Annotated in this window: 53 protein-coding genes, 1 other RNA gene and 3 pseudogenes; 21 read left to right on the top strand and 36 right to left on the bottom strand. The window is 70.1% G+C overall.

The window, feature by feature from the left end; all coding sequences use genetic code 11:
* Positions 1-23: 23 nt before the first annotated feature.
* Positions 24-131, top strand: a complete 108-nt coding sequence (locus GUY61_RS41740) for a hypothetical protein (protein ID WP_398953771.1) — start codon at positions 24-26, stop codon at positions 129-131.
* Positions 132-216: 85 nt separating this feature from the next.
* Here GUY61_RS41740 and GUY61_RS00855 read toward each other — a convergent pair whose 3' ends face one another.
* Positions 217-1389: a serine hydrolase gene (locus tag GUY61_RS00855; RefSeq protein ID WP_166628071.1), complete on the bottom strand. Its 1173-nt coding sequence runs from the start codon at positions 1387-1389 to the stop codon at positions 217-219.
* 238 nt (positions 1390-1627) lie between these two features.
* Between GUY61_RS00855 and GUY61_RS00860 the strand changes: the two genes are divergently transcribed.
* On the top strand, positions 1628-2272 hold the full coding sequence (locus tag GUY61_RS00860; RefSeq protein WP_166628072.1) for an FMN-binding negative transcriptional regulator: 645 nt from the start codon (positions 1628-1630) through the stop codon (positions 2270-2272).
* A gap of 55 nt (positions 2273-2327) precedes the next feature.
* Here GUY61_RS00860 and GUY61_RS00865 read toward each other — a convergent pair whose 3' ends face one another.
* A complete protein-coding gene (locus GUY61_RS00865) occupies positions 2328-3053 on the bottom strand; it encodes an LmbU family transcriptional regulator (protein ID WP_208105397.1) in 726 nt (241 codons plus the stop codon).
* Positions 3054-3743: 690 nt separating this feature from the next.
* On the opposite strand from GUY61_RS00865, the gene GUY61_RS38960 reads away from it, so the two are divergent.
* Positions 3744-3950 (top strand): hypothetical protein, encoded by a 207-nt coding sequence (locus GUY61_RS38960; protein WP_208105408.1) that lies wholly within the window; start codon positions 3744-3746, stop codon positions 3948-3950.
* Positions 3951-3998: 48 nt separating this feature from the next.
* Here GUY61_RS38960 and GUY61_RS41745 read toward each other — a convergent pair.
* Positions 3999-4082 (bottom strand): annotated as a pseudogene (locus GUY61_RS41745) (hypothetical protein); the annotation flags it as partial.
* Positions 4058-4393: a DDE-type integrase/transposase/recombinase gene (locus tag GUY61_RS41750; protein ID WP_398953774.1), complete on the bottom strand. Its 336-nt coding sequence runs from the start codon at positions 4391-4393 to the stop codon at positions 4058-4060. The pseudogene GUY61_RS41745 and the gene GUY61_RS41750, both read right to left, overlap by 25 nt.
* Positions 4394-4692: 299 nt before the next feature.
* On the opposite strand from GUY61_RS41750, the gene GUY61_RS00880 reads away from it, so the two are divergent.
* Together GUY61_RS00880 and GUY61_RS00885 are read left to right on the top strand one after the other, a co-directional pair.
* Positions 4693-5994, top strand: a complete 1302-nt coding sequence (locus tag GUY61_RS00880) for a transposase (protein ID WP_166628074.1) — start codon at positions 4693-4695, stop codon at positions 5992-5994.
* 300 nt (positions 5995-6294) lie between these two features.
* The gene (locus GUY61_RS00885; protein ID WP_166628075.1) at positions 6295-7032 is read left to right on the top strand and encodes a TylF/MycF/NovP-related O-methyltransferase; all 738 of its coding nucleotides are present in this window, start codon (positions 6295-6297) and stop codon (positions 7030-7032) included.
* 564 nt (positions 7033-7596) lie between these two features.
* Here the strand turns inward: GUY61_RS00885 and GUY61_RS00890 are convergent.
* The 14 genes and pseudogenes from GUY61_RS00890 to GUY61_RS00955 form a co-directional block, all read right to left on the bottom strand.
* The gene (locus GUY61_RS00890) at positions 7597-8958 is read right to left on the bottom strand and encodes a valine--pyruvate transaminase (RefSeq protein ID WP_166628076.1); all 1362 of its coding nucleotides are present in this window, start codon (positions 8956-8958) and stop codon (positions 7597-7599) included.
* 12 nt (positions 8959-8970) lie between these two features.
* Positions 8971-10896, bottom strand: a complete 1926-nt coding sequence (locus tag GUY61_RS00895) for a B12-binding domain-containing radical SAM protein (RefSeq protein WP_166628077.1) — start codon at positions 10894-10896, stop codon at positions 8971-8973.
* Between the two features lie 110 nt (positions 10897-11006).
* A complete protein-coding gene (locus GUY61_RS00900) occupies positions 11007-11279 on the bottom strand; it encodes a phosphopantetheine-binding protein (RefSeq protein ID WP_166628078.1) in 273 nt (90 codons plus the stop codon).
* Between the two features lie 66 nt (positions 11280-11345).
* Positions 11346-12869 carry an AMP-binding protein gene (locus tag GUY61_RS00905; protein WP_208105398.1) on the bottom strand — a complete coding sequence of 508 codons (1524 nt, stop codon included), beginning with the start codon at positions 12867-12869 and terminating at the stop codon, positions 11346-11348.
* 298 nt (positions 12870-13167) lie between these two features.
* A complete protein-coding gene (locus GUY61_RS00910) occupies positions 13168-13938 on the bottom strand; it encodes a thioesterase II family protein (protein ID WP_166628080.1) in 771 nt (256 codons plus the stop codon).
* A complete protein-coding gene (locus GUY61_RS00915; RefSeq protein WP_166628081.1) occupies positions 13935-15293 on the bottom strand; it encodes a lysine N(6)-hydroxylase/L-ornithine N(5)-oxygenase family protein in 1359 nt (452 codons plus the stop codon). Before GUY61_RS00915 ends, GUY61_RS00910 begins: the two co-directional genes overlap by 4 nt.
* A 126-nt stretch (positions 15294-15419) precedes the next feature.
* A complete protein-coding gene (locus tag GUY61_RS00920; protein ID WP_243766076.1) occupies positions 15420-18593 on the bottom strand; it encodes an amino acid adenylation domain-containing protein in 3174 nt (1057 codons plus the stop codon).
* A gap of 206 nt (positions 18594-18799) precedes the next feature.
* The gene (locus GUY61_RS00925; protein WP_166628083.1) at positions 18800-21904 is read right to left on the bottom strand and encodes a type I polyketide synthase; all 3105 of its coding nucleotides are present in this window, start codon (positions 21902-21904) and stop codon (positions 18800-18802) included.
* Position 21905: 1 nt separating this feature from the next.
* Positions 21906-28307, bottom strand: coding sequence for a type I polyketide synthase (locus tag GUY61_RS00930; protein WP_166628084.1), 6402 nt, complete (start codon positions 28305-28307; stop codon positions 21906-21908).
* A pseudogene (locus tag GUY61_RS00935) lies at positions 28304-33766 on the bottom strand (SDR family NAD(P)-dependent oxidoreductase); the annotation flags it as partial. The gene GUY61_RS00930 and the pseudogene GUY61_RS00935, both read right to left, overlap by 4 nt.
* A 22-nt stretch (positions 33767-33788) precedes the next feature.
* Complete coding sequence (locus GUY61_RS00940) at positions 33789-36815, bottom strand: type I polyketide synthase (RefSeq protein ID WP_166628086.1); 3027 nt, start codon at positions 36813-36815, stop codon at positions 33789-33791.
* Positions 36812-37549, bottom strand: coding sequence for a thioesterase II family protein (locus GUY61_RS00945; RefSeq protein ID WP_166628087.1), 738 nt, complete (start codon positions 37547-37549; stop codon positions 36812-36814). Before GUY61_RS00945 ends, GUY61_RS00940 begins: the two co-directional genes overlap by 4 nt.
* The gene (locus tag GUY61_RS00950; RefSeq protein ID WP_166628088.1) at positions 37546-38796 is read right to left on the bottom strand and encodes a cytochrome P450; all 1251 of its coding nucleotides are present in this window, start codon (positions 38794-38796) and stop codon (positions 37546-37548) included. Before GUY61_RS00950 ends, GUY61_RS00945 begins: the two co-directional genes overlap by 4 nt.
* A complete protein-coding gene (locus GUY61_RS00955) occupies positions 38793-39161 on the bottom strand; it encodes a phosphopantetheine-binding protein (RefSeq protein ID WP_313896439.1) in 369 nt (122 codons plus the stop codon). Before GUY61_RS00955 ends, GUY61_RS00950 begins: the two co-directional genes overlap by 4 nt.
* Positions 39162-39392: 231 nt before the next feature.
* On the opposite strand from GUY61_RS00955, the gene GUY61_RS00960 reads away from it, so the two are divergent.
* The 6 genes from GUY61_RS00960 to GUY61_RS00985 all read left to right on the top strand — a co-directional run bounded on the left by GUY61_RS00960 (position 39393) and on the right by GUY61_RS00985 (position 45391).
* Complete coding sequence (locus GUY61_RS00960; protein ID WP_166628089.1) at positions 39393-40244, top strand: putative nonproteinogenic amino acid hydroxylase; 852 nt, start codon at positions 39393-39395, stop codon at positions 40242-40244.
* 460 nt (positions 40245-40704) lie between these two features.
* Complete coding sequence (locus GUY61_RS00965) at positions 40705-41223, top strand: toxin-antitoxin system HicB family antitoxin (RefSeq protein WP_166628090.1); 519 nt, start codon at positions 40705-40707, stop codon at positions 41221-41223.
* 91 nt (positions 41224-41314) lie between these two features.
* A complete protein-coding gene (locus tag GUY61_RS00970) occupies positions 41315-42157 on the top strand; it encodes a DUF4097 family beta strand repeat-containing protein (protein WP_166628091.1) in 843 nt (280 codons plus the stop codon).
* Between the two features lie 87 nt (positions 42158-42244).
* Positions 42245-43231 carry an ATP-binding cassette domain-containing protein gene (locus GUY61_RS00975; protein ID WP_243766077.1) on the top strand — a complete coding sequence of 329 codons (987 nt, stop codon included), beginning with the start codon at positions 42245-42247 and terminating at the stop codon, positions 43229-43231.
* On the top strand, positions 43228-44046 hold the full coding sequence (locus tag GUY61_RS00980; protein WP_166628093.1) for an ABC transporter permease: 819 nt from the start codon (positions 43228-43230) through the stop codon (positions 44044-44046). The genes GUY61_RS00975 and GUY61_RS00980 overlap by 4 nt, the downstream gene beginning before the upstream one ends.
* 418 nt (positions 44047-44464) lie before the next feature.
* Positions 44465-45391 carry a phytanoyl-CoA dioxygenase family protein gene (locus GUY61_RS00985; protein ID WP_166628094.1) on the top strand — a complete coding sequence of 309 codons (927 nt, stop codon included), beginning with the start codon at positions 44465-44467 and terminating at the stop codon, positions 45389-45391.
* 73 nt (positions 45392-45464) lie between these two features.
* Here GUY61_RS00985 and GUY61_RS00990 read toward each other — a convergent pair whose 3' ends face one another.
* From GUY61_RS00990 to GUY61_RS01035, 10 genes are all read right to left on the bottom strand, one after another.
* Complete coding sequence (locus GUY61_RS00990) at positions 45465-46697, bottom strand: cytochrome P450 (protein ID WP_166628095.1); 1233 nt, start codon at positions 46695-46697, stop codon at positions 45465-45467.
* Positions 46690-47436: a thioesterase II family protein gene (locus GUY61_RS00995; protein WP_166628096.1), complete on the bottom strand. Its 747-nt coding sequence runs from the start codon at positions 47434-47436 to the stop codon at positions 46690-46692. The genes GUY61_RS00990 and GUY61_RS00995 overlap by 8 nt, the downstream gene beginning before the upstream one ends.
* Positions 47433-52418: a non-ribosomal peptide synthetase gene (locus GUY61_RS01000; protein ID WP_313896440.1), complete on the bottom strand. Its 4986-nt coding sequence runs from the start codon at positions 52416-52418 to the stop codon at positions 47433-47435. Before GUY61_RS01000 ends, GUY61_RS00995 begins: the two co-directional genes overlap by 4 nt.
* Positions 52419-52423: 5 nt before the next feature.
* Complete coding sequence (locus GUY61_RS01005) at positions 52424-60211, bottom strand: non-ribosomal peptide synthetase (RefSeq protein ID WP_166628098.1); 7788 nt, start codon at positions 60209-60211, stop codon at positions 52424-52426.
* An 11-nt stretch (positions 60212-60222) separates the two neighbouring features.
* Positions 60223-68010, bottom strand: coding sequence for a non-ribosomal peptide synthetase (locus GUY61_RS01010; RefSeq protein ID WP_166628099.1), 7788 nt, complete (start codon positions 68008-68010; stop codon positions 60223-60225).
* Positions 68011-68055: 45 nt separating this feature from the next.
* Positions 68056-69243: an NAD(P)/FAD-dependent oxidoreductase gene (locus tag GUY61_RS01015; RefSeq protein WP_166628100.1), complete on the bottom strand. Its 1188-nt coding sequence runs from the start codon at positions 69241-69243 to the stop codon at positions 68056-68058.
* Between the two features lie 12 nt (positions 69244-69255).
* Complete coding sequence (locus tag GUY61_RS01020; RefSeq protein ID WP_166628101.1) at positions 69256-69486, bottom strand: phosphopantetheine-binding protein; 231 nt, start codon at positions 69484-69486, stop codon at positions 69256-69258.
* Between the two features lie 34 nt (positions 69487-69520).
* On the bottom strand, positions 69521-71107 hold the full coding sequence (locus tag GUY61_RS01025) for an amino acid adenylation domain-containing protein (protein ID WP_166628102.1): 1587 nt from the start codon (positions 71105-71107) through the stop codon (positions 69521-69523).
* A 79-nt stretch (positions 71108-71186) separates the two neighbouring features.
* Positions 71187-71783: an LmbU family transcriptional regulator gene (locus tag GUY61_RS01030; RefSeq protein ID WP_208105399.1), complete on the bottom strand. Its 597-nt coding sequence runs from the start codon at positions 71781-71783 to the stop codon at positions 71187-71189.
* A gap of 171 nt (positions 71784-71954) precedes the next feature.
* Positions 71955-72170 (bottom strand): MbtH family protein, encoded by a 216-nt coding sequence (locus GUY61_RS01035; protein ID WP_166628103.1) that lies wholly within the window; start codon positions 72168-72170, stop codon positions 71955-71957.
* A gap of 401 nt (positions 72171-72571) precedes the next feature.
* On the opposite strand from GUY61_RS01035, the gene GUY61_RS01040 reads away from it, so the two are divergent.
* The 6 genes from GUY61_RS01040 (at position 72572) to GUY61_RS01065 (ending at position 77146) form a co-directional block, all read left to right on the top strand.
* A complete protein-coding gene (locus tag GUY61_RS01040) occupies positions 72572-73477 on the top strand; it encodes a thiamine pyrophosphate-dependent dehydrogenase E1 component subunit alpha (RefSeq protein WP_243766079.1) in 906 nt (301 codons plus the stop codon).
* On the top strand, positions 73477-74457 hold the full coding sequence (locus GUY61_RS01045; protein ID WP_166628104.1) for an alpha-ketoacid dehydrogenase subunit beta: 981 nt from the start codon (positions 73477-73479) through the stop codon (positions 74455-74457). The genes GUY61_RS01040 and GUY61_RS01045 overlap by 1 nt, the downstream gene beginning before the upstream one ends.
* A complete protein-coding gene (locus tag GUY61_RS01050; protein WP_313896441.1) occupies positions 74454-74702 on the top strand; it encodes a lipoyl domain-containing protein in 249 nt (82 codons plus the stop codon). The genes GUY61_RS01045 and GUY61_RS01050 overlap by 4 nt, the downstream gene beginning before the upstream one ends.
* 43 nt (positions 74703-74745) lie before the next feature.
* The gene (locus GUY61_RS01055) at positions 74746-74994 is read left to right on the top strand and encodes an acyl carrier protein (RefSeq protein ID WP_166628105.1); all 249 of its coding nucleotides are present in this window, start codon (positions 74746-74748) and stop codon (positions 74992-74994) included.
* Positions 74991-75929: a ketoacyl-ACP synthase III gene (locus tag GUY61_RS01060; protein WP_166628106.1), complete on the top strand. Its 939-nt coding sequence runs from the start codon at positions 74991-74993 to the stop codon at positions 75927-75929. Before GUY61_RS01055 ends, GUY61_RS01060 begins: the two co-directional genes overlap by 4 nt.
* Before the next feature lie 170 nt (positions 75930-76099).
* Positions 76100-77146 (top strand): zinc-binding dehydrogenase, encoded by a 1047-nt coding sequence (locus GUY61_RS01065; RefSeq protein WP_313896442.1) that lies wholly within the window; start codon positions 76100-76102, stop codon positions 77144-77146.
* 14 nt (positions 77147-77160) lie between these two features.
* Here GUY61_RS01065 and ddaH read toward each other — a convergent pair whose 3' ends face one another.
* The 5 genes and pseudogenes from ddaH to GUY61_RS01085 all read right to left on the bottom strand — a co-directional run bounded on the left by ddaH (position 77161) and on the right by GUY61_RS01085 (position 80635).
* Complete coding sequence (gene ddaH / locus GUY61_RS01070; RefSeq protein WP_398953761.1) at positions 77161-77976, bottom strand: dimethylargininase; 816 nt, start codon at positions 77974-77976, stop codon at positions 77161-77163.
* 620 nt (positions 77977-78596) lie between these two features.
* Positions 78597-78995 carry a hypothetical protein gene (locus GUY61_RS39565; protein ID WP_243766080.1) on the bottom strand — a complete coding sequence of 133 codons (399 nt, stop codon included), beginning with the start codon at positions 78993-78995 and terminating at the stop codon, positions 78597-78599.
* A 140-nt stretch (positions 78996-79135) separates the two neighbouring features.
* Positions 79136-79537 (bottom strand): annotated as a pseudogene (locus tag GUY61_RS41755) (hypothetical protein); the annotation flags it as partial.
* 82 nt (positions 79538-79619) lie between these two features.
* An RNA gene (gene rnpB / locus GUY61_RS01080) (RNase P RNA component class A) lies at positions 79620-80025 on the bottom strand.
* Positions 80026-80065: 40 nt separating this feature from the next.
* The gene (locus tag GUY61_RS01085; RefSeq protein ID WP_166628117.1) at positions 80066-80635 is read right to left on the bottom strand and encodes a Uma2 family endonuclease; all 570 of its coding nucleotides are present in this window, start codon (positions 80633-80635) and stop codon (positions 80066-80068) included.
* A 272-nt stretch (positions 80636-80907) separates the two neighbouring features.
* On the opposite strand from GUY61_RS01085, the gene GUY61_RS01090 reads away from it, so the two are divergent.
* The 3 genes from GUY61_RS01090 to eda all read left to right on the top strand — a co-directional run bounded on the left by GUY61_RS01090 (position 80908) and on the right by eda (position 83282).
* Positions 80908-81561, top strand: coding sequence for a hypothetical protein (locus GUY61_RS01090; protein ID WP_313896443.1), 654 nt, complete (start codon positions 80908-80910; stop codon positions 81559-81561).
* A 211-nt stretch (positions 81562-81772) separates the two neighbouring features.
* Positions 81773-82573, top strand: a complete 801-nt coding sequence (gene yaaA / locus GUY61_RS01095) for a peroxide stress protein YaaA (protein WP_166628108.1) — start codon at positions 81773-81775, stop codon at positions 82571-82573.
* Between the two features lie 58 nt (positions 82574-82631).
* Positions 82632-83282, top strand: a complete 651-nt coding sequence (gene eda / locus GUY61_RS01100) for a bifunctional 4-hydroxy-2-oxoglutarate aldolase/2-dehydro-3-deoxy-phosphogluconate aldolase (protein ID WP_166628109.1) — start codon at positions 82632-82634, stop codon at positions 83280-83282.
* A 135-nt stretch (positions 83283-83417) separates the two neighbouring features.
* On the opposite strand, the gene GUY61_RS01105 is transcribed toward eda, so the two are convergent.
* The 3 genes from GUY61_RS01105 to GUY61_RS01110 form a co-directional block, all read right to left on the bottom strand.
* Positions 83418-84746 (bottom strand): bifunctional RNase H/acid phosphatase, encoded by a 1329-nt coding sequence (locus GUY61_RS01105; RefSeq protein WP_313896444.1) that lies wholly within the window; start codon positions 84744-84746, stop codon positions 83418-83420.
* Positions 84747-84751: 5 nt separating this feature from the next.
* Positions 84752-85495 carry a zinc ribbon domain-containing protein gene (locus tag GUY61_RS38970; RefSeq protein WP_208105406.1) on the bottom strand — a complete coding sequence of 248 codons (744 nt, stop codon included), beginning with the start codon at positions 85493-85495 and terminating at the stop codon, positions 84752-84754.
* A gap of 63 nt (positions 85496-85558) precedes the next feature.
* Positions 85559-86494 carry a Nif3-like dinuclear metal center hexameric protein gene (locus tag GUY61_RS01110; RefSeq protein WP_166628110.1) on the bottom strand — a complete coding sequence of 312 codons (936 nt, stop codon included), beginning with the start codon at positions 86492-86494 and terminating at the stop codon, positions 85559-85561.
* 186 nt (positions 86495-86680) lie between these two features.
* Between GUY61_RS01110 and GUY61_RS01115 the strand changes: the two genes are divergently transcribed.
* On the top strand, positions 86681-88141 hold a 1461-nt coding region (locus GUY61_RS01115; RefSeq protein ID WP_398953768.1), incomplete at its 3' end, for a hypothetical protein.

Genomic DNA, 88141 nt, shown 5'->3' on the forward strand with positions numbered 1-88141 from the left:
TCCCCGCCCCCACCGCGCTCCTCATCCGCCCCGACGGCCATGTCGCCTGGGCCGCTGACGCCGGCGCGCTCGACGCCTCCGCGCTCCGGACCGCCCTCGGCACCTGGTTCGGACCGGCCCTCCAGCGGTGAGGCGCCGCCAGAAGTCACCGGTTCACGGCGGCGAACCCCCATGCTCGTCGACAACGGGCATGGAGGTTCAGCCGTCCACCCGGTGTCAGGGAGACGGGGTGCAGTACTCCGCGTTCACGATGGGGAGGATGGTCTCCGCTCCCCAGTTGGCGTTGTAGTCGAGCGTGAGTTGGTGGCGGCCGTCCTCCGTGGTGGCGGCCAGTGTCAGCCACCCCGCCATGCCTCCGTCGTGGTACCAGAGGGTGGTGCCGCAGCCCAGCTCGAACCGTTCGATGCCGAGGCCGTAGGACGCGCCCGGGAAATCGGGGTTGTCGACGGTCGTCTTCATCTCCTTCAACTGCCGCGGCGGCAGCAGCCTCCCGCGCATCAGGGCCCCGTAGAACCGGTTCAGATCCGCCGCGCTGGAGATGATGTCGCCGCTGCCCCAGCCCTGTGACCCGTTCACCTCGGTGACGTCGTCGATCCGGTCCGGCTGTGAGGGGAAGAGCCTGGAGTAGCCGCGGCTGCTCGGCCGGGGCAGACGGACGCCGTTCCCGGGATGGGACGTCGCCTTGAGCCCCAGGGGTCCGATGATGCGGTCACGCACCTCGTCCTCGTACGATCTGCCGCCGACCTTCTCGACGATCAGCGCGGCCAGGACATCGTTGGTGGTGGAGAAGGAGTGCCTGGCACCGGGCGCGAACAACGGCTCGTGGGAGAGGGCCACCTTCACGCGCTTCTCCGGCGTCAGGGTGTCGTACCGGTGCTGGAGGTAGCCGTCGCCCTCCAGGTACCTCTCGCCGTACGCCTGGTCGGCGAGGTAGTCGAACAGGCCGCTGGTGTGGTTGAGAAGCTGCCGCACGGTGATCTGACGGCCGGCGTTGCCATTGCCCGACACCAGGCCGGGCAGGTGACGTTCCACGGTGTCGTCGAGACCGAGCCGCTTCTCCGCCTCCATCTGAAGCAGGACCGTCGCCACGAACGTATTGGTGATACTGCCGACGCGGAACCGGTCGTTCTTACCGCGCGGCGCACCCGTCTTCAGGTTCCCCACGCCCGACGCCGACTTCCAGACCCCGTCGGCGTCGCGTGCTTCGGCGGTGATACCGGGAACGCCTGCCTGCACGGCCGCGTCCATCGCCAGCTGTGTCGCTCGATGCTCAACCGCCGTGGAGGCCGTGTCCCGCGACGCCTGCACGGGACCCGTGAAAGCGGTGACCGCCATCGCAACCACCGCCAGACCGACCACGCCGGTCCTTGATCTCTTCCGTATCGTCATTCCGCACTCCTGTGAGTCGTCCGTAAGCCGTACTCGTCGACCGCCTGCCCATTTTCCAGAATTTCCCCAGAGGGCCGAATGAAATTTTTACGCACGGCCATCATTCTTTTCCTTCATTGCGCCGGAGACGGCGACAGGCCATGATGGAGAACCCGATTGTCCCGTCGACAGGACACCACGAAGGATTCGTAGACTATTCGCCCCATTCCCCCAGCGCCTTATGAAAGGTGAGTACTGTATGTTCGTCCCCAGCCAATACCGGGAACCGGATGTTTCATGGATGGTCGACCTGATGCGCGGCAACCCTCTGGCGCTGATGGTGAGCAACGGAACTCCCGCTGACGGACCGTACGCCACCCACCTTCCGGTCATCACCGATCCTCAGTGGGAAGGGCCGGCCGCCTCGGACTTGGCCGACATGCCCTTGCTGGGTCACATGAACCGAGCCAATCCGCACTGGGCGACGCTGAACACCGGGTCGATGATCCTGCTGGCGTTCACCGGTCCTCACGCTTACGTCTCACCCACCGTCTACGACATCACGCCGGCCGCACCGACATGGAACTTCACCTCGGTGCATGTGCACGGAGTAGTGGAAAAGATCGAGTCGGCGGAGGAGACACTGGGCGTCGTGCGGGCGACAGTGCAGGCATTCGAGAAGGAATTCGGCGACAGCTGGGACATGAGCGAATCCATCGGCTATTTCCGGAAGATAGTACCCGGCGTGGGCGCTTTCCGTGTCCGGGTCACCAAAGCCGAGGGAATGTTCAAGCTCAGCCAGGAACAGCGCCCCGAGATTCGCGAACGGGTCGTCCAGTCGTTCGCCGGGCGCGGATGCACCCGCCACGCGCAGACGGCGGATCTCATGAGCCGCCTGTCGTAGCGGTCTTTCCGGTGTTCCGGGGTCCGCACCCCAAGGGGTGCGGACCCCGCAACTTTCACTGCGCCGGACGGACACCGAGGTGTGCCTCCAACGCGCTCGCCGTACGGGCAGGCGGCCGGTCCACCTCTTCGAGCAGCTGCTTGGCGGCGGCGTCGAGCGTGGCCGTCACCCACTCCCCCAACTCGGCGCCGGCATGGGCCGCCGCCTTGTGCCACCACTGGAGCCGGTTGTCGGGCACGGCGAGCCGACGCATCGTCGCCACGGCGCTCGTCCGCTGTGAGGTGCCCTCGCGCTCCGCCCGAATGGCATCGCGCAGTTGTTTGGTGTTCCACTTCATCCGCTCGGCACGATCGAGCCACGTCTCCTGCTCGTCGACGGGCAGGGACGCCAGTTCCGCGTGGTGCTGGAAACTGAGCGCGGGCCGCCGCCGGTGCAGTTCGAACCGCCGGGAGACCCAGGCGTAGTTGCGCAGCGTCTGGTACTGGAGGCCGGCCGCGCGAATACCGCGGTCATAGCGGTCGGCGTATTGGTCCTTGCCGTAGATGAGCCAGTCCCCGAGCCACCAGGACGAGGAGTTGAGCAGCCCGGAAAGCTGACGCCCGGCGCGCTCCCACTCTTCGAAGGAGAGTCCTACGGGTATGTGCAGCCCCACCTTTGTAGTCAGTACCTGGTCGCGCCGCGACTCCGCCCCGGAAGTCTTCCGGGTCCTCGACATGGTCTCTGTGGTCTTGCCGAATATGAGCGCCTTGGAGTCTCTGTGTTCCTCGGCCTGATTCGTCATCACGCCTCCGTGGCAACGCGCGTATAAACCGGACCGTTCGCGATGGCTTCCCATCAAATACAGAAAGCGTTCACCCCCGTTCTTTGCGCAGGCATGCCCAGGGCAGCGACCACCGCTCGCAGATATATTCGGATGACCCGAACGAACCGGCCAATGCACGGTTTCCTGTCGAGGTCGAGATGGCCGACCGCCGCGCTCCCGAGTAGATCCCGACAATGATGCCCAGTTCAAGGATCTTGGCGCCGTCGAACACTACTTTGCAGAGTTCGAACCTCTTAATGAAATCTTAGCGCCCCAGTTCGCTGAATGGCGTGATTTGAGGGGATACTCAGAGCCTGCAACGCTCTAAGTCGGCCACGTCGAGTGCCACCGCCAATCGCCCCACCGAAACCGAATCGCCCCGCATCCTTGCAGGTCATAGCCTTATGACCGCAACACTCGAACACCGCGGCCGAGGGCGGGATGAGCCACCCGCGCAAGAAAGCAAGGGTCCCACCCGAGAAGACATGAGCGGAATCCAGCCATTATCCTGTCGCCTCGCGCTCCGGGGCTTGGGCTGCGTTCTGGGAAGTGGTGTACGGGCTCCCACCCGAACCGGGCGTATGCCCCGGCGTCGGAGTGGGTGCCCGGATATGAGAACGGCCACCGGCTGATCTTCGAGATGTCGAAGGCTCGAAGGAGATCAGCACGATGACCGCACCAGACTGTCTGCCCCTGCACACCATCGCGGAAGACAACCTCGCCGCAGCGAGTCCCGATCTGCTGCGCGGTTCAGGCGGCCTCCACTGTCTGAAGGGTGACTTGGTAGCCGAGTTGGTTGAGCCGGCTCACCAGGCGTCGGCTCTGCCGGGCGCGGGTGTGCTGGTGGTGGCAGGCGGTTTCGCACTCGGCCGGTGATACATGGCCGAGAGCCCCGTGGAGTCGGCGGTGGTTGTACCAGTCGATCCACTCGGCGGTGGCCGACTCGACGTCCGTGAAGTTCTTCCACGGCCCACGGCGGTTGATCAGCTCGGTCCTGAACAGACCGATGGTGGACTCGGCGAGGGCGTTGTCATACGCATTGGCGACACTGCCGGTCGAGGGGAGCCGGCCTGAGCCAGGCGCTCGGTGAAGGCGGTCGAGGTGTACTGCCCGCGTCCGAGTGGTGTACCAAACCCCCGGCCATTCGGCCGGTAGCCGCGCTGCCGCAAGGCTTGCTCGACCGCGTCCGGGACCAGGCTCGTGTGCCTGCTCATCGATGCCTTCCACCTCAGGATCCGCCGGGAGAAGGCATCAACGCAGAACGCAACGCAGACGGTGCCGGCCCAACAGGGCACGTAGGTGAAGTCCGCTGCCCACAGCCGGTCCCGGCCTGCCGCATGGAAGTCGGATCAGCGCGGCGGTCGGGGGGGCGAGTTCCACTGGGCAGGCGTGGACGCATCCTTCCAAGGACCAGTGCCCTCTACCGAACCCGGAACGGTTCATCATCGAGTGTCCGTCGATACACCATTTCCGCGGACGTGACCTGGCTATGTGTCGGTCGAGGCGCCAAGGCCGGCTCAGGCAACGCCAAAGCAAGCCGGAGAGAGTGACACCGCGCTGAGGTGCGCCCTAGACTTCTCCCCCAACGCTCAGTAACGTCGGGGGAGTTATTAGCGGCATGGATACGGTCCAATCGGATGGCTCGTCGTCTTCACGCCACGCGACTTGCGCCGACGATCCCGAGTTAGCCCTGGACCTATACAGCAGAACGATCTTCAAGAGCCTGCGCCGAACCGATCAACGCAAGTGGGCACATGCCTATCTGAGAGGTCTGCTCGTCACATCGGGCAAGAAGTCGGTGCGCCGAATCGCCACCGCGATCTCCCGCGACCCGTCCGTCGTGCAGTCGCTGCGCCAGTTCGTCAGTCTCAGCCCGTGGGACTTCGACGAGGTCATGGCGGAACTCACCCACTGGGTGACGCAGCATCGCCCCGCCGCTGTCTGGTCCATCGGCCGGGCTGTTCTGCCCAAGCGCGGTGACCGGTCCGTGGGTGTCCATCGCTACTTCGACCTGTCCTCGGGCCGTACGCTGAACTGCCAGCTGGGGCTGGGGGCCTTCCTGTGCGTGGACGGCGCTCAAGTTCCCGTCGACTGGTGCCTGCACTTGCCGACGACCTGGACACGGGAACCCGACCGCCGCGCGGAGGCCCGCATACCGGAATCCGAGCAGTACCGGCCGCTGTGGGCGCAAGCACTCCGACTCGTCGAACGGCTGTCGGCTCGCACGGGCTCCTCGTCCTCCGTCGTCCTCGTCGACATGAGCGACGAACCCGACGTGGGGTATCTGCTGCACGGACTCACCAAGCGCCGCCGCGATTTCGTCGTCGCCGTGCCGCCGCACCTGGCGGTGCTGCCCGCGGGCGAGAAGGCCCCGGCGCCGGTGAGCGCGAGGACCCTGGTCCACGCGCGGAGCCAGGGGACGGCCGTCGTCTCCCTGCCGGACGGACAACAGCCCAGCACACCATTCCAGACGTCGCTCGTTCATCTGCCAGGCAGCTCCCAGGGGCGCTCCCCCGGCCCTCTCTACCGGCTCTTCACCGAGGTGGGCCGCAACTGTCCCCGCCCACTGTGGCTTACCAGCCTCGCCCACCACGCCGTCGCGGAGGTCGGCTCGATCGCCGCGTTCCAGAGCGGGACGGCGGCCGTGATCGGTTCAATGGAGCAGGACTTCGGGCTGCTGGACTTCGAGGGCCGGTCGTTCCCCGGCTGGTACCACCACATGGCCCTCGTCTCCGCCGCGTACGCCTTCCAGCGCCTGCACGGGCTCACCTCCGTGGCGTCACGCTCACGGCACAGCCAGTGCCACAGCCTCGCGGCGCGCGACTTCTGCCCCATCGGGGGGCCGGTTCCGGACGCGAGGACGACGACCGGGCGGGCGACGGAAGAGCCGAAGATTGCGAGTCCTGATCCGTCGGCATGAGAGCACTTTCCTCGTGCAGGCTACAGGGGCGCGGCCGAGGGCTGTGGTTTCCGCCGCGTGGGGCTGTCCCGCCGGCGGGACAGCGGCTCGCCATCCCGGCGCCGGCGTTGTCTTGTCCGGCTGACCCGCTTCCGTGAACGTAGAGATAATTAAACAGCGTTAGAAGCTCGGCGGAATGAGCGGACGGCCAATGAAATCCTCAGGGCTCGTTTCCGGTCAGCGAATTGTGGCTTACTCGCCATTGTCACGCGGAACGGTCATCTGTACCGTCCTATTCAGTGATTCGAGTCGAGGAGGAACATGGACGACGACGTCACCGAAGGCCTGCTACCAGTGCTTCCAGAGCTCAGTCGCCTGCTACCAGACCTACGCGGAATGGACATCACAAGCCTGCTGACCGACTATGCGCGCATGGCAAAGATCGTGTCAGTGGTAGACGCCGCCCGATTCCTGGAAGAGCATTTCGCGTCGGCGCAGAACCTCGGTGGCCGGGAGAACCTCCTTCGGCATGCCTGCCTCTCGGTGAGGATAGACGGCGACGTGCTGGAGTTCGGTGTGATGGGTGGGCAGACATTGGCCATCCTCTGTGAGGAGTTCGAGGATCGCACTGTGCACGGGTTCGACTCCTTCAAGGGGTTGCCCGAGGACTGGACCCACGACAGTCCGGTCGGCACCTACAGCACCGAGGGGAGGCTACCGACCGGCCTTCCGTCCAATGCAAAGCTCCACGTCGGCTTGTTCGAGGACACGCTGCCCAAGTACCTGGCCGGCAACGACGAGCCGGTTGCTCTCCTGCACATTGACTCGGACCTGTACTCCAGCGCCCACACGGCCCTGTTCGGACTTGCCCCACGGCTGCGGGCGGGGTCGATCATCGTTTTCGACGAGTTCCTCAACTACCCCGGCTGGCGCCAGCACGAGTACCGCGCCTTGATGGAGTTCGTCGACGCGTTCGACGTCAAGTTTCGCTACTTCTCTTTCGCATCGAGCTATCTGTCCGTCGCAGTGCAGCTGGACTCTGCGCCCAAGGTCAGCTGACTTGCGCAAGCGATATCGTGGGGCCGGTTGGTGAGGCGGGGTCACGGTCGCCGACGCCACGGGCGGGGTCGTGCGGCAGTACGCGATCGTATGAGCCCGGCCGGCTGAGGTCTCGCCTCTTCAATCAGCAACGCTTCCGTTCACGGGACTTCCGCTCCGCAACGAGGGGCGCAGAGCTGGTTCCGAACAGCCCGCCGCTTCGAACACGACGCCTCGAGCCGCCCGATCCCGATGGTCGATGACGTGTCACACGCCCGGGCACCGCCGCACCGACCAGGCTGCGGGCCGCTGCTGCGCACCCGCGAAGACCGCCGACCGGCGAACGCATGCTCCGGGCCGCCGTCCACAGCTCGTCCCGCCCCGGGGCGGCCTCCTCCCGACCGCCCTGGAGTGCGCTGCCGGCGGTGGCTGACGCGAGCTCCGCCCGCGGCTTGCTTGGGCACGGTCACCGTCGAGCAGGCGTTTCCTGAGCCCGCATTGTTGCCGGACCGTCCTCCTGGCGTCAGCCCCGACTCTTGATGGGCGAGTTGACGTGGGCGGATGCCCGCCGGCCCTCTTGCCTCGTCATGGCGCAACACTTCCGGCACGCATGTCACTCAGCGCCGCCGCGATCACCTTGATGCCGGCGGCGATGGTGTCCGGATCGGGAGTGATGCTGATCCTGAAGCACTGCTGAGGGTGGCGTCCGAGGCCCTGGCTGTGCTCGACGTCGGTGAAGAAATGCCGTCCCGGTACGACGAAAACGCCCCTGCGCTTGAGCGTCCCGTACAGACGGAGGTCGTCGAACCACTCCTCGTCCACCCAGACCCAGCAGAACATGCCCCCTTCGGCGGCGTGCAAGTGCCAGGAAACGTCCTCCGGCAGTGCCCCCGCCAGCAGCGACTCGACGAACTTCCTGCGCTCGGCGTAGAAGGGGCCGATGACCGACGCGACCAGCGTGTCGAGAACGTCGGACCGCAGCGCGTGGGCCAGTGCCGACTGCACCAGCTGGGGGGCGTGCAGCGCCGAGTTGGACAGGAACGAGACGATGGGATCGATGTGCCGCTCGTCGGCCACGGCGAAGCCCAGGCGCTCTCCGGGAAGCCCGGCCTTCGAGACCGAGAAGACATTGATGACACGTTCGTCCCACACCGGTGCCATGGAGGATCCGCCGATACCCGGGAACGGAGCGCCGTAGGCGTTGTCGACTAAGAGCGGTACGTCGTGGCCTCGGGCAGCCGAGATGAGCCGCTGGATCTCGTCGAGCGACGCGCAGCGGCCCGCCGGGTTGCTCGGGCTGGAGAGCAGTATGAGCCCGACGTCCGCCAGGCTCTCGAGGGCGGGCAGATCCAGCAGATAGCGGAAGGACCGCTCGCCTTCGAGCCGCAGGAGGGGCTCGACTCCCCGGATTCCGCCGGGCGTCAAGGAGAGCCCCTGGTAGCCGGTGTAGTCCGGGGTCATCGGCAGGACCAGCTTGGTGTCCCCCCTCGCGCCCGCCCCGGTGAAGAGCGCCGCGGCGATGAAGCAGAGCATTTGACTGCCGGGACCCACCACGATGTTGCGCGGCCCCACGTTCCAGCCGTAGCGCCTGTTGAAGTACTCGGCGACCGCGTCGACGAGTTCCGGCAGTCCACGAGACGGCCCGTACTTGCAGCTGACATCGCCGAAGGAGGTGACCAGCGCCTCGGAGGTCATCCGCTGCCAGGTGTCCATGACCTCGGGTATGGCCGCCGGATTTCCTATGCCGAGGTTGAGCCACTGCGTTCCCGTGACGGAGCCGGTGGTGGTGGCGATGTCGTCCATGATGAGCCGAAGTCCTGACAGACTGGCCATCTTGGTTCCGGATCGGGACAGCTCCACGGGATGGCGTCCTTTCCTGCCGGTGATCGATGGGCGGCGAGCGAAGTAGCCGTCGAGCGCGTACGGACAGAAGGAGGCCATCCCCATGGCCCGGGACGGTCAGTCAGCGGCCGGAGCCTGAACGGTGTCCGGTGAGTGAACCTCGACGAAGGGCAGAATCTCGCGGAAGCGCAGGACGGTGCCGTGGCAGTAGTTGGCGTTGTGCTCAAGGCTCCGCTGTGGCATGTAGGGCATCTTCTGCCGGGCATGATGGTTGACGCTCAGCGTGACCCGTCCTGACACGGCGTCGCCCCGCACGTCGGCGTCGAGCATCTCGCGCTCCGTCAGCAGCCGGGCCAGCTCCGCGGAAACCTCCACGATGAAGGTCTCGGCATCGCCGAGGCCGTGCACGGTGATCTCCGTGAACTCGTAGTCCGGCACGCTCACCGGTTCGCGGTAGATGTACGGCCGCGCGATCAGGTCCATCTCGAACGCCTGCCGGGCCATCGGGTCCGACCACCACTCCTGGGATGTGACGTAGTCGGCCAGGACCTCGTCGAACTCCTCACGATGGGTGCTGAGGATCATGTGCCCGATCTTTCCGCTGAGGAGCACGTCGTAGTTGGTCAGGCTGGCCAAGGACTCGGCGATGAGCTGGAGCACCTCGGAACCTGTCCGGCTCTGGAAGTAGCGCGCGACACTGGCGAACAGATCTCCGTAGGAGATGATGCCGGCGGCGTCGAGGTAGCCGGAGAGCAGGAACAGGCCCCGCATGTTGTAGGTGGTGTGCATCGCGTTGTACAGCCAGTACGCCTCACGGCACTCGTCCTTCGACACCCAGTTCGTGGCGACGACGACCTCCGCCTCGGACACGTCGCTCGGGACGGGCTCCGTCGTCAGGCCGTAGAGTTCCACCTGGTTGTACATCGGCGTGTTGTGCAGGAGAAGCTGCGGGTAGACGATCACGGTGTCGGCGTAGGACCGGGACAGCTTGGTCAACCCGTCCTTGAACGACTCGAAGGTCTCCCCCGGCAGGGGCCAGATCAGTTCCACATAGGAACTGATCTGCTTTTCCCTGAGCGTGCGCTGCAGCTCGACGAAGGTCTCTTCGCGAATGTTGGACCGCTCCACGAGTTTGAGCGACTCGGGATTCAGGGTCTGGAGCGAGATGGGCTGAGTCACCATGAGGTCGCCACGTACGAAGATCTCGGTGATCTGCGCCATGCGCTCCGGCCGGTTCTTGGTGGCCGCCATATACACGACCAGCGGATAGCCGACTTCCTTCTTGCGTTCCACGATGTGCTCGGTCATCGCCACGTCACGAGGTGACTGCCCCCAGTTCGCGTCGGCGATGAAGAGCCCGGAGAGCCCGTTGTCGGCGATCCAGTCCAGCTCGGCCCTGATCCGCTCCTCCTCGAACTTGATCACCTTTGAGTTGGTGGCCGCGCCCCAGTAGCAGAAGGTGCAGCGGAAGGGACACCCACGGTTCGTCTCCAGGATCCCCATACTGAACTCCCGGCCGTCGAAGACGCCCGTGAGGAAGGGGGAAGGAATTTCCATGAGGTTGTTGATCCGCGGCGCCGGTTCCGTGGTGACGAGCTCGCCGCCGGACCAGAAGCTGAGTCCGGGGACCTGGTGTATGTCGGGCGTCGAGCTGTTGAGCTGCCTGAGCAGCTCCACGGACGTCCGCTCCCCCTCCCCGTTGCACACATAGACGTTCTCCGGCGCACCCGCCAGATAGGTCGCGGCGTGATTCATCACCTGCGGGCCGCCGAGCAGGTAATGGGCGCCCGGCTGCCTCTCCCGGAGCTCCTTCAGCAGCCAGCCGACCAGCTTCATGTTCCAGATGTAACAGCTGAAGGTGTAGACATCCGCATACTTCCCGGCCAGTTCCTCCAGCAGCTTGTGCCGGTCGTCGGTCACCGGGTAGGAGACTATTTCGAAGGTGTGGGCCGGCCCCACCTCGATGTCTTCCTGCGCGCACGCCTGGATGTAGCCGGACGCAAGCGGCAGAATGTTCTCATAGGTGGGAATTTCGACGAGCACGACTTTCTTGCGCTCTTGGTTTCCGCTCCCGACCCTAGTCGGGATACTTTCGATGAGCATTCCGGACCTCCGCCCCGAATCCTGTGCCGCTGTCTCGTCGATATGCGTGGCTATGAAGGCTGTCCGGGCGTCCCACGGTCCTTGTCGACCCACTGGTCGATGCGTTCGGCCAGGCCGGCGAGGACCGGCGTGTCGATGAGAACTCGCACCGTGAAATCGATGTTCCAGACTCGGCGGGCTTCCAGCACCACCTTGGTGGCCAGCAGCGAATCCCCGCCGAGGCCGAAGAAGTCCTGGTCGCGCCCGACCTTGTCGATCTTGAGGACATCGGCCCAGATCATCGCGAGCCGACGTTCCGTCTCCGTCTCGAAGTCGCCTTCCATGTCACACCCCTGTCTGCGCTGGCGTCTTGTCCGCAATCTTCGACAACAACTCGAACCCGATCTGCGTCAACGGCCGGGCCGTCCATGTCCTTGCAGGTGCATGTCCGCGAGTGCCTGGGCGACCGCCTTGCGGTCCGCCTTGCCGCTCGGTGTGCGAGGCAGCTCCGGCAGGACCGTGATGGAGACTGGCACCGAGGGGCCGGGCAGTAGCTCGGTCAGGGCGGCCAACGCTCGGCCGGCGTCAAAGGCGCCTTCCTCTCCGTCGAGGGTGACGGCTGCCCGTAGCTGACGGGAACCTTCCGCGATCTGGATCGGAACGCACACCGCTTCCGTGACGCCAGGCTGTTCGAGCAGGCAGGCGTCCACCTCCAGCGGATTCACCCGGACTCCGCGGATCTTCACTTCGTTGTCGGCACGGCCGACGTAGTGGATGACATCGTCCTCGACGCGCACCAGGTCTCCGGTACGGAAGGCCCGGTTGTGGCCGTGCCGGGTGAGGTCGAGGGGGATGTACCGCGCCGCGTTGAGGCCGGGCTGGTTGAGATAGCCGGTCGACAGGGGCAGGCCCGCCACGAGGAGCTCCCCCACCCCTGGCTCGTCATGGCCGACCGGATCGACGATCGCCTCGCAGCCCGGCAGAGGGCTCCCGATCGGCGGCAAGGTCGGCCAGTCTTCCGGCGGCCCGGTCAGCGTGTGCGCGGTGACCATGGCGGACTCGCTCTGGCCGTAGTGAATGTTCAGCCGGCAGCCCGGCAGGCGCCGGAAGAAGTTCCTCAGGACCGGGGTGCAGACGAGCTGCTCGCCGCCGAGGTTCACCTCTTGGAGCGCGAGACCGTCGAGCGAATCGGCGGCGGCAGCGGCAGTGGTGAGCATGTTCAGGGCCACGTACGGCAGGAACAGGCGCTCGATCCGGTTGTCCGCCAGCCAGTCGAGCAGGGCGATCGCGTCACGGCGCAGCGGCTCGGGCATGATCACCAGCGTTCCCCCGCCGCACAGCGTGCCGAGAACCTCCTGGAACCACACATCGAAGTTGAGCGGCGTGAACTGGGCGGTGCGCAGGTCGGGCCGCACCGAATGACTTCGCTGCCATTCCGCCATGTTGTCGATGGAGCGGTGCGGCAGGGCGACACCCTTGGGCAGGCCCGTGGACCCGGAGGTGTAGATGATGTACACGGGCAGGTCCGCCCGGCAGGAATGCCGCGGCATGGCCACGTCGCCGGACGTTCTCGTGGTCGGCCGGCCCGGTGCCGACGGTATGCGCAGGGACTGCACACCGGTCGCGAACACGGGTTCCTGGTCGGCGCACAGCAGTATCTTGGCACCGCTGTCGGCGTTCATGTACTCAAGACGCTTCACCGGATAGTCGGCGTCCAGCGGCACGTACGTGGCCCCGATGTACACCGTGGCCAGCATCGCCGCCACGATCGCGGCACTTCGCGAGCCGGTGATCGCCACCCGGTCGCCCGGGCGGATGCCGTGATCCACGAGGACCGCGGCGATGCTGCTGGTCCACAGGGTCAGGTCCCGGTAGGTCAGCTCATGGTCCTCGTCGCACACCGCGATGTCGTCCGACCGTGTCGCCGCGGTCATGGCCAGTGCATCGAGCAGGCACGGCGGATCGGTCGGACCGCCCCACAACGAGGGGAGCGCGCGGGGCACAGTCAGCGCTTTCGATCTACTTGCCATCTGCCATCCCTAGGCCGAGGACGCTCATGAAACTGCGCGTGGGTTGCTCAATAGGGCACTGCCGGATTCGACGCGACCTTTGCTGGCTCAGTTTCGGCGACCGAGCGGAAGTTGGCACCCGGTAAATGGACGATGGTTAAATCACACACCGATACACATTCCCGCGCCATATCGAAATCACCTTACCATGGCATTGCACACGTCAAGTGGCTGTCTTCGTACGGAACTTGACGTCGCCCAATACGTCACTCAAGTCCGCCAACAGCGCGGCTTCCTCGGCTCTCAGATAGAAATGCCCGCCGGGCAACACGCGAAGCCGGAAGGCATCGTTCGTCAATTCCCCCCAGCGGCACATCTGCTCCGGGGTCACTTCGGAATCGGCGTCACCGGTGTAGCCGTACACCGGGCAGTCGAGCAGAGGCCGGGGGCCACCGGCATAGTCGTCCACCAAGTGGTAGTCCGCGCGGACCGCGGGGAGCACGATCTCCCGCAGGTCGGGGTCGGCGAAGACCGCGGCACGGCTCGCGTCGAAGCCCACGACATGCGCGATGATCTCCTCGTCCGTGCCGGAGATCATCTGCCGGCCGGCCAGCGCATGCGTCGCCCGCCTGCCGGACACGCACAAGGCGGCCGGGGGACACCCCCGTTCCTGGAAGCGCAGCGCCACCTCGTGCGCCACCGAGGCCCCCATGCTGTGACCGAACAACACCAGCCGATACTGCGTCAGCTCGTAGAGCGCGTCGGCTATGTCGTCCGCGAGAGCTTCCAGCCTGGGCGCGAACTGGTCGCCGAACCGGTCCTCCCGGCCCGGGTACCGGACGGCGAGCACTCCGATGTCCGACGGCAGTCCCAGAGCCCAGGTGCGATACGCGCTCGCCCCGGCGCCGGCTGCCGGAAAGCAGACGAGCTTCGTCTCGCACCCGTCGTCATCGCGGTAGGGGCGCAGCCACCGGTCCTCCACCGGACCACTCATCGAAATGTTCCCTTTCCTGCCTCGGCGAGGACCGTGCTCTCGTCGCTCTCGTCGTTCGGCCCGGCGCGCCGGGCGACAATCGAGTCGACGATCTCACCGCTCCGTACCGCGATGTTCGACAGCAGTGAGGAGGTCAGGCCGTGGGTGTGTTCGGTGCCGCCCTGAAGGTAGATGCCGCATCGCATGTCGGGGGCGGTGACGATGCGGTAGTCCCGCTCCACCCGGTACCGGCCCGCCTCGTCGCGCAGGCAGTACCGGTCGAGATCGCCGAGCAGGTCCGTGGGCTCCATCGCGTTGTAGCCGGTCGCGCAGACGAGCAGGTCGAAGTCGAGTTCGCGCACCTCGCCGTCCGAGCCCTCCTGGAGGGAAACACGGGTCTCGGCGCCGGCGCGCTTCACACCGGTGACCCTCGTCAGGTTGAGGAACTGCAGGCGCCTGACCCCCCGCACGTCGTCGTCATACGACCTGCGGTACAGATCCCGGATCACCTCGTCGTCGACGACCGAGTAGTTCGTGTTGCGGTGGTACCGCCAGAACGCCTCCCGTGTCTGCTCACTGCCGAAGTAGTACTCGTCGACGGCCCCCAGGTCGAAGACCTGATTGGCGAAGGGGGTGTCGTCCGCGACGGAGTAGCCGTAGGACGGGACGATCGCGCAGACCTGGGCGTGCGGCAGCTCGTCGTACAGGAACCTGGCGATCTCGGCGGCGCTCTGGCCCGCTCCGGCCACCGCCACCCGACGCAGCTCCCCGGGATCCGTCCGGCGGTACTTCGCCAGGAACTCGGAGCTGTGCCAAACCCGTTCGTCGCGCTCGGTTCCCTCGGGCATGCTCGGGACCAGGCCGGTCGAGATCACCACGTTCCGTGCCTCGACCACGCGGCCGGCTCGGCCGGTGGCATCGGCCACTTCCAGCAGCAGACGGTCCGACAGCTCGGGAACGGCGCCCGGCGGCCGCCGGATCGACGTCACCTCGGAGCCGTACACGATGCGGTCGGCCACCTTTGCCTGCGCCCACTCGAGGTACTGGTGGAACTCCTGGCGCGTAGGGAAGAAGTCCTGATTGTTGACGAACTGCGGCAGCCGCCCCTGCGCGTGCAGGTATGCGACGAAGCTGAAACTCGACGTCGGATTGCGAAAGGTGACCAGGTCCTTGAGAAAGGATATCTGCATGGTCGCCGATGGCAGCAGCATGTTGCGGTGCCAGCCGAAAGAGGACTGACGCTCGAAGAAGAGGCTGCTGATCCCGTCCTCCGGACCACGCGCCCCGTACTCTTCCAGGGCGATGGCGAGCGACAGGTTGGACGGACCGAACCCAACGCCGACCACGTCGTAGATCTCGTGTTCACGATTACTCATAGAGAATTCTCCCGCTGGCATTTTCATCCGTCGCGCCGCCAACGTAGACCCGGCACGATGAGCCATTCAAGTACGCCGGACGCGTTTATGTCCCGCCGACGGGACACGAATTCACACGTAAATCGCTCAGAGGGCTTCGCCGTCCTTCGTCCTTCTGCGCAGAGTCGGCCTGCTCGACCGGGCTACGTCCTTCCATCTGTCCGACAGGCCGGCGATGGTGCGTGCCGCGAACAACGTCCGGATGGACACTTCGAGATTCAGCTCCGCCCGGATCAGACCGACCAGTCTGATTGCCCGCAGCGAGTTCCCACCGAGCTCGAAGAAGTCCTCGTCGATGCCCACGCGGTCCAGTTCGAGCACATCCGCGAAGGCCTCGGCCAGAACCCGCTCGGTGGGGTTGCGCGGCGCCCGGTGCCGCCTGTCGTCGAACGCGGGCTCCGGCAGCGACGCCCGGTCCACTCTCCCCCCGGCCGTCACGGGCAGGCGTTCCAGCACCACGAATATCGACGGCACCATGAACTCCGGCAACCGCTCCGCGGCGAACCGGCGCAGTTCCTGGACCGCAGGGCCGGCCCCGCGGTCGCGCCCGCCCACCGGGACCACGTAGGCCACCAGCCGCTTCTGCCCGGAGCCGTCCTTCCTGGCGACCACCACCGACTGTGCCAGCCCGGGGTGCTCGGACAGCACCTCCTCGATCTCCGCCGGTTCGACCGCAACACCACGAATCTCCGCCTGGGTGCCGGCCCGGCCCACGTACTCGAGGCGGCCGCCGGTGCCCCACCGCACCCGGTCTCCGGTCCGGTACATGAGCCCGCCGACCGGACCGAACGGGCAGGGCACGAAACGCTCCGCGGTCGGCCCGGGGCGCCCGGGAAGACCGCGGGCCACGCCGGGTCCGGCCACGTACAGCTCTCCGGCCACGCCCACGGGGACAGGGGCCAACCCCGGCCCCAGCACATAGAGGGCGGTGTTGTCCGCCGGGCGGCCTACCGCGCCCGCGTGGTCCGCCGGGTCGTCCGCGGCCAGGCGGTGGACCACTGCGAACACGGTCGTTTCCGTCGGGCCGTGGCCACTCACGATCGTCAGCTCGGGGCACGCCTCCCGCACCCGTCGCACCGCGGCTGCGGACACACGGTCACCACCGGTCCACACCTCGCGCAACCCGGTGAAGCTCTCGGGGTGTTGCGCCGCGATCGCCGAGAACAGGCCAACGGGCAGCCACAGCGTGGAGATCTCGTGGACCGCTCGCAGCTCGGTCAGCGTGTCGATGTCCAGCTCGCCCGGAGGAGCCACGACCACCCGGCCGCCGTTCAGCAGAGGCACCCACAGTTCGAGGGCGAGCGCGTCGGAGGTGTGCGGCGAATGCCACAGCACGGTGCTGCGGCCGCCTTCACGCCATTGGCGATCCATGACGCACCGCTGCATGTTCCGGTGCGTGACAGCGACTCCTGTGGCCGCGCCGGCCAATCCGGATCCGTACATCACGGCCAGCAGGCTGTCCAGGTGCAAGGGGACCCGCGCACCGTCGTTGTCACCGGCGGTGTCCGACCAGATGCCGTCGAAAGGAATCGACGGAACATCCAGACCGGCGGCGAGCACTTCGGCTGTCGCCGCTTCGGCGAGCAGGAAGCGCACCGCGGCATCACTCACCACCGACCTGATGCGCTCCGGAGGGAACGCCGGGTCGACGGGCAGGTAGGCTCCGCCCGCCTTCGCCGCCCCCAGCAGGGCAACGGCCAGGTTCACCGAGCGAGGCATCGCCACCGCTACCACCGTCCCGGGCCCGACGCCCCGACGTCGCAGCGCCTCGGCCAGGCGGCTCGACCGCTCGTCCAGTTCCCGGTACGAGAGGGCCGAGTCCCCGGACACCAGCGCGACGGCATCGGGAGCCCGCTGCACCTGGCGGGCGAACAGCTCCGGAACCGTCAAGCCCGGCACCGGCACATCCGTGTCGTTCGGCGCTGTCAGCACCCGGTCCCGCCGGGCGCCACCGACCACGTCCAGCGCACCGACCGGCAGCTGTGCGTCGGCGGCCAGCAGGGCGCGTATGAACGAGATCAGCTCCAGGCCGATGAAGCGCAGCTCCGCTCCGGAGTACAGGGTCGCGGGGGCGTCGAGGCGGAGGAACAGGTCGCTGTCGGCGCTTCCGTCGGTGTAGACGCCGATGGACAGTTCGTCGAAGGCGCCGGTCGTCGCGCCGAGGTGGCGCGCCGGGTGGCCGGCGAAGTGGAGTTGCTCCGCGAACTCGACGACGTTGACGACGGCGCCGAAACTGCCGCGTCCACTCGGGCTGGTTTCGCTCGCGCGCTGGATGTCCGAGTAGTGGCAGGCGGTGTGGCCGAAGATCTCGTACGTCTCGTCGACCACCGCGTCGGCGATCTCGCCGAAGGTCGTACCGAGCGGGACCCGCACCCTCATCGGCACCACGTTCACCGTCAGGCCGGGCGTGCTGCCAGCCACCCCGGTCCGGTTGGCCACGGCCATCGAGAGAAGGAACTCCGGGTGGTCGCAGCGGTGCCGGAAGTACACCGCGGCGGCCGCGGTCAGCAGCGACGACATCCATACGCCCATGGACTTCGCGGCGTCGGTCCAGGTGTCCGCCTCGGTGCGCGGAATGGTCAGTGTTCGACTCACCATGCCGATGACGTCGGCCAGTTGGCCCCAGCGGTCGGCGGTGCCGGTCCGCTCGGACAGCGCGGACCGCGCTGCGTCGGACAGGGCAATGCGTGGGACCTGTGCGGGCGCGGGCGCGTCCGTCAGGTAGGAGCGCCAGAACTCGGTGTCCTCGGCGAACGCCGGGGACTCGCGGTACTGCGACATTTCGGCCGCGAACGACTCGGCGTCCCACGGCTGCGGCAACTCCGGTACTCGAGCGCCCCGTGCGAGCGCCGTGTAGACCTCCGCGAGGCGCCGCGACAGCAGGCCGCCCGCGCCGTACCCGTCCGACACGAGGTGGTGGTAGGCGACCACCACGAGGGAGCGGGCCGACGCGAGTTTGACCACGCCCAGTCGGACCAGCAGGTCACGTTCCAGGTCGAACGGCTGCCTCACCAAGTCGGCCAGCGCCTCGCGGGCCGTCTGCTCGGGATCGGCAGCGTCGCTCACATCCATGAAGAACGGCTGCCAGTCCCCCAATTCCCGGGGTACCTGCCGCAGTTCGCCGTCGACTTCGACGAAGTTGACGCGCAGCACTTCCGCCTCGCCGAGTACGTGACGGAATGCGGATTCCATGACCGCCGCGTCCAGTTCACCGTCCACATCCCACATGAACAGCGCATGGTTCAGCGTGTCGGGGGTCATTTTCTGCGCCAGCCACATTCCCTTTTGCGCAGACGACGCACCGAACGAGCGCACACGGATCATCTCCTCAAGCGAACAGGCCCGGGATTCGGAGGAATTCGAGATCGCCTCCACCTTCACGGACATTGGAACAGCCGGTCAAGACAACGGGGTTCGGGGGCTGGCCGAGCCGTCGGCACACTCACGGTGTCCCGCCGACGGGACAGTTACCGGGCACGGAAAGAGGAGACGATGTGCCCGGTGATCAGCCGCGCGGTCGGGTACCTCAGCGCCACGTTCGCCCGAAGCCGGAGCCCGGTCGCCGCGGCCAGGCGCTTGCTCAGCTCCACCGACAACAGCGAGTCGAATCCGAGGTGCTTGAACTCCTGGTCGGGGTCGATGGTCTCGCTGGAAGGGTGTCCGAGCACGACGGCGATCTTCCTGAGGACCTGGTCCAATACGAGTGCTTCCGCGTCCTGGTCGGAGAGGGTGGAGAGCGTGTCCGGCAGGGAAAGGGGCTGGTCATCGACTGCCGGCAGCTCCGTCTCGGGCACCTCCGCCGCCACCGCACGGTAAGAGGAGTTCAGCCAGTACCGCTGCCGGTGGAAGGCGTACGTCGGCAGTTCCACCCGTCGGCGCGCCCCGAACAGGGCTCCCCAGTCCGCACTTCCGCCCCGAACGTACAGGTGGGCCAGCGAGCCGAGCAGCGCCTCCGCTTCTCCCCGGTCCCGCCGTGCCGACGACAGGACCAGCGCGTCGTCGATGTCCTCGACGATCTCCTGCACCGGGACGGTCAGAACGGGGTGCGGACTCATCTCGACGAACACCCGGAAGCCGTCCTCGGCCAGCTGCCGGACGGATGTTTCAAAGCGGACCTTCTCGCGGAGATTGTTGTACCAGTAGACACCGTTCAGCTCCGCGGTATCGACCGTTTCCCCGAGCAGGGTCGAGTAGAAGGGCAGCGTCGACGTGTTCGGGCGGATGTCGGACAGCGGTCCGATCACCTGGTCGCGGACCTTGGTCACCTGGTGGGAATGGGAAGCGTAGTCGACCGATATACGCCTGGCCTGAACGCCCTCGGCCGTCATCTTCTCGACGAATTCGTCGAGGGCGTCCGACTCACCGGACACCACCACGGAGCGGGGTCCGTTGACCACGGCGACGCTCACCCGGTCGTTCCAGGAGGCGAGGCGCGCCGACACGAGTTCCGCGGACTCCGAGACCGACGCCATCCCGCCATGTCCGATCAGATCCAGCAGTGCCTTGCTGCGGAGCGCCACAATCTTGGCGGCGTCGCGCAGCGACAGCGCACCGCAGACGTGGGCGGCGGCGATCTCGCCCTGGCTGTGTCCGACCACAGCGGCCGGTTCCACGCCCCAGGACCGCCACAGGGCGGCCATGGACACCATCACCGAGAACAGCGCCGGCTGCACCACGTCGAGCCGGTCCAGTGTCGGCGCGCCTTCCCCACCGCGCACCACGTCGAGCAGCGACCAGTCGACCCACTCGGCCAACGCGGCCGCGCACGCGTCGAGGCTGTCGGCGAAGACGGGGAAGGTGTCGTACAACTGCCTTCCCATGCCGACCCATTGGGATCCCTGCCCGGGGAACATGAAGACGACACCACCGAGGTCCCCGGCGACCCCGCGCACCACCGCGGCGGACTCCGCGCCGTCGCGCACCGACGACAGTCCGCTCAGCAGCTCGTCCCGGCCACGGCCCAGGACGACGGCACGGTGCTTGAAGGCCGACCGGCTCGACACCAGCGACCAACCTGCATCGGCGACATCCACCGTCGGGTTCGCCACGACGAAATCGCGCAGCCTGCCCGCCTGCCGTTCCAGGGCCGCCGCGTTCTTGCCCGACACCACCCACGGCACCAGGCCGCCGGCGACGGCCGGGCCGGGCTCGTCCCGCGGCTCCGGCGGCGGTGCCTCCTCAAGGATCACGTGCGCGTTGGTGCCGCTGACGCCGAACGAGGACACCCCGGCCCGTCGCGGACCCTCCGCCCGGGGCCACTCACGCCCCTCCACCAGCAGTTCGACCGCGCCGGAGGACCAGTCCACGTGGTGTGAGGGCGTCCGCACATGCAGGGTCTTCGGCAGATACCCGTGGCGCATGGCCTGCACCGCCTTGATGATCCCGCCGACCCCTGCGGCGGCCTGGGCGTGACCGATGTTCGACTTCAGGGACCCCAGCCAGAGCGGCCTGCCCTCGGCCCGGTCCTGTCCGTAGGTCGCGAGCAGTGCGCCCGCTTCGATGGGATCGCCCAGCGCGGTTCCGGTTCCGTGGGCCTCGACCAGGTCCACCTCGGAGGGCGCAATCCCGGCGTTGGCCAATGCCTGCCGGATCACCTTCTGCTGGGCAAGGCCGTTGGGCGCGGTCAGTCCGTTGCTGGCGCCGTCCTGGTTCACCGCGCTGCCGCGGACGACGGCCAGCACCGGGTGGCCGCCTCGGCGGGCGTCGGACAGCCGCTCCAGGAGCAGCACGCCCACCCCCTCGGCCCAGCCGGTGCCGTCGGCGCCGTCCGCGAAGGACTTGCACCGGCCGTCGGCCGCCAGACCGCGCTGCCGGGAGAACTCCACGAAGATCGCGGGCGTCGACATCACCAACGCCCCGCTCGCCAGCGCGAGCGAGCACTCCCCCGCGCGCAGGGACCGCACGGCCAGGTGCAGGGCCACCAGCGACGACGAGCACGCCGTGTCCACGGACAACGTCGGCCCGGTCAGCCCCAGTTCGTAAGCCACCCGGCCGGAGGCGACGCTCAGCGCGCTCCCGTGCATCAGGTAGCCCTCCAGCTCGCTCCTGCTCCCCTCCAGGAAGCGCGAGCCGTACTCGGAGGAGCTCACCCCGGTGAAGACACCGACGTCGGTCCCGCGCACCTCCGCGGGCACGATGCCTGCCCGCTCGAAGACCTCCCACGACGTCTCCAGCAGCAGGCGCTGCTGCGGATCGATCGCCAGTGCCTCGCGCGGGCTGATGCCGAAGAAGCCCGCGTCGAAATCGGCCACGTCCGTCAGGAATCCGCCGTGCCGCACATACGAGCTGCCGACCGCGTCGGGGTCCGGGTCGTAGAGGTCGCGCCATCCGCGGTCCGCCGGGAACTCGTCCACCGCGTCCACGCCGCCGCGGACCATGTCCCACAGTTCCTCGGGCGAGGTCACGCCTCCCGGGTAGCGGCAGGCCATGGCCACCACGGCGACCGGCTCGCCGCGGCCGGCTCTGAGGGCCTCGTTCTCCTGCCGGAGGCGGTCACGCTCTTCCAGCAGGGTGCGGAGCGCCCGTTCGACCCGGTCCCCGCCCTCCGCCGTACGGTCCGCGGAGTTGTTCATGTCAATTGCCCCTCTCGTCCAGAGCCAGGTCGACGAGTGCTTCCAGGTCCATGGCGGCCAGTTCGTCCGCACCGGTGTCCGAGTCCGGGCTCGCGCTCGGTGCCGGGCGCAGCAGGCCGGCGATGTGCCCGCCCAGCTCGCGCGGTGTGGGGTAGCTGAAGACGAGGGTGGACGGTAGACGCAGGCCGGTCGCGGAGGCCAGGCGGTTGCACAGCTCGACGGAGGTCAGCGAGTCGAATCCGAGGTGGGTGAAAGCCTGGTCGGCGTCGACGGACGTACCGGACGGGTGCCCGAGCACGACGGCGACCTGTTCGCCTACCCAGTCCAGTACGGCCGTCTCCGCCTCGCCCTCCGGCAGGGCGGCCAGCCTGGCGGGCAGGTCGCCGTCCCTGGTCGCGCTCGCCCTGTTCCGAGCCGGGCGACCGGTGCCGACAAGGTCGCGCAGGAGGGGCGGCAGTTCGTCTCCGGTCCTGTTGCGCAGCGCGGCGACGTCCAGCCGGGCCGGGATCACGACCGGACGGTCGATCGCACACGCCGCGTCGAACAGAGCCAGCGCCTCGGCGGTCGGCATCTCGGCGATGCCGAGCCTGCGGACCCGCGCGAGGTCCACCTCGTCCAGGTTCTCGGTCATACCGCTGAGCTGCTCCCACCAGCCCCAGCACAGCGAGGTGCCGACCAGGCCGGAGGCCCTGCGTCGCGCTGCCATACCGTCCAGGAACCCGTTCGCCGCGGCATAGTTGGCCTGTCCTGCTGTGCCGAGCGTGCCCGCGAGGGCGGAGAACAGGATGAAGGCCGAGAGGTGGTGTTCCCGGGTCAGCTCGTGCAGGTTGACCGCGCCGCCTGCTTTGGCGCGCAGCGCGCGGTCGAGGCTCTCCGGGGTCAGCGACTCGACGGTGCCGTCCGCCAGCACACCCGCAGCGTGCACGACCGCCGTCAGCGGAGACCGGGGGGGCATGTGCGCGAGCAGGTCGGCCACGGCGTCCCGGTCCGCAACATCGCAGGCCACGACCTTGACGGCCGCGCCCGCCCGCTCCAACTCCGCGACCAGTTCGGGTGCCCCGTCGGCCGCCATGCCCCGACGGCTCGCCAGCACCAGGCTGCGCACCCCGTGTTCGGTGACGAGGTGCCGGGCCACCAGCGAGCCCACTCCCCCGGTCCCGCCGGTGACCAGCACGGTCCCGCCGCCGAAGCCGCTCCCCAGGTCGAAGATGATCTTCCCGGTGTGGCGGCCCTGGCTCATCTCGCGGAACGCCTTGCGCGCGTCGCGGATGTTGCGGACGGCGATCGGCTTCAGGTGCAGCCGCCCGTCGGCGAACAACCCCATGACGGCGCGGAACATCTCGTGGATGACGTCCGGGCCGGCCTCGTACAGGTCGAAGGCCCGGTAGTCGACGCCCGGGTGATCGGCCGCCACCCGCTGGGGATCGCGGATGTCCGTCTTCCCCATCTCCACGAAGCTCCCGCCCCCGGGGAGCAGCTTCAGCGATGCGTCGACGAAGTGGTGCGCGAGGGAGTTCAGGACGACATCCACCCCGCGACCGCCCGAGGAGTCCAGAAAGGCGTCCGCGAACTCCAGGTCCCGCGACGACGCCAGGTGCGCGTCGTCCAGCCCCAGGGCCCGCAGGGCGGGCCACTTGGCCGGGCTCGCGGTTCCGTAGACCTCGGCACCGACGTGCTTCGCCAGTTGTACGGCGGCCATCCCGACACCGCCCGCCGCCGCGTGGACGAGGATCCGTTGGCCCTTCTCCAGGCGCGTCACGTGGAAGAGGGCGTAGTAGGCGGTGAGGAAGGCCCCCGGCACGGATGCCGCCTCGACGTAGCTCCACTCGTCGGGGACGGGCATGAGCAGGCGGTGGTCGGCCACGGCCACGCGGCCGAAGGCGCCGGAGAAGATGCCCGTCACCCGGTCGCCCGGTGCGAGACCGGTGACGTCGTCCGCCACCTCCAGCACGGTTCCGGCGCCCTCGCTGCCGATCCCGGCGTCGATGGCCGTCCGCTCCACCAGTCCCAGGGCGATCGTGACGTCGCGGAAGTTGAGCCCGGCGGCGTGCACGGCGACGCGCACCTGCCCGCTCGTCAGGGGCGCCTCCACCTCGGGGCACGGGACCCAGGTCAGGTTCTCCAGCGTCCCCTTGCTCGTGACGCCCAGTCGGTGCGCGCCGGACACCGGCGGCTCCATCCGGTTGCTCGCGGGTGAGATCGCCGTCATCCGGGGGACCAGGAACACGCCGTCACGCAGAGCCAGTTGGTCCTCGCCCAGGGCGAGCGCGTCCGCGAGGTGCGCCCAAGAGCTCTCCTCGTCGTCGATGTCCAGCAGCCGGAACCTGCCGGGGTGTTCCGTCCGGGCGGAACGGATCAGGCCCCAGACGGACGCGCCGGGGAGGCTTTCGACACTGTCCTCGCCACCGGTGGCGAGCGCGAGGCGGGTGAGGACCACCAGCGTGGATCCGGCCAGCGCGTCCTCGGCGAGGAACCGCTGGACCTGTGCCAGCACACGCGTGTCCGTGGCGAGCAGGTCGGGCTCGGCATCGACGAGATCGTCCACGCAGAGCACGAGGTGTCGGGGTGTCTCCCCCGCGAGGACGTCGTCGAGGGACGCGTAGAGCACACCCGCCTCGGAGAGGCGAGACGCCAGGCCGTCCTTCGCGCCGAGAACTCCCCACCGCCCCCGATCGGTCTCCCGCTCGCCCGGCCGGACCGGCCGCCATGCCACTTCGTACAGCGACTGCCCGGGGCCGCCGTGCGCCGACCGCAGTTGCCCGGGGCTCACCGGCCGGAACGTCAACGCCCCGATGTGCGCGATCCCGTGGCCGTGCTCGTCGGCGACCGCCACCGACACGGCGGCCTCCCCGGCCGGGGAGACCCGGATCCGCACGGTCGGGCCGCACTCCCCGGCCGGTTCCACCCCGGACCACGAGAACGGCATCCAGCCCTGGTCACCCGCGATCTCGATGACCCCGCCGGCCACCACCGCGTGCAGCACGGAGTCCATCAGCGCCGGATGCAGGGTGAACCCGGCACCGCCCGAACCGTCGGCGGCCGTCGGCAGCGTGGCCGTGGCGAAGAGGTCGTCGCCGCGCTGCCACACCTCGCGCAGCCCGCGGAAGGCCGGGCCGTAGTCGAAACCCGCGTCCGCGAAGGAGTCGTACAGGCTGTCGATGGGCAGGAGCTTCGCTCCGGCCGGTGGCCATACGGCGAGGGAGCCCGCTTCATCGGTCCCTCTGGCCGTCGGCAGTGTGCTTGGTGCGAGGCTCCCCGTGGCGTGCCGGGTCCAGTCGCCGACCGTTCGGTCGTCGTCGCCCGGGCGCCCGTACACGTCCAGGGTGCGGTGCCCCCTCTCGTCCGCCGCGCCGATGACGACCCGCACCCGCACGTCGCCCGGGTCGGGAAGGACCAGGGGGACTTCCAGGGAGAGTTCGTCGACAGCGGCGCAGCCGACGAAGTCGCCCACCGACAGCGCCAGGTCCAGGTAGGCCGTCGCCGGTACGACGACCGAGCCGAACACGGTGTGATCGGCCAGCCAGTCGTGGGTCCGCAGGGACCACAGGCCGGTGAAAACCACCTCGCCGGTGCCGGGGTGTTCAACCACCGCGCCCAGCAGAGGGTGTTCCGACGCCGACAGGCCGGCGGAGGTCACGTCCGCGGTACGCGTCCCGGCAAGGAAGTCCAACCAGTACCGCCGCCGTTGGAACGCGTACGTCGGAAGGTCCACCCGGCGGCGGGGCCCGAACAGGGCGTCCCAGTCCACGTCTCCGCCCCGGACGTGCAGGTGGGCCAGCGAGCCGACCAGCGTCTCCACCGCGCCCCGCCCCCGCCGCGCCGCCGACAGGATTACCGCGTCGTCCACGCCCTCGGCGGCGAAGGCCTCCTTGGTGATGCTCGTGAGGGTCGAGCCCGGGCCCAGTTCGAGGAAGACGTCGGTCCCGGCTGCCCGGGCGTACTCCACGGCGTCGCGGAAGCGCACGGGTTCGCGGATGTGCCGCACCCAGTGCGCGACGGACGTCAGTTCCCGGAGCGTGGCCTCGCGGCCCAGTCTGGTCGAGACGACCGGAACGGTCATGCGGCCCGCGGGGAGTTCGCCGATCGAGCTCGCGAACTCGTCCAGGACCGGGTCCATGAGCGGGGAGTGGAAGGCGTGGTCGACGTCGAGGAGTTTCGCCGATGTGCCGCCGGCGACGAGACGGTCCCGGAGGCCGAGGACCTCGTCGCGGATGCCCGAGACCACAACCGACTCCGGGCCGTTGACAGCGGCGACGCCGATCCGGTCGTACGGGCCGAAGAGGGCGCTCACCTGCTCTTCCGAGGCGCGTACCGCCAGCATTGCGCCCCGCTCGGCCATCTGCATGGCTCGTCCGCGCGCGGCCACGAGCCGTGTCGCACTGTCGAGGTCCAGGGCGCCGGACACATGAGCGGCGGCGATCTCGCCGATGGAGTGGCCGATCAGGTGGCCCGGCTGCCCGCAGAACGTCACCATCAGCCGGTACCGACTGACCTCCAGCGCGAACAGGGCCGGCTGCGCGATGTCGGTCCGGCCCTGTCCGCCTTCCGCGGGCACGTCGGCGAGGAGCAACGGCTTCAGCGCGTAGGGGAGATGGGCGTCAAAGTGTGCGCAGACCTCGTCGAGGGTGCGCGCGAAGACGGGGAAGGTTTCGTACAACTGCCGTGTGGTGTCCTCCCATTGGGTGCCCTGCCCGGGGAACAGAAAGGCAGTGCCGCCGACTTCACCGGCGACACCCCGTACGACCCCGGCGGACTCCGTGCCGTCGCGCAACGACGTGAGACCGAGCAGCAGTTCGTCCCGGTCGTGCCCCAGCACCACCGCGCGGTGCTCGAACCGCGACCGGCTTGATACCAACGACGCGCCGATGTCGGCGACTTCGGCATTCGGATCCGCCACGACGAAGTCGCGCAGTCTCTCCGCCTGCGCCCGCAGCGCGCCCTCCGAGCGTGCCGATACGACCCACGGCACCAAGCCGGTCAGGTGCTCGGAGGCGCAGGGCGCCACCTCTTCCTCGGGCGCCTCCTCCAGGATCAGGTGCGCGTTGGTGCCACTGGCCCCGAAGGCGGACACGCCCGCGCGCCGGGGCCGTCCCGGGACGCTCGGCCACTTCACGGTCCCGGTCAGCAGTTCCACCGCCCCCGCCGACCAGTCCACATGGGTCGTCGGGCGGTCCACGTGCAGTGTCTTGGGCATCGTCCGATGGCGCATCGCCATGATCATCTTGATGATCCCGCCGACGCCCGCGGCCGCCTGCGTGTGCCCGATGTTCGACTTCAACGCTCCGAGCCACAGCGGCCGGTCGGGATCTCGGTCCTGTCCGTAGGTGGCCAGTACTGCCTGGGCCTCGATCGGGTCGCCCAGCGTCGTGCCGGTGCCGTGCGCCTCCACGACGTCCACCTCGCTCGCCCGGACCCGGGAGTTCGCCAACGCCGCGCGGATCACCCGCTGTTGGGACGGACCGTTCGGTGCGGTCAGCCCGTTGGACGCCCCGTCCTGGTTGATCGCCGAGCCCCGGATCAGCGCCCAGATCCGGCGTCCGTGGCGCCGCGCGTCCGACAGCCGCTCCAGGACCAGCATGCCCGCCCCCTCGGAGAAGCCGGTGCCGTCCGCCGCTTCGGCGAACGCCTTGCACCGGCCGTCCACCGCCAGGCCCCGCTGCCGTGACATCTCCCGGAACACCTGTGTCGTCGCCATGACGGTGACGCCCCCGGCCAAGGCCAGCGTGCACTCGCCCTGTCGCAGCGACTGCACCGCCTGGTGCACTGCCACCAGCGACGACGAGCACGCGGTGTCGGTCGACACCGCCGGGCCCTCCAGACCCAGCGTGTACGCCACGCGCCCGGAGGCCACGCTCAGCAGCGAACCGGTCTGCCCGTAGCCCGCGATGGCCTCGGGGGTGTGCAGGTGATTGCCGTACCCGAAGTACGCGATACCGGCGAAGACACCGGTGCTGCTGCCGTGCAGGTTCCGCGGGTCGATACCGGCCCGCTCCAGGGACTCCCACGAGGTCTCCAGGAGCAGCCGCTGCTGCGGGTCGGCGGCCAGCGCCTCGCGTGGGCTGATCCCGAAGAAGTCGGCGTCGAAGTCACCGGCGTCGTGCAGGAACCCGCCGGAGCGCGTGTAGCAGGTGCCGGGCCTGTCCGGATCCGGGTCGTACAGGCCCTCCAGGTCCCAGTCGCGGTCCTTCGGGAAGTTCGATATCGCGTCCCGGCCCGCCGCCACCAGCTCCCACAACGCCTCCGGGGACGCCACCCCGCCCGGGAAGCGACAGGCGACACCGACGATGGCGATGGGCTCCGCGGCGGCCTCCGTCAGCTCGTTCAGGCGCTGGCGGGTTTCGATCAGCTCGATCGACGTCCGCTTGAGGTAGTCGAGAACATCGGCGTCGTTGTCGTGTGTCATCGCTCTCCCTGGCCGAGCTCTTTGTCCAGCAGCGAGAGAAGCTCGCCGGCTGATGCCGAACTGATCCGGTCGACGATGCCGACCGGTGATCCATCGCCCGCCGTCGGGCGGACCCGGTCTTGCAGCTCGCCGAGAAGGGCGGCGATGGTGTTCCTGTCCTCCTCGGCGAGTTCGAGCGAGGCGTCCGCCAGCCGGGCTCCCAGTCCTTCGATCTCCTTGGCCAGGCGGGCGGCCGCGGATTGCCGGTCGGCGCCGGGGTGGACGCCCGCGGTCAGGAACCGTGCGAGGGCGTTCGGGTTCGGGTGGTCGAACGCGAGCGTGGCGGGCAGTTTCAGGCCGGTGACCGCCACCAGCCTGTTCCGCAGCTCCAGCGCCATGAGCGAGTCGATCCCGAGATCCCTGAACGCCACGGCGGGACCGACCCGTTCGGTGTCGACGTGGCCGAGGACGATCGCGGTCTGGGCCCGTACGGCATCGAGGAGCACCCCTTCCGCGTCGGCCCGCGGCAGCGACCTGACCCGCTGCGCGAGTCCGGCGTCGGCGACCTCCTGGCTCCTTGGGCCGGAGGGGGGAGCAACCAGGCCGCGCAGGAGCGGCGCGCCCGGGGCCGGGGGATTCAGCCGCGCGGGCACCAGCACCGGCTCGTCCCGCGAGATCGCCGCGTCGAAGAGGGCGAGCCCCTCGTGCGACGCCATCGGCCGCACGCCCTGCCGCTGGAGGCGCTCGATGTCCCCCGCATGGAGGCCGGCGCCCGCTTCGGTGCGTTCCGCCCAGTAACCCCAGCACAACGAGGCGGCGACCAGTCCCTCGGCCCGGCGGGCCTCCGCCAGCCCGTTGAGGAACGCGTTGGCCGCCGCGTAGCTGGCCTGCCCCGCCGTTCCGAGCACGCTCGCGACCGACGAGAACGGCACGAACGCGGACAGGTCCAGGTGCTTGGTCAGTTCGTGCAGGTACCAGGCGCCGCGCACCTTCGGCGCCAGCACCTCGTCCACCCGGTCCTCGGTGAGCGCCTCGACGATCCCGTCGTCCAGTACGGCCGCACAGTGGACCACCGCCGTCAGCGGGTGCTCGTCGGGCACCGCGGCGATCAGTTCGGCGACGGCGTCACGGCTGGTGACATCGCAGGCGACGATCTCGACGTACGCCCCCCTCGCGGTCAGTTCTTCCCTCAGTCCTGCCGCCGCCGGTGCCGCCGGCCCTCGCCTGCTGGTGAGCACCAGCCGGCGTACCCCGTGCCGCTCCACGAGGTGCCGGGCCAGCATCGCCCCCAGGCCGCTGGTGCCGCCCGTGATCAGGACGGTCCCGTCGAGGGACCTTCGACCGGTGGATGTGCCCTGGACGTGTACCAGTCGAGGGGTGGTCATGACGCCGGCCCGGATCTTGAGCTGGGGCTCTCCGGTGGAGGCCGCCGCCGGAACGCAGGCCCGTGAACCGACCTGGTCGTCCGTGTCCACGAGCACGAACCGGCCCGGGTTCTCGGTCTGTGCGCTGCGGACGAATCCCCAGACCGCGGCCGCCGCGGGGTCGGGGCGGGTCACGTGGTCATCGTGGATCGCCTCGCGCGTCAGGACGACCAGGCGGGAGTCGGAGAACCGGTCGTCGGAGAGCCAGTCCTGAGTCCAGCGCAGCACCTGGTGGATGTTCCGCTCGACAGCGGCGGGGGTGTCGTCGTCGAACGCCCCTTGCACACAGGCGACGACGACAGGGGGTATCGCCCGGCCGGAAGCGGCGAGTTCGTCGAGGTCCGCATAGGCCGCTCCGCCCCGGCCCAAGGATGCGGTGACCTCGGTTGGCGGGCCCACCACCGCGTACTCGCCGGCGGCCGCCCCGGACGGGACCGGGAACGGTATCCAGTCCACCCGGAACAGCGCGTCCCGGTGGTCGAAGTTCAGCTCGGTGAGCTGCCCGGCGTCCGCGGGCCGCAGGAGCAGCGAATCGACGCCGCCGAGTGGTGTTCCGTCCTGATCCGCTACGGCGATGGCGACCGCGTTCTCGCCTGCGGGCGCGAGCCGGAAGCGCAGTGCGGTCGCCGCCCCCGCGGACTTCAGACGGATCCCCGCACAGCGGTACGGCAGCCATTCTTCGGGCCGGGAGCCGTCGACGAACCGCCCGAGGCCGATCGCGCGCAACGCGGCGTGGAGCAGCGCCGGGTGGATCCGGAAACCGCGCGGATCCACGCCGTGGAGGGCGGGCAGTTCCACCTCGGCGTACAGAACGTCGTCGCGGCGCCACACCTGCTTCAGCCCGACGTGCTCGACGTTCTTCTCGAACGGCACGCCGACCGCGCCCGCGGGGGGCCACGGGACGAGGTCTTCCTCCTCACGGGTTCCTCCGGTGCCGGACCCGACGACCCCGACCGCGTTCCGCGTCCACGCGGATTCGTCCTCACCCCGTGAGTGCACGCCGAGCACCCGCTTGCCGTCGACGACGACCCGGATCTCGCGGCCGGCCGTTCGGGACAGCACCAGCGGTGCCTCCAGCGTGAGTTCGTCGACGACGTCGCACCCCACCCTGCGGGCCGCCCACACCGCCATCTCCACCAGCACCGGTCCCGGCACCACCACAGCGCCGTGGACCACCTGGTCGTAGAGCCAGGGGTGGCGCTGCGGCGACAGGCGCCCGCTGCCCACCACTCCCCCGCGCTCCGCGTCGTCGGGCAGGTCGATCACGGCGTCGAGGAGCGGGTGGTCGGAGGTGCCGCGGGTGGTGCTCTCGGCGGGTGTGTTCAGCCAGTAGCGCTGCCGCTGGAAGGGATACGTGGGCAGTTCGACCCAGTGGCCGTCCCTGCCCGGGAACACCGCCTCCCACGACACCGCGACGCCCGCCACGAAGGCCTCGGCCGCCGACCGGTACAACCGCTTGAGGCCGCCGTCGCCGCGGCGCAGCGAGCCCACCACCACGCCGTCGGCACCGGAGGTGTGGTCGAGCATGTCCTGGACGTTGATCGTGAGCAGCGGGTGCGGGCTGGCCTCGACGAACGCGCCGTACCCCGCGTCGAGGAGGCACTTCACCGCGGCCTCGAACTGGACCGGTTCCCGCATGTTGCGGAACCAGTAGGCGGCGTCCAGCTCCGCGGTGTCGATCGGCCCGCCGGTCACCGTCGAATAGAACGCCACCGGCGAGGACGTGGGAGCGATCCGGCCCAGCTCGTCGCGGAGCCGGTCCTCGAACTGGTCCATCAGCGGTGAGTGGCCGGGGACGCTCGCCGGGAACCACCGCGCACGGGCGCCCTCCGACTCGCAGATCGCGACCAGTTCCCTGACCGCCGAGGCTTCGCCCGCGACCGTCGTCGAGTACGGTCCGTTGATCGCGGCGATCGTGGCCCGGGACCCCGTCCGCTCCAGCAGCTCCCGCACCCGGCGTTCGGGCAACACGATCCCGGCCATGCCGCCGTCCTGGGCGCTGGTGGCCAGCATCCGGGACCGCACGGCCACGATCCTGGCCGCGTCCGGCAGGGTCAGGGCGCCGGCGGCGCAGGCCGCGGCGATCTCGCCCTGGGAGTGGCCGATCACCGCGTCCGGTGTCACCCCCAGCGACCGCCACACCCGTGCCAGTGACACCATCACCGCGAACAGCACCGGCTGGACGACCTCGGTCCGGTCCAGGTCCCCCGCCCTCGGCCCGCCGCACACAGTGTCGGTCAGCGACCAGTCCACCCACGGCGCGAGCGCGTCCTCGCACGCGCGCATCGCTTCGGCGAACACCGGGGACGACTCCCACAGTTCACGCCCCATCCCGGCCCACTGCGAGCCCTGGCCGGGAAAGACGAACACCGTCCTGCCCACCGGCCGGGCGACGCCGGACACCACTCCGGCGGGGTTCCGGCTCCCCTCGGCGACGGCGGCCAGGCCGGCGAGCAGCTCCTCCCGGTCCGCTCCGACGACCACCTGGCGGTGCTCGAACAGCGAGCGCGTCGCCACGAGGGAATGCCCCACGTCGGCTGTCGACAGGTCAGTGGCCACGCTGTCCCGCAGCCGCCCCGCCTGCTCCCGCAACGCCTCGGCGGACCGGGCCGACAGCACCCACGGCACCGCACCGGGGACATCCGTGGGCACCTGATCGACGGTCTCGGGAGCCTCCTCGAGGATCACGTGCGCGTTCGTCCCGCTGACCCCGAACGACGACACCCCCGCGCGCCGGGGCCGCCCCGGTGCTCCGGGCCACTGCCTCGCCTCGGTGAGCAGCCGCACCGCCCCCGCCGACCAGTCGACATGCGGGGTGGGCCGGTCCACGTGCAACGTCCTGGGCAACACCCCATGGCGCATCGCCATGATCATCTTGATCATCCCGCCGACGCCCGCGGCCGCCTGTGTATGCCCGATGTTCGACTTCAGCGAGCCCAGCCACAGCGGGCTGCCGGGGTCCCGGTCCTGTCCGTAGGTGGCCAGCAGTGCCTCCGCCTCGATGGGGTCACCCAGCTTCGTGCCGGTCCCGTGCGCTTCCACCGCGTCCACCTCGCCCGGTGCGAGGCCGGCATCGGCCAGGGCCGCCCGGATGACCCGCCGCTGCGCCAGTTCGTTCGGCGCCGTCAGCCCGTTGGACGCCCCGTCCTGATTGATCGCCGAGCCCCGGATCACCGCCCTGATCCGGCGCCCGTTGCGCAGCGCGTCCGACAACCGCTCCAGCACCAGCACGCCCGCGCCCTCGCCCCAGCCGGTTCCGTCGGCCGCCTCCGCGAACGACTTGCACCGCCCGTCGGCCGACAGACCCCGCTGCCGGGCGACCTCCACGAACAGCCCCGGAGTCGGCAGCGCCGACACCCCGCCGGCCAGCGCCAACGTGCACTCCCCGGACCGCAGGGACCGCACGGCCTGGTGCACCGCCACCAGCGACGACGAGCACGCGGTGTCCACCGACACCGCGGGACCCTCCAGCCCCAGCACATACGCCACCCGGCCCGAGGCCACGCTGGTGTACGTCCCCGCGATCGCGAAACCCTCCACCTCGGCGGCGGCCCCGCCGCCCATCCGCGGGCCGTAGTCGACCCCGTAGATCCCGGTGAACACCCCGGTCGCCGAGCCCCGCAACCCGGCCGGGTCGATCCCCGCCCGCTCCAGCGCCTCCCACGACGTCTCCAGCATCAACCGCTGCTGCGGATCCATCGCGAGCGCCTCGCGCGGGCTGATCCCGAAGAACGGCGCGTCGAAGTCCGCGAGGCCGGACAGGAACCCGCCCGACCGGGTGTACGTCTTCCCGCGCGCCTCGGGGTCCGGGTCGTACAGCGCCTCCACTTCCCACCCACGGTCCAGCGGGAACCCACCCATCGCGTCCACACCGCCGGACACCAGCCCCCACAGCTCTTCGGGGGACGTCACCCCGCCCGGGAAGCGACACCCCACGCCCACGACCGCGATGGGGTCGCGAGCGGACTCCTCCAGCTCGCGCACCCGCTCGCGCAACGTCTGCGCGTCACCGACGGCGCGTCGCAGGTAGGACCGGAGCTTGTCGACGTCTTCCACCAGGGCCTCCCCCACGAGTTGCTCAGACGTATCCGCGGTCGATCAATTCGAACAAGTCATCATCACCACGACTTTCCGGACTCTCCGGGCCCGGGGCATCGGGCACCTCCGGCGCGAGGAGGGAGAAGATGTGGCGCGCGAGCGTCTGCGGAGTGGGGTAGGTGAACGCGACGGTGGCCGGCAGCCGCACTCCGGCCGCCGTGGTGAGCCGGTTGCGGAGCCGCACGGCCATCGCGGAGTCGAACCCGAGGTTCTTGAAGGTCTCGGTCGACCTCGCCGCGAGATCGGCGGCCGTCAGCCCCCCGTCCTTCGCACTCAGCACCGCCGCCGTCTCGGCGCACACGAGCTTCAGGGCCGACGACTCCGACCCGATCGGTTGCACGGTGGGGCCCGGGGCTGTCGAGCCGGTGTCCTCGGGCGCCGTCAGCCAGTGCCGCTGCCGCTGGAACGGGTAGGTCGGCAGGCCGATCCGGCGCGGACGGTGCGCGGCGAAGACCTCCGCCCAGTCCACCGGCACACCGCGCACGTGCAGTTCGGCCAGCGACGCCAGGACCTTGCCCACGCTCCCGTCGTCCTTGTCGAGGGTGCCCACCACCGGCGGTGCGGTGGCCAGGGCGTCGGCGGTCTCCTCCATCGCCACCGTCAGCACCGGATGCGGACTGACCTCCACGAAGGCCCCGCCACGCTCGCGCATCAGGTGCTCGACGGCCTCGCCGAACCGCACCATCGAGCGCAGGTTGTCGTACCAGTACGAGCCGTCGAGCGCGTGGGGGTCGAGCACTTCCCCGGTGACCGTCGAGTGGAACTCCACCGCGGTCTCCCTCGGCGAGATGCCCGCGAGGTCCACGAGCAGACGTTCTCGAATGCGTTCGACGTGGTGGGAGTGGGACGCGTAGTCCACCTTGACCCGTCGCACCCGGACCCCGTCGCCGTCGGCCGTCGCGGCGAACCGGTCCAGCGCCTCGCCGTCCCCGGAGATCACCACCGACGCCGGTCCGTTGACGGCGGCCGTGGCGAGCCGCCCGGACCACTGCCCCAGCCGGTCCTGAACCCACGCGGGGGACGCGGACACCGCGCTCATCCCGCCGCCCAGGCCGGCCAGTTCGGTCAGGGCCCGGCTGCGCAGGGCCACGACCCGGGCCGCGTCCTCGAGCGAGAGCGCGCCCGACACGCAGGCCGCGGCGATCTCGCCCTGCGAGTGCCCGACCACGGCCTCGGGGACGACGCCCAGCGAGCGCCACACCCGCGCCAGCGAGACCATCACCGCGAACAGCGCCGGCTGGACCACATCCACCCGGTCGAGTGCCGCAGCCGATTCCGTACCGGTCAGCGCCTCCACGAGTGACCAGTCCACCCACGGGGCCAAGGCATGCGCGCACTCGTCGATGCCGCGCGAGAAGATCTCCGACTCCGCGTACAGCTGCCGTCCCATGCCGACCCACTGCGAGCCCTGGCCGGGGAACACGAAGACCACCGGCCCCACCGGCCCTGCGGCCACTCCGCGGATCACCCGCGCCGAGTCCTCACCCGCCGCCAGCGTGCCCAGCGCTTCCTCACGGTCACCGCCCAGCAGTACGGCCCGGTGTTCGAACGACGAACGCGTCGACACCAGGGAGTAGCCGACGTCGGCCGCCGACAGCGACGTGTCCGCGGTCACGAGATCCCGTAGCCGTGCCGCCTGCTCCCGCAGGGCCGGCTCCGAACGGGCCGACAGCACCCACGGCAGCGCTCCTCCGCCTGCGGCGCGGGGTTCCGTCCGTGTCCCGGGTGCCTCTTCGAGGATCACGTGCGCGTTCGTGCCGCCCATCCCGAACGCCGAGACCCCTGCCCGGCGCGGCCGGTCCGGCGTACTCGGCCAGGGGCGCGCGGCTGTGAGGACTTCGAAGTCGTCGTGGAAGCCCGGGACGGCGGGGTTCGGGGACCGGAAGTTCAGGCTGGGGACCAGATGGGCGCGGTGCACGCAGAGCGCCGTCTTCAGGAAGCCGACGATGCCCGCGGCCGGCTCCAGGTGTCCGACGTTCGTCTTCACCGAGCCGATCACCAGGGGGCGGCTGCGGCCGGTCGCGTGGAACACCTCGCGCAGACCGGAAATCTCGGCCGGATCGCCGAGTCGTGTACCCGTGCCGTGGGCCTCGACGTAGTCGACACCCTCGAACGGAACACCCGCGCGGTCGAGAGCGGACAGCACGGTCGCCGCCTGTGCGCCGGGGCTGGGATCCGGCATCCGCGAGGAGGCGCCACCGCTGCCGACGCTCCAGCCGCGCACCACCGCGTAGACACGATCACCGTCGGCGATGGCGAGGTCGAGCCGCTTCAGCAGGACGAATCCGCCGCCCTCTCCCCGTACGAAACCGCTCGCCCGTTCGTCGAAGGTGAAGCAGCGGCCATCGGGCGACAGGGCGCCCAGATTCGCCAGGCCCAGTCCGGCCTCCGGATCGACGATCAGGTGCACACCGCCCACGAGCGCCATGTCGACGGCGCCGCCGCGGATCCGGTCGCAGGCCAGCGCCACCGACACCAGGGAGGAGGACTGGCCCGAGTCCGCGCACAGGCTCATGCCGCGGACGTCGAACAGGCTGGAGATCCGGTTCGCGATCAAGGAGCCGCTGGAGCCGAGCGCGGCGTAGTGGTCGTCCCGGTCGCTGCCGGACAGTCGGCGCAGGACGTCGTATCCGGAGGACGCGGCGCCGACCAGGACATCGATCTCGCGTTCGGCGAGCGCGGTCGCCGGAAGCCGGGCGTCTTCCACGGCCTCCCAGGCGAGTTCCAGCCCGAGCCGCTGCACGGGGTCCATGGCGGCGGCTTCCGCCGGGCCCGTTCCGAAGAACCGCGCGTCGAAACCGTCGATGGAATCGAAGAACGAACCCGAGGTCACGGTGGCCGTGTCCGGGTGAGAAGTGGGGTTCGAGGCGACTGCCCGGTGCTCGGGAAACCTTCCGACGGTCGACTTCCCGTCGAGCAGCAAGTGCCAGAACTCCCCCAGGTCGTGCACGCCGGGGAAGCGGCACGACATGCCGATGACGGCTACTTCGGGGCGCACTGCGTTCATCGCCAAGAGGTCAACAACCTCCGCAATTCGTCGGGCGCCTTCGCGAAGTCGTGGTGCCCGCCCTCGACGACCCGGATGTCGACCGACTCCGCGTACCGATGCCATCCCTGCAGGTGGTCGAGGCTCACGTCGGGGTCGTCCCGCCAGTGCAGTACGACGATGGGGCAGCCCACCGCGACCGGCTCCGCCCGGCGGTACCGACGCGCGGCGGCGTGATCGCGGAGCAGAACGGCCATGCCCATGTCGATCAGGTCCGGCCGCGGCTCGATGCCCCGGCCGCGGACGAACGCCTCGACCTCGGCGCGCAGTTCGGGCTCGGTCAAGGTGAGCATCCGGTCGCGTGCGGCATCGTGCGGCGCCGGCTGGCCCGACACGAAGAGACGGTCCGGACCGGGCAGACCCAGTTCGGCGAGCCGGAGCACGGTCTCGTAGGCGGGCAGCGCGCCCGCGCAGTGCCCGAAGAACGCGAACGGCCTGTCGAGCAGCGGTGCGAGCGGTTCGACCAGGTCGGCTGCGAGGTTCTCGTAGGTGTCGTAGTGGGGTTCGCCCAGCCGGTTCTCGCGGCCGGGGAACTGGAGGGGGCAGACCTCGATGTCGTCGAGGGCGGCCGGCCAGGCGCTGAAGGCCGATGCCCCGGTGCCGGAGTAGGGGAAGCAGAAGACGCGGGCGGAGTGGTCCGTGGACTGCGGCCGGACGAACCACGGGGACGTGGCGGCGGCGTAGCCGGATGTCATGGTGTCTGTCGTTTCTGGGCGACGATGGGGAGGTGGGTCATTCCGGCGATGAAGAACGACCGCAAGTGCTGTGGCTCGCCGTCGAGTTCGATCGACGCGAACCGCTGGAGCAGTTCCTCGAAGAAGACGCGCAGGGTCAGCCGGGCCAGCGGTCCGCCGATGCAGAAGTGCGGTCCGAACCCGAACGCGACGTGGCGCTTCGCGGCGCTCCGCGTGATGTCGAAGGTGTGCGGATCGGGGAACTGGGAGTCGTCCCGGTTGGCGGACCCGATCCACGCGACGACGGCGCCCAGGGCCGGAACGGTGCCCCCGCCGATCTCGGTGTCGTGCACCGCGTACCGCATGAAGTTGCACGCGGCCGAGGTCCAGCGCAGCCCCTCCTCGACGAGGTTGGGGACCAGCGAGGGGTCGGCCTGCGCCTTCTGGAACTGCTCGGGCCGCTCGATAAGCGCGTGCACCGTGCCCGAGACGGTGTGCGGGGTCGTTACGTTGGCGCCCAGCAGAATGCTGTAGCCGTCGAGGGCGATCTCCTCGTCGGTCAGCGGCGCGTCTCCCGCGCGGACGTTCATCAGGTGGTCGAGCAGGCTGCCGTCCTCGCCGCCGGCCGACCGCCGCCGGCCGACCCACTCGGTGACGTAGGTGACGAGTTCGTGGTGGGAGATGGCCAGCGTCGCGGCTTCGCTGCCGTGCTGGAAGTGTGGGTCGGAGGGGGCCGTCACCATCGCGGTCAGCTGCACGAGTTCGTCCCAGTCGCGCTCTGGGATCCCCAGGATCGGGCCCGTGACGATCGCCGGGAGGAGCAGCGCCCGCTCGGCCAGGTCGAAGCTGCCGCCGTCCAGCGCCGGTTCGAGGAAGCGCACGACCGCCTGCCGGATCCGGTCCTCCCAGGGCGCCACCGCCCGCGCGGTGAGCCTGGAGCCGATCGCTCTGCGGACCTGGGTGTGCCGCGGCGGATCGGTGGACGTCATCAGCTTGCCCGCCGCGACGTCGTCCACGCCGAGGTGGGTCACCACAGTGCCGCGTTCCGAGGTGAACTCGCGATGGTCGCCGAGCACGCGGCAGACGTCGTCGTAGCGCGTCACCGACCAGAACTCCCGTCCATCCGGCAGGACTTGGTGGTGCAGGGGCGCCGTCGCCCTCATCACGTCCCAGATGGCGTGCGGATCGCCCGCGGTGTAGAGATCGAGGTCGAACAGGTCGACCCGACCGAGATCGATGTCGTTCCCGGTACCCGGCGCCAATCTCACGTCCGTGCCCTCCCCTGCGCGATCAGCTCGGCGACCCGGGCCGGGGTCTGCGCCACATAGAAGTCGCGCACGGACAATTCGACGTTGTAGTCCCGGGACACCCGATCGATGATCTTGATTCCGATCAGGGAATTGCCGCCGAGTGCGAAGAAGTCGTCATCCGCGCCGACCTCGCGACCATCGAGGTACTCCCCCCACAGCGCCGAGATCTCATGCACGAGTGACACCGGCGCGCCGGAAGGCTCGGCCGGTGGTTCTGACGCCTCATCCTGTCCGTCCTGCTGGTGGACCCGTGGCCCCAATTCCATTACCAGCCTTTCCTTCTCCGCCGGACGAGTGGCTCGTGCCCCGATGTCATGGATCACGTACTGGACATGTGGATCCGGGACCATCGCGACGCCAAGGTAAATAGCCGAGGAAACCCCGCGCAAGAGATGACCGGGCGGGACACCCGGGCATCCGGCTGTCCCGCCGACGGGACAGTAGACGGCAGACCGGGCTCTCTGGCCATTAACCGCACCGTGCGGCTAGCCTGCGAATTATCGTGACGACCGGCGCGTCTTACGGTGACGGCCGACGCGTCAAAAAATCATGCAGTGAAGGGGATTTCGTTGCTTAAGTCGCAACGGCTTGCGGTGCTGCCCATCGACTCATACGATCTGGATGCCGAGTTGTCCGTCGTGGACCGCCACGAGTACGGCGGCGAGTACGACGCCCTCACCTTCGGGGCGTGGTCGTGCCATGTTCTGGCCAACGGCAGCGGTGCAGAGTCCGACATCGCCTTCCGCCCCCACAGTGGCCGTCTGGCCCTCACCGAACTGGGCAAGCAGTTGCCGGGCATCATGTCCCTGGTGACCGAGCATTTCTCCCTGGACCGGTTGCAGTGGGTGCGTATCTTCAGCCTCCGCGACGGAATCATGGCCCCGCATGTGGACTTTCTCGAATTCGCCGAACCCGGCACCAGGTTGCAGGTTCCGTTGCGCACCAGCGAGGAATCCCTCCATTCCGAGAATGACATCGTCTATCACCTCCGTCGCGGTGAGGTGTGGAAGATACACACGACCGAGCCGCATTCCGCGCGCAGCACCGCCAGGACCGCCCGGCTCTCCCTCTGTCTCGACTTCTCGGACGCCGAGGAGCCCGTGGCGATCCGCAACGACGTTCCCGCGACCGAGCCGATCCGCATCATCGAACGCCCTGCGGCGACAGAAGCGGAACTCGAAGAACTCGTGGGCTCCGGCCGGACGATGACCCCGGAAACCATACGGGCGGACTTCCGTCGATTCGCCGCACTCCACTACGAGCGGCACGCGCATGCCGCAGCGGTCTTCGACTGGTACGAAGAGGCCGCGCGGCGTTCCGGGGACGCCGGCATCGTCGCGAAGGCTCAGGCCTTCCGCCGGTACTGCATCGAGAAGCGGGCCGACGGGGAGACGTTCGACTGGTGAGGGGCCGCGGGCCGGGGCGCGATCCCGCGTGCCGGCCCGCCTGCCGCGTCGGGCGGGTGTCTGCTTCCTCGCTTCCGGCGCCGAGTCGAATCCTTCGACCGCTGTTGTGATCATGTCGGTCCGAGGCCGGTTGCAGTGGCGACGGTGTTGATGTCGAGGCACGTCGGGCCCCGCCCCCTCGCATCCTCTGCCGGATTCCCGGCATGCGCATCGAGAGCCTGGACCTCGCCGCGCACCACGCGGTTGCACACGCATGGCGCCGGATGGCGCCGCTTGGCGTCACGCAATGGCACACAGCGCCAGCCGGCGCCACCGAAAGCGAGTGGGCGGGCGCGGCGCCACGATGGCGCACATTTCCTTCCTCACGTTTCCCCACGTCAGAGGCGCCTCCCTCGCGGCCGCCCGACACAAGGTGCCATTCAGGCTTGCGTAGGCGCCAGGGTGATGCCATTCTGGCGTCATGGACCTCACCCCCTACGTCGACACGCTCCGCCGCGAACTCGCGGTGGCCGCGGAAGCCGGCGGCGACGAAGCTCGCGAACTGGCCGAGAGACTCACCGCTCCCCTGGAGTCGGCGACCCGGCTGGCCATGCTCAATGTGCTCTCCGCCGCGATGGACGAGGTCACCCGCGAGCTCGCCCCCGGCTCGGTCGACGTACGGCTGCGCGGGATCGACCCCGACTTCGTGGTGACACCGCCCCCCACCGACAGCGGCCCCATCCAACCCGCCGAGCGCCTCGAACCGCTCAAGGCACCGGCTCCGGCCGACGGCGACGAGGGGAGCATCGCCCGCGTCAATCTGCGACTGCCGGCCCATCTCAAGGCACGCGCCGAGGAGGCCGCGAGCCACGAGGGCCTGTCGGTCAACGCATGGCTGGTGCGGGCCGTGTCGGCCGCGGTCGACGGCGGCGGCGCACGGCAACGTCCGACGCAACGGACCCGCAACCTCGGACAGAGCTTCACGGGCTGGGTGCGCTAGCCGCGCCCGCGCCCCCAAGACAAGAAGTACAGCGCCCACACCACGTCCCACCGGCTGGGACGGCCCAAGGACTCATGAGGACGGGACAACCATGCCTGCTTTCGACACTCTCAAACCGATTTCGGTCACTGCCTATGTGTACGCCGGTTCCATCCGGTTCACCGCGGGCGACCGCCTCGACACCGTCGTCGAGGTGCGGCCCCGCGACCCGAAGAAGGATCTCGACGTGCGGACGGCCGACCAGACCGAGGTCACCTACACCAGCGGCATCCTGACCGTCAGCACGCCCAAGGCCAATCTGTTCGGGCGCGGCGGCACCGTCGACGTGACGGTCGAACTGCCCACGGGCTCGGACATCGACTTGGACGGCGCCGGGGCCCATGTGATCGGCGAGGGCCGACTCGGCGAGGTCCGAGTGAAGACCTCGGCCGGCGACGTCCGCCTGGACACCACCGGCACGCTGCAGCTGAAGGCGCCGCACGGCTCAAGCACCGTCGACCGGGTCGAAGGCATGGCCGAGATCACCAGCAGCACCGGCAACGTGCGCGTCGGCCTGGTCGACGGCCCCGCCGTCCTGAAGAACTCGCACGGCACCACGACCGTCGGCGCCGTGACCGGCGAACTGCGGCTGAACGGCGCCAACGGCGCCATCGACATCGCGCGCGCCGAGTCCTCGGTCACCGGCACCACCACCAACGGCGTCGTTCGCCTCGGCGAAGTCACCCGTGGCGAAGTCCAGTTGGAGACCTCCAACGGCTCAGTCGAGATCGGCATCCGCGAGGGTACCGCCGCCTGGCTCGATGTCAACACCAACCACGGGCAGGTGCGCAACACGCTCGCCACGGCCGAGGCCCCGGCGCCGACCGAGGACTCCGTCAAGGTCCGCGTACGAACAAACTGGGGCAACATCGACATCTTCCGCGCGAAAGCCTGAGCACCCTCGTCCCCACATCAGCCTCGTCTCCTCCGATCCCCCATCACTCCAGCCTTCACAAGGGAGGACTCCATGTCCCCTTCTGTCATGCCCACATCCAGGCAGGGTGACGGTCACCCGTCACCGACCGCCGTCTCCGCCGTCGGCCTGCGCAAGTCCTTCGGCGACAAGCTCGTGCTCGACGGCATCGACCTGCGGATCCCGGTCGGGTCCGTGTTCGCCCTGCTCGGCCCGAACGGCGCCGGCAAGACCACCGCCGTCAAGATCCTCTCCACGCTCATCTCCCCCGACGCCGGCGATCTGCGCGTCGGCGGTCACGACCTGGCCACCGACCCGCAGGCGGTGCGGGCCGCGATCGGCGTCACCGGGCAGTTCTCCGCCGTCGACAATCTGATCACCGGCGAGGAGAACATGCTCCTCATGGCGGACCTGCACCACCTCTCCCGCAGCGAGGGCCGCCGCACCGCCGCCGAACTCCTTGAGCGCTTCGACCTGGTGGATGCCGCGAAGAAGCCCGCCTCCACCTACTCCGGCGGCATGAAGCGCCGCCTCGACCTTGCCATGACCCTGGTCGGCAGCCCGCGGATCATCTTCCTCGACGAGCCGACCACCGGCCTCGACCCCCGCTCCCGCCACAGCATGTGGCAGATCATCCGCGGGCTGGTCTCCGACGGCGTCACCGTCTTACTCACCACCCAGTACCTGGAAGAGGCGGACGAACTCGCCGACCGCATCGCCGTCCTCCACAACAGCAAGATCGTCGCCGAAGGCACCGCCGAGGAGCTCAAGCGACTCATCCCCGGCGGCCACGTCCGGCTCCGCTTCACCGACCCGGCCGCCTACCAGTCCGCCGCCACCACACTGCGCGAGGCCGCCCGGGACGACGAGGCGCTGGCACTCCAGCTCCCCAGCGACGGCAGCCAGCGCGAACTGCGCTCCATCCTCGACTGGCTGGACTCGGCCGGCATCGAGGCCGACGAGCTCACCGTGCACACCCCCGACCTCGACGACGTGTTCTTCGCCCTCACCGACAGCACCACCGTCTCCACGCAGGCCAAGGAGGCCACACGATGAGCACCCCCCTGGCTCCGGCCCGCCCGGCCGGGCTCTCCCTCGCCGTCCGCGACTCGAACACGATGCTGCGCCGCAACCTCCTGCACGCCCGGCGCTACCCGTCCCTCACCCTGAACCTGCTGCTCACGCCGATCATGCTGCTCCTGCTCTTCGTCTACATCTTCGGAGACGTGATGAGCGCGGGCATCGCGGGCGGCCACGCGGACCGCTCCGTGTACATCGCCTACATCGTCCCGGGCATCCTGATGATGACCATCGGCAGCACCGTGATCGGGGCCGCGGTGTCCGTCGCCACCGACATGTCCGAGGGTGTCATCGCCCGCTTCCGCACCATGGCGATCCACCGCGGATCGGTGCTCATCGGTCACGTCGTCGGAAGCGTGCTTCAGGTGCTCGCCAGTCTGGTCCTCGTCGGTGCTGTCGCCGTGGCCATCGGCTTCCGGTCCACCGACGCCACCGTCGTCGAGTGGCTGGCGGCGTTCGGACTGCTCGCGCTGTTCTCCCTGGCACTCACCTGGATCGCGGTCGGCATGGGCATGGCCAGCCCCAACGCCGAAGCCGCCAGCAACATGGCGATGCCGCTGATCCTCCTCCCGCTCATCTCCAGCGCCTTCATCCCCGCCGACACGATGCCGGGCTGGTTCCAGCCGATCGCCAAGTACCAGCCGTTCACGCCCGCCAACGAGACCCTGCGCGGCCTGTTGCTCGGCACCGAGATCGGCAACAACTGGTGGATCGCCCTCGCCTGGTGCCTGGGCCTCATCGTCCTCGGCTACCGCTGGTCGCAGGCACAGTTCAACCGCGACCCGAAGTAGGCGACATGAGCGGCGGGCAACTCCCGCGGCTCGTCCCGCCCGGGGCGGCGTACGCCGACACCACGTCGGCGTACGCCGCCCCATATATGTCCTGTCAGCGGGACAGTCGCCTTTCGCCGCATTGCCGACGCTCCGGTCGGCATCTGTCACCCTATTGCCATTGTTACTTCACCGAGAAGCATCATTTCCAGTGGAGACCTACGGTGATTTCGATCGGATATGCCAGGGGCGGGCCCACGATTGACACCCTCCTGCTCCGCGGGCAGAGTATTGAACTGCTGAGGAACCGCGGAAAGGCCCGGGGGGGTGCTGCCGACAGCGGCTGGGCACAAGGGGTGAATCCCGCGTAGGCCGTGGCGGCTCCAATGAACTCATTCCGCACGGCAAGCACCTGGCAAACCCGAGAAGGAGCCGACGCATGAACAAAATTGGCGATGGCATTCTGGAGAAGGCAGCGGCGGAATACGCCGAGCAGGGCTTCTCCATCATCCGCAACGTCGTGCCATCGGAACTCCTGGACGAGGCACGCGCCCACGTCGAATGGCTCACCCGTAAATATCCGGATCTGCGTCCCGAGCACTTCCACCACCCCCTGATCCGCAATGACGCCTTCTGGGCACGTCTGGTCTCGGACTCGCGTCTGGTGGACATCGCGGAGTTCTTCCTCGGCCCGGACGTGGCGTGTTTCACCGCCCACTACATCTGCAAGCCGCCGTACGACGGGCAGCCCGTGCTGTGGCACCAGGACGGCGCGTACTGGACGCTGAGTCCGATGGAGGCGCTGACGGTGTGGCTGGCCGTCGACGAGAGCACCACGGAGAACGGTTGCCTGCGGATGATCCCCGGTAGTCACGAACTGCCGCTGCACAAGCCGTCGGTCCGCACGGACGAGCCCAACATGCTGTTCTCCGCCTCCGACGAGAACCTGGTGCGGGAGTGGGCGGAGAAGCGCGGCATCGTGGAGATCGAACTCCAACCTGGCGACGTCTCGATCCACCATCCCCATCTGCTGCACTGCTCGGAGGCGAACACGTCCGCCAAGCGGCGGTGTGGTCTCGACATCGGCTACATCTCGACGACCACGCGGATCCACAGTGAAGGGATCTACCTCGACCCGCTGCTCGTCCGCGGAACCGACACGGGCGGCCTCAACAGCTATCGCCCGTTCCCCGCTTACCAGGACGGCGAGACGATTCCCTTCGCCGGGCGGGACGCGTGGAGTGACAGGGTGGCCACGCTCAACGAGGCGCTGCCGGCGCGCTCACGGGACCTCCCCGACAAGAGCCCGATCGAGTCGACCCGGCACATGATCGAGCGTCTGCGCGCGGGCACCGTGAAGCGCTGACCGACACCTCGCGTACGGGCGCCCCCGAACGCATCGCGTTCGGGGGCGCCCGTACGTGCCGTCGGCCAGGTCCTCACAAGCGCACCGGAAACCTGTTGAACAGCCGGGCGCCGCCGGGGATGACCTCGCGGTACCGCAATTCACTGCTGTTCACGGCAAGTTCGAGAGTGTCACGCTTCAGGAACAGGTGATCGATGGCCACCTCGCCCTCGAGTTCGGCGAGCGCCGCACCGATGCAGCGGTGCGGGCCCGCACCGAAGGCGAGGTGGCCTTCCCCACGCTTCAGCTCACGCTCCACATTGCAGCGCTCGGGCTCGGAGAAGACGCGCGAGTCGTAGTTGACGGACTGAAGGGAGCCCGTCACGGCATCGCCCTTGCAGATCGAGACCCCGGCGAGCTCCATGTCCTCGGCCGCGTACCGCGGTCCGGCACTCGGGATGGGGTTGGCGATCCGCATCAACTCGTTGATGGCGTGCGGCAGAGCTTCCGGCCTGGCGCGCAGCAGAGCCAGCTGATCCGGATTCTTGAGGAGGGTGAGCACCGCGTTCGGGATGAAATGAGCCGTGGAATGGTAGCCGCCGTTCACCAGTACGCCCACCATCGCGATGATCTCGTCTTCGCTGAGCCGGTCACCGTTCTTGTCCGTCGTATGCACCAGGGTGGAGATCATGTCGTCCGTGGGCTCGGCCCGGCGCCGCTCGATGAGCTTCTTGGTGTAGTCGAACAGGCCCAGGGCGCTCGTTGTGAAGTCGGCGTCGACGTTGGCGTATTCGTCCATCCACTGCCGTATCTGCGGCTGGTCGGGCTCGTCGATGCCGACGAGTTCACAGATGACGGCACCGGTCAACGGTGTGGCGTACTCCCGGAGGAGATCGCCGGATCCCTTCTCTGCGAAGGCATCGAGGAGCCGGGTGGAGACCTCTTCGATGCGCGGCCGCAGTGCCGTGATGCGCCGGACGCTGAAGGCGGGCGCCACGAGCCGGCGCAACCGAGCGTGATCCTGGCCGTCCTGGAGCATCAGGTTGGACGTGAAGTAGCGCAGGAGTTCCTTCGGCACGTCGAGAGACATGAGTGCTTGGTCCGCGATGCTGGGCCCCTGGTGGCCCGGCACATTGCTGATGTTCGTCACGAGCCGCGTGTCGCTCCACGCCGCCTTGAACTCCTCGCTGCGCGTGATCAGCCAGACCGGCGGCCCGCCGGGAAATCCGATGCGGACGAGCGGGGCCTTCTCCCGCAGGCGCGCGAAGGCGCCGATGGGGTCGTCTTCGAATTCAGGGTTGAGCAGGCTCACGATCGGCTCAGCCATGATCGTCGTCTCCTTCACTTCTTTGTACAGATGCCGCTTCGATCAGGTCCAGTACCTCCCGGGCCTGATCGACCAAGTACATGTGGTCGCCCGGGAGCTCCGCGCAGCTGAATTCACCCGTGGTCGCTCTCCGCCATTCCCGCGCCTGCTCCGCCGAGACCAGGCCGTCGGAGCTTCCCCGAATCGAGCAGATCGGCACCGACAGTGGTTCGTCGACGCTCGGAACGTAGTTCTCGTGCATTTCGCAGTCGGCCTGGAGCACGGGGAGAATCAGTTCGCGCATCTCCGGGTGATCGAGAGCCTCGTGCCTGAATCCCGCGAACTCCTCGACCCGGGCGAGGAACTCGTCGTCCTCAAGCCCCGTCGCCCGCCTCTCCCGCTGGGTCCACGGCCCCGGCGAACCACTGACGACCAGCCGCTCGACGCGCACATCGCGCGTGCTCAGCAGATGCGCCAACTCGTACGCGAGCACCGCGCCCAGGCTGTGCCCGAACAGCACGGTCCGCGTTCCCTCGCCGAGGGCCGCGGCGACGGCGTCGACCTCGTTCTTGGCCGCTTCGACGACATTCCGGTACGGCGTCTCCAGGATCCGCCGCTCCCTTCCGGGCAGTTCGACCGGGACCACGCGCCAGCGGCCCGCGGACAACTCCCGCCACGGGTGGAAGAACGAAGGCCCTGCTCCGGCGAACGGCACGCACAGCAGCGCGGCCTGGTCCCGCTCGCCCCCCTCCACCGTCACCACGCGAACTTGCGGGTGATGACCTTCATGATCTGGCCCGCGGGTTTGGGCATGTGCAAGTCGTGGTGCGATGCGTCCACGTCGTGCTCCTCGATGGAACCGAGGACGAACGGCCGCCAGTCGGGCGCATAGGTCGACATCCCGTCGGGCCTGTCCAACGTCGCGTTGAAATACAGCACATCGCCGCGGAAGACCGGCGATTGGAACTCGGCCATCCTGTTCAGGTTGTTGGCGCCCACCTTCGACATGTTCTCCAGGAAGTCGTCCATGTTGCCGGTGTTCATGAACTTGCCGAAGACATCCTCGATGTCCGCCCGGTAGAGCTCCTGCGTCCTGCCGGCCACCGCCTGGAACCCGTTCTCCGGGGCGTCGCTCGCGGGCTGGGTGTCCAGGATGGCCAAGAGGGCGACCTCCTGCCCGCGCCGGTCCAGCGCCTCCGCGACGGCATGCGCGACCGGGCCTCCGAAGGACCAGCCGATCAGGTAGTAGGGTCCTTCCGGCTGGGTCTTGAGGATCTGGGTGAGGTAGTCGTCGACCATCTCCTGCACCGATCCCGCCAGTGGCTCCGTGCCCTGGAAGCCTCGGGACTGGAGGCTGTAGGCCGGCCGGTCCGTCACGTACGGCGCGAAGGTGAAGTACGCCCAGCCGAGGCCACCCCCTCCGTGGAAGAACCACACCGGCGGCTTGCCCGTGCCGGGGTCCCTGTTCAGCGGCAGCACGACCGCGAACGAGTCGACGTGTTCGTCGGGGATGCCGCCGACGAGCACCAGCGCGGCCAGCTCGGACACCGTGGGGTACCGGACGATCGTCCTGACGGGCATGTCGACTCCGAACTGCTTACGGATGCGGGCGCTGAGCCGGGTGGCCAGGAGCGAATGACCGCCGAGCGTGAAGAAGTCGTCGTCGATACCGACGCTCTCCACGCCGAGCAGTTCGCTGAAGACGGCGCACAGTTTCTCTTCGTGGGCGTTGCGAGGCTCTCCGTCGCTCGTGGTGGTCGTGGCCTCCGACGGCAGCGCTCGCCGGTCGAGCTTGCCGGCCGGAGTCAGGGGAAGCTCCGGAAGCGGCACCACCGCGGCCGGAACCATGTAGTCCGGCAGCCGCTCCCGCAGGTACGGGGGCAGCTCGGCCACCAGCGGACCGATCGACTTGGCCAGCGCGGGGGCGTTCACCTGGGTCCGCCGGACCACACCACTGGGAACGAACCCGTTGGAAACGGCCCGCTCTTCGGGCAGCAGCACCGCGTCGAAGGTGTGGGCGGTCTCGCCCGACCAGGTGAGGACCGCGTCCCGGCCCTGCTGCCGTGCCCATGCGGCGAGGTCCTCCGGGTCGACGGGCACGGTGGCGGGAGCGGCCGCGTTCAGCACACCCGCCGACATCGCCGCGGCGAACTCCTCCACCAGCCGCGCGTTGGGTATCCCGGTCACCCTCAGCGGGGCGCCGCCCGCCCGGTCCAGACGGTCGCCCAGGCCGGCCAGGTCGGACACCTCCCGGCCCCACGGCGCCGTGGGCACACCGGTCAGATCCAGGAGATCGGCCGGGTCCTTGTGCAGGACCACCTCGTAGCGGTGCCGGGTCAGCTCGTTGTGCGCCTGTCCCGCCTTCAGCCGGATGTCCACGCCACCGGCATGCTCACGTGCCCACGCGGCGAACCACTCCGGGGCGACCACCAGCTCCCGCTCGGCCAGCACCGCCTGCTCCACCATCGCCCGCATCTCCTCCTGCGAGGCGTGCGGCCGCGCGGCACGCTGCACCGCGGTCAGCAGCAGCCGGAGCGTCGAGGCGTTGCGGACGTCGCCGACGATGATGCGGCCGCCGGGCGCGAGGAGTTCCATGGCCTGGCGCAGCACCCGGTCCAGGTATGCGGCGCTGGGGAAGTACTGCACCACCGCGTTGAGCACTACGGTGTCGAACCCGCCCCGGGGCAGTCCGGAGACGTCGTCGGCCGCCTGTGCACGCAGCCGGACCCGGTCGCCGTGGCCGGCCTGTTCGGCCTGGCCCCTGACCCGGTCCAGCACGGTGGCGGAGATGTCGGTGCCCCAGTACTCGTCGACCTCGCCGGCGATCTTCGACAGCAGCAGACCGGCGCCCACACCGATCTCCAGCACCCGCCGCGGCGCGAACCGCAGCACCTGTGCCACCGCCGCGTCCCGCCACGCCCGCATCTGCTCGAGCGGAATCGGCTCGCCGTCATAGGCCGACTTCCACAGCTGGAAGTCCTCGCCCCATGCCTCGTCGCGGGATTTGTCATAGGTTTCGTCGTGGACTTGGCGCCACTCGTCCACCTGGTCACCGGCATCGGCTGCCGCGGCATCCGGGTCGGGCACCACATAGGCCACAAGGCGCTTGTCGCCCTGCTGGTTCTCGCGCACCACGACCGCCGCCTGTGCCACACCGGGATGCCCGGCCAGCACGTGCTCGATCTCGCCCAGCTCGATGCGGAGCCCGCGGATCTTGACCTGGAAGTCGGTGCGGCCGATGTACTCGACCTGCCCGTCCTTGTTCCACCGCACCACGTCGCCGGTGCGGTACATCCGCGTCCCCGGCTCGCCGAAGGGGCAGGCCACGAACCGCTCCGAGGTCAGCGCGGTCTGCCCGAGGTACCCCCTGGCCAGCCCGGCGCCGGCGAGGTACAGCTCACCGGCGACCCCGGCCGGGACCGGGCGCAGTGCCTCGTCCAGCACATAGACCTGGGTGTTCCAGATCGGCGCGCCGATCGGCACCCGGTCCGCCCCCGGCACGTGCTGCCACGCGGTCACCTCGACGGTCGCCTCGGTGGGACCGTACAGGTTGTTCGCGGAGCAGCGAGGCAACAGCTCGACGAACCTGTTGGCCAGCGGGGCCAGGAACGGCTCGGCCGCGACCTCGATCCAGCGCAGGGTCGTGCACTGCTTTGCCGCGGGCTCGGCGACGAACGCCTCCAGCAGGGACGGCACGAAGTCCGCGCCGGTCACCCGCTCCCGCCGGATCAGCTCGGCCAGGTACGCCGGATCCTTGCGTCCGTCCGGGCGCGCGACGACGACACAGGCCCCGACTTGCAGCGGCGCGAACAGTTCCGGCACCGAGGCGTCGAAGCTCGCGGTCGTACTCAGCAGCATCCGGTCCTCGGCCGTGACGTCGAAGTGCTCCAGTCCCCACTTGATCCGGTTCATGATCGAGCGGTGCTGCACCGGCACACCCTTGGGACCACCGGTGGAACCGGAGGTGTACATCACGTACGCGGCGTTGTCCGGCACAAGGACTCGTTCCGGGTTCGCCTCCGGATACGCGGACACGTCCGGAAGGTCGTCGTCGAGCACCAGCAACGGCTTCGCGCTGTCGAGGAACTGCCGCACCCGGTCCTCGGGGAGCTCGGTGTCGATCGGCAGGTACGCCGCACCGGCCTTGGCCACCGCGTAGATCGCGACCATCATCTCGACGGAACGCGGGATGCGCACCGCGACAATCCGCTCGGGCCCCGCGCCTTGTTCGACCAGCCAGTGCGCCAGCCGATTGGCGCGCCGGTTGAACTCCGCGTAGCTCAGCGTCTCCTCTTCACCGATCACCGCGACCGCGTCCGGGGTCCGCTCCACCTGGACCTCGAACGCATCCGGCAGAGTGCCCTCGGCCACCGGATACGCCGTGTCGTTGACCCGCCGCACCAACCAGTCCCGCTCGTCCTCCGCCAGCACCTCGACCCCGCTCACCGGCGAACGCGGATCGGCGACCAGCTGCTCCAGAAGACGCACGAACCGAGCGGCGATCGCCTCGACCGTGTCCCGGTCGAACAGCTGGGTCGCGTACATGACGTCGCCCCGCAGGGCCCCCGAGTCGTCCTGCGCCATGCTGAAGAACAGGTCGAACATGGCGGCCGAAACCAGGTGCTGCTCGAACTCCACCTCGAGTCCGGGGAGTTCGAAGTCCTGCTTCGCGAAGTTCTGCCAGGCGAAGGTCACCTGGAACAGCGGCTGGTACGCCGCCGAGCGGTCGGGGTTGATCAACTCGACCAGCATTTCGAACGGCACGTCCTGGTGCTCGTAGGCCGCCAGGGCCTTGTCCCGCACCTGGGCCAGCAGATCGGAGAACGACGGGTCGCCGGACAGGTCCACCCGCAGCACCTGGGTGTTGACGAAGACCCCGACCAGGTCGGCGAGCGCCTCGTCGGTCCGCCCGGCGATCGGATTCCCGATCGTCACGTCGTCCTCGGCGCCGAGCTTGCGCAGCAGCACCGCCAGCGCGGTCTGGAGGACCATCGACATGGTCATCCCGCGCTCGTCGGCCAGCTTCTGGAGCCCGGCCGCCACCTCCGGTTCCGCCGAGATGCCGACCGTGTCGCCGTCCAGACTCCGCTCCGGGGGCCGCGGGCGGTCCAGCGGCAGGTTCAGCGGCTGCGGCACCCCCTCCAGCTCCGCGCGCCAGTACTCGGTCTGCGCCGCGGCCAGGCTGTCCGGGTCCGCCGGGTCGCCGAGCAGCTCGCGCTGCCACAGCGCGTAGTCCTTGTACTGCACGGACAACGGCTCCCACGCCGGCGCCCGGCCGTCCAGGCGTGCGGTGTAGGCGGTGGTCAGGTCCCGTGCCAGCACTCCGCCCGAGACACCGTCCGAGGCGATGTGGTGGATGAGGAGGACCAGGAGGTGCTCCTGGGGGGAGCAGCGGAACAGGGTCGCCCGCAGCGGGATTTCGGCGGCCAGGTCGAAATGGTGCGCGATGGCCTCGTCGACCGCGCCGGACAGGTCCTCGGGCGCCACCTCGACCACCGGTACCTGCACCGATGCCTCCGCCGGCGACAGGATGCGCTGGTAGGGCTCGTCATCGTCGTCCGTCACGTACGTGGTACGCAGGATCTCGTGCCGTTCGACCACGTCGCGGATCGCGGCGACGAGAGCGTCCTGGTCCAGTGGCCCGGTCAGCCGGAACGTCGGGGAGATGTTGTAGGTCTCCGCCCCGCCTTCCAGTTGGTACGTAACCCACATACGGCGTTGTGCGTACGACAGCGGAATCACTGGACTCACTCCTCTACGAGCATCTTGCGCAGACTGGGGCGAAGGGGGACAGCCGATTCCTCCGACCATGCGGCGAGTTCGGCCACCGTCGGCAGGTCGAAGATCTTGCGGATGGGTATCTCGATCCCCAACTCGGCGCGAGCGCGGGTGATCAGCCGGGTGGCGAGCAGGGAGTGCCCGCCGAGCGCGAAGAAGCCGTCGTCGACACCGACCCGGTCGACGCCGAGCACCTCGGCGAACAGCCTGGCCAGAGCCTCCTCGCGGGCGGTGCCGGGCGCCCGGAAGGGCGTCGCGGGGGTGAGGTCGGGGACGGGCAGGGCCTTGTGGTCGAGCTTGCCGTTGGGAGACAGGGGCAGCCGGTCGAGCGGTATGCACGCGGAGGGGATCATGTAGTCGGGCAGCCGCTCCTCCAGGTGAGCGCGGAGTACGGCCGCGTCCGGGGCCGTCTCGCCGGGAACCGGGACGAGATAGGCGGCCAGGTAGCTGGTGGTACCGGACCGCCGGGTCACCACAGCGGCCTGGGCGATGCGGTGATGGGCCGTCAGAGCGGCTTCGACCTCTCCGGGTTCGACGCGGTAGCCACGGATCTTGACCTGGGTGTCGATGCGGCCCAGGTGGTGCAGCTCGCCCTCGGCGGTGAGGCTCGCGAGGTCACCCGTGCGGTACATGCGGGAGCCGGGCGGCCCGTAGGGGTCGGGGACGAAGCGGTCGGCGGTCATCGCGGGCTGGCCCTGGTAGCCGCGTCCGGCCCCGGCCAGATAGAGCTCGCCCGGTGTGCCCGGGGGCAGCAGGTCCAGGCCGGGGCCGAGGATGTACGCACGCACGCCGGGAAACGGGCGGCCGACGGGCACGCCGGCGGCGTACGGCTGGTCGGGGCGCAGGAGGTGAGCGGTGGCGTAGAAGGTCTCGCTGGGGCCGTAGCTGTTGATGACACGGGCCTGCGGCCAGAGCGTGCGCACCCGCTCCGCCAGGGCCGGGGTCAGTACTTCCCCGGAGATGTTCAGTGCCGTGGGCCGGATGCGGTCGCCGAGTTGGTCGACGAGTTCGGCGAAGGCCGACGGCACCGAGCAGATGACGTCGATGTCCCAGGTGTGGCGTTCGGCCAGTTCCAGCACGTCGCGCACGATCTCGACGCTGCCTCCCGTGGTGAGCGCGGAGAACAGCTCGAAGGTGGCGACGTCGAAGCCGAACGACGCGGCGAGCAGCACCCGCCGGCCGGACGCCATTCCGGCGTGCGCGACCAGGGCGTCCACTGCGTTGACGACGGTGGCATGGGTGACGCTCACGCCCTTGGGCACGCCGGTGGAGCCGGACGTGTAGACGACGTACGCGAGGTTGTCGGGGCCGGCTGCCGGCCGTGCCGCGGATTCCGTGGCCTCCCCGGGCGTGGCGGCCGGGGCCTCGATGTCGATGTCGTCGAGGACGAGGACGGGGATGTCCGTGGCGGGCACGAGGTCGCGGGTGCCGGTGTCGGCCAGGACCAGGTGCGGCCGGGCACCGGTGAGGATGTGCGGGAGGCGTGCGCCGGCGAACGCGGGGTCGACGGGGAGATAGGCCGCGCCCGCCTTGAGCACGCCCAGGAGGGCCGCGACCGCGGTCGCGGTGCGCGGCAGGACCATGCTCACCACGGTCTCCGGCCCCACCCCGTGCCGGGCCAACTCGACGGCGAGCCGTTCGGCGCGGGCGTCCAGTTCGGCGTAGGTGAGCGACTCGCCCCCGGCGACCACGGCGAGCGCGTCCGGGGTCCGCGCCACCTGTGCCTCGACGCGCCCGGTGATCGTGTCGTCCGGGGCCGGGACCGGTTCGTCGAACTCGCTCAGCAACCGGGCGCGTTCGGCCGGCTCCAGGACGTCGAGCTGCGCGACCGTCAGCTCCGGGGTGGCCGCCACCTGCCGCAGGACGCGGACCAGGCGGGCCGCGTACATCTCCACCGTGGCACGGTCGAAGACCTCCGGCGTGTACTGGAGGACGAGTTCGAGGGTCGGGTCGACCGCCGCCGCCAGGCACAGGGGGTAGTGGTTGCCCGCGGACGGGCGGAAGCCGGTGAAGGTGATCCCGTCCGCTGCCTCGCCGGCCGCGCTGAGGCCCTCCCGGTCGATGGGGTACGACTCGAAGACGACCAGCGTGTCGAAGAGGGACTGGAGGCCGACGGACTGCTGGATCTGCGCGAGCCCGTAGTAGTAGTGCTCCGTGAGGGCGGCCTGCCGGCTCTGGAGCCGGGTGAGAACCTCGGCGACGGTTTCGCCGGGCGTGTAGGTGACGCGTACCGGAACGGTGTTGATGAACATCCCGACCATCGACTCGACGTCCGGCACCGCGGGCGGGCGCCCGGAGACGGTGGCGCCGAACACCACGTCCTGGCGGCCGGTGAGCCGGCCGAGCAGCAGCGCCCAGGCTCCCTGGACCAGGCTGTTGGCGGTGATGCCCAGATCGGACGCCAGCCGGCGCAGTGCGCTCGCCTCGTCGGCCGGAAGCGTGATGTCGACCTGGTCACGGCTCTCGGCGTCCGTGGGCGCGGAGTCGTGAGCGAGCAGGGTCGGCGCCTCGATCCCCTCGAGTTCGGCCGCCCACACGCGTGCGGACTCCTCGTGGTCCTGGCGGTCGAGCCAGGAGAGGAAGTCGTCGTAGTCGCGGATGCCGGGCAGACCGGCCGGGTCGCCGTCGGAGGCGTAGAGCAGCAGCAGGTCCCGCATCAGCAGGGGCGTGGACCAGCCGTCGAAGAGCGTGTGGTGGGCGGTCAGCACGAGTTCGGGCCGCTCGGGTTCGAGGACGACGAGTGCCAGCCGGATCAGCGGCGGGGTGTCCGCGTCGAAGTGGGCGGCCCGGTCCTGGGCGAGGAACCGCTCGAAGGTCTCGGTGCGGTCCGCCTCGTCGGCACCGGTCAGGTCGAGGTACTGCCACGGCAGGGTCACCGACTCCGGCACCACCTGGACGACATCACCGTCCGCCCGGTTGACGAACGCCGCGCGGAGGCTGGGGTAGCGGTCCAGCAACGCCTGCCCGGCCCGGCGCAACCGCTCCGCGTCGACGTCACGGGACAGTTGGAACACCAGCTGAACGTGGTAGGGGTCGTACGACGACGCTCCGGCGAGCAGCGTGTGGAAGAGGATCCCGGATTGCGCCGGGGTCGCGGGCCATACCCTGGCCAGTCTGCCGAAGCGTGCTTCCCAGGCCTCGATCTCCTCCTGGTCCACGCCGACCAGGGGAGCGTCGCTGGGGGTGAGTCCGCCGGCGCCGGGGCTGACTGCGTGCCGGGCCAGGGCGGTCAGCGCCTGGACCCACAGCCCGGCCAGTTCGGTGACCTCCTCGCGGGAGAGCACACCGGTGGGGAAGCCGAAGTGGGCGGTCAGCTCCTCGCCGCCGGGCGTGGCGGTGGCGACCGCGTTGATCTCCAGAGCCGACGGCACCGGCATGTCGGCGTCCGGCGCCGGGACCAGGTCCCGGTACGTGGTGTCCGGGGCCCAGCCCAGGCCGCGCAGGTCCTCGGGGATGTCCGCGCCGGAGGCTCTGCCGAGGTAGTTGAAGCCGATCTGGGGCTGCCGCGCCTTCGCCAGCGCGGTGGCGGTCTGCGGGTTGAGGTGGCGCAGCAGGCCGTAGCCGATGCCGTGGTCGGGTACCGCCCGCAGCTGCTCCTTGATTGCCTTGATCGCCTTCCCGGCGGCCGGACCCGCGGCGAAGGCGTCCGCCAAGTCGATACCGGTCAGGTCGAGGCGTACCGGGTACATGGCGGTGAACCAGCCGACCGTGCCCGATAGTTCCGCGCCGGGCACCACGTGCTCTTCCCGGCCGTGGCCTTCCAGTCGGACCAGCGTCGAGGCCCGGAGCACGCCCCGCGTCCGGTGCCAACGGGCCAGCGCCAAGGCCAGCCCGGCCAGCAGCCCGTCGTCGACGCCGCCGCGGAACACCGCGGGCACCGTGTTCAGCAGAGTCTCCGTGACATCCGACGGCACCTGGACGCGGACCGTGTCCACGGTGGCCGCGACATCGCGCGCCGGGTCCAGCTCCCGTGCGCCCAGCACCGGCTCGGCCCCGGCCAGGATCTCCTGCCACACCGGAAGTTCCGCCACCCGCTCCGGGGCGGCCGCCTCGTCGGCCAGGGCGTGTGTCCACCGCCGCAACGACGTACCCGCGCCTGCCGGTTGCGGGAGGTGGCCGTCACGGACCCGTCGCCAGGCCGAGACCAGGTCCGGTACGAGAATCCGCCACGACACCCCATCGACGACGAGGTGGTGGAGCACGATCAGCAACCGGTCCGCCGCGGTGGCAGAGGTGAACCACACGAACTGCGCCATCACCCCCGCGTCCGGGTCGAGGCGGCCCGCGGCCGCGTCCAGTTCTGCCCGCGCATCGGCATCGCCGTGGGCGACCTCCCGGACCAGCGCGCCGGCGTCCACGCTGCCGGCCGGCCCCATCCGCAGGCCCGGCCGCTCTCCGTCGAGCCGGGAGCGCAGCACGTCGTGCCGGTCGAGGACAGCCTGCAGCGTCGCGACCAGCCCCGCACGGTCGATGTCCTCGGGCAGGGTCAGCATCGCCGACATGCAGAACCGGCGGACACCGCCACCGGACGCGAGCACGTGCGCCGCCGTCGGCGGCAACGGAGCCCAGCCCACCCCGCCACCCGGCAGCTCGGCCAGCCCCACGGGCTCCTCTTGCGCCCGGCCCTCGACCAGTTCCGCGAGCCGGGCAACCGTACGCTGCTCGAAGACCTCCCGTGTGGTGACCACGACACCGCGCGTCTTGGCCCGCGCGACCACCTGGATGGACCGGATGCTGTCCCCGCCACTGGCGAAGAAGTCATCGTCGACACCCACCTGTCGGGCATCGAGGACATCGGCGTACACCTCTGCCAGCACCCGCTCCGCCGCGCTGCGCGGCGCCCGGTACTCGGCACCCGCGAACTCCGGCTCGGGCAGCGCGGCCCGGTCCAGTTTCCCGGTCACGGTCCGCGGCAGCCGGTCGAGGGCCACCAGTTGGGCGGGCACCATGTAGTCCGGCAGCCGCTGGGCCGCGAACCGCCGCAGCTCCGCCATCGACACACCGGCCTGCCGGACGACGTCGCCGTCCGCGGTGCCCTCCGGCGGCGCCACATAGCCCACGAGCCGCGTGTTGCCGGTGTGGTCCTTCCACGCGGTGACCACTGCCTGGCCGACCGCAGGATGCTGGGCGAGGGCGATCTCGATCTCGGTCGGCTCGACCCGGATGCCGTTCACCTTGACCTGGGTGTCGGCTCGTCCCTCGTACTTCAGCTGACCGCTCCTGTCCCACTGGGCCAGGTCGCCGGTACGGTACATCCGCGCGCCGGGGGGACCGAAGGGGCAGGCGACGAACCGCTCCGCGGTCGCCTCGCCGCTGCGGTAGTAGCCGCGGGCGAGTCCACCGGCCACATACACTTCCCCCATCACGCCGGGCGGGACCTGTGTCAGTTCCGGCCCCAGGATGTAGGTGCGCATGTTGGCGAGCGGTCGTCCGATCGGGATCACGCCGGTTTCGGTCGACTGCTGCGGGACCGGGAAGCTGGAGACGTAGAAGCTTTCTGTCTGTCCGTAGGCATGGACGACACGGACATCCGGGAAGGCCTCGTGCACCTGGTCGACCACGTCGGCCGTGAGCGGGTCGCCGCCGAGGATCGCGGTCCGCAGTTCGAGGTCGAGAGCGCCCGGCTCCTTGGCGAGGATGGGGCCGAGCAGTGCGGTGAACACCGCCGGCACGGCGCAGATGGTGGTGCCCGACCATCGGTCGCGTTCGGCGAGTTCGAGTACGTCACGGACGATCTCGACACTCGCGCCGGCAGCGAGCGCGGTGAATATCTCGAACACGGAGACGTCGAAGTTCACCGAGGTCGCGGCGAGCATACGGGATCCCGGCTCGAGCTGTGCCATCCGCCGCGAGTACCAGACACCGTTGACCACGGTGGCGTGGGTCATGGCGACGCCCTTGGGCTTGCCCGTGGAGCCGGAGGTGTACATCACGTACGCCAGATTGTCCGGCCTGATATGGAGGTCCGAGGCTTCGACAGCGGGGCCGCCGGGGGCGTCGAGGTGCAGGTCGTCGAGGCGGAGTACCGGCGGTCGGCACTCCGGCAGTGCCGCCGCCGTATCACGATCGGTCAGGACCAGCGCCGGATCGGCCGAGGTGAGCAGGAGGTCGACTCGCGCCGTCGGATGATGGGGATCGATCGGCAGGTAGGCGCCACCCGCCTTGAGCACGCCCAGCTGCGCGACCACCAGGTCCGCCGACCGCGGCAACGCCACGGCCACCACCTCGTCCGGCCCGACCCCGCGCTCGCGCAACACCGCGGCCAGCCGGCCGGCGCGGGCCTCCAACTCCGCGTACGACAACACGGTTCGCCCGGCCACCACCGCTGTCGCGTCCGGGTTCCGCATCACCTGAGCGGTGACGAGTTCCGGTAGCGTCGCCTCGCGCACCGGTGCCGCGGTCTCGTTCAACCGGGCCAGCCAGTCCCGCTCGGCGTCGGCGAGCACGTCCACCCCACCGAGCCGTACTCCGGGATCGGCGACCACCTGCCGCAGCACCCGCACATAGCGGTCGGCGAAACTCGCGGCCGTGGCGTGGTCGAACAGCTCCGTCGCGTACTCCAGCCGCCCGTACGCGCGCCCGGACGACGCGTCCGGGATGATGTTGAAGAACAGGTCGAACTTCGCGGTGTCGGTACCCGTCGCGACGGGGGTGACCCGCAGACCGGGCATCTCGATCCCCGACCACGCGAACTGCCAGGCCAGCATCACCTGGAACAGTGGTGAGTACGAGGTGGAACGCTCGGGGTTGAGCAGCCCCACCAGGCGCTCGAACGGCACGTCCTGGTTGTCGTACGCGGCCAGCGCCTTGTCCCGCACCTGATCCAGCAGATCGCCGAACGACGGGTTCCGCGACAGATCGACGCGCAGCACCCAGGTGTTGGCGAAGAATCCGATCAGATCGTCGAGTTGCTCGTCGGCGCGCCCCTCGATCGGGCTGCCGATCGTCAGGTCGTCGCCGGCGCCGAGGTGGTGCATCAGCACCGCAAGCGCCGCCTGAGCGACCATCGGTGCCGTGGCACCGCAGTCCGCTGCCAGCTTCTGGAGCCCCGACAGCAGCTCGGGTTCCAGCTCGAACGAGACATCTCCGCCGCGGTGGTCGGCGGCCGTCGGCCGCGGCCGGTCCAGGGGCATCTGCACCGGCTGCGGGACCCCCTCCAACTCCTCGCGCCAGTAGTCGAGTTGCTCTGCGGCGATGCTCTCCGGATCCTCTTCTTCGCCCAGCAGCTGCCGCTGCCACAGCGTGTAGTCCTTGTACTGCACCGGAAGCGGCTCCCACTCCGGCGCGTCTCCCTGATGACGAGCCGTGTACGCCGACACCAGATCGCGGAGGAACGGCGCCATCGACGCCCCGTCCGCGGCAATGTGGTGGAACACGAACACCAGCACGTGCTCCCGCGGGGAGACCCGGAGGACGGCTGTCCGAAAGGGAAGCTCCGTGTCCAGGGAGAATCCCTCACGCGCGGCTTCTTGCGTCGCGGTGTCCACCGCGTCCGCGGCCACGTCGACCACCCGGAACCGGAAGGCCGCCTCCTGCGGCGGCAGGACCCGCTGCTCCGGCGTGCCGTCCGCGTTCTCCACGATCAAGGTACGCAGACTCTCGTGCCGGGCCAGGACATCCCGCACCGCCGCGGCCAGGGCCGCGGTGTCCAGTTCTCCCTCCAGGCGCAGCACGAACGGGATGTTGTAGGTGGGGGACGGGCCTTCCAGGCGGTAGAGGAACCACAGCCGGGTCTGGGCGAAGGACAACGGGATCATCGACGCTTCTCCTAAACGGTCATCTGGCGCAGCTGGGGGCGGCGTTTCGACGTGGCCGGCCCCTCGAGCCGCGCCGCCAGCTGAGCGACGGTCGGATTGCGGAACACCGTCGTGACTTTCACGTCGACGTCGAGCTCGCTGCGGATGCGGCCGATCAGCCGGGTGGCCAGCAGCGAATGCCCACCGTGACCGAAGAAGTCGACATCGATACCGATCTCCTCCACACCGAGCAGCTCGGCGAACAGCCGGCAGAGGACTTCCTCCTTGTGGTCGCGCGGCCCCCGCCCGGTCGCGGACTCGGTGTGGTCAGGCGCGGGGAGCGCGGCCCGGTCGAGCTTGCCGCTCGGTGTCGTGGGGAGCCCCGCGACCGGCACGATCACCGAGGGGACCATGTACTCCGGCAACCGGCCCCGGAGCAGGTCCGTCAGGGCCACGGCGTCCAGCCCGGCCGGGTCCGCCCCGCCGCCCGGCACCACGTACGCGACCAGCCGCTGGTCACCGGCGCGGTCCTCCCGCACCACGGCCACCGCGTTGTCGACATCCGGGTGCGCGGTCAGCGCCGCCTCCACCTCGGCCAGTTCGATGCGGAAGCCGCGGATCTTGACCTGGAAGTCGGTGCGGCCGATGTACTCGACCTGGCCGTCCTCGTTCCACCGCACGGCATCCCCGGTGCGGTACATCCGCGCGCCGGGCTCGCCGAAGGGGCAGGCCACGAACCGGTTCGCGGTCAGCGCGGTCCGCCCGAGGTAGCCCCGCGCCAGCCCGGCGCCGGCCAGGTACAGCTCACCGGTGACCCCGGCCGGGACCGGGCGCAGTGCCTCGTCCAGCACATAGACCTGGGTGTTCCAGATCGGCGTACCGATCGGCACCCGGTCCGCCCCCGGCACGTGCCGCCATCCCGTGACCTCTACCGACGCCTCGGTGGGCCCGTAGAGGTTGTGCACACCACAACCCGGCAGCAGATCGACCACCTTGTTGGCCAGCGTGGCCGGGAACGCCTCGCCCGCGACCTCGATCCAGCGCAGACTCGTGCACGTCGTCACCGCGGGCTCGGTGACGAAGGCCTCCAGCAGCGACGGCACGAAGTCCGCGCCGGTCACCCGCTCCCGCCGGATCAGCTCGGCCAGATACGCCGGATCCTTGCGCCCGTCCGGACGCGCGACCACGACAGCCGCACCCACGTGCAGGGGCGCGAACAGCTCCGGCACCGACACGTCGAAGCTCGCGGTCGTACTCAGCAGCACCCGGTCCTCGACCGTGACGTCGAAGTGCTCCAGACCCCACTTCAACCGGTTCATGATCGACCGATGCGCCACCTGCACCCCCTTCGGGCCACCGGTGGAGCCGGAGGTGAAGATGACGTACGCGGCATTGTCCGGCGACAGCTCCCGCTCAGGGTTCGCCTCCGCGTACTCGGACACGTCCGGAAGGTCGTCGTCGAGCACCAGCAGCGGCTTCGCGCTGTCGAGGAACTGCCGCACCCGGTCCTCGGGGAGCTCGGTGTCGATCGGCAGGTACGCCGCTCCCGCCTTGGCCACCGCGTAGATCGCGACCATCATCTCGACGGAACGCGGGATGCGCACCGCGACAATCCGCTCGGGCCCCGCGCCTTGTTCGACCAGCCAGTGCGCCAGCCGATTGGCGCGCCGGTTGAACTCCGCGTAGCTCAGCGTCTCTTCTTCACCGATCACCGCGACCGCGTCCGGGGTCCGCTCCACCTGGACCTCGAACGCATCCGGCAGAGTGCCCTCGGCCACCGGATACGCCGTGTCGTTGACCCGCCGCACCAACCAGTCCCGCTCGTCCTCCGCCAGCACCTCGATCCCGCCCACCGGCGAACGCGGGTCGGCGAGCACCTGCTCCAGCACCCGGACGAGCCGAGCGGCGATCGCCTCGGCCGAGTCGCGGTCGTAGAGGTTGTTCTGATAGTCGAGGGAGAGCCGCAGGTACGGGTCGGAGGAGTTGAGGGTGAGTGGGTAGTGCGAACCCGCGAACGGCCGGATGCCGTCGACCGTGAACCCTGCCGAGTTGTTCGCGTCGACCATGCCCTCGCGGTCGATCGGGTAGGACTGGAACACGACGATCGTGTCGAACAAGGCGGGCAGCCCGACGCTGCGCTGGATGTCGGCCAGCCCGTAGTAGTTGTGGTCGAGCAGCGCGGTCTGCCGCTGCTGGAGCTCGGTGACGACGTCGGCCACGGTGTGGTCCGGTGGGCAGAACACCCTGATCGGCAGGGTGTTGATGAACAGGCCGACCATCTCGTCCGAGCCGGGCAGGTCCGCCGGGCGACCGTTGACGGCGGCCCCGAACACCACGTCCCGCTGCCCGGTCAGCTTCGAGAGCAGGATCGCCCACGCGCCCTGAAGGAGGGTGTTCAGCGTGACCCCGAGTTCGGCGGCGCGCCGGGCGAGTTCACGTCCCTTGTCGATCGGCAGCGGCACCTCGACCCGCCCGACGGCGGACGCCGCCTCCTGCGGAGCGGTGTTCGGAGCCACGAGGGTCGGCTGGTCGAATCCGGCGAGCTCGGCGGCCCAGCGGGTGGCCGACGCGTCCCGGTCCCGCGTCGACAGCCAGGCCAGATAGCCACCGTAGTCGCGCACCGGGGGAAGCTCGCGCGTCCCGGAGTACAGCCGGATCAGATCCGTGATCACCGACGGGGACGACCAGCCGTCGAACAGGGCGTGATGCGCCGTGATGACGAGTTTCGCCCGCTGCGGCCCGACGGTGATCAGCGCCAGGCGGATCAGCGGCGGCCGGGTGGGATCGAGTTGGTCGGCCCGGTCCTCGGCGAGGAACCTGTCGAGCGCCGCGTCGTGCTCGGCTTCGCTCCGGTCGGTCAGAACGATGTGCCGCCACGGGATGGCGACGTGTTCGGGCACGACCTGCACCGGATCGCCGCCGGCTCCGGCGACGAAGGCGGAGCGCAGGTTCGGATACCGGTCGAGCAGCGCCTGCCCGGCCGACCGCATGCGCGCCGGGTCCACGTGCCCGGACAGGTGCAGCACGAACTGCATGTGGTACACGTCGAAGGAGCCGTCGGCGAGCGCGGCCTGGAACAGGATCCCGGACTGCCCCGGGGCCTGCGGCCACACCTCGGCCAGTCGGCCGTAGCGAGCCTCCCAGGCCTCGATCTCGTCCTGCCGCACCGGGACAAGAGGGGTGTCCGAGGGCGTCAGCCCGCCGATCTCCGGCTGTGCGGCGTACACGGCCATCCCGTGCAGCACTTCGGCCCACAGTTCGGCCAGTTCGGAGGTCCGCTCGCGGGACAGCACCCCGGTGGGGAACACGAAGGCCGCGTGCAGACGGGTGCCCTCGGCGGTGTCCGTGGCGACCGCGTTGACCTCCAGCGCGGACAGCGCGGGCAGGTCCGGGTCGGGCACCGGAACCAGCTCGGCGGACCAGGGCGCCGGCCCCCACCCGTCCGCGCGCAGCTCTTCGGGCACATCGGCGTCGGAGATCCGGCCGATATAGTTGAACCCGAGCTGCGGCATCGGGTACTCGGCGAGCTGCGCGGCGGTCTCCGGGTTCAGGTAGCGCAGCATTCCGAATCCGAGGCCCTTGTCCGGGGCCCCGCGCAGCTGCTCCTTGACCAGCTTGACCGCCTTCGCGGCCGCGGGACCGCCTGCCAGTACGTCGTCCAGGTCCACCCCGCGCACATCGACCCGGGCCGGGTACATGCTGGTGAACCACCCGACGGTCCGCGAGAGATCGGCTCCGGGAACGACGTCCTCCTCGCGGCCGTGTCCCTCCAGCCGGACCAGGGTCGAGCGGTCCGCACCGCTCCACCGGTTCACCGCCAGCGCGAGCGCTGCGAGCAGCACGTCGGTCCCGGTGCCCCTGAACGCCGCGGGCAGTCTGGTCAGCACCGCCTCGGTGACCTCGGCGGACAGCCGTACCCGCACGCTGTCGACCGTGGACATCACATCCACCGCCGGGTCGAACGCCCTCGTTCCCAGCGGGGGGTTCGGCGCCTCGAGCAGGTCCAGCCAGTACGCCAGCTCCGCTTCCCGTTCGGGTGTGAGCGCCTCGCTGCGCAGCGCCGACGCCCAACGGCGGGCCGAGGTACCGACCGCGGGCAGCTCGGGCGTTCTGCCAGAGCGGACCTGCTGCCACGCCTCGGCGAAGTCCGCCATGAGGATCCGCCAGGAGACACCGTCCACCACCAGGTGGTGGAGCACCACAAGCAGTCGGCCCGCTCCCTGCTCCGCAGCGAACCAGACGAAGTCCGCCACGGTCCCGGCTTCCGGGTCGAGGCGCCCGACCGAGTCGTCCAGCTCCGCCTTCGCCGCCTGAAGCGAGGACGGCGAGTCCCACCGGCCGTCGCAGGGAACCCGGTGGATCAGGTCCGCCGCACGCACGGTGCCCGCCGGACGCACGACGAGGGAGAGTTCGTCGCCGACGGGCAGGAGTTGGTCGCCTCGCACCAGCCGCGCGCGCAGGAGGTCGTGCCGGTCGAGCACGGCGTCGAGCGTCGCGGCCAGTCCCCTCGCGTCGATCCCCGCGGGCAGCTCCAGCGCCAGCGCCATCGCGAACCGGTTCATCCCGCCGCCGTGCTCGAACACCTGCCGCGCCACCGGTTGCAGCGGCATCGGGCCGACGCCACCGCTCTCGTCCTCCGCCAGCGCGGGCAGCCGGTCCCGACGTGCGGTGGCCACCTCGGCCAGCCGGGCCGCCGTGCGGCACTCGAAGATCTCCCGCGTGGTGAGGTCCAGGCCCCGGGACCGGGCCCGCGCCACCACCTGGATCGAGCGCAGGCTGTCCCCGCCCACCGCGAAGAAGTCGTCGTCGACACCGACCCGGTCCACCCCGAGCACATCCGCGTACGACGCGGCGATGATCGCTTCGGCCTCGGTGCGCGGCTCCCGGTAGGCCTCGCCCCCGAACTCCGGTTCGGGCAGCGCCGAACGGTCCAGCTTGCCGGTCGGCCCGAGCGGCAGCCGGCCGAGCACGACGAACGCGGACGGCACCATGTAGTCGGGCAGCCGTGCCGCGACGAACGTGCGCAGTTCGGCGGCCGAAGCACCGGACTGGAGGTCCACATCGCCGATACCACCGGCGCCGTCGTCACCGACGGCTCCCTCGCCGGTGTGCACCACGTACGCGACGAGCCGCCGCCCGCCCGAGGGCGCCTCCCGGCTGATCACCACGGCCTCGCTGATCCCGGGGTGCAGCACGCAGGCCGCTTCGACCTCGGCCGTCTCGATGCGGAAGCCGCGCACCTTCACCTGGCCGTCGCTCCTGCCGACGCACTCCAGTTGACCACGCGCGTTCCAGCGGGCCAGGTCGCCCGTGCGGTACATCCGCTCGCCCGCGGGGCCGAACGGGTTCGCCACATATCGCTCGGCGGTCAGGCCCGCACGGCCGTGGTAGCCGCGGCCGAGGCAGATCCCCGCCACATACAGCTCACCGACCACGCCCTGCGGCACCGGGGCGAGCCCCGGGCCCAGCACGTAGGCACGCATGTTCCCCAGCGGGGTACCGATCGGCGCGACCTCGCTCTCCGCCCATTCCTCGGAGCCCGCGAGGGAGAACGAGGTGGCGTAGAAGCTCTCGCTCTGCCCGTAGCCGTTCACGATCTGCACGCCGGGCAGCGCCTCGCGCACCTGCCGCACCAGTCGGGCCGGGAGCACGTCACCCGCGAAGACGACGGCGCGGACAGCGGGTGCCTTCTCCAAGTGGCCGACCAGTTCCCCGAGCACCGAGGGAACCCCGCTGATCACATGGCCGTCCCAGGCGTCCCGCTCGCCGAGCGCCAGTGCGTTCGGCACCACCTCGACCGTGCCGCCGGTGGACAGGGTGGTCAGCAGCTCGAAGACCGAGACGTCGAAGTTCACCGAGGTGCCGGCGAGCATCCGCCACCCTGGCGGCGCGTCCAGCACCCGCACCAGCTCCCGCACCCCGTTGACGACGTTGCGGTGGGTGATCGCCGCGCCCTTCGGCTTGCCCGTGGATCCGGAGGTGTACATCACGTAGGCCAGGTTGTCCGGATCCAAGGGCGCGATCCGGTCCGCGTCGGCCGGCGCCCCCTTGGGCGAGTCCCATAACGCGCGGTGGTCGAGGTCGACGGTCGAGATGTCGTTGCGCGGCAGGTCCTGCCAGGTTGCGGTGTCGGTGACCGCGAAACGCGGAGCCGCTTCGGACAGCACACTCTCCGCTCGCCCGCCGAGGTGCTGCGGGTCCATCGGCAGGTATCCGGCACCGGACTTGAGGATCCCGAGCAGACCGACCACGAGGTCCTCGGTGCGCGGCAACGCCAGCACCACCAGGTCGTCCGGCCCGGCACCGCGCCGGACCAGCTCCCAGGCGACGCCGTTCGCGCGGTGGTCGAGCTCCCGGTAGGTCAGCGTCCGGTCGTCGCACACGATCGCCGGAGCGTCCGGCGTCCTGGCCGCCTGGCTTTCGAACAGCTCCGGGATCGTGAGCTCGGACACCGCTGTGGCGCGGTCGTTGAACTCGGTGAGCAGCCGGTCCCGTTCGGCATCGTCGAGCACGTCGATCTCGCCGATCCTGCGCCCCGAGTCGGCCACGAGCCGGCCCAGCACGCGGACGAACCGTTCCGCGAGGCCCTCTGCCGTGTCCCTGTCGAACAGGTCGGTGGCGTACTCCAGGTAGCCCCCCGCCCCGCCGGAGCCGTTCGGGACCATGTTGAAGAACAGGTCGAACTTGGCCGTCCTGGTGTCGAGTTCCTCGGCCTCGACGTCGAGGCCGGGCAGTTCCAGATCCCCCAGCGGCTCCTGCCAGGCAAGCATCACCTGGAAGAACGGGTGATAGGCGGTGGACCGGTCCGGATTCAGCAGCTCCACCAGCCGCTCGAACGGCATGTCCTGGTTGTCGTACGCCGCCAGGGCCCGGTCCCGCACCCGCTGGAGCAGTTGGCGGAAGGTCGGGTTCCCGGAGAGGTCGACGCGCAGTACCCAGGTGTTGGCGAAGAACCCGACGAGGTCCCGCAGGTCCTCGTCGGTGCGCCCCGCGATCGGCGCGCCGAGGGGCACGTCGTCACCGCATCCGAGGTGGTGCAGGAGCACCGCCAGCGCCGAGTGCATGATCATCGACACCGTGATGTCCCGTTCCGTGGCCAGCTTCTCCACGGCCCCGAGCAGGTCGGAGTCGATCGACAACGCGACCAGATCGCCGCGGTGGCTCATCGCCCGGGGGCGCGGGCGGTCCGTCGGCATCGCCAAGGGCTGCGCCAGATCCGCCAGGGTCTCGCGCCAGTACGCCAGTTGCCCGGCCGCCAGGCTGAACGGATCGGACTCGTCGCCGAGTACGTCCCGCTGCCACAGCGTGTAGTCCGCGTACTGCACCGGCAGCGGTTCCCACGCCGGAGCCCCGCCCTGCCTGCGGGCCGTGTACGCCGCGGTGAGATCGCGGAGCAGCAGCCCGAGGGATTCGCCGTCCACGGCGATGTGGTGCACCACCAGGACCAGGGTGTGCTCGCGCCGTCCGCTCCGCAGGAGCCTGGCGCGGATCGGCATGTCGGCGGTCAGGTCGAAGGGCGCGGTGGCCACCTCGTCGACCGCCGCCGCCCGCTCCTTCTCCGCGAGCTCGACCACCGGCAGGTCGAACGGCTTGGGACCGGACTGCAGCACCTGCTGGTGCGGGACGCCGTCCTCGTCCTCGACGATCACCGTTCGGAGGATCTCGTGCCGGTCGATGACATCGCGGAGCGCCGACTGCAGTGCGGACACGCTCAGCTCACCGGTAATCCGCAGGGCGAAAGCGGCGTTGTAGGTCGGTGACGGGCCTTCGAACCGGTCCACGAACCACAGCCGGCGCTGCGCGAACGACAACGGGATCATTCTCTGTCTCCAAATCGGCAGAACCACCAGGGAGCCATCCGCCACTCAGCTCTGATCGAGTACCGCCAAGAGCTGGTCGTTGTAGAAGTCGTCGAAGGAGATCGCGCCCGACAGCGTCGAGAAATACCGGTCGATCAGCTCCTGGTGACCGACCAGGCTCCGCAACATCTCCGCCTGTCCCTCGGGCTTGAGCTCAGCCACGTTGAGCGCGCCCTGGTAGAAGTTGAGGAAGATATCGGTCAGGTCGTTCTCGTAGCGCTTCAGCGCCGCATGGAGCGCGGCGTCGTCGTGCAGTCCGTCCCCGATGTGCCCGGCGAGTGACTGGGCCTGTATGAAGGCGTCGGTGATACCGCGGGCGGTGATGGAGTCCTTGTGGTGCACGGCGTCGCCGAGGAGCACCCACCCGGGTCCGTAGGCCTTGCGGAAGTAGTTCTCCTGGTGCCCCGTGCCGTACAGCTGCTCCACCCGGCTGCCCGCCGACATCCGCTCGTACAACTCGGGGGTCGTCGTGCGGACGGCTTCGAGGAAGGCGGGTTCCACCGCGGTACGGACCTCGGAGAACTCGCTCTGCGGGAAGTAGGCCATGATCAGCTTGAGGTCGTCGTTGGTGGGGATGACGCCGATCCAGCGCCCCGGCCGCTCGTACAGCTCGAAGTGCGCGGGAACCCCGGCCCAGTAGCTGTAGTAGGTGCAGGTCATCCGCGGGTGCTCGATGACGTTCGGGGCGCCGACCTTGCGGGCCACCAGCGATCGCATGCCGTCCGCGCCGACGACCAGGCGGGCCCGTTCCGTCGCCTCGGCGCCACCGGGCGTCGTGTACCGGACCCCGATGACCCGGTCGTCCTCGTACAGCAGATCGTGGACCGCGCAGGCTTCCCGGAACTCCACACCGGACGCCACGGCACCGCCCGCGAGGATCGGGTCGAGCACGAACCGCCTCGGCGCGTACGTGGTCCGGTGGCCGTCGACGGGCAGGGAGAAGCCGTCCAGCCGGACACCGGGCGCCTCGAAGCTCTGATGGTCGATCGGCTGACAGCCCGCGGCGCGGAGTTCGTCGAGCAGCCCCCACCGGTCGAGCAGCGCCACGCCCGGTTGATGGATGTAGTGCGAGGACAGGGTGTCCTGCGGGAACCGCGCTTTCTCCAGGAGCAGGACGCGATACCCCTGCTGAGCGAACAGCATGGCCGCCGGCGAACCAGCACAACGGGCGCCTATGACAACTACGTCGTACATGGCCCTCTCTTACTATTGGGTTACCGTGCCCAGGGATTCGATGTACGCGGAAATCGACGCCACCGTCGGGTTGAGGAACATCTGATCCATCGGAACTTCGACGCCCAGTTCCTCGATAAATTCCCCCTGTATTTTGGCCATGATCACAGACTGGCCGCCCAGGGCGAAGAAATTGTCGTCGACCGATATGTCATCGCGTCGGAGTTCCCGGCACCAAATGGTGCGTACGCTGTCGGCAATCATCACAGCCCTCTCGCTCGTAATCAAGGCCGGTCGTCTATTCCGTCCGCCCTCTGCCGGCGTACTGCTTTCGCAATTCTTCGGCCAGCGCCGCCCGGTCCGCTTTCCCGTGCGGGCTCAACGGAATGCGCGGGATACTGAGGAATCTGGCCGGGACCATGTTCCGTGGCAGCGTCTCGAGGAGGCGGGCGCGCACGTCGTTCTCGGCGAGGTCGTCGCCCGCCGGCTCGATGAACGCGATCAGCTCGGTCTCACCGGAGGCGGTGTGGCCGACCACCACGGCGGCCTGCCGGACCCCGGCCAGCCTGCCCAGCGCGCGTTCGACATCGGCCGGGTCGATGCGCATGCCCCGCACCTTGACCTGCGCGTCCATCCGGCCGGCGACGACGAGGTCTCCCTCCTCGTTCACCTGGCCGCGGTCGCCCGTGCGGTACAGCCGCCGCGGCTCGCCGTCGACCTCGACCGTCGTGAACCGCTGGGACTCGGGCCCTGTGCCGCCCAGGTATCCCGCGCCGACACTGGCCCCGGAGATGCAGATCTCGCCGTACTCCCCCGCCGCGACACCGCGCATCCGCTCGTCGAGCAGGTGGATGTCGGTGTTGTGGGCCGGCCTGCCGACCGGTGCGATGTCGTGGTCGCCGGGCCGGTAGTCGGCAAGATCGAACGACGTCGCGACGTCCGTGCACTCGGCGACGCCGTACTGGTGCAGGAGGGTGCAGGTGTTTCCCTCGCGCCGGGCCCAATCCAGGAGCCGTTCCACATGCAGCGGCTCACCGCCGAACAGCATGTAGTCGAGCCGGGTGAGCGCGTCGCCGCCCCGCGCTGTCTCCCAGTCCACCAGCACGTACAGCGTGCTGGAGGCGCAGTGCACCACGCGTATCTCGTGCTGGGTCAGCATGCGGTAGGCCATCGCGGCGTCGAAGTTCCGGCTCGCCATCAGGTACTGGGTGGCACCGCAGAACAACGGCATCATCAGGCTGCGCTGGGAGAGGTCGAACCCGAACGCGCTGACGACCAGGTTGTGCGACCCGGCATGCAGGCCGTACTCCAGCGTCAGCCAGTTCAACAGGTTGAACCAGCCCTCGTGCCGCACCGCGGTCACCTTCGGCGTACCGGTCGACCCGGACGTGAAGACCGCGTAGCACACGTCGTCCCCGGTGACCCGGACGTCAGGACCGGTCATCGGGAGTCCTTCGAGGTGCTCGGACAGCCGCTGGAGATCGACGACCTCGACGGCCGCCGACTCGACCAGCCCGGCCGTCGCCGGGGAGGCCACGATCAAGGCGAGATCGGGGACCTGCCCCAGCAGCAGCCGGAGCCTCGCCGCCGGATAGGAGGGGTCGAACGGTACGTAGGCCGCGCCCGCCTTCAGCGTGCCGAGGACGGCGACGACCATGTCGAGCGAGTAGTCGAGGCAGACACCGACCTTCGCGCCCCGGCCGTGTCCGCGCGCCGTGAGGAAGTGCGCGAACCGGTTGGCCCGCGCGTTCAGCTGTGCGTACGTCATCTGCCGCCCGGCGCAGAAGACGGCGACGGCGTCGGGGGTGGCTTCCGCGTGCGCCTCGAACTGCTTGTGGACGACGGGCGCCGAGGGCAGGGCGACCCGCTTTCCCTGGAGGATCATCAACTGACTCCGATGTGACGGGTGTCCGATCGCGCGACGAACTCCGCAGGGCGGTCCGGCACCTCTGGGCGGTGCGCCGCTAGGCGATGCGCCGATCGGCGGCGTCGAGCACCTGGGTCACCCACTTGTCGACGGGCAGACCGTGCGCGGCGGCCGCTTTCGAGTAGTAGTCCAGTTGGCCGGCGGACAGCTCGATGGTGAGCGTGGTGACCTTCCGCCGACGCTTGTCGGCGCCCGCCGACTCGGCCGGCCGGGGTGCCTCTTGCTTGTCGTCGCCGCTTGCCGGCGGGATGTCGATCTGGTGGCGCTGCTCGGCCAGACCGGCGCGAACCGCCCTGCGGAGTTCGTTGCGCGACCACTTGCGCTGTTCGGCTTTCCGCAGCCAGTAGTCCTGCTCCGGCGGCGACAGGCGGGTCACCTCGGCGTGGTGGGCGAAGCTGAGACCGTCCCGCCTGCGGTGGTGCTCGAACCGCCGGGCCACCCACGCGTAGTTGCGCAAGGTCTGGTAGTCGAGCCCTGTTCTCTCGATCGCCTCGCGGTAGCGCCGCAGCCCGTAGGTGGATTCCCCGAAGATCAGCCAGTCGGCGAGCCACCACGCCGAGGAGTTCGTGAATTCGCGCAGGCTGGCCCCGATCCGTTCCCAGGACCGCTGCGACAGGTCCGGCGGGAAGACCATCCCCGTCTGCTGCACCTTTGCCTGATTCCCGACGATGGGCAGAACCACATCGCGCTGCGCGGCCTCATCACCAGTGCCCTTCGGCCCCGCCTCGTGACTGCTCGCGGTCCTCACAGAACGCCCCCCACAACCTTCATTCGCGTCAGCTCCTCCCGCTGGTCCGGCCGGCGTTCAGTCCGCCGCCATGGCCTCCCGCAGGCTCCTCGGGCGCAGGTCGGTCCAGTTCTGCTCGACGTACTCCAGGCATTCGGTCCTGGCCGCCTCGCCGAAGACCACGCGCCAGCCTCCGGGCACCTCGGCGAATACCGGCCACAGGGAGTGCTGGTCCTCGTCGTTGACCACGACGTAGAAGCGGCCGTTCTCATCATCGAAAGGGTTCGTGCTCACTGCCACCGTCCTTAACGGTCACGAAGTGACTCGGGATGGGAAAACAGGGTGACTCGAGAGAGGAAATCGCCAGAGCCGGGCGAGTTCACCGACGGCGTTGTCCTGTCGACGGGACACCCGGCATCCGCAGTCACCTGGGACGCCGGTGCCACCGTACGGGACCGTAAGACTCGACCGTCAACGCCGCAAGGGCGGCAGAATCGCTGAACTCCCGCTCGCCCGCCAGAACCTGTATCCCACCGGGGTTGTGTGCCACCATGACCGATCAGTGACCCGTGAATGGGCCTGCTCAAATTCGGGTTCAGCCAATCTCCTTGCGCCGAGGCGATCGAGAGCGCGCGCAGTCAATTGCACGACGCCAGAAAGCTCATCGACGAACCTGCGACTGGTGATCAATGGCCTTGAAGTCAGAATCCGAGTACGCGACAGATCCCGACGACGACACACGGCGGTCGCTGTTGCGGCACATGCTGGTGGCGAGGGGCATCGACGAGGAGGGTCGCCAACTCCAGAAGCAGGGCGCGCTCGACCTCTGGCTTTCCTGCCAGGGGCAGGAGGCCGCGCAGGTGGGCTCCGCGCTCGCCGTGGGCCCGGCCCCGACCGTCTTCCCCAGTTACCGCGAGCACGCGGTCGCCCTCCTACGGGGCGTGACGCCGGACGAACTGTTCGCACAGTGGGCCGGCCGCACGTTCTGCGGCTGGGACCCGCGCCGGCTGCGGTTCTTCCCCTACACGTTGGTCCTGGCCGCGCAGACGCTGCACGCCGTCGGCTACTCGATCGGGCAACGGCTCCAGGGGCTGGAGGACTTCGTCGTCATGTACATAGGCGACGGCGCCACCAGCGAGGGCGACATGTCGGAGGCGATGAACCTCGCCGCCGTCGAGTCGGCGTCCGTGCTGTTCGTCTGCCAGAACAACGGCTGGGCCATCTCGAAACCGGCCGAGGAGCAAATGCACACCTCGCTGGCCGAACGCGCCCGGGGTTTCGGGATCGAGTCCGCCCGGATCCCGGGCCAGGACCCGGAGACCGTCTTCTCGGCCTGCTCCCGGGCCGCCGCCCACGTCCGCGGGCAGCGGGCGCCGTACCTCGTCGAGATCCAGGTGGGGCGTATCCACGGTCACTCGACCTCCGACGCCCAGGAGGTCTACCGAACCGCCGAGGACATCGAGCGGACCAGGGCCGCGGATCCGGTGACCGCGTACGCGGCGCGGCTGAGCGGCCTGGGACTGGTGGACACCGTGTGGCTGGACGCCGTTCACGCCGAAGTGCGGGAGCTGCGCCTGCGGTTGATGAAGGAGTACGCGTGATGAGCACCGTACGCTCCGCCGGCCTGGCGGAATCGATCAACGCGGCCCTCGCCGACCTGCTCGAACAGGAACCGAGACTGCTGCTGCTCGGCGAGGACATCGGACGCCTGGGCGGTGTGTTCCGGGTGACCCGAGGCCTCAGGGAACGTTTCGGCGGGGACCGGGTGCGCGACGCGCTGCTGGCCGAGTCCACCATCGTCGGCCAGGCCGTCGGCATGGCGATGAGCGGGCTGGTGCCGGTCTGCGAGATCCAGTTCGACGGGTTCACCTATCCCGCGGTGAACCAGCTGGTGACCCAGGCGGCCCGGATCGGCGGCCGGTGGAACGGACGGATCAGCCCGAGCCTGGTGGTGCGAATCCCGACCGGCGGCGGGTTCCGGGGCGTCGAGCACCACAGCGAGTCCAACGAGGCGCTCTTCGCCCGCGTCCCGGGGCTCTCGGTGGCCTGCCCCTCCACCGGCGAGGACGCCGACCAGATCCTGCGGTACGCGGTGACGCTCGGTTCGCCCGTGGTGATGTACGAGCCGATCCGCCTGTATTGGCGGCGGAACACCCCCGCCCGCGACCCGGAGCCGGCGAGGTCGCCGACCGCGGCCCGGGTGGTGCGGCGTGGCACGGACCTGACGATCGCCACGTACGGCGCGATCACCCACGAGGTGCTGGAAGCGGCGCACACGCTCGGCCCCGATGTCGACGTCGAGGTGGTGGATCTGCGCTGGGTGGCCCCGCTCGATCTGGACACGGTCCTTGAGTCCGTCGCCCGCACCGGGCGACTGCTCATCGTGCACGAGGGGTCGAAGGACGTCGGCATCGGTGCCGAGATCGCCGCGGCCGTGGCCGAACACGGCTTCGACGCGCTGAGGGGGCCGGTCCGCCGGCTGGCGCCCGCCCGCCGCGCCTATCCCCCGGCGGACTTCGAGAAGGACTACCTGATCGGTGTCCAGGAGATCAAGGACGAGGTGCTGGTGATGACGGAGTGAGCGATTCCCTCGTGGACATGCACGTCCCCGGCTTCGGGCACGGCCTCGCCGAGGCCCTGCTGATCGAGTGGGTCGCCGGTGTGGGCGACCGGGTCGAGCGGGGGGACGCCGTCGCGGTCGTCGAGACCGACAAGGCCAGCACGGAGATCGTGGCGGAGCGCGACGGCCGGGTCGCGGCCCACTGCGCCACGGCCGGCACGGTCCTCAAGTCCGGTGAGGTGCTGTACCGGTTGGCGGCCGAGTAGCCCCCGGGATCCGATGAGCCAGTCATCCGAACGGAGAAGGAACATGAGCGACATCGAAAGCCGTATCGCGGACACCATGCTGGCCAAACTGCGCGAGCGCGACCCGTCGCTGGGCCCCGACGACCTCGCCCGGCCGGTCGGCGAGGTCGACCTCGACTCCCTCGACCTGGTCGAGCTGCACCAGCGCCTGGAGCGCGAGCTCCAGGTCAAGGGCGACCTCAAGGAGACCGCGGGCTTCGCCTTCCTGGACGAGTTCACCGCCTACTTCGTGAAGCTGGCGAGCCGGGGATGAGCGCGGGCATCGTCGACATCGCCACCGCGAAGCCGGGCCGGAGGATCGACAACGACCACTTCGCGTCGATCGGACTCACCGACGAGTGGATCCGGCGCCGCAGCGGCATCGGATCCCGCTCCTGGCTGCCGGACGAGACCCCGCTGGCGGAGGTGGCGGCGGAGGCCTGCGCGCCGATCGTGACCAGGACGGACGCCCCCTCCTCGATCGACGCCCTGATCGTCGTCAGCACCTCGGTGCGGCAGCGCATCCCGGGTATCGCGCAGAAGGTGGCCCAGCTCGCCGGGCTGGGGCCCTCGGTTCTGGCCCTCGACATGAACGCGGCCTGCTGCGGCTTCGTCTACGGCCTGGTCACCGGGCTCTCCTTCTGCGACGCCGGACAGGCGCGGTCGGTCCTGGTGTGCTCGGTGGAGGCCATGTCCCGGATGGTGGACCGCGCGGACCGGCAGACGGCCTGCCTCTTCGGCGACGGCTCCGCGGCCGTCCTGCTGGAGAACCGCGCGGAGTTCACGGGCTTCTGCCGGGTCGCCGGCTGCGACGGCTCCCAGGAGGGGCTCATGCGGGAGACCGAGGCGGGCGGCATCCATCTCGACGGGATGCAGGTGTACGACCGCGCCGTGCGCCGTATGTCCGAATCGGCGCAGTACCTCTTCGACCACGGCCCCGCGCCGACCGTCCTGGTCGGCCACCAGGCCAACAGCCGCATCCTGGAACAGGTCCGCAGCTTCAGCGCCCATCTCGACGTGCCTTTCGTGAACCGCATCGAGAACTCCGGGAACACCTCGTCCGCCTCGATCCCGCTGGCGTTCGCCGCGGAACTGGACGCCGGCTGTCTCCCCGCCGCCGGCCGGCTCGGGGCCGTGGCCTACGGCGCCGGCGAGGCGTGGGGCGGTGTCGCGGTGGACTACCGGCTGCCGGCCGTCCCGGCCCCCTGAGCGCGCCGAGGACCCGGGAACGTACTCGATCACAGGAGGTTGTCATCCACGCACCAGAAGCCTGGGTCCTGCGCTCCGGCGCGACGGCCGGCTCCCACGACGGCGGCCCCGGCCGCGCGCTGCGCCGCGGCCGGTTCTCCTTCGGCCCTCTGGAGGAAGGCGAGGCGCTGGTGGAGCCGATCCTCGGCTCCTGGGAGGCCAACATGGACCACGCGCTGACCCGTTCACCGATCGACGTCTGCAGCAGCCGCGGCGAGGACGCGGTGGTCCTGGGCAACCTGGGCGTGGTGCGCGTGCTCGAGGTGAACGCGGGCGGGCGGGAGGCCCGGGTCCGTGAAGGGGACCTGTGCCTGCTCATGCCGTTCGGCAAGCTCGACCGCTACGACTACGCCGAACTCGCCTACGCCTACGACTGCCCCGGCACCATCGGGCTGCTGGCCAAGCGGACCAAGCTGGACGCACGCCTGCTCCTGCCGGTCCCGGACGGCACGGCGTACTCGCTGCCCCAGTGGGCCACGTACGGGCGGTACTTCACCGCCTGGGACAACTGGCACAAGGCGTACGGCTGTTGGCGGACGCAGGTCGCCGACGACGATCCCGTCGGCCACTTGGTGTTCGGGTGGGGCGGCGGCGTGGCCTTCGCCGAGCTGCTGCTCGCCAAGCGGGCGGGGTTCCGGGTGGCGATGACGGCGGGCTCGGACGAGCGGCTTGCCTTCCTGCGGCAGAACGGCATCACGCCGGTCGACCGCCGCCGGTTCCCCGACCTCTCCCTGCCCGGCCGGCGGGAACGCGCGGACCGGGAACGGCACCGGCGGCGCCGGACGTCGGTCGAGGGCTTCCTGGAGCTCGTCGACGACCTCAGCGACGGCCACGGGGCCTCGATCTTCGTGGACAACATCGGCGAGCCCCTGTACGACGTCACCCTCACGGCGCTGGCCCGCGAGGGCGTCGTCACCACATGCGGCTGGAAGGCGGGGATGCGCGTGTCGCATCTGCGGGGAGCCGAGGCCATCAGCCGGCACATCCATGTGAACACCCATGTGTGGCGGCTGCCGGACTCACCGGACATCCGGGACTTCATGGAGGCCGAGGGCTGGATAGCGCCGAAGGGATCCGACGTGATCTACGACTTCGACCAGGTGCCCGAGCTGGCCGACGACTACGCGAACGGCAGGATCGGCTCGTACTTCCCGCTGTACCGCGTGAACCCTCTCTGACCTGCCCCGGCGGCTCATTCGCGCTCGCGGAGTTCCAGGGTGCAGCACTTGGCACCGCCGCCGCCCTTGAGCAGTTCCGTCATGTCGACGCCGATGGGCTCGAATCCGCGTTCCCGGAGCTGGTCGGGAAGCCGCTCGGCCTGTTGCGCGACCATCACGTGAAGGCCGTCGGACACGGCGTTGAGACCGAATACCGCCGCGTCGGACGCGTCCGCGATAATGGCGTCCGGAAAACGCTCCTCAAGCAGTTCCCTGCTTTCCGGAGAGAACGCCTCGGGGTGGTACATGATTTCGTTGTCGTCGAGCACGGCAAGAGCCGTGTCGAGATGGTAGTACCTGTCGTCGACCAGCGTCAGACCCAGTACGGGCTTTCCGAAGAATTCCGCTGCCTCGTCGTGCGCATTGGGCTCGCTGCGGAATCCGGTGCCCGCCAGGATGACGTCGCCCATGTACAGGAAGTCACCCTCGCCCTCGTTGACGGACTCGGCCTGCCGGGCTTCCCACCCGCGCGCCCGGAACCAGTCCAGATAGGCCGGGGACTCCTCCACGCGCTGTTCGCAACGGAAGCGGGCGACCAGCGCACGGCCGTCCACGACCGTCGCGCCGTTGGCGGAGTACACCATGTCCGGCAGTCCGGCGACGGGTTCGATCAGTTCGACGGTGTGCCCCAGGTCGGCCAGCAGGTCGTGCAGCGTCTTCCACTGGGCGAGTCCGCGCTCCGTGGATGTGGGGCGCGAAGGGTTCATCCACGGGTTTATGGAATAGGAGACTTCAAAGAATGTCGGCTCGCACATGAGGTAATGCCGCGAACGAGCTTGCCGCTTCTCCACTCGGATCTCCTGCCCTCTCGGTCATCCCATACTGTCCTGGTGACGGGACAGTCGGCCCACTGCACCGAAATTACTGCCCGCGAGGCCCATGCGGAATGCCAATTCACATACCCGGCAGCGGCACGCGGGACATGGGCGGCTGGAAATCCAGGACGGCAGGCGCGGGGAGCCACGACGGACGACGCCGGCAAGGCGCCCACAGTAACCGTCGCCGGGACCGTGACCCACCTGCCGCCCGACTTGGCACCGGCACCAGTGCCGATGCCGATGCCGGTGCCGGTGCCGGTGCCGCTGCCGCTGCCGCTGCCGCTGCCAGCCACGGTCGCGGTCGCGGCAATGTGCGTGCCGCGGCCGACGCGGTCCTTGGCGGTGCGCGTCGTGGTGAAGTTCCTCTCGGCGATCTTGATGCCGCGCCGCCGTATCCGGCGGCCCAATGCCTGGGCGGTGAAGGCCATGTCGCCCACGCCGCCGAGGAGCCGGAAGAACCGGCGACGGCGCCGGCAGCGATGTGTGTGCGACGCTGAATGCGGCCCGTACGGCGGTGGACGGGCTGTCGCCGAGGGCGAGGAGTTCCAGCGGCCACCCTCGCGCAACGCCTCGACGAAGGACTCGACGGAGCGTCAGGGCCGTCCGGCGAGGTGTCCGGCCGCTATCCGCGGGGCGAGCGGGAGCCGGCCGCACAGTGCGACGAGCTCGGTGACGGCCGTCCTGCACAGAGTCTCCGGGACCCGGCCGAGGACGGCGGTGAGAACCTCCTCGCTCTCCTTCTGCGACAGCAGGTTGAGAGAGAAGCTGCGGGCACCGTGGACGGAGACGAGGTCGGGCCGGTACTCGCGGTGCAGGGCGAGCACGGCGCAGCTCGGCGAGCCGGGCAGCAGGTCGAAGACCCGTTCGCTGTCGTTGACGTCGTCGGTGACCACGAGCACGCGCCGGTCGGCGAGTCGGCTGCGGAGCACGCCGGTGAGCTGGTGCCGTTCGGTGGGCAGGGCGGAGCCGTCGGCGCCGGAGGCGTGCAGCAACTCGGCGATGATTCGTGCACGGACCGGACTCCGGCGCGGGCGTCGCGGAGGCGTACGTACCACTGCCCGTCGGGACACACGGAGCTGAGCCGGTGCGCTGCGCGCAGCGCGAGCGCTGTCTTACCGATGCCGGGCGGGCCGACGAGGCCGACGAGCGGGACAGCCGTACGGTGGCATGGGGTGAGCGCGGTGACGATCTGCTCCAGCAGTCCCTCCCGGCCGACGAAGCGGGTTGCCTCGGGAATAGGTTGGCGCTGCACCACCCACGGTGCGTTGGGATTGATTGGCTGGACCCCGGTGTTCAGCGGATCACCGACAACGTGCTGGCCAGGGAGCAGGGGCTGGACCGGATCCGATGGGTGGCAGCGAGGGTGGCCGGGGTCGTGAACGCGACGAGCACCGGGAGCCGGGCCGGGTCCGGCTTTCCGTTCGGGGTGAGCGGGATCGAGGGAACCTCGGTGAGGGTCGTCGGCGTCATGTAGTCCGGTAGCACCCGCCGGGCGTCTGCGACGATCTGCCGAGGGTCGCACTTCGCAGCGCATTCTGGTGTGGCTCAGGCGGCGGTTGTGGTGCGTGAGGACCAGAAGGGCGATTGGTGGCCTATGCAGTGCGTGAAAAAAGCGGCAGACGAGTCGGGCTGTACGCCGGGTTCTGTCGCCCGGTCGCCTCGCGGCGGCCGGGGAGACGGCCATCCATCTAGGACCGGCGTTGCCGCCGGCCTCGTGCGGTCTACCCGCGGACTCGGGCGGGCAGCCCTCGAACGTCCGCGCAGGGCCGCCTTTTACAGCGGCCCCTCTTGACCTTGCTCCGGGTGGGGTTTACCGAGCCGTCCGGGTCACCCCGGACGCTGGTGGTCTCTTACACCACCGTTTCACCCTTACCGAGGGCCGAGGCCCCCGGCGGTCTGCTTTCTGTGGCACTGTCCCGCGGGTCACCCCGGGTGGGCGTTACCCACCACCCTGCCCTGTGGAGCCCGGACGTTCCTCGGGGAGATCCAAAAGGATCCCCACGCGGCCGTCCGCCCGGCTCGTCTGCCGTGGGGACCATGCTACCCGGCGGCACGGGGCGGCTCAGACGAAGTCCGACGTCTCCAGCTCGAAGCCGAACGGTTCGGGCAGCGGGAGGGGCTTGCCGAAGGGCACCCGGATGTCCTGCCGGTAGTCGTCGTCCTCCGGATCGCTGAAGAGGGTGAGGGAGGACCTCTCCCGGTCGACGAGGAGGTAGAGGGGGATGCCGCCCCGTGCGTAGCAGCGGCGTTTGGCCTCGCGGTCGCCGTCCGGCCTGGTGGAGGTCACCTCGGCGACCATGGCCACGCCCTCGCAGGGCATCCAGGGCTCGGCGCCGCGGAAGAGTCGCAACGACAGGGGTGCGAAGGTGCCGTCGGGGATGGCGTGGTTCTTGGGACAGACACCCCCGCTCCGCAGCTTGAGGCCCTTGTTCCCGGAGAACTGCATGTCGGTGCGGGCACGCCTGATCACCTGGTTCACGATCAGGCCGATGTAGTCCTCGTGGTCCCCGTCCGGCGGCGGCGTCACAACGATCTCCCCCTCGATCAGCTCGGCCCGGAAGCCTTCCGGCGTGTCCAGCGCCAGGAAGCCCTCCAGCAGGACGTCCTGCTGCGTGCGCGGGGCATGCGCCATGGCCGTCATGTCGCGCTCCTTCCTCGGTCGCTCGCCAGACTGGGACATCGGTGCACCGGCCGTCCGTGAGAGGGGAGATCCTCACTCGATCGTGGCACACGATCACGTTCCCGTGCCGCCGAAGCCCTTTCGCGTGCGTCGCCCGCGCTGCCGGTGGTGCCCGCCCTTGACCCTGCCGCAGCGTCAACGTCTGTACTGCGCTCGACACCGCCGCAGACCCGGACACCCGCGACCAGGTGTACGCGGCGCTGCGCCGGGAGCGCGGCCGCCCGATGAGGACCGCGACCGTGCTGCGCAGGCTGTTCGCCCACGAACCGCGCTCGATGTACAGCCTCGCGCTGTGGATCCTGCGCCGCAGGCACGGCGTACGGGACGGCGACCACCCGGCCCCGTACACCGGCCCGCAGACCGCGACGATGTACGGCTTCGTCTTCGTGTCGGTGGTCGAGACGGTCGTCCTGGCCGTGGCGGTCCCATGGCCCCTGGTGCACCGGATCACCTTGGTCGTGGACGTGTACGGCGTCCTGCTGATGCTCGCCCTGCACGCCTCCTGCGTCACCCGGCCGCATGTCGTCGGCCCGGACGGGTCGCTGCGGCTTCGTTACGGCGCCCTGGCGGACCTGCGCGTCCCGGCGGCGCTCATCGGCTCGGTGCGCGTCGACCGGCGGTTCCCCGACGGCCGGCTGGTGCGGACGGCGGACGACGGCACGCTCGATCCGATCGCGGGCGGACAGACGACGGTGACGGTGGAGCTGACGGGCCCGTGGAGTTCACCCGGCCGCTCGGCCGGCGCGAGCGGGTCACGCGGCTGCGGTTCCACGCCGACGAGCCCGCCGCCCTTCACGCGGGTGCGGGCCGCACTCGCGCCGGCCAGGTCCCCGTCGCAGACTCCGTCACCGTTTCCGTCCCCGGATCCGCTCGCCTGACGCGAATCCTCGGCCCGGCGGCCTGCCCCGGCGGTCCCGTTCCGCCCTCGGGCGCTCCCCAGGCCGCCTGCCCCGGCCCCTGCCCCGGCGGCAGGCGCGCGCCCGCGAGGACTCCCGGCGCAGTGGTGTCCACGGCCGGAGGCCGGGCATCCGCAACGCGGCATTACGCTGCTGCGGGGCCCGTTCCCGCTCGTACCGAAGGAGACCGACCGTGCTCGTCCTGCTGCCGCCGTCCGAAGGCAAGGCCTCCCCGGGGCGCGGGGCACCCCTCGACACCGGCTCGCTGTCCCTGCCGGGGCTGGCGCCGGCGCGGGCGGCCGTCCTCGACGAGCTCGTCGAGCTGTGCTCCGCGGACGGGGAGAAGGCCCGCGAGGTGCTGGGGCTGAGCGAGGGACTGCGCGGCGAGATCGCCAAGAACGCCGCGTTGCGCACCGCCCCGGCCCGGCCCGCCGGGGAGATCTACACGGGTGTGCTGTACGACGCGCTGGGCCTCGCGGAGCTGGACGCGGCGGCGAAGCGGCGGGCCGCACGTTCGCTGCTGGTGTTCTCCGGACTCTGGGGCGCTGTGGGGATCGGCGACCGGATCCCCTCCTACCGCTGCTCGATGGGCGTGCGCCTGCCGGGCCTCGGGCCCCTGGCCGCCCACTGGCGGCCGCACATGGCGCAGGTCATGCCGGAGGCGGCGGGCGCCGGCCTGGTGCTGGACCTGCGGTCGTCGGCGTACGCGGCGGCGTGGAAGCGGAAGGGTGAGGCGGCGGAGCGCACGGCCTCGGTGCGAGTGCTGCACTCCCAGCTCGTGGACGGGGTGGAGAAGCGGTCGGTCGTCAGCCACTTCAACAAGGCGACGAAGGGACGGATCGTTCGCGACCTCCTGGTGGCGGGGGCCGCGCCGGAGGGGCCCGCGGAGCTCGTCGAGGCGCTGCGGGACCTGGGGTACACCGTCGAGGCCGAGGCGCCGCTGCGGGGCGGAAAGCCGTGGTCGGTGGATGTGGTGGTGACCGAGATCCACTAGCGTTGCATCATGCGCAACGCTCGTTGCGGGTGATGTGGGCGGCGGGCAGGATGCCTCCATGACTGCCGCCATGCCCCTCCTCGATCTGGCCCCCGTGGTCCCCGTGGTGGTGCTGGACGACGCCGCCGACGCGGTACCGCTGACCCGGGCGCTGGTCGCCGGCGGTCTGCCCGCCGTCGAGGTCACGCTGCGCACGCCGGCCGCCCTGGACGCGATCCGGGCCGTCGCGGCGGAGGTGCCGGAAGCGGTGGTGGGCGCGGGCACGGTGCTGACCGCGCGGGACGTCTCGGAGGCGGTACGGGCCGGTGCGCGGTTCCTGATCAGCCCGGGGTGGTCGGAGCGGCTGCTGGACGCGATGGTGACGTCGGGCGTGCCGTTCCTGCCGGGGGTTTCGACCGTCTCCGAGGTCGTCGCACTGCTGGAGCGCGGCCTCACCGGCATGAAGTTCTTCCCCGCCGAACCCGCGGGCGGCGTCCCCTATCTGAGCTCCCTCGCGGGTCCGCTGCCCACCGCCCGCTTCTGCCCCACCGGCGGCATCACCCAGGACACCGCCCCCGCCTACCTGCGCCTGCGCAACGTCCCCTGTGTCGGCGGCACGTGGATGGTGCCGCCGGACGCGCTCGCGGCGAAGGAGTGGGGACGGGTGGAGGAGCTGGCCCGCGAGGCCGCCGCGCTGGGCGGACGCCCGCCGCCGTGTACACCGACGTGAACGCCGCCGCCCGGCACGTGCCGCGGCGGGGCAGCGCGGCCGCGGGCCCGGAAGGGCCGCGGCCACAGGGCCGGACGGTCCAGAAGCCGGGGCCCGCACCGGACGTGATGTGCGATCCGGTGCGCGGCCCCGGACTCAGCGCAGGTGTGACGTGTCGTTCAGCAGGCGCAGGCTGGTGTTCCCGTCGGCGTAGTAGGCGACCGCCGAGATCGACGCCGCCGACAGTTCCATCCGGAACAGGGACTCCGGCGGAGCGCCGAGGGCCAGGCGGACCAGCGTCTTGACCGGGGTCACGTGCGTGACGAGGAGGACCGTACGGCCGGCGTAGCGCTCCAGGAGGCGGTCGCGGGTGGCCGCGACCCGGCGGGCCACGGTCGCGAAGCTCTCGCCGCCGCCGCTCGGGGCGGCCTTCGGCGAGGCCAGCCAGGCGTCGAGGTCGTCCGGGTACCGCTCGCGCACCTCGGCGAAGGTCAGCCCCTCCCACGCCCCGAAGTCGGTCTCGCGCAGGCCTTCCTCTATGCGCACGTCGAGCCCGAGGCGCGCGGCGACGGCGGCGGCCGTCTCCCGGCAGCGGCGCAGCGGGGAGCTGACGATGTCCTGGACGGTGCCGCGCGCGGCGAGTGCCGCCGCGACCCGCTCGGCCTGCGCCCGGCCGACGTCCGAGAGGACGGGGTCGGTGCCGCCGCTGCCGGAGAACCGCTTGGACGGGGTGAGCGCCGTCTCGCCGTGGCGCAGCAGGACGAAGGTGGCGGGCGGCCCCACGTCGGCGGAGGAGCCCCAGCCGACGGACCCCTGCTCCTCCGTGGACAGCGGTACCGCCTCGGCGGCGGGCCGTACCGCCTGGGCAGGGGGGCGCCCGGCGGCCACGGCCGACGACGGCGGCGGCGCCGTCTCCGCGGCACGCCCGCCCGCGAGGGCGGCCCGCGCCTTCGCGGCGCCCGCCGCCGCGTCCCCGGGCGGGCCCGCGGGAGTCCCGGGCGCGGTGACCGCGGCCGCCCGGGCGGCGCGCGCGTCGAGGGAGGCCGTGGAGCCCGAGGGCTCCCACTGCCTGCCGCGCCGGCCCGCGTCCATCGCCTCGTTGGCGAGCCGGTCGGCCTGCTTGTTGCGCTCGCGCGGGATCCACTCGTACGTGACCTGCTCGCGCGGGAAGACCAGCCGGGCCTGCGCCGCGAGCGGCTTCATGTCCGGGTGCTTGATCTTCCAGCGGCCGGACATCTGCTCGACGACCAGTTTGGAGTCCATCCGCACCCGGACGCTCGCCTCCGGGTCGAGGGCGTGCGCGGCCCGCAGCCCGGCCAGCAGCCCCTTGTACTCGGCGACGTTGTTGGTGGCGACGCCGATGTACTCGGCGGTCTCCGCGAGTGTCTCGCCCGTGTCCGGGTCGAGGACGACCGCGCCGTATCCCGCGGGCCCCGGGTTGCCCCGGGAACCGCCGTCGGCCTCGACGACGAATGTGCGGCCCACGGCGACTACAGGCCCGACTCGGAGGTGCGCACCAGGATGCGGCGGCAGTTCTCGCACCGTACGACCGTGTCGGGGGCGGCGGCGCGCACCTCGTTGATCTCGGTGATGTTCAGCTCCAGCCGGCAGCCCTCGCAGCGTCGCTGGTAGAGCCGGGCCGCGCCGATGCCGCCCTGCTGGACGCGCAGCTTCTCGTACAGGCTCAGCAGGTCGGCCGGCACGGAGGCGGCGACGACCTCGCGCTCCTTGGTGACGGTGGCGGCCTCGGCGTCGATCTCCCTCAGGGCGGCGTCGCGGCGCGCGGTCGCGTCGTCGGCCTTGGCCTGCACGGAGGAGACCCGCCCGGTGAGCTCGGTGACACGTTCCTGCGCGGACTCGCGGCGTTCCATGATCTCCAGGACGACGTCCTCGAGGTCGCCCTGGCGCTTGGCGAGGGAGACGATCTCGTGCTGGAGGTTCTCGAGGTCCTTGGGCGAGGTGATGGCGCCGGAGTCGAGCCGCTGCTGGTCTCGGGCTGCGCGCTGGCGCACCTGGTCGACGTCCTGCTCGGCCTTGGTCTGCTCGCGCGCGCAGTCGCTCTCCTCGGTCTGCGCGGCGACCAGGAGGTCACGGAGCTGGTTGAGGTCGGAGTTCAGGGCCTCGATCTCGGCGTGCTCGGGCAGGCTCTCCCGCTTGTGGGCGAGCTGCGACAGCCGGACGTCGAGTGCCTGGACGTCGAGGAGTCGGATCTGGTCGGCGGGCGCGGCGTTCAGTTGGGGGCTCCAGAAGGGTGGGTGTCCGAAAGGCGCGTACGGCACTTCCGGGAGGACGGTGGGTTACGAGTCGGCGGGGGCGGCGGGCTCGCTGCCCCCGGGCGGGGCGCCCGCGCCGCCCGCCGTCGGCGGGACGGTGGTGTCCGGCGCGGAGGCCGGGGCGCCGGTGTCCGGGGCGGAGGCCGCGTGGGCGGTCCACGGGTCGGTGACCGTACGCGAGACATGGGTCCGCAGACCCCATCCGTGCCGGTCGGAGATCTCGTCGAGCTGGGCGGCGGCCTGCTCGCACCAGGGCCACTCGGTGGCCCAGTGCGCGGCGTCCACCAGCCCGAGCGCGGTCTGCTGGGTCGCCTCGGAGGCGGGGTGGTGACGCAGGTCGGCGGTCAGGAAGGCGTCGACGCCGGCCGCGCGCACCCGGTCGAAGAGGCTGTCGCCCGAACCGCCGCTGACGGCGACGGTGCGGACCGTGCGGCCAGGGTCGCCCGCGATCCTGATGCCCTGCGCGGTGGCGGGCAGCCGGGCGGCCGCCCGGGACGCGAACTCGGCGAGGGTGAGCGGGTGGTCGAGTTCGCAGATCCGGCCCAGGCCCCGGCGGCCCGCCGGGTCGGCGGGGTCGGGCACCAGCGGCCCCGTCACCCGCAGGTCGAGGGCGCCGGCCAGGGCGTCGCTGACGCCCGGGTCCGCGGTGTCGGCGTTGGTGTGGGCGACGTGCAGCGCGATGTCGTTCTTGATCAGGGTGTGCACGACCCGCCCCTTGAAGTGGGAGGCCGCGACCGTCGTCGTACCGCGCAGATAGAGCGGGTGATGGGTGATCAGCAGATCGGCGCCGAGTCCGACCGCCTCGTCCACGATCTCCTGGACCGGGTCGACGGCGAAGAGGACCCTGGTGACCTCGGCCTCCGGGTCACCGCAGACCGTGCCGACCGCGTCCCACTGCTCGGCCCGCTCGGAGGGCCAGAGGGCTTCGAGGGCGGCGATGACTTCAGTCAGGCGGGGCACGCAGGCAAGGCTACCTGTCCCCCGCGGCCCGGTCTCCTGTCGGCCGCCGGGTCTCCGGCGGGGCACAGTCGTGCGGTCCGGCCGGGCAGGACCGGGAGACCGCCACCCTTATGTGTGAAGTGCGGTGGCTGTCGTTGTCCGGAGGGGACCGCGAAACTAGCTTCGATCACCGGAGGTGAGGGCTTGATGACAGCCTGTGCCATCGAGACGGTGACGGAGAAGGGCGGCGCGCCCCGGCGGCCGGTCGGCCTGGTGATCGCCGCGGACGGTTCCTACGGGGCCCGGCTGGCGCCGCGCGGCGAGCTGTGGTTCCCGGAGCGCTGGACCCTCGGCGGCCCCGAGCCCTACGCGGTGCCGCTGCCCGGCAGCCGGCCGGAGGAGCCGGACAGCGAGGTGCTCCCGCTCGTGGACGGGCGGGTGCTGATCAGGCGCAGGGCCGGGGAGCGGCACACCTTCTCGCTGCTCTACCCGACCGGTCCCGAGACGGGTGAGGTGCTGCTCGGCGCGGTCGACGGCGGGCCGGTCTCGCTGCTGCCGCCCGCTCCCGGCGACTGCGGGGCGTACGCGCTCGTGCCGGGTGAGAGGTCGACCGCGGTCTGGCTGGTGGCGGGCGGGGGGTACGGCCCCGAGCTGGTCGCCCGGGTGCCGGGGCGCTGTTCCGGCGGGGTGTGGCTGGACCGTGCGGGCCGGATGCTCGCACTCGACCAGGAGGCGGAGCGGGGCGGACGCGTCAAGTCCGTCGCGGTGGACCTGGGGCGCGGCGGTGAGGTGTCACCGCTGCTGCAGATCACGGAGGACAGCGACGACCGGCTGCTGCTGGCCGATCCGGAGAGCGGACTGCTGCTGATCCGCTCTGACGCCCCCGGTCACGACCGGCTGGGCTGGGGGGTGCTGGGCAGCTCGCGCCCGGTGCGGTTCCCCGAGTGCCTGCGGCCCGCGGACTCGGTGATGACCCCCTTCGCCGTACAGCCGGGCCAGGTGCTGACCCCGGAGAGCTGCGCGGTGGCGCTGCGCGTCGACGGGGCCTGGGGCTCCTGGCTGGGCGTGTGGCGTCCGGCGGGGCGGCGGCTGCATCAGTTCGCGGCGCCGGAGGGCTGGCTGACCGGCGCCGGGGTGTGGACACCGTCCGGGGTGCTGCGGCTTCCGTATGCGACGGCGAGCGTGCCCTGCGGGGTCGAGCGGATCGAAATCCCGCAGGACGACCAGGAGTTCGCCGCTCCGTCCGGTGCCGCGGCCACCGGTGCGGTCGGCGAGCGACGGGCCACCGCGCCCGGGGAGGAACGGGGCGAAGAGACGCCGGGTCCGCCCCCCTCCGACAGACCGTCCTCTCCCGAGGGGGCGGTTGCGGAGGCGGCGGACGCGGAGGCGGCGAAGGCGGGCCGGGTCACGGAGGGCAGCGCTCCGTACGCGGCCGTGGTCCCGCAGCGGGGAACGGTGAGGACGCTGGGGACGGTGCCCGATCCGCGTACGGGCCCGGCGCCTACGAGCGCGGGAACGGGCACCGGCTCGGTCGCGAATGCGAGCCCGGGGGCCTGTGCGGGCTCCGTGACGGATGCGAACGCGAGTGCGGGCACGGAGCGCACGGGCTCGGAGGCAACGGACGCCGCCGTGCGGCCGGGTTCCGCGGGCGGTGATCCCGCCCCGGAC

Origin of the sequence: Streptomyces sp. GC420 (assembly GCF_009916105.1) — a bacterium.
Classification (GTDB): domain Bacteria; phylum Actinomycetota; class Actinomycetes; order Streptomycetales; family Streptomycetaceae; genus Streptomyces.

Coding starts and splice junctions, on each gene's coding strand:
- GUY61_RS01055 (WP_166628105.1), top strand. CDS start 74,746: ATGAGCGACATCGAAAGCCGTATCGCGGACACCATGCTGGCCAAACTG.
- GUY61_RS01010 (WP_166628099.1), bottom strand. CDS start 68,010: ATGATCCCGTTGTCGTTCGCGCAGCGCCGGCTGTGGTTCGTGGACCGG.
- GUY61_RS00920 (WP_243766076.1), bottom strand. CDS start 18,593: ATGACCCCCGACACGCTGAACCATGCGCTGTTCATGTGGGATGTGGAC.
- GUY61_RS01045 (WP_166628104.1), top strand. CDS start 73,477: ATGAGCACCGTACGCTCCGCCGGCCTGGCGGAATCGATCAACGCGGCC.
- GUY61_RS38960 (WP_208105408.1), top strand. CDS start 3,744: ATGACCGCACCAGACTGTCTGCCCCTGCACACCATCGCGGAAGACAAC.
- GUY61_RS01060 (WP_166628106.1), top strand. CDS start 74,991: ATGAGCGCGGGCATCGTCGACATCGCCACCGCGAAGCCGGGCCGGAGG.
- GUY61_RS00880 (WP_166628074.1), top strand. CDS start 4,693: ATGGATACGGTCCAATCGGATGGCTCGTCGTCTTCACGCCACGCGACT.
- GUY61_RS01020 (WP_166628101.1), bottom strand. CDS start 69,486: ATGATTGCCGACAGCGTACGCACCATTTGGTGCCGGGAACTCCGACGC.
- GUY61_RS01025 (WP_166628102.1), bottom strand. CDS start 71,107: ATGATCCTCCAGGGAAAGCGGGTCGCCCTGCCCTCGGCGCCCGTCGTC.
- GUY61_RS00990 (WP_166628095.1), bottom strand. CDS start 46,697: ATGGCTGAGCCGATCGTGAGCCTGCTCAACCCTGAATTCGAAGACGAC.
- GUY61_RS00925 (WP_166628083.1), bottom strand. CDS start 21,904: ATGAACAACTCCGCGGACCGTACGGCGGAGGGCGGGGACCGGGTCGAA.
- GUY61_RS00885 (WP_166628075.1), top strand. CDS start 6,295: ATGGACGACGACGTCACCGAAGGCCTGCTACCAGTGCTTCCAGAGCTC.
- GUY61_RS00965 (WP_166628090.1), top strand. CDS start 40,705: ATGGACCTCACCCCCTACGTCGACACGCTCCGCCGCGAACTCGCGGTG.
- GUY61_RS00980 (WP_166628093.1), top strand. CDS start 43,228: ATGAGCACCCCCCTGGCTCCGGCCCGCCCGGCCGGGCTCTCCCTCGCC.
- GUY61_RS01030 (WP_208105399.1), bottom strand. CDS start 71,783: ATGGTCTTCCCGCCGGACCTGTCGCAGCGGTCCTGGGAACGGATCGGG.
- GUY61_RS01090 (WP_313896443.1), top strand. CDS start 80,908: ATGAGGACCGCGACCGTGCTGCGCAGGCTGTTCGCCCACGAACCGCGC.
- GUY61_RS00860 (WP_166628072.1), top strand. CDS start 1,628: ATGTTCGTCCCCAGCCAATACCGGGAACCGGATGTTTCATGGATGGTC.
- GUY61_RS00970 (WP_166628091.1), top strand. CDS start 41,315: ATGCCTGCTTTCGACACTCTCAAACCGATTTCGGTCACTGCCTATGTG.
- GUY61_RS00930 (WP_166628084.1), bottom strand. CDS start 28,307: ATGACACACGACAACGACGCCGATGTTCTCGACTACCTCAAGCGGACG.
- GUY61_RS00890 (WP_166628076.1), bottom strand. CDS start 8,958: ATGGGGATGGCCTCCTTCTGTCCGTACGCGCTCGACGGCTACTTCGCT.
- GUY61_RS00900 (WP_166628078.1), bottom strand. CDS start 11,279: ATGGAAGGCGACTTCGAGACGGAGACGGAACGTCGGCTCGCGATGATC.
- GUY61_RS00855 (WP_166628071.1), bottom strand. CDS start 1,389: ATGACGATACGGAAGAGATCAAGGACCGGCGTGGTCGGTCTGGCGGTG.
- GUY61_RS00865 (WP_208105397.1), bottom strand. CDS start 3,053: ATGACGAATCAGGCCGAGGAACACAGAGACTCCAAGGCGCTCATATTC.
- GUY61_RS01015 (WP_166628100.1), bottom strand. CDS start 69,243: ATGTACGACGTAGTTGTCATAGGCGCCCGTTGTGCTGGTTCGCCGGCG.
- GUY61_RS00945 (WP_166628087.1), bottom strand. CDS start 37,549: ATGACATCCGGCTACGCCGCCGCCACGTCCCCGTGGTTCGTCCGGCCG.
- GUY61_RS00975 (WP_243766077.1), top strand. CDS start 42,245: ATGCCCACATCCAGGCAGGGTGACGGTCACCCGTCACCGACCGCCGTC.
- GUY61_RS01005 (WP_166628098.1), bottom strand. CDS start 60,211: ATGATCCCGTTGTCCTTCGCCCAGACCCGGCTGTGGTTCCTCTACCGC.
- GUY61_RS01085 (WP_166628117.1), bottom strand. CDS start 80,635: ATGGCGCATGCCCCGCGCACGCAGCAGGACGTCCTGCTGGAGGGCTTC.
- GUY61_RS00905 (WP_208105398.1), bottom strand. CDS start 12,869: ATGACCGCGGCGACACGGTCGGACGACATCGCGGTGTGCGACGAGGAC.
- GUY61_RS00910 (WP_166628080.1), bottom strand. CDS start 13,938: ATGAGTGGTCCGGTGGAGGACCGGTGGCTGCGCCCCTACCGCGATGAC.
- GUY61_RS00940 (WP_166628086.1), bottom strand. CDS start 36,815: ATGAACGCAGTGCGCCCCGAAGTAGCCGTCATCGGCATGTCGTGCCGC.
- GUY61_RS00915 (WP_166628081.1), bottom strand. CDS start 15,293: ATGAGTAATCGTGAACACGAGATCTACGACGTGGTCGGCGTTGGGTTC.
- GUY61_RS00985 (WP_166628094.1), top strand. CDS start 44,465: ATGAACAAAATTGGCGATGGCATTCTGGAGAAGGCAGCGGCGGAATAC.
- eda (WP_166628109.1), top strand. CDS start 82,632: ATGACTGCCGCCATGCCCCTCCTCGATCTGGCCCCCGTGGTCCCCGTG.